The organism is Chitinophaga silvisoli, from assembly GCF_003412465.1.
In the GTDB taxonomy this organism is placed as follows: domain Bacteria; phylum Bacteroidota; class Bacteroidia; order Chitinophagales; family Chitinophagaceae; genus Chitinophaga; species Chitinophaga silvisoli.
The window spans coordinates 576716-692058 of record NZ_QTJV01000002.1 but is presented as its reverse complement, the minus strand read 5'-3'; the positions used below and the strand labels follow the sequence as shown (position 1 = coordinate 692058).

Sequence of the window (115343 nt, the reverse complement as noted above, 5' to 3'; positions counted from 1 at the left end):
GTATAACCCATGAACAGCGAAAGAGCTCCACAGGCAATGATTGCCTGCCAGCCCCAGAAGTGAATTTTGCTCAGCAGGTCGCTGTACATACGCGCCTTACATAAGCGTTGAAGTGAATAGTACACACCCATGAAAATACCGTTACCTACGAAAGCGAAGATGACGGCGTTGGTGTGAACGGGCCGGATACGGCCAAAGGTCGTAGGTGCAAAGTCCAGGTTGATGCCCGGGAGTACCAGCGCCAGCGCGGCCCAGAGACCTGCCAGCATACCAATAAGCCCCCAGCCAATACTGGCATATGCAAACCATTTCACGGTACGGTTGTCGTACGCAAATTTTTCAAGAGACATATTTGTGCGATTACGGATGACGAGTTGATCGTAGAAAAAAAATTAAACTTCCTGTTGCTGATTACTTATTGCTTACAATTCGTTGGAGTGGCAGTGCTGTTGTTGTTACAAGGTGTTGCTGGTGGTGTAGATCCGCTGGCGTGTTCGGTTGGCTTGTGCTCAAATAGAATTCGATGGGCCGGCGAGAAATGATCTTCAAACTGTCCGCTTCGTACCGACCAGATAAAGGCCGCCAGGAAACATATCGCTACCAGTAGACTGGCTCCTAGTAATAAAATGATCACGCTCATGGGTGAGTTGTTTTAATTTCCATGAACAAAGCTAGCCTACTACGGTTGCGGGGACGATGATGCCGCTCAAGGAACACACTGATATAAATCAGTGCATCCCTTGAGCAGTATCCTGCTTTATAAATTGATTAGGAGAACCTTAAAAACCCGCCCCTTGCCCCCAATGGGCAACGGGCAGGTTCTATACTAAGGTAATGGCCTGTATTTAGCGTCTGTCGGCCCATTCGCTCAGGCCATATGAGAGTAATATCATGCTGATAGAGTTCGCAGGCATCAGGATAGCCGCTGTGAGCGGTGATAAGATACCCTGCACTGCAAATGACAACCCGATCACATTATAGATCAGTGAGATCACAAAGCTGATGACAATGATCCGTTTGTTCGCAATACAGATCCTGATAAACTTCGGTAATCTCGTTAGTTGCCCTGCCTCTAAAATCCCGTCACTGGCGGGTGTAAAGTTGTTGCTGTCTTCGGTTAATGAAATACCTACATCGCTTTGTTTCAAAGCCCCGGCATCGTTGAGACCGTCACCAATCATCAGCACGCGTTTGCCCTTTGTTTGAAGGTCCAGGATGTAGTTTAGTTTGTCTTGTGGCTGCTGTGTAAAGCGGAGTGTGGCATCCTCTCCCATCAATGATTTTAGATAATCCGCTTCCCTGTCATTATCGCCTGAGAGCAAAGAGAGGCTGTAGCCTTTTGTTCTCAGACTTTGCAGGAGGGTACTGATGCCTTCACGATATTGATTACCGATCAGGAAGTAACCCAGTGGCTGCTCATTGATAGCTACGTATACGATACTACCATCATTGTGGTTCGGTACTGTTCGGGTGCCCGTAAAGGCAGCATTGCCCAGGAGCACGGCTTCCTCCTGGATATAACCGCTTACGCCCATGCCTGTGGTGGTTTTGAAGCCGCTTACAGGTACTCTCGGAATGTTGTGATAAAAAGCGCTGATCAGTTTACTCAGAGGGTGAGTTGATTGGGCCGCCACAGAAGCGATACTCATCATCTGCGCCCTGGAGAGTGTAGGACCATGCCAGGTGACAGGAATATCCTTGTTGCCGGTCAGCGTACCTGTTTTGTCAAATACTATGTCTGTTATACCCGCCATTCTTTCTATGGCACCCGCATTGCGCAGATATAATTTATGCCTGCTCAGGATACGGAGAATGTGACCATTGGTGAAAGAAGCAGCTAACAATAAGGTACATGGACAGGCCACAATCAGGATGGAAGTGGCTGCCGGCCAGATCCTGGTGTGATCAAATTTCCACCAGTAAAGGGCGGACAGCGCAGCAATTGCCAACAGGATCCAGGTAAAGTTGCGTGCCACCAGGTGAATAAATGATTCCTGACGGGTGGCTTTCTGCTTCAGTTCATCCCTGTTCCAGAGACTGGTCAGGTAGCTCTGCGCCACCTCTTTTATTGTCAGAATTTCGATGTTTCCTTCTAACTGCTTACCTCCTGCATACACGATTTCGCCTATTGATTTGCTTACCGGAACCGATTCTCCGGTTACAAAACTATAGTCTACAAGGGCGGAACCTTTTACCAGAATACCATCTGCAGGTATCAGCTCATTGTCGTGTATGAGTAAGGTGTCATTCACTTTGATGTCAGGAAGTGCTGTAGGCACTTCCTTTCCATCTTTTATAATTGTAATGGCTAACGGGAAATAAGAAGTGTAATCCCTGTCAAAAGATAAACCCTGGTAAGTCTTGTCCTGCAGTACCCTGCCTATCAACATGAAAAATACTATGCCGGTCATTGAGTCGAAATAACCGGAGCCAGTGCCGGAAATCACATCGGCCAGGCTGCGTACAAAAGTGACTACGATGGCTAATACTATAGGCGCATCAATATTCAGGAAACCTGTCTTAAGGCCGCTCCACGCCGATTTAAAAAATACCTGTGCACTGTAAAAGAATACCGGCAGTGAAAGACTCACATTCAGGATCCTGAACATTACATTCATTTTCGCGTCGGAATAACCGTAGTTACCAAAGTACTCGGGGAAACTGAGCAGCATAATATTACCAAAGCAGAAACCGGCCACTCCCAGCCGGTATATCAGGTCCCGCTGAACACGGGGTTTCTTTTGCTGCATGTCCTGCAGACTGATATAGGGTTCGTAGCCAATGCTGGTCAATACTTCAGCAATACGGCGCAGCGTGGTTTCTTCCTGCCGGTATACAATACGAGCTTCCTTGCGGGTAAAGGTAACCGTTACGCTTTCGACCCCCTTGTCCAGTTTGTGCAGGTTCTCCAGCAACCAGAGGCAGGAGCTGCAGTGAATATGTGGAATGTAAAAAGTGATGTGCGTATGTTCATCATCCCGGTACTGCAATAGTTGTTGCTGGATCTTATTATCTTCAAGAAAGGCAAATTTGTCCTTTCTCACTGGGATCCTTTGAGCAAGTCCGGGTTTATTATTTAAATTATAGTATTCACAAAGGTCATTCTCATTGAGCAGTTCGTACACCAGTTTACATCCCTGACAACAAAAAATCTTATCCCCGAGAACGATGGTAGTATCAGCACAGGCCTCTCCGCAATGTTCGCACTCCACCTCTATACCAGGGACGGCGGTAAATGTAGCCATGATAAAGGATTTGGTGCAAAAATACCGGCAATGTAAAGGGGGAAAAATGACAAGAGTCAAGAGCCGGGGTGACAACAATCAGGAAGTAAAGGAAATGACAGGACGGTGATAATTAGTCCTGTAGGTTGGCGGTGCGGGTAATTTCTTCCTGGTTGAGCAGGCGGATCTTCTTACCCTGCAGCTCAATCAGGCCGTCCTTCTTAAATTCAGAAAGCAGGCGGATGGCCGACTCGGTAGCAGTGCCTACCAGGTTGGCTATTTCTTCACGGCTCAGGCGCACATTGAGGGTGGTGCCATCCTGTTCCACGCCGTAGGTCTCCTTAATAAAGAGAAGGGTTTCAGCCAGACGTTCCCTCACAGGCTTCTGGGCCAGGTGGGTAATCTTGGTTTCGGCCTTACGCAGCTCGCTGGCAATGATGCGCATCATTTCAAAAGAGAGGTTCGCATCTTTTTGAAGGATGCTCATAAAAAGGTCTTTTGGAATAAAGCATACAGAGGAATCGTCCAGTGCGATAGCGGAAGCTGTGTACCTTTCGGCCGATAAAAGTGCCTTATAGCCGATGATGTCACCTGGCTTAGCCAGCCTGACGATCTGTTCGCGGCCATCATCTCCTGAATGAGAGAGCTTAATTTTGCCGGTATTTACGCAGTAAATGCCGAAGGGATAGGTGCCTTCCTGGAATACTACTTCTCCTTTTTTATAGGTGGAGCAGACCTTGGCGGCATCTATTTCTTCCAGATTGCACTTCTCCGCCTTGAATAAAATTGATCCAAAGCGGTCCTGACAGTTCATACACGAGGCATTATGGAAAGGCGTACACATAGTATTCGATCTCCAAAATTACTAATTTAGTAGATTAAAACCTGCAAAAAATCGCATTGCTCATCAGTCCTTATGGCATTTAATTATTATATAATATATAAACCATTCCAGGTACTTACCCGTTTCGGCAAAGAAGAAGGAAAAGCCAGCCTGGGAGATTTTTTTAAAGTTCCTTCGGATGTTTACCCGGTAGGACGCTTAGACTATGACAGTGAAGGCCTCCTGGTATTGACCAATGACAAGGCCCTCAATCACCGGCTCCTGGATCCAAAATTTGCACATGAAAGGGAATATTGGGTACAGGTAGATGGTGCTGTGACCGATACCGCTATCCGGCAACTGAGCCAGGGAGTGGATATCAATATAGATGGTAAGATGTATAAAACCCGTCCCTGCAAGGCCACCCTTTTTGAAGAAGATCCTGTAGTGCCTGAACGCAACCCTCCTATCCGTTTCCGCAAGAGCATACCCGCCCCCTGGATAAAATTGTCCCTGAAAGAAGGGAAAAACAGGCAGGTACGAAAAATGACTGCAGCCGTAGGTTTCCCAACGTTGAGACTTATACGTTACCGGATAGGGAAGGCTACTATAGCTGGTTTGCAGCCAGGCGACATGAAGGAATACAGTAAACAGGAGCTCTACGACCTGCTCTTTAAGGCCTGATCTTGAACGATTCTTTGTGCTTTGGGCTAATTTAGGTAGGTTTGTTGCTTACAAATCTCTAATATGCTGAAATCAATGACCGGCTTCGGACGGGCTGAAATAACCCGGGGAGAGACAACAATAGTGGTAGAAATAAAATCACTGAATGGAAAACAGTTTGAAGTCAACCTGAAAATTTCCCCGTTGTTAAAGCCCTACGAGTTTGATATACGCAATCAGCTGCAGCAAACGTTAGTACGTGGCACGCTGGATGCCAGTGTTAATATCAGGCAGAACGGAGCAAACCGTCCGGTGGTCATTAATACAGATCTGGCAAAGTTCTACCATCAGTCCATCACCACCCTGGCCGATGAACTGAAATTGCCCAAGGAAGATATGCTCAATGTGCTGATGAAACTCCCTGAAGTAGTGAGCCCCGCTAATGAGCAGATCTCTGAAGATGAATGGCAGGAAGTGGAAAAAGCACTGCAGCAGGCTATTTCCGACCTCGATGCGCATCGCCTGGACGAAGGTCAGGTGCTGGCAGCTGACCTGCTCACCCGCATAGAGAACATCGAAAACTACACCATCAAGGTAAGAGAACTGGACCCCCAGCGTAAAGACAGGGTAAGAACCAGACTCGAATCACTGCTGGCTGAATATGTAGGTAAAGAAAACATAGACGAGAATCGCCTGGAACAGGAACTCATATTTTATTTAGAAAAACTGGACATCTCCGAAGAACTGGTAAGACTGGAAAACCACTGCCGCTACTTCAAGGAAATCCTGAAAGAAGCAGAGCCTTCCAAGGGTAAGAAACTGGGATTCGTGTTACAGGAAGTAGGCCGTGAAATCAATACGACCGGTTCCAAAGCTAATGATGCCAACATCCAGCAATGGGTAGTACTCATGAAAGATGAACTGGAGAAAGCGAAAGAACAGGTGCTGAATGTGCTGTAATAAAAAACCGTATCGCAATAGTATATGAACAAATTCTTCCGGATGATGGCTGTAGGAATGTTGCTGGTAGCAGCTTCCTGCGAGCCCATGAAGATGGACACCTATGAAAAGAACCTGGAGATTCCGGGGCATGAATGGGCCTACAACTATAAGCCAGCATTTGAGGTCACCCTGCAACCGGCAGATACAGCCTATTTGTATAACATCTATGTGAATATCCGTCACAAGGATTCATACCCCTATAGTAATATTTATCTGCTGATCAATACGCAGTTTCCGGGTGGACAACCTATCTCCCAGAGGGTTGAATTACCCCTGGCTGATGTGAATGGCAAATGGCTGGGCAGTGGACCAAATGGTGTCAAGGTGAATAAACTTGACGACATTTATGAACACCGGATTCCTATTCAGGCAAAGGCGATATTGAACAAACCAGGCACTTATAAGTTTACTTTTGAACAAAACATGCGGCAAAATCCGCTTCCGGATATCATGAATGTTGGCTTACGGGTGGAGAAAGCCGGTTTACGGACCAATGAAAAAGCTACTCAATAAATTACAGGACGGGAAAGCCATTTCCGTCATCTATCTGTTTGTACTTGCATACACGATCCTGGCACTCGTATGGTGGGGGGTACTCCTGTTTATGCAAAGCGAACAGATTTCCCGCTTCGAGATCCAGAACCTGGTGCTGAGAACTGACAGTGTTGCACATCCCGTAGAATACAAACAGGAACTGGCACGGATCCAAACGACAGAGTACCGCCGTACTGTCATGTTCATTGGAGAAGGAATTATTTTTCTGGCCATCATCCTAATGGGCGGATTCTTTGTATACCGCTCTATCTACAAACAAATGAAGCTCTCCCAGCAACAGCAGAACTTCATGATGGCCGTAACACACGAACTAAAATCCCCTATCGCCGCCGCTAAACTCAATCTGGAAACACTTCGTAAGCATAGACTGGATGAGGAAAAGCGACTCAAGTTACTGGACAATACCATTCGCGAAACCAATCGTCTCGATCAGCTGTGTAATAATATATTGCTGGCATCCCAAATGGAATCAGACCGTTATAAGCTGTTCCGCGAAGACCTCAATTTTTCCGAACTGGTAGCCACCGGCGTAAAGGAAATAAAAGGCAGAATCGCCACACACTCTATACAGGCACATATTTTGCCAGATGTTTGGCTGAATGGTGATAAGTTCATGCTCCAGATAGCGCTGAACAACCTCGTGGAGAATGCCGCTAAATATGCACCCAGAAATACGGTTATAGACGTACGGTTAGAGGAAAATGCCGGGCAGCTTAAACTGATCGTGAAAGATGAAGGACCCGGCATCCCAGTCGATGAACGGGAAAGAATCTTCCTAAAATTTTACCGCATTGGCAATGAGAATACGCGCAAAGCCAAAGGATCGGGGTTGGGCCTCTTCCTTACCAGAAGGATCGTACAGCAACATGGCGGAACTATCATCGTAAAAGATAACGTACCTACCGGAGCATGTTTTGAAATCACATGGCCGGTATATTCCGTACAAACGGCGTAAATTACATTATCAGTAATTTAAGCTTATCGAAATTTAAACTATGAAGGAAGCTACAAAAGCATCCATACTACTGGTAGAAGACGAAGAGAATCTTCAGGAAGCCCTCAAGCTCAACCTGGAGCTGGAAGGCTATGAAGTAACGGCTGTAGATAATGGAACCGCTGCTTTAAAAGCAGTAAAAAACGAGTATTTCGACCTCATCATACTGGATATAATGTTGCCTGAAATGGATGGTATCGCCGTGTGCGAAAACATCAGGATCCAGAACAACGAAGTGCCTATCCTCTTTCTCAGTGCCAAGAACAGCAGTGCGGACCGCGTACTGGGCCTGAAAAAAGGGGGCGATGACTACATGACCAAGCCCTTCAACCTCGAAGAGCTGCTCCTGCGAGTAGAAAAACTGATCCTGAAAAACAAGAAGATCCAGGACAAAGATAGTGTCTCGAACGTCTACCGTTTCGGCGACAACCAAATTGATTTTGCAGCACAGGAGTGCATCGGAAAGGATGGCAAACACTATGAGCTGAGCAAAAAAGAAACCATGCTCCTGAAGCTCCTGATCGAGAACAAAGGAGAAGTAGTGACCCGGGAAAAAATCCTGCAGGTAGTATGGGGGTACAACGTATATCCTACCACCCGTACTATTGACAACTTTATTCTCAATTTCCGCAAGTACTTCGAAGAAGACAGCCGGAATTCCAGATATTTCCATTCAGTAAGAGGCGTAGGCTATAAGTTTACAGAATAAGCCCCTGCTGTATCTAAAATGAACTAATTGCGAAGTGCGGATCACGTATTTCGCAATTTTTTATTCTATAAACCCTACTCTCCTACCATTTACCGGCAAAAAGACACCGCTTTTATCATAAATACTGCCTAGTAATAAGTGTTGCTTCCAGCTTAAGCGGATTTGACGGATATTGTTATTCATAGTCAGACAATTTGCATTTAATTCCGAACTAAGATTTTAATTGTATCCTTGGAATAGTAAACCGATAAGGCGTGAGTTTTTGCTTTGATTTATTCAATGCAGCGGGCTGGCAATATTGGCTGTTTTTCTTGTTGAGCCTGGCCCTGGTATTGATTCTGTTCCGCAACCGGGAAAATAAGCTGAAAAAGGATGTAGCAAAAGAGATAAGCAGGCAACAGGCACTCGTCCATCTTGAAATGCATGCATTTCAGGCCCAGATGAACCCCCACTTTATTTTCAATAGCCTGAATGCTATACACCACTACATTCTTACGACCAGTACGGATCTTGCATCCCTTTACCTGACACGTTTTGCCCGCTTGATGCGGCTCATCATCCGTAATTGTAACAAAGAATGGGTGAACCTTGAAGAAGATGTGGAGGCACTGGAGCTCTATCTGCAACTGGAACAGCTCCGGTTTGGCCAACAGTTCGAATACCAGCTGGAAGTACTTCCTGCTGTCGCTCAGCAGCTTACTTTTGTCCCTCCCCTGCTTATACAGCCATATGTACAGGATGTCATCTGGCGTCGCCTGCTCCTAAGGCCGGGCAAAGGTGGTATGCTCAATATTACCATCGACCGGGAAGGAGATACTATTGCCGTGTGTATTGAAGATAACGGTGTACAACAGGAGGCCCCCGACCTGGACCAGCAATCCTACCTCAAAAAAGGTATCACCATTGCCGGAGAAAGAATACAGGTGATCAATGAAAAATATCATATTCAGGCACAGATAGCTGAAGAAGAAGACCCTTCCGGACATCGTATCAAAATTTCCATGCTCCATGTTAATAGTCGTATGATGCCCACACATGAAGGATAATGCTTAGCTGTCAAATTAAAAATAGTTCCAATGTCAACAGATTTTGTATTTTCAACGCAGAATTATTACCATCCTAATCAACTCAATTTTAGTATTAACTCTATACACCACCCGGCCCTGAAATAAACATAGAGGAATACATGGAATAAGAATTATTTATTGATCATGCGAACCATCATCGTTGATGACGAAAAGCTGAGCAGGAGTGTACTAAAACTGTTATTAGAAAAACATTGCCCTTCTGTAAACATCGTCGCCGTATGTGCTGATGGCCTTTCTGCGCTTGAAGCCATAGAAAAACATCAACCTGAACTGCTTTTCCTGGATGTGGAAATGCCTGGCCTCAATGGTTTTGAGGTGATAAAAGCCTGCGGCCATATAAATACCGCCATTATCGTCACTACTTCTCATGAATCATATGCCCTGGAGGCAATTCGCCACAACGTCGTTGACTTTTTGCTGAAACCTATCCTGAAAGATGAGCTGCAGGAAGCAGTAGATAAGGCCATGGTACGCCAGGCACATCATACAGATAAGTCCCCTACCCGCTCAGGCAATACGATGGAACTGCTGCACCAGCACCTGCATCCCGGTGAGCGACTGGGCTTACCTAGCCCCGAAGGCCTGAGAATGATCCTGGTGAAAGATATCCTGTACTGCATGGCAGACGGTATCAATACCCGCATGCACCTTCTGTCCACACCAGAACCGGCCACTGTATTCCGCTCCCTCAAAGAGATTGAAAATATGCTGCGGAACAAAGGATTCTTCAGGGTACACCACAGCTATGTAGTGAATCTGAACTACATGGACCGATACCTGAAAGGCGACGGTGGCGAAATCATTATGAATGATGGAAGCTGTATTCCTGTCTCCCGGCACCGGAAGCAGGATTTTATGGAGCGAATCGAGCGGCTATAGTTTTTTGATATCCCCACAGGCCATCCAGCCGGTTTTACCATCTGGCAGCTCTATCTTACAGAACTCACTGGTACCGTCAGTAATCTGCACTTTTACTCCTTCATGTAGTTCGAACAGATCCTTGCTATCCTGGTCAGGTGCTGACTTTACCTTGACTACACTGCCCATGATAATGCCATTGTCATGCGTAGTCGCATTTACATAGGTAGTGATACTCATAAACAGGTAGAAAGCGAACAGTAAGCCCGCTAATCCTGTAGCACTCTTCGTAACTACAGGCAGCAGCGAAGGACGCAGCAGTAACAAAATACCGCCGGCCATGGTGAGCCAGAAAAAGATAATCGCGCCGGTAGCCCAGCCATTAGGAGCATGCATGTATTTGATAGCCGTCCACCATTGCTGGAAGAACAGCTGAGGAAGTTCATTGACATAACCCTCTACGCGCTGGTTGGCAATAGAGAGATTGTGTTGCGCTGCTTTGCTGAATGGATCTGCCAACAGTGCTTTCTCATAATTATACACGGCCAGCCCGGTACGGTTAGCTTTGTACCAGGCATTCCCTGTGTTGATCAGCAGTTCTGGCTGACTGTATCCTTCATCTACCAGTCGCTGATAAATATTGGCCGCTTCAGTGTATTGTTTCTGTCTGAAAAGGGAATTGGCTTTTTCAAAATCCTGTTGAGGAGCAGCGGCCGCCAGCAAGCGGGTACTGCTCATCAGCATGCATAAAAGTATAGCGGTTACGATGTGTTTCACGTTGACTATGGTTTTATTTATACGGCGCTCTTCGCCCTTGTCAGTTCATCTTCCAGTTTACTGATTACCTGCACGGCCTGTTGATACGTACCCTGCATTTTGGAATTGTTGTGGTTCGGCGTATAGAGGGCCATTTCACAATTATCCAGCAGGTCAAACAGGTCTGCGGTGTATTGCTCACTTACCTGTTGCTGCGCCAGTTTATCCTGGATCAGTTGTTTACTCAGGTCAGCAAAAGGCACATGCAGTTTATTACTCAGATAGCCCCATACAGCGCGGGAAGTCTCTTCGTAGAAAGCCTTGTCCTTACCTTCTTTCAGGTAGCGGGCAGCCAGTTCCAGGCGTTTGAGCGCTACCTTATTTGCATAGCGGTGTTTCAGGAAGGCCGCATTATTCTGCTGGTATTCCAGTCGGCGGCGGAAGAGCCATGCAGCGATCAGTGCCAGCAAAGGCAGGATCAGGAGCACGTAGAACCAGATGGAGGTAATGAAATATGTATTGTGTTTTACCCAATCCAGTACACTATTGCTGTTGTTTGTAATGGCATTTTTGTTGATGCTAAAGTCTTCCTTCTCTCTCTTCGTTTGCTTGCCCGCTGTCACATGGATATTGAATGGCCTGGAAGTAACTGTTTTGTAGGTTTTGGAAGCGGCATCAAAGTAGGAGAATTCTACAGGAGGAATCACCTGTTCTCCGGCTTCTACCGGCATCAGCACATATTCAAAAGTACGGCTGCCAGATAGTGGATTGCTGTTCTTTTCAATATTGTCAGAGACTTTAGGATCGTATTTGTCAAAGCTGGCTGGAATGTCAACCTTAGGGGCATTCAGCAGGTTCACATTACCCTGACCGGAGATCGTCACTTTCAGGGTCAGCGCATCGTCTGTAGACAGGCTGTTCTTGTCTACAGTAGCAGTCATGTTGAATTTACCTACTGCACCATTGTAGCTTTCAGGGCGGCTGTCGATGGGTAGCGGCTTAACATTGACTTTTACTGGTGCAGTCTGGATTTTATAAGGTACATCCTGGTATTCTACTTCCGGACGGTTAAAGATATCGTCGAAGAAAGGATCATTGAAGGCATCTTTGAAAGCCGGATCATTGAACAGGTCCGCCATCGGATCTCTGCGTTTGCCATTCTTCACTAGTTTCACCAACCTTACATGGTTGTCCACCTCTACAGGGTCCAGTTCCAGTGTACCGGACTGCATGGGGAACAGCATGGTTTTGCGGATCACGAAGACCCTGTAGGGAATGCCATTTACCATTTCTTCGCTGGCCTGTGGCGGGTTAGGAAGTTCTATATCTTTGGCGGAAAATCCTTTAAAGGCGGGTACTTTTGTCACACTGGCATTAGTCGGGAGGCGGGTATAGAGCTTGTAGGTCGCAGTCAGCTGTTCTCCTTCGAAGAGCGTTGTTTTGTCAACATCCACTTTCACAAAAATGTTCTTTTTTAGCTTGGCATTAATGTCCTCACCGTTTTTGAGCACACCTTCCATTTCCTCTGCCTGGTGGCTGGGTGCACTCCGCTGACCCATGCCTGCAAAAGGATTGGCAGGCACCTGCTGGCGTTGTTGCTGTTGTTGCTGAGCAGCGGCATTGCCGTTGCCCCTCATCACTTCGATGGTAACAGGATTTGATTTCACCAGGTCCCCGTTTACACGTGCAGCAGCTGCAGGAATGGTAAAGTTACCCACCCGTTTAGGCCTTATCAGGTAAATCAGTGCAATATAATCAGAACGTCTGCCATTGACGATGGAAGTACCCTGCATTTGATTAGGCCCCTGCAACAGTTCAAAGTCAGTGAAATTCGGTGGTATAAACTGAGATACATTCGTGCCATTTTCCAGCATAAACTGAATCTGGAATGGTTCATCCAATGCCACTTTATTGCTTGATACAGTGGTGGTGAATTTAAATTCCTGCGCTTGCAGACTAGTTACTATGCCCAGTAAAAACAGCAGGGATAGTAGCGACCTCCTTATACTAACAGTAATGACCTTCATAATGTATAACAAATTTAACCAAACGGCACCCCATAACGAGGCGGTCGCGGTTAAAAGTTAGTTAAAAAAAATATTGATATGAGGGCGTAAAACGCTTGTTTGTAAAGGTTTTAGCCAATATCTCCCAAAATCGGGCGCATGATGACTTCTTCCACAACGGCCTGAGCAGACAGGGTGTATGCTGCCCATAGCAGGTTTGCTACGTCAGCAGGCTCCATCATTCTGTCGGCAGGGCCATCCCATCCATCCCAGGATGCGGTGAGGGTGGGGCCGGGACTGAGAGCGGTTACTTTCACGTTGTGGCTTTTGAGCTCTTCGCGCAGGTTTTTGGAGAAGCCCAGCAGGGCAAATTTGGTGATGCTATACGCCCCTCCATTGGGATAGGCCTGGTAGCTGGCAGTAGAGCAGAGGTTAAAGATGTGTCCTTTACGTTGTGTGATCATTGAGGGTAATAATTGCCGGGTGATGGTATGTGCGCTGAATACATTTACGGCCATCAGATACTCCAGCAGCCCGTCTTCCTGCTCATGCAGGGCCCCGGGTATGTACAGTCCTGCGTTGTTCACAAGGATGTCCACGGTCTGGAAAGTCTCTTTTATTTTGTTGGCAAAAGCCAGTACGTCTTCTTTTTTACTCATATCGGCAGCGAATGTCAATACTTCTGCCTGTGGTGCCTTCGCCTTAATATCAGCTGCGGCAGCTTCCAGTTTTGTTACATCCCTGGAACAGATGGCTACGTTAAATCCTTCCAAGGCCAGTTTTTCTGCGATGGCTTTCCCTATACCTTTACTGGCACCTGTGACTACTGCGTTCATAAATCTTGTTTAGAAGCTGGAAAATAGTAAAAAATGTGGATTCCGTATCTTTGCAGCACATGAAATACAAGCATATATTTTTCGACCTTGACCACACATTATGGGATTTTGAAACAAATGCTTACCAGGTCCTGGAAGAATTATACCACACACATACACTGGCCAGCAGAGGAGTACCCTCTTTTGAGGTGTTCCACCGCACCTATATGATGCATAACGAGAAATTGTGGGATCGTTTTCGTAAAGGATTCATTAACCGCAATGATCTCCGTTTCAAACGATTCAGCCTGACCCTGCTGGATTTCAAGATAGGAGACGATAAGCTGTCGCATGCTATGGGTACCCAGTTCCTGGAAATATTGCCATATAAAACCACCTTATTTCCAAATGCTAAGGATGTGTTGGAATACCTGGCAGCAAAGAACTACCCGATGCATATGATCACAAATGGTTTCGAAGAAACCCAGCTGATTAAAATGAAAAGCTCAGGGATAGATCATTTCTTTACCCATGTTATTACGTCGGAGGTAGCGGGTAGTCTTAAACCTTACCGCGAAATATTTGATTATGCTATCAAAATGGCAGGCGCTACTGCGGACAGTAGTATCATGATTGGCGATGCACTGGAGATTGATATTTTGGGAGCGCACAATGCAGGGATAGATCAGGTGTACTTCAATAGCCTGGTGCCGGTGACAGGGGCGTTAAAACCCACTTATGTGATCCGGGATTTACATGAGCTGAGAGATATCTTATAAAAAAAAGCCGGCTACTGTAGCCGGCTTTTTTTATTATTTCTTGTTGGCAGGTTTTGCTGCTGGCGTAGCCTGTGCGGTAGCTGGAGCTGGTTTGGCCGTCTTCATCCGCAGGCTGGCTGTATTAGCCGGTTGCTTGCAGCAGGCACTTTTTCCGGTAGCATCCTTTTTACAGCAGGCTTTTGGCTTTTGTTTGTCCTGGGCCATAGCGGCACCTGTCAGGAAAACCAAGGTCATTGCACTGAATAACATCTTCTTCATAGCTGGATGATTTAGTTACCTTTTAAAGTTAACCCTTTTCTGCTTATAAAGTAGCGATGATTGTCTGGCCGGAACGAACTACCTGCTCCAGTTGTACATTTACTTTGGTACCAATAGGCAGGTACAGGTCCACACGGGAACCGAACTTGATAAAGCCCAGCTCTTCGTTCTGGTTTACCTGCATACCTGGTTTCAGATAGTTTACAATACGACGTGCAAGCGCACCGGCAATCTGTCTTACCAGGATGTCCGCCTTACCATTGCCGATCACTACGGTATGACGCTCATTTTCTGTAGATGACTTAGGGTGCCATGCTACCAGGTATTTACCTGAGTGGTATTGAGACAGCTTCACTTCTCCGCTGATTGGGTTTCTGTTTACGTGCACATTTGCAGGGCTCATAAAGATAGATACCTGCAGACGTTTGTCTTTGAAGTACTCAGGCTCATAAGTCTCTTCGATTACGACTACTTTACCATCGCAGGGAGCCATAACCAGGTTCTCACCCACCTTCATTTCTCTTGCCGGAATGCGGAAAAAGGAAATGATGAACAGGAATAAAACCAGGGAAAAGGCAGCTACGATATTGCCAACGAGGGGCATACCGGGGAGGAAATAAATGACTGCACCGCTGATCAGTGCAAGTACAACAAAGGCGATCAGAATACTGGCCAATCCTTCTCGATGAATCTTCATGCTGTAATTGTTAGGTGATATAGTTTGGTTAAAGCGAATACAAAGTTAACTCATTGCAAAGAAATGGATGTAAATCCACGCAAAGGGTGCTGCCAGGATGAGGGAATCAAAGCGATCCATAAACCCTCCATGGCCTGGCATAATATTACCGGAATCCTTTACACCCGCCATACGCTTGAGTTTAGATTCCATCAGGTCGCCAGCAGTTCCTACTACAGCCGCCAGCCCTGCCAGCACCATCCAGTGTTGCAGAGACAGCCACTGGCTACCCCAATAATAACCATATATGCCGGCTGCGGCGATAGCCAGGATCATTCCTCCTACTGTACCCTCAATCGTCTTTTTAGGTGAAATGGAGGGGAAAAAGGGAGTTCTTCCTATCAGGGAGCCTACTATATAGGCCATGGTATCATTGATCCAGATAAAGATGATCAGGAGCAGTGGAATGAGCCAGCCTGGCCCTGTTCCGATGCCAGCTGGTCCGGCTGTGAAATGGATCGTATTATAATTCAGGCACAGGTGAATGAGCAAACCAAAGGAAATGGTAATGTAGAGCAGACCCATTGCAGAATACCCGATATTTTTCAGCGAAAACTCGTTGCTCAGCAGGATTTCACCCACAGGCAACACCATCAGGAAGATGATGGCAATCCACCAGCCCAGGAAGCCCAGAGAAAGGTTACCACCCGCAAAATGATCGCCTGTGAAAGAAAGAATCAGTGCGCAGCTGGCTACCAGTACCCCCGTTTTATGCCATCCGGACGTATTGCCATAGTCTGGATCAATATTCCTGATGAGTTTGAAATACTCTTGTAAGGCAAAGAAATTCACCAGGAAGAATAATAGGAAAAAGGTAAACGGACTGTATAGGATCCCGGTCAGCATAATCGCTACAAATACTAACGCCGAAGCTGTACGGGTAAAGAATGTTTTCATCTATTAAGAAGAATAGTTTGTACAAAAATGGGTAAAATAAACAGTTCATGCAAATGGTATCTGTAAAATTACCACGTAAATGTGTCTTATACTCAACAGGTTGCTATTGAATGGCTGCCCTGGACCGGCGTTGTAGCACCCAAACCCAGAGGCCTGTCACGACCAGGCTTGCAAGCGCCGCCAGCCAGTTAGACTGCCCGCTCTCCATTGGATCAGTATGCATCAGGTGCATCTGGAACAGGTACATTAATACTACCTGCAGCCCGTTGTTGATGGTGTGAGCCAGAATGGACAACCACAGGTTACCGGTGAGATAATAGATGACCCCCAGCAGGAAACCCAGTATCACCCTGGGTACAAAAGATAACCATTGCAGGTGTACAGCACTGAATAACAAGGCGGTAACCAGTATGGCTACCCATGCGCCATTTTTGAAGGGCATCATTTTGATCATGAGTCGCTGTACAACACTTCTGAAAAATGCCTCTTCTGCAATTGCAGGCATCACTGCGAAAAACAAAATGTTTCCTAATAGAGTAGAAAATGAGTTCATTTTGAGTAGATCGCGGGTCATCTTCTCTGCTAACTCTTCCTGCATACGCATCGTCTCCGAAACATGCCAGGATTGGTTCCATTGTGCTGAAAGGTCCACCATTGGCAGACTTACAAGGATTATCAAAATTGCTAATATAGCAGGGATAAACTTCGGCGCACGGTTCATGGAAAGATATTCCAATGGTTTTGGCGCAGCCAGCCTGGCAAAAATTAATGCCGGGGAAAGATAAACGACTAAAGTATAAAGTATTTGCGTTAATTTCCTATAGCCGAGAACTTTAGGAACCGACGAATCCAGATTTTGCAGCGTGAAGATGGTATACCCGCTGATATGAGGAAAAACAATAATTAAAAATAGAAAGTAAAGCAGGTAGAAACCGATGAAAAAGCCAATGAATATTGCAAATTGAAAGGACGGTGGATACTGCTTCATATAACCTGTCTTAGATTAATTTTGCGTAAATTTACAGTGTGAAATTGAGTTGGCAATTGCAAACCGGGAAATTCCGGCACCTTGGTCAGCCCTTAACAGAAAAAGATGGTAAAGATAGGTAACATACAATTGGGTGATTTTCCGCTATTACTTGCTCCTATGGAGGATGTAAGTGATCCACCCTTTCGTGCGGTGTGTAAAGATAAGGGTGCAGACCTGATGTATTCAGAATTTATCTCTTCGGAGGGTCTTATCCGTGACGCAATCAAAAGCCGGCAGAAACTGGACATCTTCCCCGAAGAACGCCCGGTAGGGATCCAGATCTTTGGAGGCGACGAAGAGCCTATGGCCATGGCCGCTCAGATCGTGGAAGCTACCAACCCCGACCTGTTGGACATAAACTACGGTTGCCCCGTTAAAAAAGTAGTATGCAAAGGAGCCGGTTCCGGTATCCTGAAAGATATTCCCAAAATGATCCGGCTTACCGCAGCCGTGGTTAAGGCTACCAAACTGCCGGTTACAGTAAAGACCCGCCTGGGTTGGGACGACGATACTAAAAATATTGAGGAAGTAGCAGAAAGACTGCAGGATGTAGGCATCCAGGCCCTCACTATTCACGGGCGCACCCGCACCCAGATGTATAAAGGCCATGCCGACTGGACCCTCATCGGAAAAGTAAAGAATAACCCCCGTATCCATATTCCCATATTCGGCAACGGCGACATCACTACGCCCGAACAAGTCATCGCAGCTCGTGCAAAGTATGGCGTAGACGGCGTTATGATAGGTCGCGCTGCAATAGGATATCCGTGGATCTTCAATGAGATCAAACATTTTATGGCTACCGGCAGGCATCTGCCCCCTCCATCCGTTCAGGAAAGGGTCGATGTATGTAAAAAACACCTGCGCCAATCGGTGATCTGGAAAGGAGATGTAGTAGGGATCCTCGAAATGCGCCGGCACTATACGAATTATCTCAAAGGATTACCGCACATAAAAGAATTCAGGCAACAATTAGTAACTTGCAGTACACTGGCAGCAGTAGAAGAAGTCTTAGATACAATAGCAGAACATTACAAAGGTCACATTATAGAAAGGGCCTCTCCCCTTCCTGATAATTCAAGCCTGCCAGTAAACTTAGACAATGAAGTAGCAGATTGTAACGTTTACGGATAAACCCCAGGTTCAACTATTAAATTTTCTTTCACATGGCCACGATTAAAAATCTGAAAAATGAAGTCTGGAAAGACTTGCAGATCAAAAACAAATCTGCCCTGCGTAAAAAGTATGCAGTATCTAACATGGGAAGAGTGATTAGCTATTATGAAGATATAACAGACGGTAAATTGCTCTCCGGCTCTACCGTAGAAGGTTATACCGTGCTAAATGTAAAACCCGCTGATAGTTACCAGTCACTGTACCTCCACAGAGAAGTAGCGAAATTATTTAACAAAAAGCCCGGTCGTTCTCACAAGTATGTGATTCACATCGATTACGACAAAAAGAACAACAAAGCCACAAACCTTCAATGGGCTACCAAAGAAGAAATGGAAGCTCACCAACAATTCAGCCCCGCCAAACTCGCTTACAAAGAAAAACAACGTAACCGCGTCAAAGGGTTGAAACTTAACATTACTAAAGTAAAGAGCATCAAGCGCTTACTGGCTAAACCTGGTCGCAAGACTATGAAACAGATCGCTGAACAATTCGATATCAGCGAAATGCAGTTGTACCGTATTAAAAGCGGTGAAAACTGGAGCCATGTTACTCTGGATTAAAGCCTGACTAGTCAGGAATGATCATATGATGTTGTCTGACATATAGCCATCTGCCTTACGGCGGGTGGCTTTATTTTTTATTGTCCGCCGATCTTATCCAGTATCTTCCCATAGTGCAGGCTACTCCGAAGTGCCGGCTCATATCCCATCAGGATCACCTGCTGCCGCGCCCGCGATAAGGTAACCAACAGCTTCCGGTCTACCTCTATCGTATGCTCCTCCCACCTGAATGTACCCAGGCTTTGCAGCATATTCAACTGCGTAGGATGGTAGACCGCCAGTGAAATAATAATGATATCATTCTCTGCACCCTGAAAGCGTTCTGCCGTATCTATATTGATGGCCTGCAATTCTTCGTCAGCGCCTATCAGTTCCCTTATCAGGCTAATCTGGGTACGCCAGGGCGTGACCACACCTACCGTTTCCGTGTTGAAAGCCGCTCCCCTGCTCTCCTTTAAATAAGTCAGCAATGATACTACCTGTTCTGCCTCCGTCTTATGCATTTTCGAAGTTGGCTCCATAGGACTAGGCAGGAAAATCGTTCTGCCTTTTGAAAGGATCCTGCTCCATTTGCCATCACCTATATCCTGCCTTACAAAAGGAGCTGCCTGCAATGGTTGACCCGGCGATAACTGGTGTGCGTAATAATGATTGATCAGGTCTGCAATATCATTGTGCATCCTGAAGTGGGTGTTGAGCATGCCCCAGCCATGGTGCCAGCCATTTTGCTTACACGCCTGGATCAGCCTTTCGAACAGCGTACAACGGAGATCAGAGATCCCTGTACTATGTAAAAGTGTTGATTCAGTCAGACAGAAATTATCTGCCTGCGCTACCACCGGCGGCAACTGGTTCTGATCTCCTATCAGGATGAATTTCTGAAATGGAAGCACCAGGCCTAAGAGCTGAGGCTCTGTCAACTGTGAGGCCTCGTCTACAATGAGTGTATCAGTTTTTACACCCAACAATTGCAGATTGGGCAATCTGGTGGCCATCGTAGCTACTGTAGCCACGAAGATCTGCTGATTGGCAATGTACTCCCTTGCCTGTGCAATATCCCCTTCCAGGCAATAGGTCCTCAGCTGATTTTCAGCTGCTGAGCGTCGTCCACCCAGTCGCAGGTACTGTACACCTTTACCATCCAGTTTTTTACAAATCTCATCTACTGCTTTGTTGGTAAAGGCTACGATCATCATCTGGGTGCCTGCTGCTGCCAGTGAAGTCACCATGGCAGTCAACAAAGACGATGTCTTGCCAGTGCCGGGAGGACCCTGCACCAGGTAATAGTCTTTGGCATCCAGGGCAGCCTGCAGGATCTCCTGCTGGTTGCTGTTGAACATAGTAGGCGCTGGTATTGGAAAAGGTACCTTTACAGGCTCCCGCATCCCCAGCAACAATTCCATTCTGTCCGCAAAGCGGGGTTCCAGTACATGGAACAATGCTGTCGCCGAAATCCAGAAATTGGATTCATAAATATCGTGTTCAATCACCCATTGCTGCCGGTGGGCAAAGAAGTCGTGGGTGATCTGTCGGTTGTTCAGTGAAAATGTGAGCCGGTCTTTCTGTAGTTCGTCTACCCTGCCTTTCAGGATCTGGTGTTGCAAAGGAGCCAGTCCTGTAGTATCTCTGGGGTAAATGATAGCCGTATCACCCGGGCGAAAATTGTGATTCACCGGTTCCTGGATGCTAAATACTACGCTACTCTGTGCTTCATCAAAATGCTGAAAACAGAGGCCTGGTATGATCGTAAACCGGGACAGCTTCTCCGATTCCGGTTGTAACCACAGCGCTGCAAATCCTTCCGCATCTTCTTCCCTGTGCATGGAAGCATACATGCCGCATTTGGCGAGCAAAAACTCCCTGAGCAGGAAGGACAGGAATTGCTGGTAATAGGTCCTCAGCAGTGGACTGGCCTTGCTATAGGTTTCTTCGAATCTGGCGAAGTGCACCACGCTGAAAGAAGGCAATCCTTCAGCGGCGAGAGGCGTAATTTGCTCAAGTATATCATACTCCCCGGCAGAAAGTCGTAATAGCTGGGCCACGATTTCATTGCGCAGGGCGAGCAATTCATTTTCCGCAGGCCGGTTATTCGTCACGTTGCGCAAAGGACTATTGGAGGCGGAGGAATACAGGATCGCCGAACTTCCACAGCGTTCATCGCCAAAGGTAGATTGCAGGAGCAGGTTATAGCCCGTTACCTGCATTTCATGATTCTTCCAGGCACCATAATCCGGTGCCTTGCCACTTTTAAGTTCAAAGATTTCCTTGCGGGTAGGATCAGTATCATCTTCTGCCAGGATGTCCAATCGACCCTGTAATCCGTAGAGGGCAGAGAAGAAAGTTGGCTCTATCCTCACCGGGCGGTCTTTCAGTTCCCTGGATGCCTCCAGCAAATTGGGCCAGTGTGTTTCCCGGATATCCGCATACATGCTGTTCAATTCCTGTCTGCCATAGCCTGCAGCCTGCAGTACATTTTCGGCTACCGCTTCCACAAAAGATTCGCGGAGCTTCATCTCCGGATGGCGCAATACATTGTCCAGCAGTGAGTTAACTATGTTTCCCTTGAAGGCTGGTAAGCCGGTTGACTGTGGCACCAGTTTCCTGACCAGGTATAGATATGGATTAGGGCCGCTACGACCAAAGCATTCTGCAAGGTCACTGATGTCGATCAGGAGGTCTGGCTCCAGGATAAAGCGGGTGGCTTTCACTGCTTCGTACTGCCCGGTACCGGCATGTAGGTCAGCATGCAGAATGTGCAGGGTATCGTATACGCGCAGCTGCCTGTGTAAGGCGCTGGTATGTGGCTGGTAAACGGAATTTATGTTGATCAGGAATTCTCCGGCCTCATCGTCCTTGCCCTGCAATACAAAAGATTCCACCCCGTCGGGTGTCTTTTGCAAAGGGCCTACCCCGGTGACGAGGCATTTGAGCAGCGGCACCAGCGGGTTATTATCTACCGGTCCCTGTGCCAGTGTTTGTCCTGCTACGGCGGCACAGCGTTCCAGCAGTGCTTCCGGTTGGGGTACTTCGTAGTATGCTTCTATGATGTTGGCAAGGGTATGGATGCAAAGCAGGGCATCATCCTGGTCGGCACGGAGACCACCAGTCATAGCTTTGGTAGTAAGAATGCGTAGAATGGTCAGTTGTCGCCGTTGTTCGGCAGCTACTCCGTGCTTATCGAAGTAGAACTGCATACGGGCAAACAGATTGCTGAAGCTGCGGGCTTCATTCCTGGTGAGATGCCGGAATAACTGCTCAAGCACTCCCCGCAAAAACCGCAGGGTGGCTAGCGGCTGGTGCCCATCTCCGGCTTCCAGCAGGCGCATATACAACATATGGCCGGTGAGGGCTTTATCGCTGGTATTCACTGACATAAATGAAGACAGATTAAGCAGCCTTCTTTTTCCTGTTTTTGTTTTTGGCTGCGCGGAACTCCCAGGGAGCAACGGGTTTGGCCTGCTTCCAGAGTCCCAGTTTATTTCTTTTGGCAGTAGCCTGCGCTGCTGCTAACGGTGCACTTTTAGAATATTCTGTGTAATGCCATGCATGGCCGCCGGCTATCATCCAGCCATTGATATATTCACCTTTACTGTTATAAACATCACCTATCCAGCGCTGGTACCTGTCTTTTCTTAACAGTTCGACCGTTACGGTCTTGTTGAAGCACAAATCGGACAATGCCTGCTTGCTTTTCTGGTAGTAGTCCTGTCCCTTTTCAGGTGCATCTATGGCTGAAAGCCTGATGCGGACGGTTTCCTTTTTTACCAGGATTTCGAATGTATCCCCATCCATGATCCGCACTACCTTTCCTTTTATTTTCTTCGGAGGGCTGGCAACAATTGTCTGAGTAAACAGACAAAGGAGCATACACATGATCACTCTAAAAAAAACTTTAGGCATTGCATAGGATTTTGGGATGCGAAGTAACAAATTTTCCCCCGAAGAGCCTAACCATTGTGGCTGATTCATTTGCACATCTCCATATCTTGTTATACCTTCCCCTTGATTTAAAGCATATAGTGAACATCATGTCGAGCAAAAAAATAGCGATCATAGGTGGTGGCAATCTTGGTGCTGCCATTACGCAGGGTTTACTGAAAAGCGGGTTTTCTGAACCTGCCGATCTGACTATTACCAGGAGGAATGTAACTGCCCTGAAGGAGTTTCAGGCAGCAGGTGTTAATACAACTGCCGATAATGAAGCTGCCATCCGTGATGCGGAGATCATTGTCATCGCCCTCAAGCCGTACAACTGGAAAGAAGTACTGAGCAAGGTGCAGGGAGCCTTTGATCCGTCCAGACAAGTACTGATCAGTGTCATGACCGGTGTGTCTATGGATGACCTGGAGAAGGTAGGAGGAAATGGTATTGCCGTAGTACGTGCGATGCCAAATACCGCTATCGCCATTCAGGAGTCAATGACCTGTGTATGCTACAAGAATGTGGCTCCGGCGCTGCAGGATTATGTAAAAGATATGTTTGACCAGCTGGGTGTAACGGTAGCGATCGACGAAAAGCTGATGGATGCCGCCACTGTACTGGGTGCCTGTGGCATTGCGTATGCACTGCGTTTTATCAGGGCGAATATCCAGGGTGGTATTGAAATCGGCTTTGACGTACGCACGGCAAACCTGATCGCGGCGCAAACCGTGAAAGGTGCGGCAGAGTTACTGATCCGTGAGAAACGCCATCCGGAAGAGGAGATTGATAAGGTGACTACCCCTAAAGGATGTACGATTGCCGGTTTGAATGAGATGGAACACCAGGGATTCAGCTCTTCGCTGATCAAGGGGATCACAGTCTCCTACAATAAGATTCAGAAAGATTAATAGGGAGAAACAGGACGGGATTTAGACTACTTCCGCTTTGGGGTAATCAAAGAAGAGAAAGTTTTTGTTTGCACTGTCAAATTCTTTCCATGAATCGATATTGGCTTTTACAGCAAAAACACCGGTAGTCGGGATGTTGTCTATCCTTATTTCCTGTGTGATGTAGTTTGCAAAGTCCGTGATACCGGGATTGTGAGCGAAGATGGCGACGGTGTCGATATCATCGTCAATTTTGGTGATCATTTTCAGGAAGGTAGAAGCGTAGCAAAGATAAAGTTCGTCTTCCAGCAGGATAGCATCCTTGTCATAGTGCCATTCTTTGGCCATGAGACGGGCAGTATTTTTAGTACGTTTAGCAGGGCTGGCAATCAGTAGTTCGGGAACTATTCCCCGTGTACGCAGGCGATTGGCCATTTCAGGTGCGTTTTGTTTGCCCCGTTTGTTGAGTGGCCTGTCAAAATCGTCTACGTCCGGATCATTCCAGCTCGATTTTGCATGGCGGATCAGCAGTAACGTTTTCATCCTTTAAATGATAATTGACTTTTAGTTACTTACTAATTTACTGAAATAACTGAATCACTTCATGAGGCATACTATAGCCCAGTGTGTGATTTAAAATAAAATTAATAATGCCTGCCGCTGGCAGGGTCCAAAAAACAAAGCCCGTTGCGTAGCAACGGGCTTTGTTTTTTAATATCCTCTTTCGTTTTTACCTTCCATGAAGTTCATAAACGCTTTATTCACTACCCTATTCCCTCCCGGTGTAGGATAATTCCCCGTAAAGTACCAGTCCCCTAAGTTATTAGGACAAGCCTGATGCAGGCTTTCTATTGACTGATAAATCACGTCTACCTTCGCGCCTATTCCTTTCGGAGTAATGATTTCTGCAATCTTTGCAGAGATCTGCTCAGTAGTAAATGGTTTATAAATATTCCTTACCACGTTCTGCGCATGCAGGGTGTTTGTACGCTGCAATTCATTGCACAAGCCATACGCTTCCTGCAGTATATGCTCCTTACCATGGTCTTTCAGCAGGGCGATAGCTGCCTGGAAAGCCACGAAATCACCCATCTTGCTCATGTCAATACCATAGCAGTCAGGGTAACGGATCTGCGGCGCGGAAGAAACGATAATAATACGTTTTGGTCCCAGTCTGTCCAGCATCTTGATGATGCTTTCCCGCAGCGTAGTACCTCTTACAATAGAGTCATCGATCACCACCAGTGTATCTACACCTGGGCGAACTGTTCCATAAGTAATGTCGTATACGTGCTGTACCATTTCATTACGGCTGGTATCCGCAGTGATGAAGGTACGCATCTTCACATCCTTGATAGCAATCTTGTCGATGCGGATCCGGCGGTTCACCATTTCGGTCAGCTTTTCCTCATCGAAGTCTTTGCCCCATGACACGATCCTTTCTACCTTGATCTTGTTCAGGTAGTCTTCCAGACCTTTGATCATACCATAGAAGGCAATTTCAGCGGTGTTTGGAATAAAGGAGAAGATGGTATTCTTCAGGTCGTTATTAATATCGGAGAGCACTCTTTCTGCCAGGTTGTAACCCAGGCGGGAACGCTCTTTATAAATCTTTTCATCGTTACCACGGGAGAAGTAGATTCTCTCGAAGCTACATGCCTTGCGCTCTTTTGGCTCCAGGATCTGTTCGATGCTGTATTCGCCGTTTTCTTTTACGATCAGGGCATTTCCCGGCATCAGTTCCAGTACTTCGTTCTCACCTACGTTGAATGCGGTGCGGATGGCGGCACGTTCAGAAGCGGCAACAATCACCTCGTCATTCACATAGTAATAGGAAGGGCGGATACCATGACCATCACGGATCACGAAAGAATCGCCACTACCCAGCAGGCCGCACACATGGTAACCACCGTCGAACATAGAGAAGGCATCTTTCAGGATCTTCTTTACATCCAGTCCATTCTGACGCACTTCATCCTCTTTGCAGAGGAAGTGATGTACAACTTCCAGCATCGCCGCGAGATCACTGTTACGGTGAGTTTCTCCCGGGTCAACATTTACGAACTTGAACAGTTCATCGGCATTTACAAGGTTGAAGTTTCCTGCTATAGAGAGATTGCGTGCAGGGACGGTATTGTATCTTACGAAGGGGTGGCAGAGTTCTACGTTGTTTTTACCCTGAGTGGCGTAGCGGAGGTGGCCCATCATCAGTTCTCCGAGGAAACGCATGTGGCCTTTCATGAGGCCGGGGTATTTGGTGATTTCGGGTTGGTATTTTTCGATCTCGTCGATTTCCTCTCTTACCTTGCCGAAGATGTCTCCTATGGCTTGGGGAGCGCTGCTTCGAAGTCTGTGCATGAAGGGAACCCCGGGTTCGGTGTTCAACTTCACCGTGGCTATACCTGCACCATCCTGTCCACGGTTATGCTGCTTTTCCATCAGCAGGTACAATTTGTTGAGGCCGTAGAAAACCGTTCCATATTGTTGCTGATAATAAGAAAAAGGCTTTCTAAGTCTTATAAATGCTAATCCGCATTCATGTTTTATGGCTTCGCTCATCCCATTAGAATTGAAGGCGCAAAGTTACGTTGAATTATCCTAAACAAAAAAGGCGGATCGAACCGATCCGCCTTTTTTGTAATTACTTCTGTGCTACTGCCCCCATCCATGCGGCTATATGTCCGCATTTTTTATACTCATTATCGACATGGATATAATATGTAGGGATCGTTTCTTTCAGCCATTTATCTCTTGCTTCTGCCTGTTTGATGGCCAGTGTACGCTGTTGAATGCGTGCGTAGTCGTCGTTCAGGTTTTCGCGGTGAGGGTTGGTACGTGTTTTCAGATAAACGATACGCAGGTTGGTATTTCCGTTTTCATCGTCGGTATATTGTACCGGGGCTGACAGGCCACCTGGTTTCAGGGTATCGAGCATCAGTACGATATCTCTTTCAGAAGGCTGGTCCAGCTGGTCGATGGTGATCAGCGTACCGCCGCCTGCATTGTTCTGGAGCATACCACCGGTAAATTTCGCCATTGGCTCGTCGCTGAATTTGTTTACAGCTTCTGCAAAGGTCATTTTTCCAGCTACGATGTTCTGGCGGATGGTATCCAGTTTCACCTTTGCAGCAGCGATATCAGACTTACCTATATTTGGTTTGAGCAGGATGTGCTGTACGGTGATGTTGTCACCCTGGCGTTTCAGGCACTGGATCAGGTGGTAACCGAACTGGCTTTTTACAGGAGAAGAGATCTCATTTTCCTTGAGCCTGAAGGAGGCTGCGAGGAATTCAGGATCCCACTGTTTGTCAGTACGGTTCAGGATGTAGATCCCATTGTTCTCTTTGGTACCCGGGTCTTGTGAGTAAAGGATAGCCAGGCGACCGAAATCGGCTTTCTTTTCCTGTACATCTTTTTTGAATTCGTTCAGGCGGTCGATGGTGTATTGTTCCATCTCCTTGGTTGCCTTTGGAATAATCACGAGTTGCCCTATTTCCAGCTCAGACTCATAGAATTTGAGGCTGTCTTTAGGAATACCGTCAAAATATCTTTTCACCTCGGAAGGTGTTACTTTCACCGCATTGGTAATCTTGTCCTGCATCGCCTTGGCCAGCAGCCCTTCTTTGATAGGCTGACGGAAGCGCTCGCGCAGCTGGTAGATAGAATAACCGGTTACATCTTTCATTTTTTCACGGCTTCCGTACAGCTGTTCGAAGTAGCGGATACGGTTGTCGATCTGGCCATCCACGTCTGCTTCACTTACCGGCAAGCTGTCTCTTTCTGCCTGAATCACCATTACTTTCTGAGCAATGATCTGTTCCATGATCATACAGGCTGCATCAGGAGGCATATGGCCGTCAGGAACCTGGCGTTGCATATTTACCAGCTCCCCTTCCACATCAGAGCTCAGGATGATTTTATCCCCCACAATAGCGGCAATTTTGTCCGCCACCATTCGCTGCTGTGCAGTAGCAACCTGACCGAGCAGCATCACGCCTGCAGAAAAAGCCAAAAATTTATTCATATTATTTAATAGCACTGTGAGTCTCAAAAATAACCAAAAAATAAGCCGCGTTAGAGCGGCTTATTTTTTTAACAAAATTTTATTGCTGTAAAAGCCTTATTCAGGCTGCATTAGAGCGTACGTTTCACTTCAACTTCTTCGAAACCTTCCACGATATCGCCCACCTTGAGGTCGCTGTAATTTTTGATACTCAGACCGCACTCCATATTGGCTGCTACTTCCTTCACATCATCCTTATAGCGTTTCAGGGATTGGAGTTCGCCGGTGTAGATTACGATACCTTCACGTACCAGGTTGACACGTGTGTTACGGGTAATCTTACCATCCAGTACGAAGCAACCTGCAACGGTAACCTTGTCGAAGCGGTAGGTTTCGCGGATTTCCACGTTCGCAACCACTTTCTTCTCAATCTTCGGTTCCAGCATACCTTCCATCGCGCTCTTCAGTTCATCGATAGCGTCATAGATGATGGAGTAAGTACGGATTTCGATGTTTTCTTTCTCTGCCAGTTTGCTAGCCTGAGAAGAAGGTCGAACCTGGAAGCCGAGGATGATAGCGTCGGAAGCGGTAGCCAGCAATACGTCGGATTCTGTGATCTGACCTACGGCTTTGTGAACCACGCTCACTACGATTTCTTCGGTAGACAGTTTCTGCAGGGAGTCGCTCAGCGCTTCTACAGAACCATCGAAGTCACCCTTGATGATTACGTTCAGCTGTTTGAAGTTGCCCAGTGCCAGACGGCGGCCAATTTCATCCAGTGTGATATGTTTCTTGGTACGGATACCCTGTTCGCGTATGATCTGTGCACGACGGTTAGCTGTTTCCTTCGCTTCAGATTCATTTTCGTACATCTTGAATTTCTCACCGGCCTGTGGAGCACCGTTCAGACCCAGCACCTGTACAGGTGCAGATGGTCCGGCAGAGTCTACGCGCTGACCGCGTTCATTGAACATGGCCTTGATCTTACCGAAGTTAGAACCGGAAGCGATGGTATCTCCCTGGCGCAGGGTACCATTTTGAACAAGGAGGGTAGCTACATAGCCACGACCCTTATCGAGAGAAGCCTCGATCACGCTACCGGAGCCTTCCCTGTTCGGGTTAGCTTTCAGTTCCAGCAGTTCTGCTTCGAGCAGGATCTTTTCGAGCAATATGTCTACATTCAGACCGCTCTTGGCTGAGATTTCCTGGCTTTGGAATTTACCACCCCAATCTTCAACCAGGAGGTTCATACCTGCCAGTTGTTCTTTGATTTTCTCAGGGTTGGCACCTTCTTTATCGATCTTGTTGATCGCAAAGATCATTGGCAGACCAGCAGCCTGAGAGTGGGAGATTGCTTCACGTGTTTGAGGCATGATAGCATCGTCCGCAGCGATTACTATGATTGCAATATCTGCTACCTTGGCACCACGGGCACGCATCGCGGTAAACGCTTCGTGACCTGGGGTATCGAGGAAGGTGACGCGTTTACCGGTAGAGGTAGTTACCTGGTAAGCACCGATGTGCTGGGTAATACCGCCGGCCTCGCCAGATACTACATTTGCATTACGTATATAGTCAAGCAATGAAGTTTTACCGTGGTCAACGTGACCCATGATGGTAACGATCGGTGCTCTTGGTACCAGATCTTCTTCATTGTCCTGTACTTCTTCTTCTTCCATTTCGTCGGACTCATCGACACCGATGAATTCAACTTCGTAGCCAAACTCGCCGGCTACCAGTTCGATTACTTCCGCATCCAGACGCTGGTTGATGGATACCATGATACCCAGCCCCATACATTTTGAGATTACCTCGGCAAAGCTTACATCCATCAGGTTGGCCAGTTCACTTACAGAAACGAACTCAGTAACCTGGAGCTTGTTGTTTTCGCCTGCCTGGTTTGCTTCGTGTTCTGCACGTTCATGACGTTTTTCACGACGTTGTTTCGCCTTGATGTTTTTGCCACGGTTTCCACCACCTCCCATCTTGGCCATGGTTTCCTTGATCTTGTTCTGGATTTCGTTTTTGTCGATCTCCTTATCTTCCGGCTTAGCGTTACGGTTATTATAGTTGTTACCACCTGGGCGATTGCCATACTGGCCACCTCCACGGTTGAAACCACCGCCTTGTCCACCCGGGCCGCGATTGCCACCCTGATGACCCTGTCCGCCCGGACCGCGATTGCCGCCCTGACCTCCTGGACCACCCGGACCACGATTGCCACCCTGACCTCCCGGACCACCACCTGGGCGGTTGTCACGGTTAGGTGCGGTATGTGGTCTGCTAGGACCACCACCCGGACGGTTGTTGTTATTATTATTATTGTTATGACCGCCGTGGCTATGATCACGGTTGCCACCGGTGCGGTTATCCCTGTTGAAGTTGCGGTTACCGTCACGGTTACCACCCTGGCCATGCTGACCACCATGATTACCGCGGTTACCTTCGCCGCCCTTGTTGGCTTCATCACCTGGCTGGATAGGCTCAGGTTTCTTTTCTACAATAATACGCTTGCGTTTACGGTTGTTGTCGGCATTATTGTTATTGCCACCGCGGTTGAAGTTATTATTGCCTTTAGTGTCACGGTCTCTTCTTTCCTGATGAACAGGGAGATCAATTTTTCCGATGACTTTAGGACCGGTGAGTTTTTCTGCCTGAATATTTGATATCACGGCAGAACCGGTGCTGTCATCTTGCTCAGATGTGATATCTGCTGCTGCAACTACGTCCATATGCTGTGCGGCCGGCTTAATTGGTTCTTTTGCAGCCGGTTCTTTTGTTTTTTCCTGAGCAGCTGCCGGTTTTTCGGTAGCTGGCGCCTGTTTCTCTTCTACAGCTTTTGGAGCAGTTTTTTCAGCAGCAGGCGCTGAAATTTTTTCTTTTTCTATTGGTTGTTGTTGTTGTACCGGTGTGGGTTTTACTGCTGGTTCGGCAGGTTTTTCTGTCGCTACAGGAGTTTGTACCGGAGGAGTAGTTTGCTGTTGTACAGGAGGTGCCTGTACTGGCTCTTGGGCCTTAGCTACCGGCTCCGGTTGTTTTGCAACCGGTGGTTTCTCTTCCTGTTCAGGCCTTTTAGCGGCCACAGGCTGAGGTTTTTTATTATGTCTGTTCAGTGCATCGAGGTCGATGGTGCCCATGATCTTAGGACCATTGATTCTTGGTGCGTCTGGTTTCTTTTCAGGCTGCGCTTCCGGCTGTGCCTTTGGTTCCGGCGCTTTTTCAGCGACAGGGGCTACAGGTGGTTGCTGCGGTTTTACCTCTTCCTTCGCCACTACAGGAGGAACTTCGGCAACCGGGGCCTTTACGGGCTCTGGTTTAGGCTCAGGCTTCGGCTCCGGTTTTGGTTCGGGCTTCGGCTCGGCCTTAGGTTGTTCTACCTTAGGCTCAGGCTTAGGTTCAGTTTTAGCTTCTGGTTTTGGGACCTCTGCTACCGGGGCTGTGGGCTGCTCTTCCTTGGCAGCTGCTTCTTTCTTCTTAGCGGCTGCTTCTGCTTCTTCTTTTTCCTTCTTCTTCATTGCATCTAACACGCTTCCTTTGGGCAGGGCTATCTGATCGCTTTTGCGCTTGTTAGCCTTGTCCTGTTGGAATTCAGATTGCAGGGCGGTATACATCTGAGAGGTCAGGCGTGCATTGGGTGAACCAAATCCATCCATGTCATAGCCTTTATTAGAAAGGAAGTCGATCAACGTTTCCTTTCCAATATTAAACTCTTTCGCTGCTGCCAGCAATCGCGGCGTGTTGTTTGTTACTTCAGGCATATTGTAATCTCGGGCCTCCCCTTTTTTCCCGTTTATCAACGGGACTCCTTTTTAACAATTAACAATAACTTAAAAAAAATCCTGTCAAGTAAGCCCACATCCCGGGGAAGTGGTGGTGCGGTCTTACTCTTTGTCAAATTCTTCCTGCAGGATCCTTCTCACGTCCTTTACAGTTTCTTCTTCCAGATCTGAACGACGTACCAGTTCCTCAACTGTCAGGTCTAATACGCTACGGGCAGTATCACAACCAATACGTTTGAGTTCATCCAGTACCCATTCTTCGATCTCATCTGAGAATTCGGAAAGGTCAATATCGTACTCAGCCTGCTCTTGTTCCTCATCACGGAATACATCTATTTCATATCCGGTCAATTCACAGGCCAATTTGATATTAACCCCTTTCTTACCGATAGCCAGGGATACCTGATCTGCCTTTAGAAAAACGGATGCATATTTATTATCATTATCTATTTCCATACGACTGATACGCGCAGGTGTCAAAGCACGCTGAATCAGCAGTTGAATATTCGCAGTATAGTTAATGATATCAATATTTTCGTTTCGCAGCTCACGTACAATGCCATGGATACGGCTTCCTTTCATACCCACACAGGCGCCTACAGGGTCGATACGGTCGTCATAAGATTCAACTGCCACTTTAGCTCTTTCGCCGGGCTCACGAACGATTTTCTTAATTACAATCAGGCCGTCAAAGATCTCCGGAACTTCAATTTCCAGCAATTTAGCCAGGAAGGTAGGATGGGTGCGGGAGAGAATGATGAGCGGAGCATTGTTCTTCATCTCCACTTTTTTTACTACTGCCCTTACATTTTCACCTTTCTTGAAATAATCGGTAGGAATCTGTTCAGATTTAGGTAAAATTAACTCATTCCTTTCATCATCAAGCAATAAAACTTCTTTTTTCCAAACCTGGTACACTTCACCTGTTACAATTTCACCTACCCTATCCGCATATTTCTTAACTAAAATGTTCTTTTTCAGGTCACCGATACGGGCAGATAATGTCTGCTTCGCAGCCAGTATGGCCCTGCGGCCAAAATCCATGATCTCAACTTCCTCGTACAAATCCTCACCTACCTGGTAATCCGGTTCTACTAAAATGGCTTCAGAATAAGCGATCTGTGCATTATCATCCTCTACCTCACCATCGTTTACAATGGTACGGCGGCGCAATATTTCCAGGTCACCCTTCTCAGTATTTACAATCACGTCAAAATTCTCATCAGAGCCATATTTCTTACGGAGAAGTGTTTTAAACACATCTTCTAACACCTTCATTAACGTAGGACGGTCAATGTTTTCCGCTTCTTTAAACTCCGTGAATGACTCAATCAGATTAATACTAGCCATGTTTTGCTTATATTATATATTTTAAAACACGATGCACACTTTGGTGTGCTTGATTTCGTTAAGGTTTATGTCAGTAGTTTTTTTCTCTTTCTTCTTACCAATCGTCTCTTCTATCGTCAAGGCCCCCTCCGTAGCCGCCAGCAGGGTGCCTTCCTTTTCGGAACCATCCAGCAGGGTTACAGCTACTTTTCTACCAATGTTCTTGACAAATTGACGGTGCAGTTTCAAAGGTTCGTCCAGTCCGGGGGAAGAGACTTCCAGCGAGAAATCGTTGTCAGGAAACAACGCCGCGGCTTCCAGCCTTGCGTACAAATTGCGGTTGAATGAGACCAGCTTTTCCACAGGTACACCACTGTCACCATCCACAAATAGCTTTACATTATTAGTGGGCTTAATCCTGATATCGACCACGAAATATTCCGGATATTCAGCGAGCATAGCATCTGCATGCTCCCGGATGCTTGTTATCACTTGTTCGTTTGCCATACAAAAAACGAGAAGGGGACTTCCAGTCCCCTTCGTTAGAATCATTTTCCTATGCAAAATTAGGATTTTATTTTGATCAAAGCACATTTTCTTTAACTTGTACGAAATAATTTACATAAGGAAATCCACTACCTACACAGATTACGGCAAAATCTAATAACTTCGTGGGACCGTTTGTTATATGTCGATTATTCAATACATACAACGCATTAACATAGAGTTGATCATATGGCCGGTAGCGTTAATCTTATTGTACTGCATGAATCCGGCTGCAGATGGCACCTTTAGTCTCTGCCCATTCAAATGGCTCGGATTTACCTGGTGCCCGGGGTGTGGATTGGGACATGGCATTCATTATTTATTACATGGGGACTTGAAGAATGCAATCCATCATCATGTGTTAAGCCCGTTTGCGGTAGCGGTACTTTTGCATAGAACCTTTCAGATCGGTAGATCACAGTTGAGACTAAAAAACAATCATACATGACCGATTTCTCCTTTGCCATGTTACCTGGCATCGATCAGGAAGAGCTCCTGTGGCTTCAGGAACTTACCAAAGACTACAACGAAGACAATAAACGCAAGTTTATGGCCCTGTACCAGGGCCGCCGCAAAGATCCACAGACCGTTCTCATCTGCTGCCTGGTAGGGCTCGTTTGCTTCGCCGGTATTCACCGCTTCATACTCAACCAGATAGGTATGGGAATCCTGTACTTCTTCACAGGCGGACTTTGCATTGTGGGAACTATCGTAGATGCTGTAAACCACCGCAAACTGGCATGGGAATACAATAAAGTGGCTGCTATGGAAGCCGCTGCCCTGATCAAACAGTACTAAGCTTATTCAGCGCCAGCCCTGCTGGCGCTGCTTTTTTCCCCGGAAGAATGGACCGGCAACCATACGCTGCCATGAACCTTTCCTCCCGGGAGGAAATTTTTTTCCCCACTCCCGGGGGAAATTTTCCTGCCTGTTAAAGGAATCCTAAAATACCCCCATTTTTCTGCCCCTGAACCGGATTAAGGGCTACATTTGTGCTATGAGTCCAATTAGCATTATCATCGCATTTATTATAGGATATATACTATATAAGTTCGTATTTAACCTGGTACTGCCTATGTACCAGACAGCAAAGCAGGTGCGCCGCCAGATGGGTGACATCCAGGACCGTATGCGCCAGCAATACGAACAGGAACAACAGTATTATCAGCAACAACAGCCGAATAATTTCGGCAGCCAGCAGACGAAGCCCAAAGCAGATAAGGGTGATTATCTCGATTTTGAAGAAATCAAGTAATCCCTATCTGAATATGTCTGTAATGGTCCTGGGTGCAAGGAGATGAATGGTCTGCACACCGACCGCTGTAGCCCCCTCTATATTTGGAAGGGTGTCATCGATAAATAAGGTCTCTTCAGGTTTCAACCCGTTCTCATCCAATACCAGCTGATAAGATTCCTTGTCTGGTTTGCGATAGCCAATCAGATGAGAATAGTATGCTTTATCAAAAAACTCCGCCAGAGAAGGTATTCCCCTGCTGTTTTCCAGGATTTTATTAAACGCTGCCAGATGGATGGCATTGGTATTACTCAGCAAATACAGGTTGTAATGCTGCCTCAATTGCTGCAGTAACTGTAACCTGCGTAGCGGAAAGTCCAGCAGCATCGCATTCCAGGCATCAACAATCTGTTGCGCTGTAGTACCCTCAGGGGTATGTTTCAGCATTTCTGTCAAAAATTCTTCAGTACTTACCCGCCCCGTTTCCAGGTCATCGAATAACTTATTGCCTTTGAACTGGCTATACAGACTGGTAAAGTCTGCCACCCCCAGGTCTGCAAATGCCTTATATGTAGCCTGATAGTCAATATTCAGGATAACACCGCCGAGATCGAATATGATATTTTTAATGCCTTTCATACTTAGAATGCTATTGCTGTTCATTGCAAATTAATGTCTATGCCCGAAAAATTTATTTATTTTCAGGTAGTTTAACCTGGTTCCATGCATCCTGCTTTCAATACACTGATGTTGTCCGGGACCCTGCAGGGGTTCATTATGTGCGGGTTACTTTTCTTTTCTCATAAAAACAAATATGCTAACCGGCTGCTGGGCATCCTGATCCTGCTCATTACCCTGGCAGTATTGAATATGTACCTGTCAGGCGTGTCCCGGCTTCCTGCTATCATTCGCTTTGCGTTGAATTTCCTGCCTTTGATCATCGTGATGCCCATCGGGCCACTGATCTATTTTTATGTCAGATCGGTTACGGATCCGGACTTCCGTCTGCGCCGGCGGGATCGCCTGCACTTCTGGCCGGTGGTAGTAGATGTGGTTCCCCAGGTAACTGCCCTGGTGTTTGTATTGGGCGTTAAGGCAGGGGTAGTTGCAAATAATGGCCGTCCATGGGGAGAATTTATCGACACCTATAATGTGTATGCTGATATTCCCCGCTGGGCATCGATTACAGTTTACCTGTTTTTTGCCTACCTACACCTGCAAGGTTTTAACCTGGCAAAGGATCGGCTGAAATGGATGAAACAGTTCACAGGAGTGTTCATGGCTTTCCAGGCAGTGTGGCTGCTTTATTTAATACCCTATGTAATACCTCAGCTGACAGATAAGGTGTTGGATACGGTGGACTGGTATCCTGTGTACATTCCGATGGTCGTGTTGCTATACTTATTAGGCATCAAAGGCTTATTGATGCCGGAAAGGGAGATAAAGGCCTCCCCTATCCCCCCGGAAGAACACCTGGTTTCCACAGTCGTGCCCCTGTTGAAAAAGGCAATGGAGGAAGATCACTTATTTCTCAACCCATCACTGAATCTTACTTTATTATCTGAACATATCGCAGTTCCACCCAAGACTATATCGGCAGTTTTGAACCAGCATTTGAATAAAAGTTTTAGTGAATTTGTGAATGGATATCGCATAGGGGCGTTCAAAGTAAGGGTGTCAGATCCTGCTTTTGAGCACCTGACGATTATGGGACTTGCCCTGGATTGCGGGTTTAATTCCCTCCCTACCTTTCAGCGGGCATTCAAAAATATGGTGGGAATGTCGCCTAAAGAATATATCAAAATGAATGATCAAATCCGGATTTGAGTGGACTGGTGGCGGGTATTCCTGTTGCTTTGGAGAAAAAAGATTCCATGAAGTATTTGTTTCTCCTGTTGTTTCCTGCATCCGTATTTGCCCAGATTGTTAACCTCAGAGAAGTGGCAGTGCGCCCCGGCCAGGTATTGGAAATTGTCAGAAAGATGCTTGCCGCAATTCCCCGGAATTATGATACAGGTAGTTTTACAATGACCGCCTCTTACCAGGAAAATATCCGCCTGGCAGGGGATACACTTAATTTCAATGAATCTGAACTTGCAATAAAAGGTGATCAGTGGAAGGTGGTGAAATATGGGCGGAAGCAATCTTTTTCAAGCCGGGATTTTGCCTTCTACAGCTGGATCAGTAATATCAATAATGCGCCTGGGGGTGCGCTGCATGAAGACATAATTAAATACGCAGCGACTAAATACTCAATTTTGAACCCTGTTTATTTCCGTTATTACAATTATTATCTGGATACTTTATTGAAAGATCAGCTGGTGATCGCCGTGGTGCCCAGGAATCATAATAAGAAGGGGTTTGTGAGAGGGCGCTTATTTATTGATACAGCCAGTCTGGCGCTTGTAAGGTGTGAACTGGTGGCGAGTCCGGCTGGAATCAGGCATGTAAACAGGCATGGTAGAGGAGGGATTAGATATTCCATGATGGCGGCGTATTTGAGGGCTTCGATAAAGTTTGAGCAGATTAGGGTGGAGATGGATTATCAAAAGCAGGATGGGAAATATTACCTCCATAATGTGAGGCGGCATTGGGAATCGGTGATTAATAGTAATAAGCGGGGGTTGAAAGATGCACCCTGGCGGGCGGATTTTCTGCTTTCGGTCAATTCGGTGTCAGCTGAAAAGAATTTAACCCCACGGGATTCCCTTTCCCGGGATAAAATTTTTTTAAATCCCCCTACTCCGGATAGTTTCCGGGATTCAACTGTTTCCTGGCAGCCGCAGAATTTTACCCGTGCAGATACACTCAGGGGAATGCTGTCCCCGCTCCGCTCCTGCTATGACGTGACTTTTTATCATCTCGATGCGGAAGTCGACCTGGATAAGCACTTCATCAGTGGCAATAGCCTCATTCGTTATAAAGTGCTGTCACCTTTCGACAAGATGCAGGTAGACCTATATGCAAATATGCTTATTCAGAAAATCCTGTTCAAAGGGCAGTCTTTGAATTTTACCCGTGAAGCAAATGCCGTCTTTATTCAGTTTCCGGGGCAGCAACCAGCTGGCGAAGAACAGGAAATCACTATATATTATGAAGGCACTCCCCAGGTGCCTGACAAGAGTATCAGCATGAAGGGCGGTGTACTATGGGATAAAGATGATTTGGGCAATCCATGGGCCCAGGTGGTTTGCCAGGGTTCAGGGGCTAGTCTGTGGTGGCCTTGCAAGGATCATTTATCTGACGAACCGGATAGCATGCGGATCTGGATTACGGTGCCTGAAGGTTTTTCAGAAGTCTCCAATGGCCGTTTACAGCGCCAGGTGCCGCTGCCTGGCCATAAAACCAGGTATGAATGGGCGGTGAGCTATCCTATCAATAATTACAATGTCACCTTCAGTATTGGCAAATACACGCATTACACAGATCATGGTGTGAACTATTACGTCATGCCTTATCACCTGGAACAGGCAAAAGTATACTTCAGCGAGATCCTTGCTATGTTAGCCTGCTATGAGGAGCATTTTGGCCCCTACCCTTTCCCTAAGGACGGTTTTACGCTGGTAGAAAGCCTTTATCCTATGGAACACCAGAGTGGTGTTTGTGTAGGCCGGATTCCTGCAGATCCTCATCCTGAATTTGCATTTGTCGTCTGGCATGAGGCTGCGCATGAGTGGTGGGGGAATAATATCAGCTGTAAGGATATAGCAGATATGTGGATCCATGAAGCCTTTGCTACCTATGCAGAAAGTGTATATGCTGGTTGCCGGGCTGGAGATACGATGATGCGGGATTTTTTGAACGAACAGCGGCAGCAGGTGAAGAACAAACGGCCGGTGACAGGGTTTTACAATGTGAATGACATATTTTATGACATTGATGACATGTATACTAAGGGAAGCCTGATGCTGTTTACCTTACAAAACGTGATCAATGATAAAGGGCTTTGGAAGCGATTACTTCCGGCTATTCAGCAGCATTTCCGCTACCAGACCTTATCTGCTGAAGAGTTGGAGCAGTTTATTTGTGACTTTACAGGAAAAGATTATCATTATTTTTTCAGGCAGTACCTGCATTATACCAACATTCCGCGTTTGGAATACGAGCTTGCAGAAAAAGGCGCAGATCTAAGGGTCAGGTATCGATGGGTGGCAGATGTTCCTGGTTTCCGGATGCCGGTGAGGGTAAAAGGGCGGGATTTTATTTATCCTACGCTGGAATGGAAGATGCTGACCCTTCATAACCAGGCGGCGGCGGATTTTGAGATAGATGATGAGAATTTCTATATAGAGGCGGAGGAGCTGGAATAAAATTTTTTACTCTTGGTTTGGTTAAATTGAATAAATTTTAAGTAATTTCGCCGTCCCGCAAAGGGACCCGAGAAAGTTTACATATATAATTTCGTTCTGAAAAGAACAGCTCCTATAGCTCAGTTGGTTAGAGCACCTGACTCATAATCAGGGGGTCACAGGATCATGCCCTGTTGGGAGCACGAAGATAAAGCCTTAGGCGCATAGCCTAAGGCTTTTTTGTTTGTTTAATTGAAAAAAATTAATATTTTTGTACTGAATTAAGTACGTATAAATGTACTTATACTGACATATTGTTAAATAACGTGTTTATGCAAGTTGTAAACTATAGCGAATTTAGGCAGCAACTTAAGGCGCATTTGGATAACGTGACGGAAAATCATGATACGCTTATTGTGCCAAGAGGTGGAGATAAAAGTGTTGTGATTATTTCTTTGGAAGAATATAATTCCATATTAGAAACGCTACACCTTATGAAGTCTGAGAAAAACAGAATTCGCTTAATGGAGGCGATTGAGAGAGCAAATAATGGTATTAGTGAAGATCATGAATTAATCGATGATTAATGAAATTAAGTTGGGACCAAAATGGTTGGGACGATTATCTGTATTGGCAAAAAACAGATAAAAAGATCCTTAAAAAAATAAATGAGCTGATAAAAGATACAATGCGTCAGCCATTTGAAGGTTTGGGCAAGCCAGAAGCGTTAAAGGAAAATTTGACGGGTTGCTGGTCGAGAAGAATAGATCAAGAGCATCGGTTAGTGTATAAAGTATTGGATGATGCTATTCTAATTCTACAATGTAGATATCATTATTAAATTGTCAATTTAAATGGGAAGTCTAAATATTAGGCTTCCCATTTTTTAAACCACCTGACTCATAATCAGGAGGTCACAGGATCATGCCATGTTCGACCCTATCTTCGAACGCGCGGAAAATTAAACGTACCTCTCTACATTCCTCCAGGCATATACCTCTCAAAGGCATTGCCGATATCTATTACAACAACCTGTCAGGCAAAGAAGGATTCGTAGAAGCCCTCGCCTGCTATGGCTGGGGATGGGCTTCTTCACCCAGCCACCATTCCGACTGGCATTGGACACAATAGAATTGACAACCTGTTATTCTCCGTCGACTACCCTTTTAGTACAAACGAAACGGGCAAAGAATTCCTGAACAATACCGGTCTTTCTGTCGCTGACCAGGAGAAGTTAAAATATAAAAATGCTGAACGCATTTTAGGTCTATAACTGCTTTCCATACTCCTCTCCCCAGCGGCAAAGCGCATCCATCACCGGTATCAGTTGCTTCCCCAGCTCCGTCAGTTTATACTCCACCCGTGGCGGTACCTCGGGGAAGACTTCTCTTACCAATATTCCATCTCTTTCCAGCTCCCGCAACTGTGCTGTCAATGTACTATGCGTAATATATTCCAGCTCTTTTCTTAACTCCCCAAACCGCTTCGGACACTCCTTCCGTATACTATCCAGCAGCAACAACTTCCACTTCCCTCCTATCGCCTGCAGAGCATTCATCATTGGATTGTCAAAATCCGCATTTTTTCCTAAGATAAGCGACTGACGCTGTGCAATAGTATCTTTTTTCATACCTAATACATTCTACAACACTACTTGATTTACAATCAGGCCCAGCCCAATTTTGTCCATCTAAAAGTAACGTATTATGTCGTATCGCCGGGCCTCGCTCTATATTGTCTGCACTGCCAGTTTTTTATCCGTACTCGATCTGTTCATTGTGAATGTGGCATTGCCTGCTATCCAGGCTGGCATCCATGGCACAAATGGGGATGGCCAGATGATAATGGCACTCTACTTATTGGGTCACGCCATCTTTCTCATCACCGGTGCAAGAATGGGCGATTACTATGGACATAAAAAGATCTTCATCTGGTCCATGTTATTATTTACGCTCGCATCTGCCTGCTGTGCGGCTGCACAAACCGCCACGCAACTTAATACAGGAAGGTTTTTGCAGGGAGCCTTTGCCGCTTTTATGGTTCCCCAGAGTATCGCATTTATTCAACTCTTATTTCCGGAACAACATGAAAGATCCAAAGCACTGGGTGTATATGGCGCTATTGGAGGAATCGCTTCTGTAACTGGCCAGTCCTTAGGGGGCCTGCTCCCTGAAATCGCTGGCTGGAGATGGCTTTTCATCGTGAATCTGCCGATAGGATTGATAGCCGTCATTATCGCAAAATCCTACCTGGAAGAACCTGCACCAACCATAAAAGGGAAACCGGATTATGCAGGAATATTGCTACTCAGTAGCGGATTAATGGCATTGATCTATCCACTCATCAGGGGTAGAGAAACAGCCTGGCCACTATGGAGTATCATATTAATTCCTGTATCATTGTTATTGCTGACACTATTTACTTTTAGCCAGCGAAAAAAAGATGGATTGATAGATCTGCAATTATTTCGCAACAGAGATTTTAATATCGGACTTGGTGCTGTCGTCGCCTATTTCATTGTACAGGATTCTTATTTTTTTATGAATACCATGATGCTGCAATTAGGAATGGGATTGAGTTCCGGCCTGACGGGTATATATTTCGTAGCACAAGGTTCAGGCTTTGTAATTGCTGCACTTTATTCTATAAAGTTAGTCGCAGTATATGGGAAAAGAATATTGCAGACAGGTGTATTATTGATGATTGCGATGTTGCTCATGCATATACTGTTTATTACAACAAGCGCTTATTTATTTGTCGTGATTTTGTTTTTGTATGGATTAGGATGTGGTGCTGTGCTACCCTCATTATTAACGCTCTCATTGCGGAAAATTCCTGTATCACTGGCCGCTACAGCAGCAGGTACTTATGTTACGTTTCAACAGATTTCTATTGCATTGGGAATATGTATTACGGGCGGTTTGTTTTTACAGTTGCTGGGTGACACTCCCACGTGGCAGCAATGGTTGCAGGCATATAGATCCGCGACAGGTGTAAATATCTTTTTCCTGGTGATAGTATGCTATTTACTGGCCAGGCTAAAAAGAACATAATCTGGGGTCGTACTATCCTGCACCATATGATCACCCCGCTGCCATGGCCATAGGCAGTGCTTGCGCCTTCCTCATTTTCTAATCCGAAGATGATATTGTCATTATTTTATTTACTACCTTGATGGTCTGTTTCCCCGAAGAGTATTTTGAAAAACTTTTTTATGATAACGTTAGAAAGAGCTATTGAGATTGCCGTAACAGCCCATCACGGCCAGAAAGATAAGTACGGAGCCCCCTACATTGGACATGTATTAAGAGTCATGAATATGGGCATTACTCCCGAAGAAAAAATCGTAGGTGTGTTACATGATGTAGTGGAAGATACTGACTGGACTTTTGAACAACTCGCTGCCGAAGGCGTAACACCTGAATTGCTGGAAGCATTAAAAGGTGTCACCAAATTATCTGAAGATGAAGACTACGATCATTTTGTAAACAGGACCTTGCAAAATCCATTGTCCTGTGCGGTAAAGATGAATGACCTCACTGATAATATGGATGTAAAACGCATACCGGAAGTCACTGAAAAAGATGTAGCCAGGTTAAATAAATACCTGAGAGCGTATAGGAAAATTGCCGCAGCGAGGATTGGTAAATAACTTTGCCGCCTGCAATAGCGATAACTCACCGTGAACTGAATTGCCGCAACAAGGATTGGCAAATAACTTTGCAGCCTGCAATAGCGATAACTCATCATGAACTGAATTGCCGCAGCGAGGATTGGCAAATAACTTTACAGCAAGGACCATTTAAACCTCTGCTCACTTCAAAAAACCCTTATTCCAGCAACTTCGTCAATCCCTCCCGCTCAAAAATAAGTCTGCCGAACTTCAGGTCAGACCATCCCCTATCCAGCTGATAAGCGTTCACTGGTACGCCATCCCGTATGCCTGCCCGCAATTGGTAAGGTTCATAAACCTCCGCTTTCAGCATACCCGCCAGCTGATACAAATGGGTGGAAATAATAAAATGACATTGCTTAAACTGGCTCAAACCCATAATGGTAGTATATGTCACATCCATAGCATCATCTATATTCGTGCCCCTGAAGATCTCATCGAAGATCGCAAAACACCGCTGTCCTTCCTTCGCCTGCATGGCCGTATTTTTAAGATGCACAATCTCCTGCATAAAATGACTAAATCCATTCTTCAGGTCATCCGTCACATTAATTGCAATCAATACCTGGTCATAAAATGGGATCCGGCAATTCTCTGCCGGCACTGCCAGCCCTAAATGCGCTAATGCCACACAAAGCCCGATTGCCTTTAGTGTCGTTGACTTCCCTGACATGTTAGGGCCCGTCAATACAATCATATTACAGGTCGTCTGCAGGTTGTTTTTGACCGGATTTTCCACCATGGGATGCCAGAATTGTTCTATCACAAAATGGTCCGCAGAAAAGCTCGGAAGCGAGAATCCATGCTTCCGCGTTCCCATCGCCAGGGACCACCAGGCCTCATATTCAAAGAGGGAATCCCAGAACTTTGCGGTAATATTTTGTTCCCTGCACTGCACCAGTTTACGGGCAAAAGCGAAGATCTGCTGGAAAGTCGGCTCCTTCGGTAATTTGTCCATCTCCAGTGCCTCATAAAGTGCCTTTGCCGGTCCGGCAAAATCTTCCAGCAATGGCCTGCCCAACAAGGGTAAAAGGTATTTCCCATAGATATTCCTCAGCAGGCGGATTGTCTGCATACACCTGCCCTGCAACTGGTATTTGTCCTTTCCAAAGTATTGAAAGATAGAGCTTTCAGGCAGTTCTATATAGGTGGTGAATTGATACACCTCCTGTAAATCTGCCTTATGATAGGTGAACCCCAGGATCCGCTCCCAGTGAAATAAAAATGCCTGTAATAATTGCTGTCGCTCCATTATGGCAGAAAATGATAAGCGTGGCCCCGAAAAGATATCATATAAGCGCTGACTGGATGAAGGATGTAAGGTGTAGTCAAACAAACGAATGATCTCTTTTTCTATGGGTAAAGCTTCAGGCATACAGGTACTTTATTGCCTTTAAAAGTAATGTATAAGACCCTTAAGGATATGTTAAAGAAAATGCGCAAATCCCGGTATCGCTGCGAGTAAGCAAACAGGATTCATTAATCATTGTTTAAACCTATATTAGGCCAGGCCTAAAGGCCCATCCCTTTGTATTTTATAACCGTGTCAGACCGCACATGAGTTGTAACTACCTGACACCCAATGAGGCACATACAAAAGAGGGCGCTTTGTCCTCAAAATGGAAGAAAGGAAACAAAGTAATGAGTATTTTACACCTGTAAAGCGCTTGCTGAATCAAGCTCCAACCTGTAAAGCTAATTCTGCATACAAGGTCAACTGTAGGTTTTTCTGTACTAAGACAAGCCTAGCTTCTAAGGGAGATATCCCGCAGATAACCCGCAGATAACCCGCATATATCTCGCCAATAACCCGCATTCTAAAAGAGGCGGATTATCTGCGGAATACCTACGGGTTACAGATGGGTTAGCCTTAAAAATGCATACCAGACATACTACGGCAAACCCGATCCTGCACCCGGATCCTATTTTATACAGTGATTCTTCCGAACAGGAACTATTTCCCCAACAGAAACAGATTTTCCAAATGGAAAACAGATGTAATATCTTTACCCCCTAAACCAGATCAATGCGAAAAAGCAGATTCATAGCCGTAGAAGGACTCGATGGAGCAGGAAAATCGACCCAGATTGACTTACTAAGCAATTACTATCACCAGCAGGGTATTGAAACCCGCTTCATCCACTTTCCAAGAAGTCAGAACGGTGGCGTATTTGGCGACCTGGTGGCAAAATTCCTGCGCGGTGAGTTCGGAGATGTGAAAAATGTACACCCGCAGCTGGTAGCCCTCATTTTTGCCGAAGACAGGAAAGACTTTGCCAGCACCATCAATGAATGGCTGGCCAATGGCTATACCGTTCTGGTAGACAGGTATGTGCTGTCGAATATCGCCTTTCAATGCGCGAAGCTAGACACAGAGACCGAAAAGCAGGAATTGCGTGAATGGATTAACATGTTTGAATACGAGTACAACCGCATTCCCCAGCCGGATCTCTCCATTTACCTGGATGTGCCCTTCTCCCACACTGAACAGGCGCTGACCAGGAGAATGAAGCATGAAGACCGTAGCTACCTGAATGGCAAGGAAGACATCCATGAAAAAGACTTCTCCCTCCAGCTGGCAGTGAGAAAAGAATATGAAGTACTGGCAGATACAGACCCTGCCATTACCAAAATAGTATGTTATGATAAAACAGACAGCATGCTGCCTATTGCGGACATCCACGCAAGCATCGTAGCCTGTCTGGAAAAACTGATTTAAAACATTCCTGGAAAAGGAAGTTCATGGCTAAGTGTAATACCCTTTTCCAGATAAAAAGAAGGAATTATGTCCATTACATCCACAGCAGAACTAAGTGGCATGCAGGCCATCAGTGAAGTAGTTGGTAAGGTGTTGCAGCTGATGCGTCAATATGCCGCTCCCGGCATGTCTACCAAAGAACTGGATGAGTATGGCGGTGCTTTATTAACCCAAATGGGTGCCAGATCGGCCCCGAAACTGACTTACAATTTCCCTGGTTATACCTGCATCAGTGTGAACAACGAAGTGGCCCACGGCATCCCCTCCGCACAAAGAATTTTGCAGCCTGGTGATCTCGTCAATATCGATGTTTCTGCTGAACTGGCAGGGTATTATGCTGACAATGGAGGCTCTTTTGTACTGGGAGAAGACCTGTTCCGGCATGCAGCCCTTATCAATGCCTCTATCGAAATCCTGCACAAGGCCATCCGCAATATCAGCGATGGCGTACGCCTGGCCCACATTGGTCGTATTGTAGAAGATGCCGCCAAAGAAAAAGGATACCGGGTCATCAGGAACCTGGTCGGCCATGGCATAGGCAGAAGTCTGCACGAAGCTCCCCGAGAAATCCCTAACTTCTACGACCGGTTCAACAGAACCCGTTTCCGCAGTAATTCTGTGGTCGCTATTGAGACATTTATCTCTACAGGGGCAAACTATGCTGATACTTCGGGGGATGGCTGGACACTAATCACCAAGGATGGTAGTTTTGTGGCCCAGCATGAACACACTGTGCTCGTGACAAGTGGAGAACCTATTATTCTGACTGCATCAAATGGAATATAGGGTTTTCACGGATAGCCTAAAAATTGGCATAGATTATACATTCAAGATCTCGAATGATTCTCTAATATAGTTGACATTAAGTGGATCTCCAAGTATACAACCAGATGATACCACTCATTGATAAAATAGTATTGTTATTTGATTTCGAAGATGTAAAACTGCGTTTCTTCTTGGTCAGAAAAATTATTGTCAGCCACACATATAAGGCTTCTGTGGCCGTTTGGCAACCTTGGTCCGAAACTCATCCCTTCCACATTATCCACATAGGTATCCAGACTTTCAAAATTGAACAAAGGCTTTTTCGCAACAGGTGTGAAGTGGGTATCGGTCTGCAATGACTGGATCGCCGATACATCTGAAGCATGAGACAGGTCTGCCTTATAAAGACGGATCGTGCAATTCTTTACGCCTGTGGAGAAAGAGCGTTCCATGATGAGGAGCCGGGTATCTGACAATACGAGGATATCCGGAATACCATTGATGGCAAAGGCATCTGCTGGTGCCGGTGCGGCTGCTATAGGTGCCAGTCTGTAGGCAAACTGAGCTATGGGCTGCCTTGTTTGCAGGCTGTATTTGATAATGCGGATCCAGGCGCTTTTATCTCTCAGATCTGCACGTGGACCATCTTCATAACGGGGTTCTTCTACACTGACAAACATATACTTTCCATCAGGAGTGATACCCAGGCCTTCGAAGGTGCCATTCTTGCGGGGGCCATTGTTCGTGGCCTGCATATGCAATTGTGCAGGAATGGGGAATGAGCCGATAAACTGCCCTTCCCTGGATATTTCATAAACAGCAGGATCTTTTAAAATGGTGTCTTTAGCATTGATAATACGTTCTCCCTCGCTGCTCCAGACCAGGTGATCGCTATGAGGATTGTAACGCATGGCTTCCGGATCCGGTGCCAGGTTTTTGGTAGCGGGGAATGGACGGCCATCGGGCATAGGAAGTGAAGTCACAGCAGTGAAAGTTATTTTGTCGCCATTCACCGGCACCCGGGCCGTGTAAAAACGGGCTGCCTGGTGTTCCGAGCGGTCATCGCAGATGAGGTAGTATACATTGCGGGAGCTGTCGTAGTCAATACCTGAGAGCCCTCCTATCGTAGTGCCATTGAATGGCGTGTTGTATGGAACAGTTTGTTTGTGTAAAAGGCGGAGCTGAGATACATCCGAAGTATTCACAGAATGACGGGAGGTGCTGCAGGCTGCGAAGAGCAGGCTAAACAAAAGATATTTTCTCATGTCAGCAAAGGTAAAGCCCTTTAAGAAAAAATGCTTCTGCCATGGGCAAAAGCATTTTCCTTAAAAAAATTTTTTTCGGCCTTCGGCCGCCGGAACGTATTAAGCGGAATGTATTAATTAAACGATAAATAAATTCGCAATCTCTAACACCGCCTCTTTTGTCAGCGGTTCATCAAACGATTCTGTGGCTGCATCCTGCGTTACCTGTGTAGCGATACCTGTGATCGTTACATTGGCCTGTATTTCATTTTCCTCCCCATTATATACCGGTTGTGTGGCCGCGATATCCGTATACTTGCCGGTAATCCATGGTTTGATTTTAGTATCGCCAGTCAGTGCTCTGCGCATAGAGCGGATGTGCGCCGCATGCCTTGCTTCGATGGAGTGAATCTGCAGGGCTGCTGTAAGTACGGTAGAATTTTCCATCAGCGTAGCGGCCTGTCCTTTGTAGGCCCTGACACCCGTATCTTCAAATGCCTGTGCAACACCGAGCAGTGTACCGTAGTTGGTAAATACATTGCTGAATGTACCTCCTGCCGTGAAATCAAAGGTAGGTTTATCGACAGGTGTACCACTTGCACTGGTAATCGCGGATTTCAGGAAAGCTACGTGTGCAGTTTCATGAGTGCCGATGGTGGTGAATGCCTGTAGCGATGCAGCTGTTGGGAACAGGGACGTATGAGTGATCGCTTGCGCATAAAACTCCGCTTCCAGGTATTCCAGTGTCAGGGCGAAGTTGAGCACAGCCAGTACATCCGCCGGGGTACGGCCATATGCTTTTTTGAGCATGCCGCCCAGGGCGAAGGGCACTGCTGACATGGCTAATACACGGCCAAACTGCTTCATCACATTTCTGCGGGTATCCAGCCTCTCATATATTTCAGGGTCTTTTTTCTCTATTTCAGAAAAGATATTTTGCAGGTCCATGAGTGTAGTTTTTTATAAGTTATTTGGGGAGAGTATTTGTATTGATCTTTGTTTTGATGTAAACGCCGGCAGCTGCAAATACATCTGCAGGTGTTTTAGCTGCATCCAACCCATTACTGTCAGCATTCGATGAGAAGGAGCCTGCGCTTACCAGGTCGCGGATGTACGCTGCATGGCGGGCTTCTACAGATACAATTTTGCCTGCCAGGCCCAGGTAAGCCGGTGTGGTTATATATTTACCTGCACCGTTGTATGCAGATACACCGAGGTCTTCGAATGTCTGTGCTGCTGCCAGTACCTTGTCTCTGCTGGTAAAATCAATACTGCTGAAATCAACCTGTAAATCCTGGATAGCCGATGTACTTAAGGCTTTGCGGAAGAATTCCCTGTGAGCAATTTCATGATTTCGTATATCAGTCAGAAAAGACATTTCCTCGTCGCTGATGCCTGTATACGGGGTTAAGATCACCTGGGTGTAGAAAGCCGCTTCCAGCTGTTCCAGTGCGAAAGCATAATTTAATACAGCAGTATCGCCGCTGCCAAGGCTTACACCGGTGCCATCATTGTCATCATCGCTACTACAACTGCTAAGTACAGATCCTGTTGAAAGTACGGCTGCTCCCATACCTGCATATTTTAAGAATGTACGACGATGTACGTTAGGCATGGCAATGCCATCCTCAAGACCATTGCTGGTTTCGGAGTGGGTCTTCCGTGTGAACATAAGAAGGAATTTAAATATTAGAGAATTAAAACAAACATCACATGACTATATATATCCTGGTGCCCATCGGGCGGTTTCTCAAACGTGTAAATTGATATACGTGCTTAAAGAGAGATTGGTTTTTAAGGTAAAAAAACTACAGCCGACTGAAGAGGATAATGCTCTTCAGCCGGCTGTAGTCGATGAAATTCCTTATTCTGAGGCAGGCCGTTAAACAGCTCTGCCGCGTATTATATTTACGAGGATAGCAATAATGGCCAATACCAGTAAGGCATGTATCAGGCTGCCCGCGGAGTAAACAAACACGCCCAAAATCCATCCGATGATCAGAATAATCGCAATTAAATAAAGTAAGCCGTTCATATCAAAAAGATTTGGTTATCTTAAAGAATAGAAAATTTGTGCCAGTTAAGCAGCTCTTCCCGGAGATGTGCTTCTGACAGCGGTGTAAACCGTTTTAGCGCCCCGGAATCCTTATACATACTGCATTTGCGGCCGAAAAGCTATGTAGAACATATTCCCCGTAGGGAGGTAAAATGTACGCTACTGATGAGTGCTTTCCGCTGGCAGTAAGTATATTCATTGCGGACCAGCTGCTAAACCTCCGTTCAGAAAAGGCTGGTAAAATTTTTGAATTTTATTTTAGAAAGAACACAACATTCTTCATTCATTTAAAAACTATCATCATGCAATTGAACGAGAAATTGATAGAGGCCCTGAATGATCTGATCAGGATCAATAATGACCGGGAAGCGGGATATCTGAAAGCCATTGATCAGACAGATGATGCTGATCTGAAAGCATTGTTCCAAAGAATGAGAGAAGAAAGTATTACTTATATAGATCAACTGAACGGTATATTGCAGGATGGTGGCGCGGAGTCTACACACAATACTACTATTTATGGTAAGCTGTACAGAACCTGGATGGATGTAAAAGCGACCTTCTCCGGGCATGACAGGCATTCTATTCTGTCTGCATGCGAGTATGGAGAAGATGCCACCCAGCGGACCTATGAGGATGTACTGGGCTCTGATATCTCAATGCCATATAGTATCCGTGAGCTGATCGCCAATCAACGCAGGGCACTGAGAAGTGCACATGATACCGTAAGGACTTACCGTGACCTGGAGAAAGTAGTTCACTGAACATCCTGTTCATTATAAGCATGGCTGTTCTTTTTGTTCAAAATGAAGCGGAATGCTGTTGTTCATTATGCGCAACTTACATTTGAATTCAAAGAATAAACGGCTACTTATGTTTATAAGTAACAATTTCAGTAATGGATTTAGGTAAAAATAACAGTCCCGTCTGCAGGCGGGACTGTTGTATTTTTTGCAGCAGGCTGACAAATGCCGGGTTTAGAAAGCTCTGTCCCAGTCTTTCCAGACGGCCTCATAGCCTTTGTTTCTAAGCATCTCCGCAATCATTCCCGGATCACGTTCATCTGAAATTTCAAATTGCTCCAGTGAATCATCTCCCAGGGTATAACCTCCCGGATTCGTCCGCGAACCCGCACTCATAGTAGTAATACCCAGTTGTATCACATGATCTCTGAAGCTGGGAGATTCCCGTGTAGAAAGACTTAGCTCCAGCTCCGGTGATAATAATCTATATGCACAGATCAATTGCACCAGCTCCCTGTCATTCATCACCGCCTTTGGCGTTAAGCCGCCTGCACAAGGGCGCAAACGTGGAAATGAGAGACTGTAGCGTGTTTGCCAGTAGGTCCTTTCCAGGTATTGCAGATGCAATGCGGTAAAGAAACTATCTGTACGCCAGTCTTCCAATCCAATTAATACCCCCAGCCCTATTTTGTGAATGCCCGCTTTTCCTAAGCGATCAGGCGTTTCGAGACGATAATGGAAATTCGATTTACGCCCTTTGGGATGATGCAGTTTATAATCCGCTTCATGATACGTTTCCTGGTAAACCAATACGCTGTGCAGTCCCAGTGGAATGAGCGCCTCATAATCTGATTGATCCATGGGCTGTACCTCCATAGATATGTTGGAAAAATGAGGCCGGATCAGCTCCAGCATTTCCCTGAAATAAGGAAGGCCTACGGTTTGCTGCGCCTCGCCTGTCACCAGCAATACATGGTCGTATCCCATATCTTTGATGGCCTTTACTTCCGCCAGTACTTCTTCCCTGTTCAGCGTTTTGCGGGCAATTTTGTTATCAAGACTAAACCCGCAATAGGTACAGATGTTCTGGCATTCATTGCTGAGGTAAAGCGGAATATACAACTGCATGGTATTGCCAAAGCGCTGTCTGGTAAGTTGCTGGCTCATATGAGCCATATCGGACAAATAGGGTGCTGCGGCCGGAGATATCAATGCTTTGAAGTCTTCGATCGTGCGCCTGGTGCTATGCAAAGCCTGTTCTACATCTGCAGGGGTCTTTGCATAAATGCTGTCTTTTACCTGCTCCCAATCATATTGGGAAAAGAGTGTTTTAAAATCTGCCATACTTATACTTCATCCAGGAATCCAATAAGAGGGCTGGAAGCCACAGCCTGTTTATATACCGGTGGTAGTCCTGCTTCGTAAGCCATCCTGCCTGCTACTACCGCTGTTGCAAATGCCTGTGCCATGGCTACAGGATCTTTGGCTACTGCAATAGCTGTGTTGACGAGTACAGCATCTGCACCCATCTCCATGGCTTTTGCGGCATCGGAGGGACTGCCGATACCTGCATCAACTACCACAGGTATCTGGCTTTGCTCAATAATGATCTCCAGGAAATCAGCAGTGCGCAAGCCTTTGTTACTGCCTATGGGGGATCCCAGTGGCATGACTGCTGCCACACCCACCTGCTCTAACCTTTTGCACAATACAGGATCTGCATGTATATAAGGCAGCACAATGAAACCGAGTTTCACCAGTTCTTCGGCGGCTTTCAGGGTTTCAATAGGGTCCGGCATCAGGTAGCGGGGATCAGGATGTATTTCCAGTTTTATCCAGTTTGTTTCCAGTGCTTCCCTGGCTAATTGTGCAGCATACACTGCTTCGCTGGCAGTTCGTACGCCGGAGGTATTCGGCATTAGTTTGAAAGATTGCAGGTGGCGCAGCATGTTATCGCCGGTGTCCTGGATGTCCACTCTCTTAAGCGCTACTGTGACCAGTTGTGTGGCAGAAGCCAGCAACGCCTGTTCCATCAGTTGTAAGGAAGAAAACTTCCCTGTACCTGTAAAGAGCCGTGAACTAAATGTATGATCAGCTATTTGAAGTGATTGCATGTGGTATGGTTTGATAAAGAGAAGATAAAAGCTGGCGTTTGTCAGTAGCGTGAGTTATAAGTCCGCTAACGGCAATACCCTGGATACCTGTCCTGAATAAATCGGGAACATCCTCCATGGTAATGCCGCCGATGGCAATTACGGGGATCTTTACATCCAGCTGTGCCATGATGTTGCGAATCCCTTCCAGGCCCAGGATCGGACTCAGTTTTTCTTTGGTCTTTGTAAAGCGATAAGGGCCTATGCCTACATAGTCGGCACCATCTGCAACGTGTTGCAGAATGTCTTCGAGTGTATTGGCAGTACCACCTACTATTTTATGTGGGCCTAATATTCTACGGGCGGCAGCTACTGTCATATCCTCTTTACCTACGTGGGTGCCGTGAGCATCTACCAGGGCAGCAATGTCCGGGTGATCATTGATAATAAGTGTGGCACCATGCGCATCGCACACCTCTTTTGCCAGGGCTGCGGTGGCTGTAATAGTGGGAATATCTGCCTGCTTCATGCGCAATTGAATCCACTTACAGCCTGCTTCGCAGGCCATTCTGATATTGTCCAGGTGTGAGTAGGTGTCAGTCTGCTGTGAAATGTACTGTATAGAAATCATGATGAGCTGAATGAATTGCCTGACCATGCATCGCGGATACTGATAAAGTTCCGTACTGCACGTTCCGGGTGTTGCCAGAGGGCTCCATGCAGGGCAATGCCATCGAAGCGCATATGGCGGGCTTTGTCAGCCGTATGCTGATTGATGCCGCCTAATGCAAGAACATTGCCTGCATAGCCATCTTTGTCCAAACGGAAGTTTGTGTCAAACGCGGCCATATATCCAGCTTTGGAGATGCTGTCAAACACCGGGCTCAGAAGCACCTGACTCCAGATATTACTTACTACCGGCAAGGTCTGCACACTATGAATACTGGTACTGAGTATGCAGCCTGACTGTTGGTACCTGAGCAGCTCTTCCTGCGAAACAGATCCCCTGATGGCTTCCCCAAAATGTATCCCCAGCAGACCATAGCGCTCACATAAAACAGGGTGATTGGCGATGATAAGATGAGGGTAACAGGAGGGATTTGCCGCGAGCAATAACATCTCATAATCCGCCTCCTGCCATCCCGGTTTGCGTACCAGAATACTATCAGCACCTTCCTGTAAAAGTTGTAACCAGAGGGTTGGTTCGTGGTTTATCTTGCCTGTATGTGTGATGATCTGTATCAAAGTATTGGTGTTTGAATCATTGATCCCAAAACTGTACCGCGATTATATAACTGTCAGATTATGAATAAATAGTACTTCCCTGTTCACGAAATGCGCTGGCTTTTTCCGCCATACCAGCTTCCCTTATTTCCTGGGTGATCTTCATGGAACAGAAGTGTGGTCCGCACATAGAGCAGAAGTGTGCGACCTTGGCTCCTTCTGCAGGCAGGGTTTCATCGTGATAAGAGCGGGCGGTATCGGGGTCCAGTGCAAGATTGAACTGATCTTCCCAGCGGAATTCAAAGCGTGCTTTGCTAAGGGCGTTATCCCTGTGTTGTGCACCAGGATGGCCTTTGGCAAGGTCTGCTGCATGAGCGGCAATCTTGTAGGTGATCACGCCCTGGCGAACATCTTCTTTGTTGGGTAAGCCCAAGTGTTCCTTGGGAGTCACATAGCAGAGCATCGCAGTACCAAACCAGCCGATCATAGCGGCACCGATGGCGGATGTAATATGGTCATAACCGGGTGCGATATCCGTCGTCAATGGCCCTAATGTATAGAAAGGCGCTTCATGGCAATGTTCCAGTTGCTTGTCCATATTTTCTTTGATCAGGTGCATGGGTACGTGGCCCGGGCCTTCGATCATGACCTGTACATCGTGTTTCCAGGCTATTTTAGTGAGTTCGCCCAGGGTTTCCAGTTCTGCAAACTGTGCGGCATCATTGGCATCGGCAATGCTACCGGGGCGCAGACCATCGCCTAATGAAAAAGAGACATCGTAGGTCTTCATGATCTGGCAGATCTCTTCGAAGTGGGTATAGAGGAAGTTTTCTTTGTGGTGTGCCAGGCACCATTTGGCCATGATGGAGCCCCCGCGGGATACGATGCCCGTCATGCGATTGGCTGTCAGCGGTATATAGCGCAGCAGTACACCTGCATGAATAGTGAAGTAGTCTACACCCTGTTCAGCCTGTTCGATAATTGTATCACGGAAGATTTCCCAGCTGAGGTCTTCTGCTTTTCCATTTACTTTTTCCAGTGCCTGGTAAATGGGAACGGTGCCAATGGGTACGGGTGAGTTGCGGAGGATCCATTCCCGGGTTTCGTGAATGTTTTTCCCGGTGCTGAGATCCATGATGGTATCAGCGCCCCAGCGGCAGGCCCATACAGCTTTCTCCACTTCTTCTTCGATGCTGGAAGTCACGGCGGAATTGCCGATGTTGGCATTGATCTTTACGAGGAATTTACGTCCTATGATCATTGGTTCACATTCCGGATGATTGATATTGGCAGGGATGATAGCCCTGCCCGCGGCTACTTCCTGTCTGATGAATTCGGGTGTAATGTATTGTTCAGTGGCACCCTGGTTTTCGCGGATGGCGATGTATTCCATTTCCGGTGTGATAATGCCTTTGCGTGCGTAGGATAACTGCGTTTCATTTTTTTTGTTGGAAGTCCAGCCGGCGCGCAGCCTGGGCAGGCCTTTGCGTACATCGATATCGATGTTTGGATCGGTGTAAGGTCCGCTTGTATCGTACACGATGAGGGGTTCATTAGGTGTGGTTTCTCCCTTGGTGCCGTGGAGGCGTGTAGGTGTCAGCGTTATTTCTCTCATGGCTACGCCATTGATGTAAATTTTCCTGGACGCGGGTAATGGCGTGCGTGAAATGTTTTCGATTTTCATACAAAAAATAAGATGAGTGAAGAAATAGGAAGTCCTGCTGCGAGGGGGAATCCCTGCAGTGCACAGATGCTTGTTCAGAAAAGGAAATTAGCCTCCCTGGGTAGCGCGGATGATGGTAATACTATCTGCGGTTTGCAATACGTGTTGCGGCCATGCGGGTTTAGGGATGACTTCCCTGTTGATGGCGACGGCCAGACCTTTGTCTGATGGTAATTGGATAAACTGTAAGAGTGCAGCGATGGTTGTCCCCTGCTGCACCGCATAAAGTTTATTGTTTACAGTCACTTCCATGAGTGCATGAATTAAGGTGAAACAATAAACTTTAAGGATGGTAGAAGATGTGAGGATTCAGTTAATTCCTGATAGTGCGGAACGCGGTACCAGGTACTTTTCCCTACGGCAGTATGAGCTGCGTCAGGTACTGAGGGTCTCATCTCAGCTTTCCGGGTATGGTGGCCTGGAAAACACCCCTAAAGTGAGGCATAAAGGTAGGGGAAAAAGTCCATATCTTTGAGCATATGAAAAATAGCATTCTGCTGGTGGGTTTTATCACCATCTTTTCATTTGCCTGTCATCAGTCGCGTACGCCTGCGAAGGAGGGCGCTGTTGTGGATACTCCGGCCATAGCGCCGGCAGCGGATACAACGCCTGTGATTGTAGAGGACTCAACTGTTACAGTTGTGGCGGATACGGTAGTGATAGACACGGCAAAGCTGATTGGTAAGTGGTTGCAGCCTGTGACCGGGAAGGATAATGAGTGGCAGGGGATGGAGTTGAGGAAGAACAGGAAGGTGCTTGCCATCAATATGTATTCGCTGGTGTATGAGAAATGGGAGTTACAACATGATACGCTGTTGCTTTGGAATCATGCAGAAGGAGTAAAATCATCGGATAGTACGAGAACTGTGGATACCGCCATTATCAGGGAGCTGACGGATACATCACTGGTATTATTTCCTGTGAAGGCCGCAGAGGGGTATCTTGAAAAATACAGGAAAGAAACAGGAGGAAAAAAGGTGAAGTCACGTAAGTAAGTTCACTCTTCTCCTCCGTGGGGTTAATCAGCTATACATTTGCCATAAGGTAACAGCGAGGGCTACTACGGCCATGAATATACCGGCGGTAGCCACCTGCATATCATCAATACTCTTACGGGCTTTTATATCTGAGAGTCCGCCCATAATGATGGCTGCGATAGCGAAGACAAGGCCTGTTTCAGGGTTTCTTGCCACAAATGCATACACAGCGGATGATACGCCTGCGAACAAAGAAATGTAGCAGGCTACTTTAGTGGACGTGGAAGAGGTGGTGTGCTGTTGCATATATTTATTGATTTAAAGGTTTGTCGAACGGTGCTTTGAGTAATGCCCCTATCTCCTGGTACTTTTCATCCTGGTATTCATCCAGTCCATACTTCAGGGAAGTAGTATCATGTACCTTCTTAAACGTGCCGAAGAGGCGGTCCCAAATCGAAAAAATATTGGAATAATTAGTGTCTGTTTCCGGCTGGAAATGGCTGTGGTGTACCTTATGCATGTCTGGTGATACGATGATCCAGCTCAGGGCATTATCCAGCCATTTGGGTAGGTGGATATTGGCGTGGTTGAACTGGGACATGAATACAGAGATGGTTTGGTACAGGAATACCATCCAGATGGGGATGCCCATAGTGATGACAGCGACAAAGAGGGCGATAACGCGGAAGATGCTTTCTATGGGGTGGTGCCGGAGGGCGGTGGTAGCATCTACAGCGGTGTCGATGTGGTGGATTTTATGGAAATGCCACATCCAGGCTATTTTGTGCTGGATCAGGTGAACCAGGTAGGCCCCGATCAGGTCCATCATGAGCAGGGCGAGGATGGCGTGAAGCCAGTCAGGTAATGGTACAAGGTAAAGCAGCCCAAAATGTTTGTTTGTGGTGAATGAGCAGGCTTTGACAATAAGGAAGGCGAGCGTAAAGTTTACAATGGCGGTAGTGAGTGTGAAAAAGAGGTTTGTGCCGGCGTGGTGATAGCGGTTAGATTTGAAGTAGAACCTGGGGAAAGCGCCTTCGAAGACCCAAAGGAGGATCAGGCCACCAACGAGAATTGCGGTGCGGTAGTAAGAAGGAATGTTATTGAAGAACGATTCCATATACGGGAATTTATTTATGGGTTCAATGGCTATATTAATTTACGACATTTTTGGGGAATAAAAAGGCTGAAAGTGGCTGTGGATCAATATTTAAGGCAGACTTATGGGGGTGATAGGGTTATGTATAAAAGAAAAATAGTCAGTAACAAAAAAAACGCTTTTGCCCAATGGCAAAAGCGTTTTTTATTGAGGAGAAGATATAAAATTAGTTATTCAGCATCAGCGGCATCACCAGCATCAGCAGGTCTTCATTTTCTTCTTTTTCAGAAGGTTTCAGGATACCTGCTTTAGTGGGTGTAGACAGCTCGATAGTGATTTCATCACCTTCAGCAGCATTCAGCATTTCAATGAGGAATTTCGCATTGAAAGCAATCTGCATATCATCGCCGGTGTAAGAACAGCTCATGCGCTCATTACCTTCAAAAGAGAAATCCACATCCTGTGCAGAGAGTTGCAATTCGCTGCCGGTAATGCTCAGTGCTACCTGATTGGTGCTCTTGTTAGCAAAAACACTCACGCGTTTCAGTGCATTCTGGAAATCGCTCTTCACCAGGGTGAGGCGATATGGGTTATCCTTTGGAATTACGACTTTATAATCAGGGAAACGGGCATCGATCAGACGACAGATCATCTGTGCACCATCGTGAGTTACAAAGAAGTGATTCTGGCTATAAGCAATCTTGATTTCGCTATCATTGTCCGGCAGGGCTGATTTCAGCAGGTTCAAAGGCTTCTTGGGCACGATGAAGGTTTCTGCTTTAGGGCATTCCACACCGGTTCTTACATATTTTACCAGACGGTGTGCATCAGTAGCTACAAAAGTCAGGCTGGTTGGGGTGAGCTCGAAGAACACACCTGTCATAGCAGGGCGCAGGTCATCGTTGCTCACGGCAAACAGGGTCTTGTTGATAGCGGTTACCAGTGCGGTAGAGGTCACTGTAAAGGAGGTAGTATCATCTGCTGCCGGCTCTTTCGGGAAGTTTTCCGGATTTTCGCCCATTACCTTGTACTTACCATTGTCGGAAGTGATTTCAACCGCGTAGGAATTCAGGTCAATGTTGAAAGTCAGTGGCTGATCAGGCAGATTTTTCAGGGAGTCCATCAGGATTTTAGCGGGGATACAGATACGGCCGCCTTCCTTGGCTTCTACCTCCAGCTTCACTTTCATAACAGTCTCCAGGTCTGTAGCTACTACTGTTAGTTCGTTCCTGTCAATGATGAAAAGGAAATCTTCCAATATAGGCAATACCGTATTGGAGTTGATAACCCCGCTGATCTGCTGCAATTGTTTTAACAAAGTAGAGGAAGAAACGATAAACTTCATGTTGATATGTTGTTATTATGCTTACTAAGGAATTTCCGCTGTAAAGGCGGTGAGGTTATACAACCTGAGCAAACAAAGATAGAAAGAATTGTCAATCTACGAACAGCGTTAGAATCCGGCATTCTATAGCTTTTTTCCACATAAAACCTGCACGGGCATGTGGAAAAGACCTGTAGCAATGTGTACTCTCCCTTAATCCCAGCTACATTATAACAAAATGTTATGTTAGATGAGGTGCTTAAAAAAGGCAATTTTATTGAATTAATTTCAAAATAAGGCTTTCAATTTGGAATGTCATGAAAAAATCTGGTATTTGTTTTAAATGAGTCGCATATCCGTTAGCTTTGCGGGCGCAAAAAATCTATTAAACACTAAAAAATCTTTTGGGTTATGAAACTGTCTCATTTAGCCGAAACGTTGATCGGGTCTGAAATTATTAAGCTGGCCGGTGAGATAAAGGAGAAGCAGGCCAAGGGTGAGAAAATCTACAATTTCACGATTGGGGATTTTGACCCCAAAGTATTCCCCATTCCGGCTGAGTTTGAGCAAGAGATAGTTGCTGCCTACAAGGAAGGATTAACCAACTACCCACCGGCTGATGGTATCCTGGATCTGAGAAAGGCGGTAAGCGAGTTCATTGCCGAACATGAGCAGCTGACCTACGATCCTACCAAAGAGATCGTGATTTCCTGTGGAGGTCGTCCTATCATTTATGCCACTTTCAGAACAATCCTGGACCGGGGGGAGAAGGTAGTTTATGCTACTCCGTCCTGGAACAACAATCACTATACTCACTTCCTGGAGGCTGAACACGTAGTTCTGGAAACCAAGCCGGAAAACGATTTCATGCCTACTGCTGCTGAACTGAAACCGCTGCTGAAAGGAGCTACCCTGCTGGCACTCTGCTCTCCGCAGAACCCAACCGGAACTGCTTTCGGAAAGCAACAGCTGGAAGAAATCTGCGACCTGGTAATTGCTGAAAACAAGAGCCGTGGTGCGGATGAGAAACCACTGTACATTCTGTTCGATCAGATGTACTGGGTACTTACTTTTGGTCAGACCCAGCACCACACACCGGTGGGTCTGCGTCCTGAACTGAGAGACTACACCATCTTCATCGATGGTATGAGTAAGGCTTTCGCTGCTACCGGTGTAAGAGTGGGTTGGGCGCTGGGTCCTGCACACGTAATTGGCAAGATGAAAGCCATCCTGTCTCACGTAGGTGCATGGAGCCCGATGGCAGAACAACATGCTGCTGCCCGCTACCTGCGTCGTAAAGATGAGGTAAACGCTTACCTGAAAAGCTTCAAAGCTGAAGTAGAGGAAAGACTGGAAAAGATCTATGAAGGATTCGATGCCCTGAAAAAAGCAGGTCATTCTGTAGAAGCTATCGCTCCTCAGGCCGCTATCTACCTGACCCTGAAAATTGATCTTAAAGGCAAGAAAACTGCTGATGGTACCGTACTGGAAGACCAGGCAGCTGTAACTTCTTACCTGCTGAACGAAGCGAAACTGGGCCTGGTTCCTTTTTATGCATTCGGTGCAAGCAAGCAGTCTCCATGGTATCGCCTGAGCGTAGGTACCTGCGTAAAAGAAGAAATCCCGGCTATGCTGGCTACCCTGAAAGCGGCGCTCGAAAAACTGAGCTAAGTTCTTCAGAAGATATTTTGTATGGCAAGCATTACAAATGAGAAAGCCGTCCTGCACCTGGCAGGACGGCTTTTCCTTTAATAAAATAATTATTCTTAGTGATGGTCAGGACCTGGATGATCGTTCCTGTCATTACGGTTGTTACCACCTTTCTTGCCACCTTTCTTACCATCATTGCCCGGATGATCCTTTACCCACTGTGAGTGCTGGGGATGACCCTTGCTTTCGAAATATTTTTCTTCCCTGCTGTCACGAATCGGAGTCTGGTCGTGTCTACCCTTGAAACTACCATATTCCTGGCGGTATTTAGCAGCGTTCATATAAGGTCTGTTATCACCATTGATCACTACCTTGTGAGCACTATACAAATCAACATTGCGGTATTTGGCAGGCAATTGTTTAGCTCTTACCCAGCTGTTGCCATTGGGATATACATACACCTTGTTTGGTACGTCATAATAACAATCAATATCTGGCAGATAATAATAATCTACGTGGTCATAACCGGTAGGACCCCATGCCGGCTGTGCGCCAATATTGATAGAAACATTTACCTGCGCTTTACTTATTGCAGTGAAACCTATCACTGCCACAAAGAGGAACATTAACTTTTTCATATAGATTCGATTTGCTGATGTAAAGACAAAAGGAATGCCTTAAGCGCACAAATTCCATTTTTTGAGATGTATAGTCGAAATGTGTCGGCTAAACCTCAAATTCTCCTGATAAACTATCCCCTCCTACCAATTATAGATTGTGATACCTATAACTGATTGATATATAGATGTATATAGCTTATTCCGACTTTTTGACTTTTCAGTTCGAAAAGTTAATCAATTGTTAAATGGCATCTTTTCTTCTCTATTTGCGTAAAACTTTCTACTTTTGACTTCGAAACTAAAAAAGTCAAAAAGTTAATGATCGCAGAAACCAAGGATGAAATGCGGGATAAGATCCTGGATGCAGCGTTAAAGAGATTCTCTAATTACACTGCTTCCAAGACTACCATGAATGAGATTGCGGACGATCTGCATTGTTCAAAGGCTTCATTGTATTATTATTTTTCCGACAAAAAGAGCCTGCATTTTGCCGTGCTTGAAAAGATCGGGGAACACTTTATATCAGAACAGGAAATGGAGGCAGAGAAAGATCTGCCGGCGGCCAGCATCCTGATGAACCTTCTTGAAATAAAACGCCAGTTTGTACTCAGGTACTGTCGCCTGGAGATGTTCAAGATCCTGAATGATAATAGTGCAGAAACACTTCGTGTAATGGCTATTATGAAAGAACGGGAACAGAAAATGATGACCCGCATTATGGAGAAAGGAGTGGCAGCAGGTGATTTCAAGATTCGGAATATCAGTGAGTTAGCTTCCTTATATAGTCAGGCGATTGAGGGATTGCGCTTTTCAGTATTGGATTGCATCAATCCTAAATTTGAACTGGAACCAGATGAAATAGAGAAGATCATAGATAAACAGCGGTTACTTACCGAGATTTTTGTTAAAGGCATAAAGCAATGAGGATAACATGGGCGTAAAAGAAAGGATCATGGAGAATGCGCTGAAGATGTTCCGCTTGTACGGCATCAAAAGCGTAACGATGTTTGACATATCGAAAGAAACGGGCGTATCCAAAAAGACGGTATACGAGCATTTCGAAGATAAGGAGGACCTGGTGCTGGAAGGAATGAAATTCGTACTGAACAGTCACATCGAACATTTCCAGGACTTTCGCCAAAACTCCGCCAATGCTATTGAAGAGCTGATCAAGGAACTGGAATACATGGAGATGATGGGAAAAACAGTCAATCCTGTCATGCTGTACGAAATACAGAAATACCATCCGGCTATCTGGCGGCGAATCGAAGAATTTAAGAAAGATTATGTACTGCAGGGAATTACTGAGAATTTACAGCGTGGGATTGAAGAAGGGCTATACAGAAACGATCTGAATATGAACATCATCAGCCGTATGCGACAACTACAGCTTGAAACCGTATTCGATACTGAGCAGTACCCGGTCATGCAGTTTGATATGCATGAAGTAATGGAGCAACTGACCAAACATTTTATTCTGGGCGTAGCTACCCTGGAAGGAAGAAGACTGGCAGCACAATATCTACATATAGAAGAAGAATCTACCACCAGCATCACTTAAAACCGAATCCGCCAACTAAAAAGTAATTCAAAGAAACATACGGATGAAAAAGATCATGTTAACACTTGTCCTCCTGGCGGGGATCAGGGCTTCCTATGCGCAATCCGCACTGACTTTACAGGACTGCCTGAAATATGCCCTCGCCAACAATCAGGCCCTGGCCCGCACCAGGCTTGAAGAAGATATGGGGAGGTTCAAGACCAGTGAAGTAAGAGGTCAGGCACTGCCGCAAGTTAATGCCAACGGAAGTTATACAAACAACATTAAGAAACAGGTGTTGCCTATTCCTGGTGATTTCGTTGGTGAACCCGGAAAAACTGTACTGCTTACCGCTGGTGTAACCCACAACGTAGTTGCTTCTGGTTCCATTACCCAGGAAGTCTACAACCAGTCTGTATTCACCGGCCTGAAAGCCGCAAAAGCAGGGGAAGAATATTACCGTATGCAAACCGTGCAGAGTGAAGAAACTGTGATCTACAACGTGACCAGTCTTTACTATGCAGCACTGGTAAGCCGTGAGAAAACGATTGTACTGGATGCCAATATTGACAAACTGCAACAACTGGTGAACACCACTGCCACCCAGGTAGAAAACGGCCTCGCCCGCAAAATAGACCTGGACAGAATGCGTGTAAACCTCACTAACTATAAAACACAGCGCATCAACGCACAAAACCAGTTCCTGATCCAGGCCAATCAGCTGAAAATGCAAATGGGGATGTCTATGGGTACTGCCCTGGAACTGCCGGCTACCTCCTTCAAAGAGATCGAAAGCAAAACAGCGACTGCTGCCGATTTCGGAGGTGTAACACTGGACAACAGAATTGAATATAAACTCTTGACCAAACAGGAAGAACTGCAGAACTACCAGAAAAAGGCATACATCGCCCAGTACTACCCTAGTCTGCAGTTGGGTGGCAACTATTCTTATAACGGTATCAGCGATAAGTTCGACTTCCTGAAATCCAAGTCTGGTGGCTCTACTGCCAGCTGGTACGATATGGCTTCTGTAAGCCTGACACTGAAGGTGCCTATCTTCGATGGTTTTGCACGCCGTTCAAGAGTAAGCCAGGCAAACGTGACACTGAAAGAACTGAGTAAGCAGAAAGAAGAAGTAGCACTGTCACTGAACACACAGTTTGAAAATGCCAAACTGCAGGCACAGAACAACCTGAGCACCATCCGCGCGCAAAAGGAAAACGTAGAACTGGCAAATGAGGTATACCTCTCTACCCAGAACAACTACAACCTGGGACTGGCCAGCCTTACTGACCTGCTGGATTCAGAAACATCACTGACAGAAGCACAGAATAACTACAACGAGGCATTGTTGCAATATAAACTGGCTGAGCTGGACATTATCAAATCCAACGGGAATCTTAAATCCCTGTTGAACTAACACAATCACCTTCTTTAAAACCGTATACTGGAACTATATGAAAAAAATTATTATCTGGACCTTAGTGACCATCGCCGCTGTGGTATTGATCATGTGGAAACTGGGTGCCAATAAAAAAGCCAACGAAGCCAAAACTAATTTTGTAAAGGAAAGTAATGCAGGTGAGATCTCAGTGTTGACTGAAAAGGTGAGTAAACAGGATTTTTCACAGGGGTTCCTTGCAAACGGAAACTTTGAACCTGTACGTGAGCTGGACTACCTGGCTGAAACTTCCGGCCGTATTACCAAACTGCTGGTAGACGAGGGTAGCGTGGTGAAACAAGGTCAGGTGATTGCCTATGTAGATGGTGAAATTCTGGGTACTGATCTGCAATCCGCAAAAGTAAATCTCGAACAACTGCGTGTTGATAAAGAAAGATATGAAGCCGCCTTCAAAACCGGTGGTGTGACCAAAAAACAGGTAGATGATGCCACCCTGCAGTACGAACTGGCGCAAACCCGCTATGCTGCTGCTACCCGCCGCGTAAGCGATACCTATATCAAAGCACCGATCTCCGGTATCATCAATAAGAAATATGTAGAGCAGGGTGCTTACCTCTCCCCTGGCAACAAACTGTTCGACATCGTAGACGTAAGCCGTTTGAAACTGGCGGTATCTGTGCCTGAAATCCAGGTTGTAAGCCTGAAAGAAGGAGACAAAGTAAATGTAACGACCAATGTATTCCCTGAAGTAAGCTATGAAGGTAAAATCACTTTCATCGCTGCCAAAGGTGACAATACCCTGAACTACCCTGTAGAAATGGAAGTTACCAACATCAGCGGCAAGCAACTGCGCGCAGGTATGTTCGGTACCGCTCATTTCGATATCAAAAATGCTGCACCAATGATCCTGGTACCACGCACTGCTTTTGTAGGTGGTGTAAACAGTAACCAGGTATATGTATTCGAAAACAATACTGCTAAGCTGCGTAAAGTAATAGCAGGCCGCATTTTCGGTGACAAAGTAGAAATAAGGGAAGGACTGAATGAAGGCGAAACGGTGATCACTGCTGGTCAGATCAACCTGACGGATGGTGCTAAAGTAACCGTGCAACAACAGGCGAAAGGATAATCAGGAAATTCCGGTTAAAAAAAGAAAACAATGAAGATTACAGAAATATCCATCAAGCGGCCTACGATCGTAGTCGTGATATTCACCATCCTTACCTTGCTGGGGGTGATGAGTTATCAGTCACTCAACTACGAGTTGTTGCCTAAGTTTAGTCAACCGGTGGTAACGATTGCTACCGTATATCCCGGTGCTTCGCCTAAAGAGGTGGAAAGTACCATCACCAAGAAAATTGAGGATGCGGTGGCCTCTATGGAAAAGATCAAGAAGATCATTTCCAAATCCAATGAAAGTTTATCTACTGTAACTGTACAGTTGAGCAACGATGCAAATGTGGACGTGGCGCTGCAGGATGCACAACGTAAAGTAAATGCGGTGCTGTCTGACCTGCCTTCTGATGCAAAAACACCATCCTTGTCTAAGTTCTCCCTGGACGACTTACCAATCATGACCTTGTCTGCTACCGCTGATATGGATAGCAAGCAGTTCTATGACCTGGTGGATAAGAAGATCCAGCCATTGCTCTCCCGCCTGGGTGGTGTGGCACAGGTATCGCTGATCGGTGGCCAGGAAAGAGAAATACAGATCAACGTAGATCCTCATAAGCTGGAAGCGTATAAGATGTCTATCAACACGGTACGTCAGGTAGTCACGAATGCGAACCTTGACTTCCCTACCGGTAAAGTAAAGACCCTCGATCAGCAGATCCTGATCCGCCTGGCTGGTAAATATAAAGATGTAGATCAGTTGCGTAACCTGGTAATCAGCACAAGTGAAGATGGTACACAGGTGAGACTGAAAGACATTGCCGATGTACAGGATGCGCAAAAAGATGTAGACCGTATTGCGCGTGTAGATGGTTCCAGTGCGATCGCCCTGATGGTGCAGAAACAATCTGATGCGAACGCGGTAACGGTGAGTGAGGAAATGAAGAAAGCTATTGCTGACATAGAGCGTGATTATGCTGCTTTCCACCTGAAGATCTTCATTGCAAATGACTCTTCTGACTTTACACTGGAATCTGCTGATTCCGTGATTCATGACCTCATGATCGCGATCCTGCTGGTGGCTGCCGTAATGCTGTTGTTCCTGCACAGTATTCGTAGTGCGATCTTCGTTATGATCTCTATTCCTGCTTCACTGATCGCAACGTTCATAGGTATGAAGCTGATGGGCTTCTCCCTGAACCTGATGTCACTGCTCGGTTTATCGCTGGTAGTAGGTATCCTGGTGGATGATGCCATCGTGGTACTGGAGAATATTTACCGTCACATGGAGATGGGTAAGAACAGGGTAAGAGCTGCATTTGATGGGGTGAAAGAAATCGGGTTTACCGTTACTTCCATTACACTTGTAATTGTGGTGGTATTCCTGCCGATCTCGCTGACAAATGAGATGGTATCACAGATCGTGCGTCAGTTCTGTGTGGTGGTGATGATCTCTACTTTGTTGAGTTTACTGTCTTCCTTTATGATCGTGCCCTTGCTGTCTTCCCGTTTTGGTAAGCTGGAACATATAACTGGTAAGAACCTGTTTGAGAAGTTCATCCTGTGGTTTGAACGTCAGCTGACGAAGTTTACAGAGTGGATGACAGGTATCCTGAAATGGGCGCTGCACCATAAGCGTTGGGCTATCCTGGCTGCGATTGTGTTGCTGATAGCTTCTTTCATGCTGGTGGGTAAAGGTTATATCGGTGGTGAGTTTATCCCGAAGGGTGACCGTGGCCAATTCATTGTGGTATTGGAAATGCCGAAAGATGCATCTGTAGAGCAGAGTAACCAGGCAACCAGGAAGGCAGAGGCTTTACTGTCTCAAAAGAAAGAAGTGACCCGTTTGATCACCACAGTAGGGCAGACCAGTGAGGATGGCTTTGGTACTTCACAGTCTACTGCCTATAAATCAGAGATCACGGTGATGATGGTGGATGCTGATAAACGTACAGTGAGTGCGGATATCTATGCAGCGCAAATGAAGGTTGAGTTACGTAAGATATTGCCAGGTGTGAAAGTAAAAACCATGGATGTGAGCATCCTGGGTACTGCTGAAGCGGCACCCATTGAACTGGTGGTAATGGGTTCTGAGCTGGATAGTGCCATGGTGTTTGCCAAAGAGGCGATGGCGGTATTGAAGAAGATAGATGGTACCAGTGATGTGAAGTTATCTGTAGAAGAGGGTAACCCGGAAATCAACGTAGTGGTGGATCGTGATAAGATGTCAGCACTGGGACTGACACTGGAAAATGTGGGAGGTACTATGCAAACTGCTTTCAGCGGTACTGCGGATGATAGTAAGATTAAGTTCAGACAGGGAGATTATGAGTATGATATCAACATTCGCTTTGATGATTTTGATAGAAAGAACCTGACGGATGTTTCCAATATTCAGTTTGTAAATAATAAAGGTCAGCTGATCAAGTTGTCTCAGTTTGCAACGATCACTGAGGGTTCAGGTCCGAGTCAGCTGGAAAGAAGGGATAAGAATACGTCTGTATCAGTAAAATCCCAGGTGATAGGCGTGCCTTCGGGTACGGTGCAGGCAGCGTTTGCGAAGCAACTTGAGCCATTGCGCAAGCCGGTGGGTGTAAGTTATCTGTGGGCAGGTGATGCGGAAAACCAGGGTGATTCATTTGGTACGATGGGTGCAGCATTGCTGATCTCAATCGTGCTGGTGTACCTGATCATGGTGGCGCTGTATGACAACTATATTTATCCTTTCGTGGTGTTGTTCTCAATTCCGCTGGCAATTATCGGAGCTTTGCTGGCATTGGCGCTGACCAATAATACGCTGAACATCTTTACGATTCTGGGTATGATTATGTTGATTGGTCTGGTGGCGAAGAACGCGATCATTCTTGTGGACTTTACGAACCAGATGAAGGAGCAGGGGCAGAGTACAGATGAGGCGTTGATTCATGCGAACAATGCACGTTTGCGCCCGATCCTGATGACGACGATTGCGATGGTGATTGGTATGTTGCCGATTGCGTTGGCAACGGGAGGTGTGTCTGCGACTAAGAATGGTTTGGCGTGGGTGATTATTGGCGGGTTGATTAGTTCTATGTTCCTGACGCTGATTGTGGTGCCGGTGGTGTATAAGATCGTGGATGGATTTATGGCGAGGTTTGGTATGAATAAGCCTTCGGCGAAGCGGTTGATCAGGCAGCGATTGGTAGCACCGTATGCGGCGGAGATTGAAGAGGCATCTTTGAATTAATAAGAAAAAGATATTTAAGATACGTTACAAACACAGTGTAACAGTTGTAGGTTTAAGAAGTGGCCGGAGTAGTCGTACTCCGGCCTTTTTATTTGGAAGCGTTTCGCCTGCGGCCGGCATAAAATGCAAATTACTTTCTGGCAAGGAGTAACATGTGCGATACAGGAAATGGAATTTCCTGCAAGCCATCTTCCTGTTCGCGAAACAACTTCGTCTTCCCTTCCAGCCTATTCTCTACAATCCATTCATTCCTGTAAGGCTTCGACAATTTATCTACCCTGAAACCCGCACATTCCAGTTCATGCTTCCAGTCTGCAAAGCTCCAGAAGCAGAAGGTTTCGTGCATTTCACTCAGCCAGTTATCCGTATAATCTTTTGTAAACAGGAATTCACAGGCATCCTGCATGCGCAGGCGGCAATAGGTTTGTCCGCCGATCGTGACCCATTCATAAGCCAGCTTATAGCCTTCCTGGTGACGGAAATCCTGCGCGAAGCGAATAAATTTTGCACGGGTAGAGAGTTTTTCCAATGCTGCGGCCAGTTCCTGGTTGTCTGTGATACCTGCAGCCCACTGCTTGTTTTCCCCATCTGTATGATCGAGCCAGAGTAATACAATTTCGTTCTTGTTCTCTGGTCCTACCACATCCCTGTTGATCCATACACCGCCGGGAGCCAGCTCCTGGTAACGGTTGGCAATGAAATCACGCAGGTCCTGCTCACTGCCATAAGAGGCTATCTCGTGGGTGAGCGAGGAGGTATGAATGGTGTTCATACTGCCGGGATCAAATACAAGACTGGTCACCGCATTTTTCTGGGAGAAGAAAACGGAAGGATTGGCGAAATCGCCATTGTGTTTACGCTGGTAGCAAATTTCAAAAAGATGACGGGATACTTCTATGCCATAGAAATCGCATTCATGCAGACGTTCATCTTCACATCCCATTTTGATCCATGATCCGGCAGCACAGCCAATGTCGCCGATGTTGCCAGGTTGTATATAGGGGGCCGTTTCCTGGTATTTCAGGGCAGCAATTTCGTCCATTTGTTTTACGTAGGCATTGTAATCGCGGGTAGTGGTAAGATCGCCATCTGCGCCTATAATGGGGTCTTTGAGAATGTGCTGCACCTTCTCCCCTATCTTGTATTGCTTCCAGATTTTAAAAGAGGCCGGATGGATGAGATCCAGGACTGTTCTATCCTTCTGCCAGTCCGGAGACTGGGCTATAAGGCGCACTATATCCCATGGCAGCGGATGTTCCAGCTGGCCGGTGGTGATATCTAATTCCGCCGGCAATACTTTGTAGCCAAGGGAGGTATACATATCCTTTACCGCGGTACTACAGATTACAACAGTATTTTCAGGTGTGAGCTGGTGTAATCCTTCGCTGCTGTGACGAATGCTTTTGAGCGTATAGCCGGCAAAGTCACTGATCTCGCCCACATCATCTATACCGTACACGAACACCGGGATGTCCAGATAACTGGAGAATTCCTGGATGATCATGGCGCGGAGATAAAATGGAACCGGGTTACGCTTTGTACCCAGGTGATTCGCCGAAGTAACTGCAAATATAACCGCTGTGATGGCGGAAGCTGGCATGGTTTGACCCTGTACATCCTGCTCTCCTTCCAGTTGATTCTGCAACAACCTGTGCAGGTATTTGAACTGGAAGTCTGACAATAGATGGTGTCTACCCGGTATTAGTAAAAACATGATGGGAAATTACAAAAAACAGTGAGTATTCAAAGGGCTTAGCCGACTGTAGCAGAAGGACTTCATTGCTGGTGCAGAATACAGCCGGCAGGGTTAAGGTGTAATACCAGCATTTAAAAAAAGAAGTACTTCTCTTTTGGGACGAGGCCTGCGGCGGGCATTCAGAAAGTGCCGCAGGCCGGACTGAAGTAACAAACAACAGATGAAAGGCTAGATCTGTGCTCTGATTTTAATATCGTTAAATGTATATGAAGTTTTTATTTCACCATTTTCAAACACGGTCACCAACTCATCTTTAAGGCCGGCAGCTTCACTTTCAGGGATGGTTACGAATCCGCCATCTTTCTTCACCAATACCTGTTTACCACATTTGGATTTCTTGAAGGATACACGGGTATTCCCATTCGCATCCAGTTCCAATGGGTTCTTCTGTACATTGATGCCTTTACCGTTTACTACTGCGTGTGCGCATTTCAACGCATATTCCTGGGTATCCCTGTTCACTCGCTGTAATAATGCACCACCCATACCCAACACCAGGTTTTCGGAGCTGATACCGGCATTTTTCAATGCTTCGTAAATGGTAGGGATAGAAGAATAACTGATGCCATCACCCTGGATCACGCGTACCTGCGGAGGCAATACTTTGTAACCTTTTTCATTGACAGTATAACCGAATTTTTCTGTGAGTACTTCGAATACTTTTAACAGGGTTTGTACAGCATCTCCACTATCAGGACGGATCACCAGGGTACCCTCTCTTTTCAGGATCTGTTCTTTCAATTCTGTACCCCAGTATTCTTCACAGGCCCTGATAATATTGTAGGAGTCAGACACACAGGCAATAGTGCCGGTAGGGAATGCATCCAACACATGTTTGAAGATTTCTTTCTCGCCGGGTTCACCTAACAATGTCATGATAGAGTGTTCGGTAGCAGGGATAGAGAGGCCGGGAGCTGTAGGTGCCTTATAATATCTCTTGGCGAAGGTAGATGCGATGATGGTATCGCTACCTGCAAAATTGATCAGGTGTGCGCTACCACCCCATCCTGCACTTTCTACGGAGCTGGCACCACGGAAACCGAAGTCGTTCAGCACAAAGTCGATACCTGCGAATGAGGCAGGGCTGGCTGTTTCGTTGTAATATTTACTGACTACCTTTTTGATTTCGCGGCTCATGGTGGCTACGGTACAAGGGTACCATACCTGCATCAGCAGTGTTTCGAGGAAGTTGGTCAGCCAGAAACAGTTAGGGTCGGTGTTTTCGATCGTCATCAGCACATTGTGTGTAGCAGTGACGGTACCTTCGGGCACGGCCTTGATTCTCACTGGCAGGCGACCGCCGTGTTTTTCGATAATATATTCAAATTTGCTGCGGTCAAACACATCGTTGCGACCAAATACTTCTTTCAATTCGCTTTCTGCTTCGTCAATCTTTTCTTTGGTGATGACTACACCCTGCAGGTATTCCATGAGCAGGTACTGGAGACCATAGAAGACAGTTTCCTGGAACTTACCGCCCCGGCTTTCGAGGTAGGAGTAGATATATTCAGTGCCGGGTATGTACAGTTTATGGTGAGAGTATTTATAGGCATCGGCTAAGAGTATGAGGTTTTCCTTTGTCATGATTCATTGATTTAGGCGTTAGTAGAATATTTTTCAGCAAGTTTCTGCAGTAATGGGATGTGGACAGGTGCAATTTCTCCATTGGCGATCAGGGTTTTGATCTGGTTGACTGGCACCCAGCGTAAGGCGGCGATATCGTCAGCAGCATCTGGTTCTCCGAAGATCAGGTCAGTACTGAATAAGGTAGTGATGATCTTGTCTACTTCAGAGCGGTAGCGCCAGTCGTCCATTTGCATAGAGAGTTCATATTGCATGGGACTGGTTTCGAGCTGGCCACATTCTTCCTGCAATTCGCGGCGGGCGGCCATGTCAAAACAATCATCTGTTGGATCCGTGAAGCCGCCAGGTAAGCGCCAAGTGTTTTCAGCTGGTTTACGACCCAGTAATAACTCGCTGCGGTGATGTCTGAAAACGGCAATGTCTACGGTTGGATATACTTTCGGAAACTGGTTGTATGTATTGTAAATGATGCCGGCTCTGAATTCTTCTGTATCAAAAACCTTGTCGGATACAGCTTCGCGAAGTGCGGTAGCATTGTAGTCCTTTACGGGAGGCAGGTCATTGGTAGAATAGCGACCGTGGTAGTAAGGGATGAAACTATCCCGGCTACCGTACAACACGAATGCTTCGTGAGGGAAGTTGGTCGAGAGTAATTCATCCAGTTTCTGGGACCATACTTTATCATCTGCCTGATCGCTCAGCGGAAGGATGATGACATCGGGGAAGAGTTGTTTAATCATTCTTTCCCTGGTGTAATAATCCAGTGGATTTTTGCGGCTTCCTTTCACCGGGCTTACGCCGAGTACGATGATGAGGCGGTTATGCTTTTGCTTTACCTGCCGGATCAGTTCCAGGTGACCTTCGTGAAGGCTGGGTGTTTGAAAGCGGGCGATGATTACTCCTGTCGGTTTTAGCGTTGTCATATGCCAGTGTTTTGTGTATCTTCTACACAAATATAGAAGGGTTATTTTATATACGCAAAATATTTTTGGTGATTTTTACACAAATATAGATTACGTGTTGATTATCAATGATAAAAAATAATCCCCCTCCTTGTTTATAAGGTAGGGGGAATTAAAAAATTTATTTGAATGCCATTATATCTCGAACATAATTCCTTCCTGTTTCAGTTGGAAATACCGCTCTTCATTGAAGCTGTACAACTTAGCCGGCCTGCCGGCAGAAGGATGTTTTTGTTTTTCATTATGCCCCATCAGGATCCCGAAGTGATTCATTTTTTTCTGGAAGTTACGCCTGTCTATAGGGCGGTCCAGTACAGTTTCATAGAGTTTTTCCAGGTCAGAAATAGGGAATTTTTTATCCAGCAGTTCGAAGCCGATAGGCTCATAGCGGATCTTATTGCGGAGTCTTTTGACGGCGGTGGCTACGATTTCGCCGTGGTCAAAAGCCAGTGCAGGTAGATGTTTGATATCGAACCAGCGGGCATCTTCAGCATCTGAGCTGGCTGCCAGCTTGAAATTAGTAGGATTGACGAGTCCGAAGTAGGCGATGGAAATGATTCTGCCGCGGGGATCCCGTTCTGGTCTGCCGAAGGTATACAGCTGTTCCAGGTAGTTGATGTGCACGCCGGCTTCGGTGAGCAGTTCGCGGGTCACGGCATCTTCGAGTGTTTCGCCATTCAGCACAAAGCCACCGGGCAGTGCCCAGTCATGAATAAAAGGTTCTATCGTCCGTTTGATCAGCAATACGGAGATACTTTTTTCGGCAGTGTAACCAAATACAACTGCATCTACACAGAGTCGTATGTCTTGTCTAGGTACCAAATGATGAATGATTCTTGCAGCAGGGTTATTTAATATAATTGATCACCTGCGTACTATCTTTTTTCAGGTTGATGAATAGCGGGCTTTTCTGCGGATCAAATGCGATGATTGCATTTGCCTGCCAGGCATCTTCCGGTGCAGGGAGTTCAAGCATTACTTCCAGGCCGTTTGTACGGCGGAAGAGGAGACTGTCTTTCCGGGCAATGTGCTTTTGGAATCCATGTCTTTCCAGAATGCGGGACATTTCTTCCTGGCGCTGTAAGACTATATTAGTAAGGGAATCGCTGCTCACGGGTTGGGCATTGCGCACGATATAGCTTTTTTCAGTCACGACATCGTATGCGGAGGCATCCCGGTTGTCGTTACGCGACTGATTACACGAAAAGAATATTGCGGCTACCGTTAATATCAACAAAACAGGCTTCATATCACGATATTGAAGCTGCAAGATACCGGTTTTAAAAAAAAGATCACAAAAAACGCTTTTGCCGTATGGCAAAAGCGTTTTTGTAAGTATCTATGGCCTGGGGCCGGCTTAAAATTGAATATTGAATTTCTTTTCCTGTGCGCCTCTCATTACGAGTACGGTCGTTTTATCTCCTTTTTTGAAGCTGGCAAGGGCTTGCATGTATGCTTCCAGGTTGGTGACAGGATGCTCACCTAGGCGGATAATAATGTCATTTACTGCCAAACCTGCCTTGTAAGCGGGTTTACCTTCCGTGACAGCATCTACATGTACACCATTTTTCTGCCAGGTATAATCGGGCATGATCCCCAGGGTAACGGAGAAACGTGCACTGGTCCCCATCTGTTTATCCTTCGTTTTTGTAAAAGCCAGTTTGGTCATACCATTCGTCTTCTCTACGATGTCATACACCATTTTCAGCACTACCATTTCACCATTATAATTTATCCTGTCTGCATCGTCGGAGGATTTATGATAATCTGCATGGGACCCGGTAAAAAAAAACAGTACGGGTACGTTCTTCAGGTAAAAGGAAGTATGGTCAGAAGGGCCGGTGCCGGAGGAATCGAGTGTTAATTTGAGGCCTGCAGGAGTCACGCTTTTCACCAGTTCCGGCCATGCAGGAGAAGTACCTATCCCTCCTATCTGTAAGCCTTTGGAGGTATCGAGGCGGCCAATCATATCCATATTGATCATATAATCAACGGTTCCCAGGTCTATTGGTGAGTGGTCTGCCAGGTATTTGGAACCAAACAGGCCCAGTTCTTCTCCTGAGAAGGCGGTAAACAGGAAATTGTATTTATTGAAATGTGCGCTTTTGAGCATGCGGGCCAGTTCTATAAGGGCTGCGGTACCACTTGCATTGTCATCGGCACCATTGTAAATCGATTTGTCGTTGGGGGACAGGGAGTTATGGTCCTCTCCTTTTCCCAGGTGGTCAAAGTGGGCACCTATTATAATAGTGGCGGGGGCTTTATTGTCCAGGAAGCCAATTACATTGGTACCGGTACGTTTGCTGGTGCCAAAGGCGACATTCATGGACACTTTTACTTCTTCAGCATTTTCCATGGTTTTGCTGATACCATCGGTCACCCACATTACGGGAATGGTGAGCGGGGTACTTTCTCTTGATAACCATTTATGTACATCGGCGGCAGATTCGGGGCCGTTGTAGAAAACGACACCGGTGGCTCCGGCCTTAGCTGCTTCTGCGGCTGCCTGTTTGTATACTTCCAGGGGATCTGTATGAGGATCGGCTTCAAAGTCTTTAACATTGAGCAGCCATATATTATCAGGCTCGTTGACGGCGGGCATTACTTCGCCTTTGGCACTCTTTTCGGCGCTGAATGGCAAAGGGATGTACTGTTCAATGGGTGTCAGCGCATTGTTATTGATAGTCAGGGAGCTGGCGGGGGCGATGGTTTTCCCTTCATTGACAGGGAAAGTCTGGAGGTAGCCATTCTCCCCTTTTGGGGCCAGGCCTGCCTGTTTCATTTGAGCGGAGATGTAGCCCGCAGCTAATTGTTCACCGGGGCTGCCCGTGAGCCGTCCTTCCAATTTATCGCTGGCCAGGTAGGTAATGTGGGCCTGTAGGTTTCCCAAAGTTTTACGGTCGGCTTTCTTTTGGGCCGTCAGTTGCGCAGATGGCAAAGTGAGCGCCAGCAGCCAGATGGTGTGCTTCACAGTTGTATGCATTTAATATTAAGAGGTCAAGAGACGATAGTCAATTTCTGCAAGCGATAACCCGGTATCTAAGTTGTTGGTTAGCAAATCATATACCGCGGGATAATAACATTCATATCCGATACGTTGTTTAGATTCCCGGTTCAAATTTATGACGCTGTAGCATAACTATTGTGACGGAAAAGGCAATTATTGGTCCAAACTCGCCGAATTTGGAAAATCAGCCTATTTTTGCGGGGCTTAAACAAAAACTAAACTATAAGCATACCCAAAACAAGTACCGATCATTAGATTATGAAGAACACACCATTTACAAACAAACACATAGCGCTGGGCGCTAAGATGGCACCCTTCGCAGGTTACAACATGCCTATCTCTTATACTGGTATCAACGATGAGCATGCGGCGGTGCGCAACAATGCGGGGGTTTTTGATGTCAGCCATATGGGTGAGTTCATGTTAAAAGGAGAGCATGCCCTGGACCTGATTCAAAGGGTGACCAGCAATGATGCTTCCAAACTGACGGCTGGTAAAGCACAATACAGCTGTCTGCCTAATGAAGAAGGTGGTATTGTGGATGACCTCCTGGTATACTGCATAGAGGAGAACAAGGTATATATGCTGGTGGTAAATGCCAGCAATATCGAAAAGGACTGGAACTGGATCAGCAAATTCAACACCAAAGGGGTGGAAATGCAGAACATTTCTGACCGTACCTGTCTCCTGGCTATTCAGGGTCCAAATGCTGCGAGCATGCTGCAACCGCTGACCGGGGTAGACCTGGTGAACCTGAAATACTACACTTTTGCCAAAGGTGAGTTTGCAGGTGTATCCAATGTGATCATCAGTGCAACTGGTTATACCGGTGCGGGTGGTATTGAGATTTATTTTGAAGACAAAGACGACAATGCAGACAAGATCTGGGATGCCATCTTTGCGGTAGGCGGTCCTAAGGGGCTGAAACCCATTGGTCTGGGTGCAAGAGACACCCTGCGCCTGGAAATGGGCTTCTGTCTGTATGGTAATGATATCGATGACCGCACTTCTCCGCTGGAAGCCGGGCTGGGCTGGATCACGAAATTTACGAAAGAATTTACTTCACGTAGTATCTTTGAAGCGCAAAAGGCTGCCGGTGTGAAACAGAAACTGGTAGGGTTTGAAATGGTTGACAAGGGCATTCCCCGTCATGATTATGAGATTAAGGATGCCAATGGCCAGGTGATAGGCCGCGTTACTTCCGGTACGCAATCGCCTACTATGCAGAAAGCGGTTGGCCTGGGCTATGTTCAAACACCTTTTGCCGCGCTGGATTCCGAGATTTATGTAGCAGTAAGGGATAAGTTATTGAAAGCCAAGGTGGTGAAAGTACCTTTCTTAAGCTAATACACCTTTTTTAAAACCATATCGCTATGCCTACCATTCACCTAACTACTGTCATTCGTGCTCCAATGGACAGGGTTTTTGACCTGAGCCGGAGCATCACCCTACATAAGCGCAGTATGGCGCATTTGCAGGAAGACGCTATCAAAGGCCGTGTGAACGGGCTGATTGAAGCTGACGAAACAGTAACCTGGCAAGCTAAACATCTGGGTAAAATCAGACAGCTGACCACCCGCATTACGGAAATGCGCCCCAAGGAGTATTTCTGCGATGAGATGGTAGAAGGAGACTTTACCTTTATGAAGCATGAACATCATTTTAAGCAAATCGAGAATGCTACGATTGCTATTGATGTATTTGAATTTGGTACCCCTTACGGGCGTTTAGGCAGATGGTTTGAAAAGCTTTACCTGAACAAGTACATGACACAGTTGCTCAAAATGCGCAATGAAGTCATCAAGGACTATGCGGAGACTGAAAAATGGAGAGTAATACTAGATTGATAATGAGCAAAGAAGAAATACAGTTACCATCTTTAGAAGTATGTTTATCACCTGCTTTATTGCACCTGCATGAGGTGAAAGGCAGTATTGTAGTGATTATCGATGTTTTGAGAGCCACTTCCACTATCTGTACTGCGTTGTACAATGGTGCTACCCGGGTTATTCCGGTAGCCACTGTGCCGGATTGTATCCGTATTGGTGCTGAACTGGGAGCAATTACTGCCGGTGAAAGAGATGGCAGGGTAGCCGAAGGTCTGGAACATGGCAACTCTCCCTTTGAATATTCCCGCGACTTTATTCAGGACAAGACACTGGTACTTACTACAACCAATGGCACCAAGCTGTTGCATATGGCTAAGGATGCGGAACAGATCATTACAGGTTCATTCCCTAATCTCTCTGCGGTGTGCGATTACCTGATTGCACAAAAGCGCCCGGTGATACTGGGTTGTGCGGCCTGGAAAGATAAGGTGAACCTGGAAGATACCCTCTTTGCCGGTGCTGTGATCAGCCGTATTAAAGCGCATTTCAATATTAATGATGATGCTGCGCTGGCTGCTGAAATGCTGTATAGCTCCAATGAGGATAAGATCCAGGAAATAATGACACAGGCATCGCACTACAAACGTCTTGCGAAGTTTGGTTTGCAAAAAGATATTCAATATTGCCTGACTCCGAACGGAGCAAATGTGCTCCCTATTTATAAAAATGGAGAGCTGGTAATTGCAAAATAATTCTTAAAGTCCCCGGCGATTTCCATTGCCGGGGATTCCTTTTTTTTATGAAACCCTTTTCTGATCAGGGGTTTATCCGCAGGGATCATTTTCACTCCTTCACTGCGTCCCTTTCGCCCATCTTTTTTACGATTTTTCTGTGTACTTTTGTGAATTGCCTTCTAGCCATCTGCTAAATATTTTAGTTTTTAACCCGCAAGTGGTCAGAATAAAATAAGGCAAACTGATACTATGTCGCTACCCCAGTTGCTCAAATATGTGTACAATAACGGAACCGATGAGGTAATCCGCAGGGGGAAACGCATATTTGCTACTGGTGGCGTGGAATTGATCGAGGCAGACCCTATCCTGAAATCGGCCACCTTTAGGGTGAAGAGCGATACCCACGCTAACTATTACCGCGTTTCCATCAACAAATATCATGAGACCAGCATCATGTCTGTGCGCTGTCAATGTCCCTACAACCTGGGAGACATTTGCCGCCATGAGGCTGCTGCTATGTTCCAGTTGCAGGAGATGCTGGATAAAAATCAGTTTGAAAATTTCGATACTTCGTATAACCAGCAGCATACGCTGGTGAAAATAAAGTCGATTGATATTAAGGCCCTGAAGCTCCTGACCTCCAATGACCTGTTCATGGAAGCAGAGAAACTGGCCAAACAAAGTAAAGCTATCAAGGTTCAGTCAGCCAAAGATGAGAAAGTAGAAGCGATTGTGAAGGAGAACGGTGTCGAATACCCTGTAATTCTGCAGCGGAATGAGGAACGCTTCTTCGACACCAGCTGTACCTGCGATGAGTCGGAACATGCCATCTGTAAGCACAAGACCGCCCTCTTCCTGAACCTGCTGAACAATAACGGACCTTACTATTTCGATAGCCTGCGTAACTGGGACAAGGAGAAAAACAAACTGCTTGCGCTGTATGGTTACTCCCTCAGTGATGACCTGGAAGGGAAATTCACCTTTGCCTATATGGAAGGGAAACCTTTCCTGCGGGTACTGGACCCCAGCATCAAGAGAGTGGATGGCCTGAATGCCGGCCGGCAGCCAGCTCCGCCCCCTCCTACTGAGACCGCGGCAGTAATCACGCATAGAGTAGGTGTGGTATTCAATGCCAACGATCCGCTGTATCCTTTCTTCAGGATCGACCTCGTAAGCGGAGAAGTAAACGATGAACAGGATGCCTTTGTATCGCTGGTGAATAAACTGGATCTGACCAAGTACGTAGATTTTTACCAATATAAAGAACAGGATCGCGATCTCATTACGCCTGTCCGCAAGGTACAGGGTACAGAGGTGAGCAAGTTCCTGAGCAAGAACTCCCCTTTTGCGGGCATCTGGGAAAACATTACCCATGATAATAATGAGTCGGCGCTGCCTACAGAAACCAAGGAGCTGATGCTGGAGTACCTGCATCCCAAGCTTGCCAAACTGTTTCCGCAGATAGCAGCCCATGGCTTATTGTTCCTGCTCCCTAACCGTCAGCCATTCAAAACCAAAAATCTCCAGCCCGTACAGCTGGCAGGCGAAAGGCTGCAGCCTATCTTCAAGACGCATGCCGGTAAGGATGCGATCGAGATTACCTGCCATGTATCTATACAGGGGGAACTGATGAGTGTATCGGACAATGAATGGGATAGCCCTATTCTGTTCCTGAAAAACAAAGTGCTGTACCTGTTCGAAAATCCTCAGGATGCGCTGCATGTAGAACTGTTCCGCGAACAGGGCCGCCTGCGCATACCAGCCGGGGAATGGAGTACTTACCTGAAAGATTACCTGTTGCCACTGAGCAAACAGTATAACATACAATTTGATCATACCCTGCTGGCTGAAGTAGATGATGTGGTGCCGGAGGCAAGGGTATTCCTGCGTGAAGTAGGTGAAACATTCATTATCCAGCCGGGCTTCGCCTATCACGGGCAGGAAGTGGAGTGGAATGACGATGCAAAAATCACCGTGCAGGAAGGAAATAAGGTGCTGATCATTCACCGTAACAAAGAGGCGGAACAGCAATTCGTGGAAAAGCTGGCCAGCCTGCATACCAGCTTCGCTACACCTACCAACAACAACTACTTCTTCCTGAGAGCAAAAGAAGCGCTGAAGAACAACTGGTTCTTCCTCTTCTTCGATGCCCTGAAGGAAATGAACGTACGTGTGTTCGGGTTTGAGAACCTGAAGAACTTTAAGTTCAGTGCCTACAAGCCGGTGACCAATTTACAGATCAGCTCTGGTATCGACTGGTTCGATGCACAGATCGAAGTGCTGTATGGAGACCAGAAGGTGAGCATCCGCGACATCAAGCATGCGCTGAACAACAAGCAGAACTATGTACAGCTGGCAGATGGCTCCCTGGGCCTGCTGCCGGAAGAATGGCTGAAAAAATACTCCCTGCTCTTCAAAATCGGGGAAGAAAAAGATAAGGGTGCGCTGAAACTGAGTAAGTACAACTTCAGCGTGATCGATGAGCTCTATGAGTTTATCGATGACGAAGCGATCCTGATGGAGCTGGAAAGCAAGCGTAAAAAGCTGCTGCAGTTTGACGAGATCCGGAATATCGAGCTGCCTTATAACCTGGAAGCGACCCTGCGTCCTTACCAGGAAAGCGGTTTCCAGTGGCTGAACTACCTGGATGAAGTGAAGTGGGGTGGGATCCTGGCAGATGATATGGGTCTTGGTAAGACGATCCAGGCGCTGACCTTTATCCAGCATTACAAGAACAAGAACGAAGGTAAATGCATGGCGCTGGTAGTATGTCCTACCACGCTGATCTATAACTGGGAGAATGAAATCAGGAAGTTTACCCCTTCCATGAGATATCATATTCACCATGGCCCTGCCCGACTGAAGGATGCAGAAACTTTACAACAATTCGATATCCTGATCACCACCTATGGTACCCTGCGCAGTGACATCACATTGCTGATGAAACTGGCGCTGGATTATGTAGTGCTGGATGAATCGCAGGCTATCAAGAACCCGCAGAGTAAGGTGACCAAGGCTGCACAACTGCTCAATACCCGCAACAAGCTGGCCCTGAGTGGTACCCCGATGCAGAACAACACCTTCGATATCTATGCCCAGATGAACTTCCTGAACCCGGGAATGCTGGGCAGCGTGGACTTCTTCCGCAATGAATTTGCCACACCCATTGACAAGTTCCAGGACGAAGAGCGCAAGGATCACCTGCGTAAACTGATCTATCCTTTCATACTGCGCCGTACCAAGGAGCAGGTAGCGAAAGATCTGCCTGAGAAAATAGAGACCGTGATCTTCTGTGAAATGGATGCGGAGCAACGCCATATTTATGATGCGTACCGCAACTCTTACCGCAGCAAGATCCTGGGTGTGATAGAAGACCAGGGTATGGAGCGTTCCCAGCTCACCATCCTGCAAGGCCTGATGAAGCTGCGCCAGATCTGCGACTCTCCTGCTATCCTGAATGAAGCAGAACAATATCCGAATCACTCCGTGAAATTGCATGAGCTGACCCGTGAGATGTCGGAAAACATCAGTAATCACAAGGTGCTGATCTTCTCCCAGTTCCTCGGTATGCTGGGACTGATCCGGGAAAAGCTGCAGCATATGAAAGTTCAGTTTGAGTACTTCGATGGTAGCACCAGCACCAGCGAGCGTGAAAGAGCGATCCAGAATTTCCAGAACAATGAAGAATGCCGTGTATTCCTCATCTCACTCAAAGCGGGTGGTGTGGGTCTGAACCTCACTGCGGCAGACTATGTATATATCGTAGACCCCTGGTGGAACCCGGCAGTAGAGCAACAGGCGATAGACCGTACACACCGTATCGGGCAAACGAAAAATATCTTTGCTTACCGCATGATCTGTAAGGATACCGTAGAGGAAAAAATCCTTCAGTTGCAGGAGCGTAAGAAATCGCTGGTGAAAGAAATCATTGCAGACGATAGTGGCTTTATCAAGAAGCTGACAAAAGAGGATGTATTGTACCTCTTCAGCTAGCAATAATTAGCCAGCATTTTAATAATCAGCACTGGTACGCCAAACGCTATTCCCATTCCATACAATAAATTTAACCAGAACATGGAGCCTGCTGCGCCCAGGTAGATCAATGCTACAATGGGTACGGTGAGAACTTTGAGCCACATGGGCGTGTTTTCACCATGCCAGATGGTTTCCCACATTACCTTGGCATCGGTGATGCTGGGGAAGGCGTGCATCGCGATAGAGAAACCGAAATACAGCATTACGAAGTCGAGGAAGTTGCCCTCTCCAAGAATAAATACGGGAACAGCTGCAGGAAAGGCGATTGCCAATCCCAATAAGGTATTGATAAAAAATGGTCCGATACAGATGAACAGCTGGTGAACAGGATTGCGTACTGGTTCATGCTTTACATATCCTGCCGGGTCGGCCATCTGGAAATATTTCACATCAAATACTGCTACGCCGAAGATCCGGCAGAATAACTGGTGCGCGAATTCGTGTACAACGATACCTGGGAAGGTGATGAGGGCGATATATATACCGGGTACAAAGATCATAAGGTCCTGAGATTAATGTGTTGGGTGATGATGCGATTGAGGGAATCGGCAGGGTGATAGGAATCGGTAGCCAGACCATCCATTTTGCGGAGGGCTTCCCTGGCACCTGCTATATCATTGTTGTAATACCTGGCTACGCCGAGGGTGAACAGGTTGGTGCTGTTAAGTGGTTCTAATTTGTCAGCTTGTTCTGCCAGTGCCAGTGCTTCTTTGTCTTTATTCAGCATGAGCTGTACAATCGCTTTTTCTGCGAGGGCGGCTGATTGCTGGTGATTATAGGATAGTGTGCGGTTGATTTCGGATAGTGCTTCAGTGTATTTCTTTTCCTGTCTCAGACAGGCAGAGAGGAGGCGGGAAGCGAACCAGTTTGTAGGGTTTTTATGGATGATTATTTTTAACAGGCTGTCAGCTTCAGTAAAGCGCTTATCTAAGAAATACATAGCTGCGGTGCCCAATTCTTCACTTTGTTCTTTGTTTTTAAGCCACATTTCCCTCACGCTTTCCACTTCTTCTTCCAGGCCGGGATTGATTTTATAATCCGGTTTAGCATCCAGTTGCGCTAAAAGCGCGGTGGTTTGTTCAGTATTATCGTTGAAAAAATAGGCTTTGAGCAGGTGTACTTTTGATTTTTCATGCTCTGGGTACAGGCGGAGTATGTGATAGAATGCTGCCTGGGCGGAAATAAACTCCCTGTTATCGGCAAAGTCAAGTCCTTTTTCATAGGTGATGGCTGCTTTGAACTGCTCCCGGAATTTATAGACAGAAAAGGCGAAGAGGATGGCTAAGCCAATAGCTCCAAGTACGATGTTTCTGCTTAACGGGTAGCGGCTAAATCGTTTCCGGCAGGCTTTACACAACTTCACCTGGTAGCCGGGTTCATAATCCGGGCTATTGCATTGAAAACAGGCATCAGGTATTTCCTGTTCCTCTTCAGCAGGGGCATTCTCGATCATAGGTGTCTAAACAAATTAAGCTGCAAAAGTTATAGATTATAATTCATTTTACAAAAAGGGGGCTCTGGAAGGGTAATGAGATTTTTGGGAATATTTTAACCCTTTGTTTTATTCCTATTCCATTAAATTTGCCTAATATTCTTTTTCAAGACTTTATACTTAAACATGAAGAAAATATTCTTTACGCTTGGATTACTGGGGCTTTCTTACGGAATTTTTGCCCAGGACAACCCTGCCAGCACAATGGTTTCGGCAAAAGCAAAGAGTGCGGCACAGCATTCCAAGGATTTTCTGGTAGTCGAATTGGGTTATGTTGGTTTGTCCGGCACAGGTGCCGGTAACCTTGATACCAAGTTTAACCGGACCCTCAATGTTGCCCTGATGTACGATATTCCGCTGACAGGAAGTAATTTTAGCCTGGCTCCCGGTCTTGGTATAGGGAATGATAACTATATCTTCAATAACATGGTTCTGGACATCACTAACACGACTGCACCTACCAGGACTGCTACTGATGCGTATAAAAAGTCTAAACTGGCGACTACCTACCTGGAGATCCCATTGGAACTGCGTTTCCGCCAGGTACCAGATAATGCGAACAAAGGTTTCAAAGCGGCGCTTGGTCTGAAAGTAGGTTATCTGCTGAATGCACATACCCGTACTGTTGGTAACCTGACTGGGTTCAAAGTGATTGAAAAAGAAAGTAGTAAGTATTGGTTCAATACCTTCCGTTTTGCGGGTACTGCAAGAATTGGATATGGTAACTGGGCTTTGTTTGGTACTTATGCGCTGAACGGCTTATTCAAGGATAACAATACATATGCTGTAAATGCTTACTCCTTTGGGATTAGCGTGAGTGGTCTGTAATTGTATCTGACATGATATTATTGTAGCGGTCTGGCCTTTGGTCAGACCGCTATGTGTTTTTATGTGGTTTATTGACCTGTAAAGACGGGCTTTCTTTTTTCGATGAATGCCCTGATTCCCTCTTTATTATCCGCAGTTTTACCGGCGATCTCCTGGCAATATGCTTCGTAATCCAGTACAGCATCCAGGTCTTCAGTCATGCCTTTGGTCAGCATTTTCTTTAACAATGCAATGGCTTTGGTAGGTGCATTGGCATAAAACAATGCTTCTTCCTGCACGGCCTGATCCAGCTCCTCTCCTTTCACGACTTTATTGACGAGTCCCAGTTCCTTTGCTTCGGTGGCAGAGAGTTTAGTGGCTTTGGTAGCCAGTTCAAAAGCCCTGTGATAGCCTACAGTACGGGGCAGGAAATAAGATGACCCGGAGTCCAGCACCAGCGCAATATTGATAAAGATCTCGATCAGCGAAGCGGTTTCGCTGGCTATGATCAGGTCGCAGGCCAATGCCAGGGAGCATCCGGCACCGGCGGCCACGCCATTGAGTTTGCAGATGACAGGTTTGGGCATATTGCGGATAGCCCGTATTATGGGGTTATAGCGTTTATGCAGTGATTCACTCAGCTTACGGTCGCCTGCATCCATGGCCGCTTTCAGGTCCTGGCCGCTACAGAAGGCTTTGCCCGCACCGGTGAGTATTACAGCTCTTACCAGCGGATCTTTTTCCACCTGCTTCAGGGCATCCTGCAGCTCATAGCTTTGTTCATCATTAAATGCGTTGTAAACGTCGGGGCGATTAAGTGTAATGGTAGCGATGTTGTCTTGTACGTGGAGATGGATTGTATTCATTGGGGGTAATTTTAAACAGAAGAGGTTGTACCGGAAATAAATTGAGATTCCCTCAAATTACTTTTGGTACAACCTCATTTCATTATAAAGTTTCGGAGAGCCAGCTGAAGAATTCACGCTGCCATACCAAAGCGTTTTGCGGCTTTAGCACCCAGTGGTTTTCCTCAGGGAAGTAGAGCAGTTTGCTCTTGATACCTTTCAGTTGTGCGAGCTGGAAGGCTTGTAAACCCTGTTCGATAGGAACGCGGAAGTCTATACCGCCCTGGATGATAAGGATGGGAGTATTCCATTTGTTCGCATACTCACTTGGGTTGAATTGTTTGTAAGCATTTGCATTTGCCGGATCGAAGTAAGCTCCGATATCCCAGTTGGCAAAGAACAGTTCTTCGGTAGTACCATACCAGCTTTTCAGGTCAAAGAGACCATCGTGGGCGATGAAGGTTTTGAAGCGGTTTTCATGAACGCCGGCCAGCATATATACAGAGTAGCCGCCATAGCTGGCACCGACAGCACCGAGCCGGCTCTTGTCTACATAAGGTTCCCTGCTTACGTCGTCGATAGCGCTCAGGTAGTCACGGATGGGCTGACCGCCCCAGTCTTTACTGATACTTGCATTCCATTCCACACCATGACCAGGCATACCACGGCGGTTAGGTGCTACGATGATATAGCCCTGGGAAGCCATGAGCTGGAAGTTCCAGCGGTAGGAATAGAACTGGGATACAGCAGATTGAGGACCACCCTGGCAATAGAGCAGGGTTGGATATTTCTTATTAGGATCGAAGTTAGGCGGATAGATCACCCAGCTCAGCATATCCTTGTTGTCCGTAGTTTTGGTCCAGCGTTTTTCTATTTTACACATAGCAGTGTTGTCATAGATAGCTTTGTTGACACTGGTGAGCGGAGTGACAGTACCTTTGGGCAGTGCTACAGTAAAGAGTTCTGCGGCATGGTTCATATCGGTACGGGCTACTACCAGGGTATTGCCGGCCTGGCCTACGATAGCGGAGATGTCGAAGTCGCCGGTGGTGACCTGGCGGATGGCTTTGGAGCTCAGGGTGAGTTCGTGCAGGTGTTCAGTGCCTTTGATCACTGCAAGGAAGTAGAGCTGTTTACCATCTTTGCTCCATTTGAAAGATGCAACGGTATTATCCCAGTCTTTGGTCAGATTGGTTTTGGTACCGGTGTTGCGGTCCAGGAGGGTGATGTCGTTTTTATCGGATTCATAACCGTCGTGAGCCATGGAGAGCCATGCGAGGGACTTGCCGTCCGGGCTGAAAGCCGGGCTCAAATCGTAACCTTTGTTAGCCTCAGAGAGGTTTTTGGTGGTTTTGTCAGCGAGGTTATATTCGTAAATGTCGGTGTTGGTACTGAGGGCGTATTCTTTGCCGACCTTTTTCTTGGTGACATAGATGATGCTCTTGCTATCAGGGCTCCAGATCATATCTTCAGCGCCGCCGAAGGGCATGGTAGGGCAATCGTATGGTTCGCCCTGCATGATATCGACAGGGGTACCGATTTTACCATCTTCGTATGTAGCGTAGAATACGTGCTGGAAGTTGCCATCCTCCCAGGTATCCCAGTGGCGATAGTTCAGGTTATCGTAGATCTGCACGTTTGATTTAGGCAGGTCTGCGTAGTGGTCTGCGCCACTTATTTTCTGCATTTTTACTTCTTTGGAGAAGAGGATGTATTTACCATCGGGAGAGATGCGGATGTTTGACAGGGATTCTTCGCCGTGTGTTTTTTGTGTAGGGTTGCTGCCATCGCTGTTCATTTCCCACCATTGACCTTTCAGGGAATAGCCGATTTTGTTGCCAGGCAGGATGCTTACATCTCCTTCGCCTCCGGGGGAGGTGGTGAGTTGTTTGGCTGTGCCACCGGTCAGGGGAATGGACCAGAGATTTTTCTCGCCTTTGTTGTCAGCGATGTTATAGTTTGTTACCCCAAAAATTACAGACTTTCCATCTGCCGTAACTGATTCCCCGCTCACTCTGCCCAGTTGCCAGAGCCGTTCAGGTGTCATTTTCTCCTGGGCCATTGCCATAGTTGTGATGAATAGTGATGTTAACAAAAAAGGTTTATGCATGTTCAGATTTTGTTTGGACGCTAAAAGTATGGAAAAATGTTAGTCTGAGGGCTTTTCTTACCTTTGCTAAAATTATTATAGACATTGATTGAGAAAAAACAAATTGTTGAGCAGGAAGAGCGGGTGGTAATAGTGGGATTGATCCATAAGGAGCAAAACAACGAGCGCCAGGTACAGGAGTACCTGGATGAGCTGGTGTTCCTGGCGGAGACGGCCGGCGCTGTGACTGTGAAAAGGTTTACCCAAAAGCTGCAGCACCCTGACAGAGCAACTTTCGTAGGAAAGGGAAAGCTGGAAGAAATAAGAGATTTTGTACAAGGTAGAAACATCAACCTGGTCATCTTCGATGATGAACTGACTGGTTCCCAGATATCTAATATACAGGACGTATTAAAAATCAAGGTCATTGACCGTAGTGACCTGATCCTGGATATTTTCGCCCGCAGGGCCCGTACTGCCCAGGCAAAGGTACAGGTGGAGCTGGCTCAGTACCAGTACATCCTGCCAAGACTGAGAGGTATGTGGAGTCACCTGGAAAGACAGGGTGGTGGTATAGGTAGCCGTGGTCCGGGTGAAACGGAGATAGAAACGGACCGCCGTATTGTGAAGGATAAGATCTCCTTGTTGCGCAAGAGACTGGCTGAGATTGATAAACAGGCACTTACGCAGCGTAAGGATCGTGGGGAGTTCATTCGTGTAGCGCTGGTGGGATATACCAACGTGGGTAAGAGTACCATCATGAATACGCTGAGTAAGAGTGAGGTATTTGCAGAGAATAAGTTGTTTGCTACCCTGGATACGACTACCCGTAAGGTGGTATTTGACCAGACACCGTTCCTGCTGAGTGATACGGTAGGGTTTATCCGCAAGCTGCCTCACCACCTGGTGGAGAGTTTTAAGTCTACGCTGGATGAGGTGAGGGAGAGTGATATCCTGCTGCATGTGGTAGATATTTCCCATCCGCAATATGAAGACCAGGTAGAAGTGGTGAACCGTACCCTGCATGAGCTGAAAGCTTTTGACAAGCCGACGATCATGATCTTTAACAAGATGGATCTGTATGAGAAGAATACCTTCGATAAGTGGCTGGCAGATGATGTGAAGCAGGATATCCTGAATCAGCTGAAGACGGATTGGGAGACCCGGACACAGGGGAACTGTGTGTTCATTTCTGCATTGGAGAGGACGAACCTGGAGGAGCTGCGGAAGACGATTATGGAGAAGGTGGCACAGCTGTACAGGGAGCGTTATCCTTACAAATCTGAATTCTTTTATTAATTATGGCGAAGACGTATACATGGCACCGGTTTTCCGATCCGGGTATTGGTGAAAAGGATCTGACAGTGCTGGAGGTGGAGGGAAAGAAGATCTCTTTTACGAGGTATGAGGGTGCTTTGTATGCGTTTGCTTATAAATGTCCGCATGCGAGTGGGATCATGGTGGATGGTTGGGTAGATGAGGATGGGAATGTGGTATGTCCGTTGCACAGGTACCGGTTTAGTGTGAAGAATGGGCGGAATACGAGTGGTGAGGGGTATTTTTTGAAGACCTATCCGATAGAGCAGCGGGAGGATGGATTGTATCTGGGGCTGGAGAAGACGGGGTTGTTTGGATGGTGATTTGTGGAGGTAGTTTGTTGTTTGGGATGCAACAATGGATGCATGGATGATGGTACCCGGATGGGTAAAGGGTGTTTCTGCCCGGACGGGGTAAAGGGTATTTCTGCCCGGACAGGGTGTTAAATTTCTATTAAAGACCTTGCTATTTAGCGTCAGCGATGTAATCTTTGCGCATGTCTGATAACTTCTCTGAGAAGAAGATAAGTTGGTGGATTATAGGCCTGCTTATCTTTATGCACATTACAGGATTGTCTGTTACGATCATGGAGCCCGATGGCGCATTGTATGCTGGTATTGCGAAGTATATGGTGCAGCATCATGATTATCTGAATTTGTTTGCGGATGGTCATGATTGGCTGGACAAACCTCACTTTCCTTTCTGGATGATGGCTTTCAGCTATCAGATTTTCGGTATAAATACCTTTGCTTATAAGTTGCCTGCCTTTCTATTTTTGATGATGGGGGTATACTTTACGTATCGTTTTGCCTTTGATCTGTATGGGGATAAGGTAGCGCGGTGGTCTGTATGTATCTTACTGACGGCGGAGCACCTGGTGATTTCCAGTACGGATGTGAGGGCGGAGCCTTATTTGACCGGTCTGATCATAGGGGCTGTTTACTTTTTGTATAAGCGGCGTTTGTTGTTGGGGGCTTTGTTTACGGCTTGTGCGGTGATGACGAAGGGGCCGTTTGCGTTAGTACCGGTGGGGTGTGCGATAGCGGGGCAGTATATTTTTACGAAGCAGTGGAAGGAGTTGTTTCATTATCGCTGGTTGATAGTGGGGGTATTGGTGTTGGTGTTTATTACGCCGGAGTTGTATGCTTTGTACAGGCAGTTTGATGCGCATCCGGAGAAGGTGGTGTTTGGGCGGACGGGGGTATCTGGTATCAGATTCTTCTTTTGGGATAGCCAGTTTGGACGGTTTATGAATACGGGGCCGATCAAGGGATCGGGGGATCCTTTGTTCTTTTTCCATACGGTATTATGGGCGTTTTTGCCCTGGTCGGTGATGTTGTATGCGGCGGTGATACAGTTTATCAGGAAGCGGAAGGTGGCGGTGGAGTTTTATTGTATCAGTGGGGCGTTGAGTACGTTTTTGTTATTTAGTTTATCGAAGTTCCAGTTGCCGCATTATCTGAATATCATTTTCCCATTTTTTGCGATTCTCACGGCGCAGTATATACTTACGCTAAATAAGCCTCGATTTTTTATTATCACGCAGCAGGTGATCATGGGTGTCATGGCAGTGGCGATAGCGGGATTATGGGCTTTATACAGGCCTCAGGTCAATTATGTGTTTGTAGGGTTGATGGCGGGTGTGGTGGTATTATTTTTTGTGGTGAAGGTGGAGAAAGTATTTTTCAGGGTATGTTTGATGTCAGTGTTATTAAATTTGTTTTTGAACGGGTTGTTTTATCCGGATGTGTTGGGGTATCAGAGTGGGAGTTCGGCGGCGTTTTATGCAAATGAGCAATTGCGTGGAGGGGCGGTGTGTATGTACAGGGAGAACTCTTATGCGTTTAATTTTTACCTGGATGCGCCGGTGTTGAGGTCGGATACGTTGATGCAGCCGCCGGTGTTGTTGTATACGACGAGGGAGGCGGTGGATAGTTTAGAGGTGCAGGGGCATGATTGTGAGGTATTGAAGTCTTTTCCGAGGTTTCCGGTGACGAAGCTGGATGGGGAGTTTGTAAATTTTTCAACGCGGAGAGGTGCTGTGGGAGAGAGATTGTTGGTTTTGGTAAAATAATTTTGAAAAATATTTTGCAGAAATAAAAGATTGTCTATCTTTGCAATCCCGAAACGGGAAAAACACTCCTCCTTAGCTCAGTTGGTTAGAGCATCTGACTGTTAATCAGAGGGTCGCTGGTTCAAGTCCAGCAGGGGGAGCGAAAATAGAAGGCTTGCAGAAATGCAAGCCTTTTTTGTTTTTGGTGCATATCAACTAGTACTATAGTCCTGGGACTATGATATTAGTCTTCCCTGTTTTTAGTATATTTGGATAGTGCAAACGAATTCTAACATAGCGAAACCTTCATTGTCCCGTAGAGCTTTCTGGGATGTAGATCTGAAACGATTAGACTTTGATCGTTATCCAGAATTTACAGTTGTGAGAGCCATGGAAAGAGGAACTTCAAATGATATTAGAGAAGTTATTCGCTATTATGGCAGGCAGAAAGTACAAACTATTCTTACCAATTCAGAACGCCTTCTGCCACGGGCACAAGTTATATCACGTAGACTTTTCCACCTTCACAATAGTGATTTTAAATGCTCTACCGGAACACAACGAGCGAGGAACTTTTCAATGTTTTAAGCCGGTTGATGAGTTTGCCTGAATTGTCTGATTTTAGATTAGTTGGGGGCACGGCTCTAAGTTTGTTAAGAGGACACAGGGAATCTGTGGACATTGATATGTTTTGTGATGGCCCTTATGAGGAGATTCCGTTTGATTATATATTGTAGGTGCTAAAATTACAATTCCGATATGTAGAAGATATAAGTCCGTTTATTGGATTGGTAAACAACCGTGGATTTAATCTATTTATTGGAAATGATGAAGAAACAGCTATTAAGACAGATTTACTGTATTGGGATGCACCTTTTTTATTTCCGCCAATAGAAGAAGAAGGAGTCAGATTAGCCACTATTGAGGATATTGCGGCAATGAAATTGGACACAATTTCACGGGGAGGACGTAAGAAGGATTTCTGGGACTTATCGGAGATTCTTGAAACGAATAAAATTTCTGACCTATTAGAAATTTATAAGAAGAAGTATCCATGGTTTGAAGTTGAAGATGTTCTTAAAGGACTATCTGATTTTACCATTGCCGATCAAATGCCCGATCCGATATGTTATAAGAAAAAGGATTGGGAGGAAATTAAGGACGAACTTCGACGACTTACAATTTGATAAATAATTGAAAGCCGTTCAAAAATTGGTTAGATAATTGTCCCTTTAGGGGAGCGAAAAAGGGAAGGCTTGCAGAGATGCAGGCCTTTTTTGTTTTATGGCAACTTTTGCGCTTTAATGTCAATTTCTATATTTCTTAAAATTGCAAGCTCCAACTGATCATTACATTCGATAACAAGGCCTGTGAAAGAAATGCCGGATACCGTTATTCCCTTTTCCATATCAAGAATCTTCAACACCAATTCATCCGTTGCAGTTTTAATGCTTATAAAATTGCCCACAGCAATATTACCTTCAAGCAGATTTCCTACCAATATCTCCTTTTGCTGCTTATTCCTGAAAGCTTCTGTTATCTTAAATTTCCCGATTGTATGCATTTTGTGAATTCACTGTAAGATTTATAAAATCGCCCTTCATTATAGTAAAATAATGAGCTTAAGAGGCAATGTTAGAGTTCTCAGTCGTTGTCGCAACCAGCCAGTATAATTGTCGTACCCCTACCCCATCCTTTTTATCGAAGCAACTTACTTTTAGGGTAATAAAAAAATAAGCTATGCGAAAGATAATTGTAACCACATTCCTGACCATGGATGGTGTATTGCAGGCACCCGGCGGACCTGATGAAGATCCTACCAACGGATTCATATGGGGCGGCTGGCAGTTCGGATATTCCGATGAACTGTTGAGGGATACCCTAATGAAAATCATGAATAATCCATTCGACCTCTTGCTGGGACGGCGCACCTACGAAATATTTGCTGCTTACTGGCCTTATAATGCCGATAATCCAATTGGTGAGAAATTCAATCGTATCAATAAGTACGTTGTAGCGACTACACCTATTGATACTTCCTGGGCGCATTCTATATTGATCAGTACTGATGTGGTCAATGAACTGAAAAAACTGAAGGAACAGGATGGCCCGGATTTATTGGTACACGGTAGCGGCCGCCTGATACAAACCTTATTTGAAAATCACCTGGTAGATGTGTTATATACCTTTACTTACCCGCTTACCTTAGGGAAAGGAAAGAAATTGTTTGCAGAAGGAACGACCGCGCAGCAATGGAAAATGACGGAGTCAGCGATCTCACCTTCCGGGGTAATTATGGCGGCCTATGTGCCTGATGGAGAAGTTCGGATTGGCTCTTATGTATCCAATGAAACGAGTGAGGCGGAAATAAAAAGAAGAGAAAAATGGCGGAAGGGAGAATAGACTATCGGATCACTACGTTGAATTACTGATCATTCTTGCTGCGGAGGCACTCACTTATATGATCAGTTATCTTCGGTTTAAAAAGGAAGTAGCTACCCATGCCATCGCTTCCAAGTTCTGGACCCTGACCATTCTTGCATCCGTCATACAAATTATGCTCAGCTGTAAAGCCGGCATACTATTTCAATTTGCTTTTTACTTTGGCCTGGCTACCCGTCTGGAGATCATCCTGATCCTCTTTATTATCAGGAACTGGTACAATGATGTACCCAGCGTATATCATGCTGTGCAATTGAGGAAAGGACGGGAAATAAAAAGAAATCGCCTATTTAACGGCTGACCCTTTATAGCTTCTGGGTGCTGCTCCCATTACCTTCTTAAACGCTGCGCTAAACGAACTCTCAGATTCATAGCCTACGGCCAGCGCAATTTCTGAGATGCTTTGGTCCGTGCTTTTCAGATATTCAGCAGCCATGAACATTCGCCACTGTGTCAAATATTCCAGCGGAGACTGTCCAATCACCTGCCTGAATTTTAGCGCAAATCCTGAGCGGGACATATATGCCAGTTCACTAAGACTTTCAACGGTCCATTTCTCTTGCGGACGGCTATGTATTGCCTGCATGACAACGCCTAAATTAGGGTGTACTACTGCGGCAAACCAACCGGTATTTTTTGCACCAGGAGATGACATGTAGATCCTTAAAGTCTGCACCAGCATAATAGGGGCCAGGTGTTCAAGAATGGTTCTCCTGCCAAAACGTTCCGAGCGGAATTCCGTTGTGAAACGCTCAATTCCCCATCTCAACACCGCTGCCTGATCATATTTTTCAGGTACATATACTACCGGGGGTAATTGCCCAAAAAGCAGCCTGGCAGATTGATCACCAAAGTGGAATCGCGCCCCTGTGAGGAAGCAGCTACCACCCCCATTGCAGGTGGCTATTCCATCTTTTGCATGGCTAAAAATCGTATCCGAGTGGATGGTGGGGATGGATAAATCTGATCCCATCACAAATCGTCGTCCACTCGTAAGCAGAAAACAATCCCCGGCATGTAACAGGTACACGTTTTCATCTCCTTCTACCTGCAGGTAGCAAGTACCTTTCAGGATGGCATTGAACTTAATTCCATCATGGGGAGGAAACTGAATGGCCCACTCTTTTCCCGCATCCAGGCCCGCTGAAACAAAGGTTTGTGGCCGGAGAATGGCAAGTACGTCTGACAATGTATCCATAAGCTAGTTTTCTGGACGATTGGATAAGTTTTATGGACTGAAGCGTATAGATCATCTACTTCAGAGGGCGTAATTTAGATTTCAATAATAACATTTTATGATGAGTTATGATAAAAATTCGACAGCTGACGAAGTGTTAGCAGGTCTGGAGTTGCATGGAAAGACGGTAGTCATTACCGGTGGCCATTCTGGTTTAGGGCTGGAATCCAGTCGTGCCTTATCTAAAGCAGGTGCCCGCATCATTGTAGGTGCGAGAGATGTAGTGGCTGCCAGGAAGGCATTAAGCGGGCTTTCTGATATTGAAGTTGGACAGCTGGATTTAGCGAATCTGAATAGTGTAAGGGAATTTGCGAATGCTGTATTGTTCAATACAAAGCATATTGACATCGTGATCAACAGCGCGGGTATAATGGCTTGTCCTGAAAGTCGTGTCGGGGATGGCTGGGAAGCACAATTTGCTGTCAATCACCTTGGCCATTTTGCATTGGTAAATCATCTCTGGCCAGCGTTGACAGGTGGTGCAAGAGTCGTATCAGTTTCATCTGCCGGGCACCACTTATCCGGTATCCGCTGGGATGATATTCATTTTAATACCGGTTATGACAAGTGGCTGGCTTATGGCCAATCCAAGACTGCCAATGTATTGTTCGCCGTACACCTGGATACTTTAGGAAAAGAGGTAGGTGTAAGGGCATTCTCGCTTCATCCCGGGAAAATTATCACACCGCTGCAGCGGTTTTTGACGAATGATGAAATGGTCAATAGAGGCTGGATAGACCAGGAAGGCAATCCTGCTGATTCGACTTTTAAGACTCCTGAACAAGGTGCTGCCACGCAGGTGTGGGCCGCCACTTCTCCCCTGCTGGATGGGCTTGGAGGACTGTATTGTGAAGATTGTAATGTGGCCGAAATTGAACAGGATGCACCTTCCCAAGGAGTAAGGCCATATGCCGTTGATCCGGAGCAGGCATATCGCCTATGGGAGCTTTCAAAAAAGCTGACAGGGGTTAGTCTGTAATAAAATCAATACAATGGCGCGTCTGCTCTCAGTGCATTGTCATCCAGGTATAAGTCTGCTTTGAAAAGCTCTTTGATTTGGGTGATGAGCTCTGTGCGGTTTACAGTACCTGGGGCGCGTCTGAGGTCCATATAGTGTTCTCTTGTAAGCTTTTTTACAAGTTGTTCTACCGTATGGACCTTTAACTCTTTACCCTGTTTGGAGGACAGCCATCTACCTGCGATAGAGAGACCCAGGACTAAAAGGCCGTTTAACGGAGAAAAGAAAATCACAATAAGACTGGCCAGTGCAATTACCAGCAGAGAGTTGGATAACCATGCTTTTGCCTCAAGGATGTGGATCTTACATCCCAGTGCATTTTCGAGCTTCTTTACCTGCGCCCGCCGATGTGTGCGGGGAAATATTTCAGCCAGTTGGCTGCCCGGTTTTACAGCATCTCTATCACATTGTAGTGTGTTGATGATTGCCTTCCGGATTTTATAGAATGCTTGTTGGGTAGTACAGTCGTTTACATGATTGCCTTCAATTTTGTTGATAATGACATCACAAAGTTCACCGAAGGTTTTTACATGTATCTTGTCTGACTTATCGAATTTTATACGAAAAGATGTCTCAATTTTAGGTAGCAGATCATTGATGTCGTCGAGATCTGTATTAATCAGTTCATCTTCCATTTCTGCAATAAATTTTAGGTTAAAGGGGCATCTCTTGTCAATGAAGATATATCTAACATTGGGAAATGCTCTTTAAACAGGGCCTTTATTTTTCGAACTATTTCTTCTTCATCCACAACAGACGGTGTACGTCTTATATCATTGAAGTTCTCTTTTGCCATCTTTTTTGCCAGTTGGCCGACGGTCTTTACGGCCAGTTTTTTACCCGGTAATCCTGATATAAGCATAGCTACTAAGGAAAATACCACTCCTGCAAGCCCGGGTAAAAACTCGCAGAATATGGTCACCACGGATACCAGCAGCGCCAGGCGTGATAACAATAATAGCCAGCGCATGGGTAGAAGTAGCTGTACTTTAAAGCCTAAATGGGTTTCGAATTTTTTGACCAGTTGGTACCGGTGTTTGCGGGGAAATATTTCTTCCAGGCTGGTTTTCGTGCTAAATGTTTCTTTATCATACAATTGTGCGTCGAGAACTGCTTTCCGAATCCTGTAAAATGCCTGCTGTGAGGTACAGTCATTTGTCGCTTTTCCTTCCTGCTTATGAACGATGTAGTCGCAGAGATCCCCGAATGTAGTTATCTTATTCAGTTCATCATTATCGAACGTAAACCGTAAAGATTGTTCGAGTTTCGGGAGAAAAAATTCAATTTCATATGGATCAATGTTTTGCAGCTCAAGGTGTGTAGGTCCTTTCGTCTCAAACATAGCATAGGTATTTGGGGCATAAATATAGCAAATTTGGATTTTTCCTGCATCATGATTGTGGTTGCTTCCTCTTACCTGGTTAGGGAGAAATTAATACTCAAGCGGCAAATAAAATGTCATCCCCTTACACCAGCAACCACGGAGTCGAATATGGACACAGAAAATCCTTCAGAGACCCTCTTTTATTCCATACCAGGAACAAATAACCGATAGCAACTGCAAAGATCCCTGTACTCATTTCAGGCTTATACCCGGAAAACGGCACCAGCACCAGGAATATAAACATGAACCATATGGGTGTCCTATTCAATATCGTCATGGTCAATGTGATGATTGCAATAAGTGGCAGCAATACAGACGGAGCATTGGATACATGTGGTTCAGTCAGTGCCATGGCAGAAACGAAACATAGCAGCAATGCTGCCAGTGAGGCCTTTATGCCAATCATCGGGGGAATGGCTCTCATAACCGGTGTGTATGCTGATCCTTCACCTTCCCTGTAAACTTCCACGCCTTCCAGTTTAACATATGCTTTATCAATCGTCAGGTCAAAAGGAATCTCGCATGATTTGCCAGGAAGTAAGCGGGAAGTGGACTGGATAAATGTGTTTACTTTTTGGCCGGTTCTGTTATATACGCTAAAGTGCAGGTGAATGCTGGCAGGTGTTGTCCCCATATTCTGGCATCCCACGATGTATGCATTTTTCGTGCTGATAGTCGTATACCAGTTCCTTTGTATATAGATGCGGCCGCTTTGTGTAATCCGGCCAGAATAACCGGCATCATGGCGGTGTTTAGTGCGGTGCTGGTATTGTTTTAACTTGTAGATTTTGAAGCCGGATACATTCAGAAGCATAGGTTGTGGATTGTAAGTGATGCACAAAGCAACACAATATTTTTAGATTTAAAAATAAAACATATACATGCCGGTATAATAGTCGGATTGATTATTTCCTGATTGCTATACTGGTTTTTTGAAAAGAAATATCTTACTGCTTTAGGTATGGGTATTGGGCCTAAACGAATGCGTAGGTGTATTTGAAAAGGTATTATAACAAGTTAAGGCTTTGATATTTTTTATGTGGGAGTACATTAGAAATCTCAAATAAGGGTATTATCAGATCACTGAATTTAGGCACCTGCTCATTATCATTTATGTTAATATCAGTCTTTGTAGCAGCGGTTGTTCCGGGGCTTTATGAATGAAGCCATGAATCGGACAAGAAAACCGATAATATGGCATGTTACTTGGGCTTTCACCAATCTAATATCGAAGTAACTTTAATTATCACAAACTCTAAACAAAACTGGTATATGGGTAAGATTATAGTTAAAGACGGAACAGAGATTTTTTACAAAGATTGGGGTACCGGACAGCCGATTGTATTCCATCATGGCTGGCCTTTATCTTCTGATGACTGGGATTTACAAATGATGTTTTTCCTGGAGAAAGGTTACAGAGTGATAGCACATGACCGCAGGGGCCATGGCCGTTCTACACAGACAGCTACCGGCAATGAAATGGAGACTTATGTAGCAGACGTAGCGGAACTGACTAAAGCACTGGACCTGAAAGATGCGATTCACATTGGTCACTCAACCGGTGGTGGAGAAGTAATCCGCTATGTAGCAAAGCATGGTGGCAACGGTCGCGTAGCGAAAGCTGTGCTGATCAGTGCTGTTACTCCTATCATGGTTAAAAATGAGAAAAATCCTGATGGAGTTCCGTTATCGGTATTCGATGAAATTCGTGAAAATACTGCTACCAACAGAGCACAGTATTTCCATGATTTCCCGACTCCATTCTTTGGTTACAATCGCGAAGGTGCGGATGTAAAACAAGGGGTGAAAGATAATTGGTGGAGACAGGGTATGATGGGTGGTATTAAAGCTCATTATGACTGTGTAAAGGCATTTTCCGAGACTGATTTCACAGAGGATCTGAAAGCGGTAGATGTACCTGTACTGGTATTGCATGGTGAAGACGATCAGATCGTACCTTACAAGACGACTGCGCTGGTGGCTGCGAAGTTGCTGAAGAAGGGTAAGCTGATTACCTATCCGGGTTTCCCACATGGGATGCCTACGACTGAGGCGGCTACAATTAATAAAGATATATTAGAGTTTATTAAGGGATAATAGACGAATCAAGTCCAATAAATGAGAAAAGGCAATCAGAAATGGTTGTCTTTTTTTTGTTTTGGGATATAGAAGAATAGGCGAAGCGCCCTTATAGCGATATAGAAGCATTAAAGAAAGCTTATAGAACGATTATAGAATGAATATAGAATGCTTAAACAACGCTTATAGAAACCTTATGGAAGTTATGTCCTGGAGTGATGTTTTATTAACCCTGTTATGAGATTTATTGGGTAGGTACATTGGCCTGCGATGATGGTGCCAGCGGCTAATCGAACGACTACCATATAACGACTGAAGTCGTCAAAGACGAGAAATTGATAGTTGGCAATAATCGTAAATATTGGTATAAAAATGAGGGTAAGGATCAGATGTGACCAGATTAAAATATTGCCGTATAAAAAACGATAGGTAAAATGATAGATTGTCCATAGAAGCCAAAAGATGATGGCAAAGCCCTGGTAGAGTGTGCGAATAGCAATGATGTAATAGGTATCGTGCAGATGGATATCCAGGCTGGTGTTGAAATGAAAAAAAGAGACTACAAACAACACAATTGCTATCAGCAAAAACAGGTGGTAGGGCCGGGCAAGTAATTTTTTTATCAAAGGGGTAATTTTTATGTAATATACAGCATGGATTATATTTTAGAAAAGTCAATCTGGACAGCGGCTGATTTTGATAAGATGAACTGGCGTGGTGTGTCGATATACGAGATGGCCATGACAGGGGATCTGGAATTGGATCTTGATTATATTTTCAACAGGAATGAACCGGAGCTGAAAGGTTTTATACCTACTTTCTGGATAGCTCCATGTACCCTTGTATTTAAGCAGATCAGGGACCTGAGATTCGATATGGATGTGGTGAGGAGCGATGGCTTTCAGATAGACTATATTGAAAAATCAGATGATCGCTGGACCATTGTGACCCGTAATGGCGATTTGTCATTTACCAGTGATGGTTATGAGATGTTCGTACGACAAAAACCTACTTTTCAATACCGTCAGTTTATAGGCATAGAAAGAGGCGGATATACGCTGGAAAGGATCACCGACCAACCTAATCCTTATTTGCTATCTGAGGCGTACATTGAAAAAAGGAGAAAGGATGCAGAAATGTACGAATATGCCTATAAACGCAAACAAAAGAAACTGGATCTGGAAGTGCTGGAAGAAAGACGTTTGAATGGTGAGATTGATACACCGGAATTTTTGCGTGTAAAGAAGGAATTGTGGATGGCGATTGAAGGGTATGGATATTGGTTGAAAGGGACCTCGTTCGAGGATGCCTGAGTTTAATTCACCAGTTTACAGATATCATTAATCACTATTTCATCGATAGAGGCTTCAGCTTCTTCGGGTGTCATTCCATTCATGCCTGTATCCCCTATCCTGGCCCCAAATACTGTCACTGCCCATTCGGCAATTTCCGGTTGTGTGTCTGTATGCTGTAGCGTTGTTTTACAATTTTCCAGCTCCTGTATGACTCTTTCTTTGCCATAGCGCTGCACACATAGCCTGATGTACATTTCGTGGATTCTCGAGCTCCATGACTCCACGTTATCCAATTGTGGTTGTAAGATCCTGATGGCGGAGTCAATTTCTTTGAGTTGCTCATTGGCATAAGCGCCCAGTATGGCTGTATTGACAGAGATCTGGCAATAGTCGTTCATATCTGAAGTCTCATAGAGGCGTTCTTCCAGTTCAGCGGGATAGTCAGCAGCAATTTCCCTGAAAGCATCTGTTGCATCTTTTCCCTGGCTTTTAAGGGCCTGTGCCCTTCTTGTGAGTACAATCAGCTTCGGAGGGGCATAAATCTCAAAATCGTGCTGCATATAGGCAAAAATTCCCGTTTGTATGGCAGTTGTATCCAAAGCGTAGCAGATTGTCTCTACGGTATCGCCGTGTACAATGACAGAATCACTCTGATGATATAGGTTTTCCAGCAGTTCATAATCGAATGAGAATACTTCTTCCGGAGGGTTGGAAGTGTGTCCACAGGCTATGAGGATTCCAAAGAAAGGCAGCAGGTAGAGGAATTTCATGGCGCGAAGATAAAGGGGCCGTATCAAAAGTGATCTGAATAGCCAGAGAATTAAATAAATGACCTCTCTTTCCATCAGTTACTTTCAATACGGCTTCTTTTTATTTCATGTACAACTTATCTAAGAAAAGGTATCTGGCTCTGTCGGTTTCTTCTTTCTGTTCACTTGTTACGTTGATATCCATATAGTTGATTCGCTTGCTGTTTTTGGTGATGGGTTCCCATTGCGGGAGGCCATTGCCATTGGGGTTGCCGGTTTTAACGAAATTGGCAAAGTAGTCCAGCATGGTAGCGGATACTTTGTAATCGTCAGCCGTCCAGGCATATACTTTATTGCTATAAAGGTTGCCCAGGGCATATTCAATTTCAGATGCGTGAGAGGCTCCTACCGCAGGATATTTAGGAGGGGCTGGCTTTGCGTTATTTCCTTTCTGCACACCTCCGGCCAGGCCAGGCGTTGCATTGCCCATTTTAGGGGTCATAGCCGGACGAATACGGGAGAATACATACCGGTATACGGGCTGGTTACTGTTTTTAGCATGTAAGTCAGCCCATTTCCAGGTGCTATAAACAATAAAACGGTCGCTGGCTAATGCTGTGGCGGAGCGGATAGTTTCCTCTTCACTGCGGGCAGGATAGAGTTCCAGGATGCCAGCGGCTTTATCGCCGAAGGTCTGGTTCAGGATCTTTTTATAGTTGTCAGGTGTAGGGGCTTCTGCTCTCATGATTGCCTGAAACGGTACTTCTGCGGAGTTCCATCCAACCAGGAGGGGAACCTGTGCCTGTTCGCCTGCTTCGAAGATCTCTGGCAGTGAGCGGGGAATGAGGTAGCCATCGATGGTGGCGGAGGAGTAAGGAGTAGCTACAGAGAAAACGGAATCCAGCAATTTTTCTGCGGGAATAGCTCTGAGGGCCTCCAGAGTATTAGCGTTCATTTTTTCAGCGAAGGCGGTACCGTGTGCTTCTGCTTCTGCCAGTGGTACAGGGTACAGGGTCGGGTTGATGGCAGCGCCACTCTCCCCTATTGCGCCTGCAATGAGTCCTTTGGACAGTGGGGAGGCCATTTGTACGGATACGGATATAGAGCCTGCGGATTCACCTGCAATGGTGACTTTGGCGGGGTCGCCACCAAAAGCCGCGATATTGTCACGTACCCATTCCAGGGCAGCATGCTGATCCAGGTAGCCGTAGTTGCCGGAAGTATGATGAGGGGATTCCTTAGTAAGGTCCGGATGCGAGAAGAATCCGAAGATACCAAGGCGATAGTTGATAGTAACGGCTACAATGCCTTTTTTTGCCATGCTGGCACCATCGTAACGGGGTTCAGAGCCATCACCGGCAGCGAGGCCGCCGCCATAGAAGTAAACTAATACGGGCAGTTTTTCTTTACCTGTTTTGGACGGGGTCCAGACATTGAGGTAGAGGCAATCTTCGCTCATGCCTGAGGAGCGGAACGACATATCGCCAAAGATGTTTTTTTGCATGGCATTGTGACCAAAGTGATCGGCTTTGCGGATGCCTTTCCAGTTTTTAGCGGGTTGTGGCTCTTTCCATCTGAGAGGGCCAACAGGTGGTTCGGCATAAGGTATGCCTTTGAAGATTAAAATAGATGATCCCGGTTCCCGTACTCCCTGAACGATACCATTGTGGGTGGTAATCTGATCTTTTATCTGACTAAATGAATTCAGAGAGGCCAATTGTACCAGTACAGCTAGTGTCAAAAGAACTCTTTTCATATTGCTCGGGTTATAATGTAAATTTAAAGTACGCAATAAATGAACGCGATTGAAATAAACTTTCTTGCCGGCGTATATGGATTTCTTAGACAAAAAAAATTACCACTCCAACGGTTTGCATTGGCAGTAGCATCAACATTATAATGGGAGGCAATCATTTCGCTTTGGCAAAGGCCCTGAATTCCGGCCCAATATCTTACGGGATATTGGTACCGAAATTCAGACCATACACCATATAAGTAGTACTTATTTTAAAGGTGAAGTGAAATTACTTGCCTGATAAACTTCTATCCAGACCACCTGGGGATAGGTAGAGTCCTATACCCTTCGGGTATTGGTACTCCACCGTTATCAACAAGGCTTGCACCCCAGTGCGTGCTTGTTGGCGCCAGCTTGGATCCATCAGTTGATCTGGGGTCAGATCCGTTCCTGGCAGTAAGTTTATCAACTGTTTCGTTTTCTCCGAAACTAAGGTCTACATAAATAAAGTTAGTTAGGTAGATCATTATATTGAATTGATTAATGAACAATTTTATTCGCACAACTTGTACTTGCAAAAGCATGTGGTTTAGCCCGGAATGAAAAACCCATTCCTGTGATATAACCCATTGCCTCTTTCAGCGCATCGTTACTTTTAAAAGCTGGATTCGTATTGATGTCGGCGTGAACCTCCATATCTACACCGTATTTAGTAAAGAGATGACACAGTGAATAAGCAACCTCTATACTCTTGCCTACTTCTGCGAGCATCCTTTCCTTTATACTCATCTTGCGGTGAGAAGTGTCAGTCAGTATATACATGAATCCTCCCTTCCCTTTCCGCAGGAAAACGATCACGGTGGCGAATTCCACGATCTTTCCCTTCTTCTGACTATCCGTACCGATGCACACTTTCAGTGCATTGCCATCGCCGGTTTCGGCAGCGAGTACGCTTTCTATTTCATCTTCGATGGGGCTTTTTATTTCCATTCCATTGAGCCTTCTCCAGCTTCTTACAGTTTCCATGGCTATGTCATGTTTGTTGTTTGCGTTTTACTTTTTTAAGTTCTTGTTTGTTGGCCTGACTGGACTTGAACCAGTAACCGTTTGCGTATAAGGCAACCGCGCTAACCATTGCGCCACAAGCCAGTAAAGGGCATAAAAAAACCCGGTCGTTTGATGACGACCGGGTTCTTTTTGCTGAACACATAATGTTTAATTATGTCCAGATATAACTAGGTCGTTGATATATTTCCGGCTCGCGCTCGCTATCATAATTATCTTTACAATCACTACTAACTGGTGCTCCAAATCCAATACTCCCACTTTTTCCAACTGTTGACATTTTTGCACACGCCTCCCCTATGCCTGATCTCTGTAGACCGGCTAGCATAGTGAATTGTATGGATATCAACTGCATTTGCATGCGCATTAGTTTTTGTCGGTTTAAAATGAAAAAAGCCCCGCAATTCCTTGCAGGGCTCTTGTTATATTGAATTAGTTTATTGTACTACTTCGTGACATAACACTCCCCGCGGACGGTGCCGATCCATGGACCGACTGTGTCTATATTTTTTAATACGAGGTGCTGCATATGTGAATTGTTTAAATAATTTTTGTCGATGCAAAGATGAAATAAATTTTTCATTCTACACAAATATTTCAAAAGATTTTTTTAGCTTGAATTGCTTTCCTGTAGCTAATTAACAGAAAACTAAATTGTTGTTGACCTGAAAATGCAAGAAAAAAAATGAGAACTATCATCGCAGAGAAATTGTCAATGATTGAAAAAAGTCAGGGTGTAAAAATCATATATGCCTGTGAGTCAGGTAGTAGAGCATGGGGGTTTGCCTCGCCTGACAGCGACTTTGATGTTCGTTTTATTTACATCCGTCCGTTAAATGATTACCTGAGTATAGCCGAAAGGAAAGATGTTATTGAGTTGCCGGTAAATGAAGTGCTCGACATCGGTGGTTGGGATTTACGTAAAGCATTGCAGCTTTTTTTGAAGTCAAATGCACCCTTGTATGAATGGGTGCAATCACCTATACACTATATTCCAAGCGAGGAGCTGAAAACAGATTTACTAAAATTGTCTGAGAAATACTTTTCCGGCAGAGCCGGTTGTCACCACTACATTTCCATGGCAAAAAATACATTTGAGAATGACTTACAGGGGGAACAAGTCAGGATCAAAAAGTACTTCTATGCTTTGCGTCCATTACTCGCCGCTAAGTGGATTGTGGAAAAGAAACAGGTACCTCCTATGGAATTTCATATACTGAGGACCCTGATTACCGATACGCAGTGGCAGGCAAGCATTGATGCATTGCTGGTACAAAAACAGGCGGCAGACGAGAAGACAATGATCCCGCCTGTTATGCCCCTTCAACAATGGATAGCTGATACCATTCAGTATTGTAATGAAAAGGCAGCAGCACTGCCGCCTTTGAAGAATGATACTATTGAACTGGATACGCTGTTCAGAAAATACATCCGTAACTATGACTTTTGAGCAATTAATGAATGAGCCGCAACACCTGTTGTTGAAGGCCATCAGCGGCAGTCGCTCCCAACAACTGCATTCTGCCACTTCAGATACTGACCTGAAAGGTATTTATGTTTTACCTCAGCAGGAATTGTATGGTTTTACCTATACCCCACAGGTTTACAATGCGACTAACGATGAAGTATATTTTGAAATAGGCAGATTCCTGGAACTCTTACAAAAGAATAATCCTAATATACTGGAGTTGCTCGGTACGCCGGAAAGCTGTGTACTCTTCCGGCATCCGCTCATGGAGCTGATCAAGCCGGAAGATTTTCTTTCTAAATTATGTAAGGATACCTTCGCCGGTTATGCTGCTTCACAAATCAAAAAGGCAAAAGGTCTGAATAAAATGATCAACCGCCCTGCTGAGAAAGAGAGAAAGGCGGTTCCCGAATTCTGTTACGTTATTGACGAAAACGGAAGCATACCGCTTGCTACATGGTTAGAAAAGTATCACTTTCGACAGGAAGACTGTGGTCTTACCAGTGTACCGCATTTTAGAGATGTATACCTTATCTATCACCAGCCGGGTGCATCACTAAAAGGAATCGTGTCCGGCGATGATGCCAATGATGTTCGCGTGAGCAGCATTCCGAAAGGCCTCTCCCCTGTTGCTGTCATGCAGTTCAATAAAGATGGCTACTCTGTTTATTGTCGTGAGTACAGGGAATACCGGGAATGGGTAGAAAACAGGAACGATGTAAGGTTCCAGAATACGCTGTCCCATGGCAAGAACTATGATGCAAAGAATATGATGCATACTTTCCGCCTCCTGAATATGGCGGAAGAAATTGCGGTACATAAAAAGGTGATTGTGGAAAGACCGGACAGGGATTTCCTCCTGAAAATAAAGGGAGGAGGTTTTGAATACAAGGATCTCCTGGAGATGGTTGATGAAAAACTGGATCGTATAGAGCAGCTTTATGAACAATCTGATCTGCAGGAGATGCCGGATGAAGCAAAAACCAATGAATTGCTGGTTACAATCAGAACAGAGTTCTACAAACACTAATAAGGGAAACAAGCTTCCGGCTGTACTGGCAATCAGTGGCCCGCCGGGTAATTGGTGTTGAATTCAGCAGCCTGAAGTTAGCGCTGCCTTTGCGCTGGTCAGATGTGTGATACCTACCAGGCTGATCGGCGCCCTGGCAGGTCAGGTCGCCGATCAGATATTGAAGGAAAAGTAGAGAATACCTGCGTAGTTGTCATAGGATAGATTGGAATAATTTCAAAATCGGGTTTTTTATAGGCATAGGAATCGTTCGTGTTTAATACAACCAGCTTCTTTCCCGTAGCACTGTTTCCTTCTCGATACTGATCTCCTTTGCGAACGGAGTTACAGCATTGCTGCCATCAGTATTAATGTCACCCCGTATCCTGACGAGATAAGCATTCCGGCGCACGGTATTCGCATCAAAGGCGAATGTGAAAGATTTGGTTGGAGTAGAATACCCGGGTTGCAGCAGCTTACAGTTTTCAGAAAGGTCAGTGAATGTGGTAGCTCCTTTACCAGGATTGCAATCGCTGACAGTAACAGAAAGTAGCGGAATGGTTTTAGTGGTATCTCCCGCTGGTGTAAGACTTACTTCCAGGTTTTTCAGCAAGGCGGATTCGTGTACATCTTCGAAGTTGATATTCACCCGCACTTCCTGGTTGGCATTGATCATGAATTCAGGCTGTACTGACAGATGTCTGCCAACAGTGGTGTATGCTGCTTCCCTGTCATATACTATAATCGTGTCGAATTTGTAGGCAAGTAAAACATAGCCTCCAATGGCCAGGGCCAAGATTACTAGTGCTATACTGCCGTACCTGATCATGATGTAAAAGTAGTGCGGTTTGCGATCTCTGAGAATCCCTGAAAACAGGGGTTTTGTTTTTTAGAGATGTAAGTGATTGATTATTAGTGTGCTTTTGGGATTAAGTCAGAGCGGCTTAAAAAAGCCGCTCTTAAACTATAAGACACAAATTTGGTAAGTGGTCCTAAATGGACGAAAAGCCGTAAAAGTTCGTGTTGTCGTTATGGTTAATCGACGATACAAAAGTCTATTACAACTGCGCAGTTTTTTTGCGCAATTAATTATTTTTCCTACTTTTTGATAAAAATATCCCGGAGATGCCTGCTAATAAGAATGCTTTAATCCGATATAAAACCATTGATGCCTGCTTAAGAAACCGCCGCAGGAAGTGGACCCTGGAGGACCTGATAAACGCTGTATCCGATGCGCTGTACGATTATGAAGGTATTGACAAAGGAATCAGCCGTCGCTCCGTACAGGCGGATATTCAAACAATGCGCAGTGATAAACTGGGATATAATGCGCCTATCATTGTAGTCAGTAAGAAATATTACACATATGAAGATGCTGACTATAGCATCACGAACATTCCGCTGAGTGAGCAGGATCTGGGCAGAATGAATGAAGCCGTGGAAATACTGAAACAGTTTAAAGGCTTCTCTCATTTTACCAATCTGAATGAGGTTGTACAAAAATTGGAAGACCACGTTTATTCAGCCGCTAACCATACCGAGTCTGTAATCGATTTTGAAAAAAACGAGCGACTCAAAGGGCTGGAACATCTGGAGATCATTTATCAATCCATCATCCAGCAGAAGGCTGTTACCATCACCTACCAGTCCTTCAAAGCCAGGTCCGAGAGTACCTTTCAATTCCATGTGTGGTGGCTGAAGGAGTTTAAAAACAGGTGGTTTGCTGTGGGTGTAAAAAACAAAAACGCACAAATACAGAACCTGGCGCTGGACAGAATTGAATTCATCAGCTTTTGTCCGGAAGCTTTATATGTAGAAAATGGCCGGATCTCCCCGGCGGAGTTTTATCAGGACGTAGTCGGTGTGACGGTTTCCAATGAAAAAAGCGCAAAGAATGTAAAACTATTTGTTAGCCAGGAACATGCGCCTTATATTGCTACTAAACCCATGCACCATTCCCAGGAAATTATTGAACAGAGAGCGGATGGTATTGTTATTAAAATCAAGGTACAGCTGAACCTGGAACTTGAAAGGGAAATACTGGGGTATGGAGATGGAATGAGGGTGTTAGCGCCCGAAGGTCTCAGAAAGCGCATATATTGGAAGTTTAAAAACGGAATATCCGGTTATGATGAGGAAGAAAAGGAAGCCGGCGCAGCTTCGTAAATAATTATAGTGCTCAGGAGTGACCATACTCCACCCAATTCCACAAAATTGAACGAATGAAGTGTAAGATCATCTCGCTGTTTTTGCTCGTACATTATGGATTGCTCCATGCCTTCCCCAAAAATGACAGCTTGCTGGAACGGTTAAACCATACTATTGAACAGGCATCTGTGTATGACGAAAACAAACTCAGGCAGATCAATGCACTGAGGGCGGAGCTGGTCAGCACACATTCCCTTTCCCTCCGGGAACAATTCGATATTTGTCAGCAACTCTACGAACAATTCAAGGTGTTCAAATTTGATTCTGCATTTGCCTATGCCCAGGAATTGAAAGTGCTGGCGGGAAAAATGAAGGATTCTGCACGTATCAATTATGCCGGTGTCAAACTGGGATTTGTACTTTTGTCGTCCGGTATGTTTAAAGAGACGGGTGATTACCTGGCGGCGATTGATGTCCATAAATTACCCGATAGCGCCAGGGCAGAATACTATGCATTAAAGAGCCGGTATTATTATGACCTTTCTGATTATAGCAGCGACCAATATTTTGCACCAGGATATACACAGTTGGGAGGTGCCTGTATAGATTCGGCACTGGTACTTTTTAAACCCCATAGCTTTAATTATGACTATAATTATGGATTGCTGTACCAGAAAGCAGGCAATCTGGATAGTGCAGCCTATTATTATCGATTAGCTGTAGCCCATAAAGACCTCACTGTACATCAAACGGCAATTGCCACCTCTTCTCTTGGAAACATCTTTATTCGTACCGGCAAAAAGGATAGTGCGATCATTATGATGACCATTGCCGCCATGGCAGATGTTCAGTCAAGTACTAAAGAAACTACTGCCATGTTCATACTGGCAAGCCTGCTTTTTAAAGAGCAGGATGTAAAAAATGCCTCGCGATATATAGAATATGCCGTCGCCGATGCCTCGTTTTATGGCGCGCGCCTCAGAAAAGTGCAGTTAAGTGCCATCCTCCCCATTATCGAAGGCGAAAAAATAAATACGGTTGAAGGACAGAAAAAAATGCTGTTCGTGTATGCTGCCATCGTGACTCTCCTCCTGCTGGCTTTGGTATGGCTGGCCATCATCATCCTCAAGCAATACAGAAAACTTCAATCCGCCCAGCAAACCATCACAGCAGCGCACGCCGTTCAGCAGGAAATTAACGAGAAACTGATGGAAGCGAATAAAATCAAAGAAGAATATATCGGTTATTGCTTCCAGATCAACTCAGCCTATCTCGACAAAATTAAAAAATTCAAAAAGCTCGCTGACCAGAAATTGTCAGATAATAAATATAGTGAAGTCAAATACCTGGTGAATAATATAGACCTGAAAGATGAAAGAGAACAGTTGTTCAGAAACTTTGACCGTATTTTCCTTCGCATCTTCCCCAACTTCGTCACCGTTTTCAATTCCTTCTTTAAGGAAGAAGACCAGATAAAATTAAAAGAAGATGAACTGCTCAATACAGATCTTCGTATTTTTGCCTTGATAAGGATAGGAATTAATGACAATGTAAAAATTGCCCAGATCCTGGAATATTCTGTTAACACGATTTATACATATAAAACCAAGATCAAGAACAAGGCAATCATCCCAAAAGAGGAATTCGAAGAGCGGCTAATGGACATAAAAGCGCTATAATAACCATTATATATAAAATATGTTAATTCGTTACTAAGTAATTGACTATTAATTTATTTGTTATGAAAGGAAACCTATTTTGAGCTTTATTTTCTATATAAGGGCCATATAAATTGTCGGCCCGGTGTATTCCGTTTTATTTTGATCATCAACCAATTTATTGGCAGACTGTGTCGTAGTTAATTGTAACCTGTAGTGACCGGACGCGCAGCATTTTAAATTCCAGTTATGAGAGAACCAAGTTGTAATCACAGCCCGATAAAGGACTGATACTAGTCTTTCTCATTTTTTTCAAATGGACCTTTGTACGTCAGCTTGCCTGACCGTACCCTCCATTCTTTTCATTCCATACGGCATCAATATTCCACAAACCAATAAAAACTGATCTATGACCAATCTCCTGTTTTGTAAGGTGCGGCTATTATGCTCGTTATTACTGCTAGTAGCAGGCATAGCCAGCGCCCAGAACCGGCCCGTCACCGGTAAAATAACAGACGAAAATGGCAACCCTGTTCCAGGTGCTACCATCCAGGTGAAAGGTACCAGCACCGGTACAGCTGCCACAGCAGATGGTACTTTTAAATTAAGTGTTCCCCCCAATGGAAACACCCTCGTAATTTCCTTCATCGGCTATAATCAGCAGGAAGTTGCTATCGCCGGAAAATCAGAATTCTCTATTCAACTGGTACCCACCAGCACTACCCTCACGGATGTGGTAGTTGTAGGTTATGGTACCACCCGCAAAAAAGACCTGACAGGTTCCGTAGTCTCTATCAAGTCGGCCGATTTTAACAAGGGGATTGTCACAGCTCCCGATCAGCTGATCCAGGGTAAGGTAGCCGGTCTCATGGTTATGAATAACAGTGGTGCGCCAGGAGGTGCTACTACGGTTAGGATTCGTGGTAACTCTTCTGTAAGAACCGGCAACCAGCCATTGTATGTAGTAGACGGGATGCCATTGGATGGCCGTACTGCCAAACCTTCTGTGAATGCAAATGGTCTGGGTCAAACGCCGGATGCCAACCCGCTTAACTTCATTAACTCCTTCGACATCCTGTCTATGGATGTATTGAAAGATGCATCCGCTACCGCTATTTACGGTGCCAGAGGTGCTAACGGGGTGGTGATCATCACTACAAAGAAAGGGCAATCCGGTCCTCCAAAGCTGGATGTCAACTATTCTGCTGGTGCCAGCACCATCCTGAAAAAACTGGATGTGCTGGATGCAGCCGGTTACAGATCCGCACTGAAACAATATAACCTCTCTGCCGGCGATGAGGGCAGCAGTGTAGATGCCATGAAAAGCATTCTCCGTACAGGCATTACGCACAACGTAAATGTGGGCCTCAGTGGTGGCAATGATAATGGTGTTTACCGTGCTTCCTTTGGTATGCTGGATCAACAGGGTATTGTAAAGAAAACCGGTTTAAAAAAATATACAGCCAATCTGAACGGTCAGTTCAAACTGCTGGACAACCAGCGGATAGGCATTGACTACTCTATTCAGGCCGCGCATACCACAGAGCAGATTGCGCCTATTACCAATGATGCCGGTTTTACCGGTAGTCTCATTGGCCAGGCCTTGCAATGGAATCCTACCCTTGCATTGCGTAAGGCGGATGGTTCCTTTAATATATTAGGTGCTGGTTCTGCTATCAATCCTGAAGCAATGTCAGCAGCATATGATGATGATGTAAATGTCAACAGCATTCTTGCAAATCTCTCCCCATACATCAAAATCACTGATGACCTGGAATACCGTTTTGTGTATAGCATCAATCATCAGGTGGGTGAAAGGGAAACGCAGATAGCTTCCTTTATCAATATTACTGGTGTACAGGATAACGGGCAGGCTTATTATGGTGTGAATACCCTCACCTCCCAGTTGTTCACCCACACCCTGAATTATAACAAACAGGTGACCAAGGCCTTGTTCCTCAGTGCTGTGTTAGGTTATGAAAGCCAGCAATTCAACTACAAAGGACGTAGTATGGGCGGACTGGGCTTCACTACCGATGCCCTGAAGTATGTAGACATTCTGCAGAACCCCACGCAGACCAATACATTTATTTCATCTTTTAAGAATCCTAAGTCAGAACTGCAGTCCTTCTTTGGCAGGGTAAACCTGAACTTCTTTGATAAGTACCTGCTGACTGCCACCCTGAGAGCAGATGGATCCAGCAAGTTTGGAGAAAACAATAAGTATGGTTACTTCCCCTCTTTCGCCGCAAAATGGAATATCGCCAATGAGCCTTTCCTGAAAGATAATAAGACTGTGAACCAGCTGGCTCTGCGTGTAGGCTGGGGTATCACCGGTAACCAGGAGTTTCCTGCCGGTGCTGCACAGGAACAATATACGCTCAACTCCAATGGAGGTGCCAGCCTGAGTAATGTGGCAAACCCCAACCTGAAATGGGAAAGCTCCAAACAGCTCAATGCTGGTATTGACTATGCTTTCTTCAATGGCAGATTGTATGGTAGCGTTGATTATTTCAATAAGAACACTACTAACCTTCTTTTCAACTTCCCAGCTATTCAGCCGGCACCTGCTTCCAATTACTGGATCAACCTGCCTGCGAATGTGATCAACAAAGGATTTGAAATCGTACTGCGTGGCGATGTCATTGCTACTAAAGACTTCACCTGGGATCTCGGTGTAAACGCAACTTTCCTGACTAACGAACTGAAGAACTATGATGGTCCTCCGGTGCTCACAGGTTCCATCAGCGGTCAGGGTGTGTCCAATGCTTATGCTCAGCGTCTCGTGAACAACATGCCGCTGAACTCCTTCTATGTAAGACAGTTCGAAGGCTTCGACGACAATGGCCAGGGTATCTACAAGGATAATGGCAACAGTATGTATTTCCTGGGACAACCCAATCCCAAGACCATGATGGGGATCATTACTTCTGTAAACTACAAGAGCTGGACACTGGGCGTGAATATGCACGGTGCTTTCGGATTCGATATTTATAATAATACTGCCAACACTGTGCTGCCTATTGGTAATCTGGGTTCCAGGAATATCGCGGCCAAACTGGTGGGTACTAAGGAGGCATTGTCCAATCCTATCACCGTATCCAGCCGGTACCTGGAAAAAGGCAATTTCATGAAGATGGACAACATCACACTCAGTTATAAGATCGGGAATATCGGGAAGGTGGTTAAAGGAGCTTCTGTTTACGTGACAGGTCAGAACCTCTTTATCATTACTAAATACACCGGATTTGACCCTGAAGTAAACACTGATAAGAATATCAATGGGGTTACATCTCTGGGTATTGAATACTCACCTTATCCGACAGCAAGGAGCTTCCTCGCTGGTATCAATTTCTCGTTATAAATCACTGACCAAAAATTATTGACATGCGATCCAAAATAGCATATATCATATTAGTACTGGTAATAGGTGGAATGGCATCCTGTACAAAGCTGGATGAAAAGTTGGGTTCCACTATAACCAAGAACCAGGCTGATTCCGTAATCAAAGTGGCTGCACTGTTGGTGACAGCTTATGATGGACTTCAATTGCCTTTTCAGGACCAGTCCAATTATTGGGCTTTATGTGAAATGACATCAGACGAAGCAGTGGCCCCTACCCGGGGTGGCGACTGGGATGATAACGGTGTATGGCGTGCACTGAAACTGCATAATTGGAATTCTGACCATACCTTTATTGGTAATGCGTTTACAGCTATTCTGCAGTTACAATTCCTTGCAACGAACGTACTCAACTTCCATCCCAGTGAAAGTCAGGCGGCAGAAGCCCGTTTTCTTCGTGCATGGTCTATGTTTGCTACCCTGGATGGCTGGGGGCAGGTTCCTTTCCGTAATCCGGGAGATACCTTGCTGAATGCACCTAAGGTATTGAAAGCAGCTGAAGCAGCTGACTTCATTATCAGTGAACTGCAAGCTATCATTCCAATACTGTCTGATAGTGCAAAGGCATATCAGGCAAATCAAAATGCTGCCAGGGCACTGTTGATGAAGGTGTACCTGAACAGAGGCGCATTCCTGAACAGGCAATCACCCACCTTTGAGGCAGCTGATATGCAACAGGTGATTGCTTTGGCAGATCAGATCATTAACTCCGGGAAGTATAGTATCAATAGTAATTTCTTCGCGAATTTCGCTTACAATAATGATGTAGTCGGTACAGAAAATATCTTCACGCAGCGCAATGGACCTGGGTATAGCACTGCCGGTTCCAGAGGTGGTAACAATGCTTTCTGTCGCTGGGCACCCACCCTGCATTACAACCAGGATCCAAGCGGATGGAACGGGTTTACTACCATTTCTGATTTTTATGACAAGTTTGAAGCGACTGATACCCGCCGTGGGGGCAGTTATGCTGGGGTAACGGATGTAACAGGTCTGAAAGTAGGTTTCCTGCTGGGACAGCAATATGGTGCCGGCGGCGTGGCATTGAAAGACAGAAAAGGTAATCCACTCATTTTTACAAGAGAGCTGAAGCTGCAGGAAACAGACCCCACTACACTTGAAGTAACAGGTATCCGTGTAGTAAAATATCCACCGGATCTTACTTCGAAAGAATCCAGGAATTCCAATAATGCCAGCAATGATTACGTATTCCTGCGTTATGCAGATGTATTGCTGATGAAAGCAGAAGCGATGCTGCGTACAGGAGATGCAGCGGGTGCACTGGTTATTGTAAATGACCTGCGTGTAAAACGTGGTGCTACTCCATTTGCAGCACTCACCTTGGATAACCTGATCGATGAAAGAGGCCGTGAAATGTACTGGGAAGGCTGGCGCAGAGAGGATCTGATCCGCTTTGGCAAATTCCTCGACACTTGGCAACTGAAACCATCTGATGATCCTAAATATTTATTATTCCCAATTCCCACCAGCGACCTTTCGGTTAATAAGAACCTGGTTCAGAACACAGGTTATTAATCACATGCATCAGCTGACGGAACTGTAGCCGTCAGCTGATGTTGTTTAAAGTCATCATATGAATAGAATAGTTTGGATTGCTATGGTAGTGTTGACAACACTATCAGGCAACAGGGCGCTCTTTGCCCAGAATGGTGTCGTGAATGCAGGCGAGGTAAAACAGGTGCATATTGGTAAAGGTCAGGTGAATCTGACTACAACACATGCTTATATACAGATAAGCGTATACAATGATAGCGTGATCAGGGTAAGGATGGACAGACAGATGCTGGGAGATGATTTTTCTTATGCTGTAATCGCCCATCCTTCTGCTGTATCGGCTACTATCAAAGAAGCAGGTGACCAGATTACAATCATAACCAGGTTGATACAAGCCCGCATAAATAAACGGCCTTTCTCCATTTCTTTTTATACTCCGGATGGGAAACCCATCAATGAAGAAGAAAATGGTCTGACAACTTCCT

General features: G+C 45.8%; 108 protein-coding genes, 3 tRNA genes, 1 pseudogene and 1 riboswitch (2 of these 113 running past the window's edge). Of the genes and pseudogenes, 55 read left to right on the top strand and 57 right to left on the bottom strand.

The window, feature by feature from the left end; all coding sequences use genetic code 11:
- From ccoN to DXN04_RS08985, 4 genes are all read right to left on the bottom strand, one after another.
- On the bottom strand, positions 1-350 hold the start of the coding sequence (gene ccoN, locus DXN04_RS09000) for a cytochrome-c oxidase, cbb3-type subunit I (protein WP_116853005.1). It extends 1759 nt beyond the left edge of the window; the window shows 350 of its 2109 coding nt (coding positions 1-350); it begins with the start codon at positions 348-350; its stop codon lies off the left edge, out of view.
- 65 nt (positions 351-415) lie between these two features.
- Entirely contained in the window at positions 416-640 is a 225-nt protein-coding gene (gene ccoS, locus DXN04_RS08995) for a cbb3-type cytochrome oxidase assembly protein CcoS (RefSeq protein WP_116853004.1), read from the bottom strand.
- A gap of 205 nt (positions 641-845) precedes the next feature.
- On the bottom strand, positions 846-3245 hold the full coding sequence (locus DXN04_RS08990) for a heavy metal translocating P-type ATPase (RefSeq protein ID WP_116853003.1): 2400 nt from the start codon (positions 3243-3245) through the stop codon (positions 846-848).
- A 112-nt stretch (positions 3246-3357) separates the two neighbouring features.
- On the bottom strand, positions 3358-4038 hold the full coding sequence (locus DXN04_RS08985; RefSeq protein ID WP_233525546.1) for a Crp/Fnr family transcriptional regulator: 681 nt from the start codon (positions 4036-4038) through the stop codon (positions 3358-3360).
- A gap of 102 nt (positions 4039-4140) precedes the next feature.
- Between DXN04_RS08985 and DXN04_RS08980 the strand changes: the two genes are divergently transcribed.
- The 7 genes from DXN04_RS08980 (at position 4141) to DXN04_RS08950 (ending at position 9937) form a co-directional block, all read left to right on the top strand.
- A complete protein-coding gene (locus tag DXN04_RS08980; RefSeq protein WP_116853001.1) occupies positions 4141-4731 on the top strand; it encodes a pseudouridine synthase in 591 nt (196 codons plus the stop codon).
- Between the two features lie 63 nt (positions 4732-4794).
- Positions 4795-5670: a YicC/YloC family endoribonuclease gene (locus tag DXN04_RS08975; protein WP_116853000.1), complete on the top strand. Its 876-nt coding sequence runs from the start codon at positions 4795-4797 to the stop codon at positions 5668-5670.
- A 24-nt stretch (positions 5671-5694) separates the two neighbouring features.
- Positions 5695-6225 (top strand): gliding motility lipoprotein GldH, encoded by a 531-nt coding sequence (locus tag DXN04_RS08970; protein ID WP_116852999.1) that lies wholly within the window; start codon positions 5695-5697, stop codon positions 6223-6225.
- Positions 6206-7222, top strand: coding sequence for a sensor histidine kinase (locus tag DXN04_RS08965; protein ID WP_158568922.1), 1017 nt, complete (start codon positions 6206-6208; stop codon positions 7220-7222). Before DXN04_RS08970 ends, DXN04_RS08965 begins: the two co-directional genes overlap by 20 nt.
- 40 nt (positions 7223-7262) lie before the next feature.
- Positions 7263-7970, top strand: a complete 708-nt coding sequence (locus DXN04_RS08960) for a response regulator transcription factor (RefSeq protein WP_072358857.1) — start codon at positions 7263-7265, stop codon at positions 7968-7970.
- Positions 7971-8224: 254 nt separating this feature from the next.
- Complete coding sequence (locus DXN04_RS08955; protein ID WP_116852997.1) at positions 8225-9016, top strand: sensor histidine kinase; 792 nt, start codon at positions 8225-8227, stop codon at positions 9014-9016.
- A 165-nt stretch (positions 9017-9181) separates the two neighbouring features.
- Positions 9182-9937 (top strand): LytR/AlgR family response regulator transcription factor, encoded by a 756-nt coding sequence (locus tag DXN04_RS08950; RefSeq protein WP_116852996.1) that lies wholly within the window; start codon positions 9182-9184, stop codon positions 9935-9937.
- Here DXN04_RS08950 and DXN04_RS08945 read toward each other — a convergent pair.
- From DXN04_RS08945 to DXN04_RS08935, 3 genes are all read right to left on the bottom strand, one after another.
- Entirely contained in the window at positions 9932-10693 is a 762-nt protein-coding gene (locus DXN04_RS08945) for an SH3 domain-containing protein (RefSeq protein ID WP_147319880.1), read from the bottom strand. The two genes, DXN04_RS08950 and DXN04_RS08945, sit on opposite strands and share 6 nt — an antisense overlap.
- A gap of 17 nt (positions 10694-10710) precedes the next feature.
- Positions 10711-12699 (bottom strand): BatD family protein, encoded by a 1989-nt coding sequence (locus tag DXN04_RS08940; RefSeq protein WP_116852994.1) that lies wholly within the window; start codon positions 12697-12699, stop codon positions 10711-10713.
- A gap of 110 nt (positions 12700-12809) precedes the next feature.
- Positions 12810-13514, bottom strand: coding sequence for an SDR family oxidoreductase (locus DXN04_RS08935; protein ID WP_116852993.1), 705 nt, complete (start codon positions 13512-13514; stop codon positions 12810-12812).
- 59 nt (positions 13515-13573) lie between these two features.
- Here DXN04_RS08935 and DXN04_RS08930 point away from each other — a divergent pair, with 59 nt between their 5' ends.
- Positions 13574-14272 (top strand): YjjG family noncanonical pyrimidine nucleotidase, encoded by a 699-nt coding sequence (locus DXN04_RS08930; protein ID WP_116852992.1) that lies wholly within the window; start codon positions 13574-13576, stop codon positions 14270-14272.
- Positions 14273-14305: 33 nt separating this feature from the next.
- Here the strand turns inward: DXN04_RS08930 and DXN04_RS08925 are convergent, their stop codons facing one another.
- The 4 genes from DXN04_RS08925 to DXN04_RS08910 all read right to left on the bottom strand — a co-directional run bounded on the left by DXN04_RS08925 (position 14306) and on the right by DXN04_RS08910 (position 16842).
- Positions 14306-14530, bottom strand: coding sequence for a hypothetical protein (locus DXN04_RS08925; RefSeq protein ID WP_116852991.1), 225 nt, complete (start codon positions 14528-14530; stop codon positions 14306-14308).
- 43 nt (positions 14531-14573) lie between these two features.
- Positions 14574-15227, bottom strand: coding sequence for a phosphatidylserine decarboxylase family protein (locus DXN04_RS08920; RefSeq protein ID WP_116852990.1), 654 nt, complete (start codon positions 15225-15227; stop codon positions 14574-14576).
- 45 nt (positions 15228-15272) lie between these two features.
- Complete coding sequence (locus DXN04_RS08915; RefSeq protein ID WP_116852989.1) at positions 15273-16163, bottom strand: phosphatidate cytidylyltransferase; 891 nt, start codon at positions 16161-16163, stop codon at positions 15273-15275.
- A gap of 103 nt (positions 16164-16266) precedes the next feature.
- Positions 16267-16842 carry a CPBP family intramembrane glutamic endopeptidase gene (locus DXN04_RS08910; RefSeq protein WP_158568920.1) on the bottom strand — a complete coding sequence of 192 codons (576 nt, stop codon included), beginning with the start codon at positions 16840-16842 and terminating at the stop codon, positions 16267-16269.
- A gap of 414 nt (positions 16843-17256) precedes the next feature.
- On the opposite strand from DXN04_RS08910, the gene dusB reads away from it, so the two are divergent.
- Both dusB and DXN04_RS08900 read left to right on the top strand, forming a co-directional pair.
- Positions 17257-18327, top strand: a complete 1071-nt coding sequence (dusB, locus tag DXN04_RS08905) for a tRNA dihydrouridine synthase DusB (protein ID WP_116852987.1) — start codon at positions 17257-17259, stop codon at positions 18325-18327.
- Positions 18328-18359: 32 nt separating this feature from the next.
- Positions 18360-18929, top strand: a complete 570-nt coding sequence (locus tag DXN04_RS08900) for a helix-turn-helix domain-containing protein (protein WP_116852986.1) — start codon at positions 18360-18362, stop codon at positions 18927-18929.
- Between the two features lie 77 nt (positions 18930-19006).
- Here the strand turns inward: DXN04_RS08900 and DXN04_RS08895 are convergent, their stop codons facing one another.
- Positions 19007-22303, bottom strand: a complete 3297-nt coding sequence (locus DXN04_RS08895) for a DEAD/DEAH box helicase (protein ID WP_116852985.1) — start codon at positions 22301-22303, stop codon at positions 19007-19009.
- 13 nt (positions 22304-22316) lie between these two features.
- Positions 22317-22829, bottom strand: a complete 513-nt coding sequence (locus DXN04_RS08890) for a thermonuclease family protein (RefSeq protein WP_158568918.1) — start codon at positions 22827-22829, stop codon at positions 22317-22319.
- 128 nt (positions 22830-22957) lie between these two features.
- Between DXN04_RS08890 and proC the strand changes: the two genes are divergently transcribed.
- Positions 22958-23758: a pyrroline-5-carboxylate reductase gene (proC, locus tag DXN04_RS08885; RefSeq protein WP_116852983.1), complete on the top strand. Its 801-nt coding sequence runs from the start codon at positions 22958-22960 to the stop codon at positions 23756-23758.
- 21 nt (positions 23759-23779) lie between these two features.
- Here proC and DXN04_RS08880 read toward each other — a convergent pair whose 3' ends face one another.
- From DXN04_RS08880 to DXN04_RS08855, 6 genes are all read right to left on the bottom strand, one after another.
- On the bottom strand, positions 23780-24280 hold the full coding sequence (locus DXN04_RS08880; RefSeq protein ID WP_116852982.1) for a SixA phosphatase family protein: 501 nt from the start codon (positions 24278-24280) through the stop codon (positions 23780-23782).
- Between the two features lie 168 nt (positions 24281-24448).
- Complete coding sequence (locus DXN04_RS08875) at positions 24449-26296, bottom strand: amidophosphoribosyltransferase (RefSeq protein ID WP_116852981.1); 1848 nt, start codon at positions 26294-26296, stop codon at positions 24449-24451.
- Between the two features lie 82 nt (positions 26297-26378).
- Complete coding sequence (locus DXN04_RS08870; protein WP_116852980.1) at positions 26379-27761, bottom strand: peptidylprolyl isomerase; 1383 nt, start codon at positions 27759-27761, stop codon at positions 26379-26381.
- A 110-nt stretch (positions 27762-27871) separates the two neighbouring features.
- Entirely contained in the window at positions 27872-31498 is a 3627-nt protein-coding gene (gene infB, locus DXN04_RS08865) for a translation initiation factor IF-2 (RefSeq protein WP_116853392.1), read from the bottom strand.
- A 123-nt stretch (positions 31499-31621) separates the two neighbouring features.
- On the bottom strand, positions 31622-32869 hold the full coding sequence (gene nusA / locus DXN04_RS08860; RefSeq protein ID WP_072358818.1) for a transcription termination factor NusA: 1248 nt from the start codon (positions 32867-32869) through the stop codon (positions 31622-31624).
- 21 nt (positions 32870-32890) lie between these two features.
- Complete coding sequence (locus DXN04_RS08855; RefSeq protein WP_233525545.1) at positions 32891-33355, bottom strand: ribosome maturation factor RimP; 465 nt, start codon at positions 33353-33355, stop codon at positions 32891-32893.
- Between the two features lie 181 nt (positions 33356-33536).
- Between DXN04_RS08855 and DXN04_RS35760 the strand changes: the two genes are divergently transcribed.
- The 3 genes from DXN04_RS35760 to DXN04_RS08840 all read left to right on the top strand — a co-directional run bounded on the left by DXN04_RS35760 (position 33537) and on the right by DXN04_RS08840 (position 34649).
- Positions 33537-33842, top strand: coding sequence for a DUF2752 domain-containing protein (locus DXN04_RS35760; protein WP_116852978.1), 306 nt, complete (start codon positions 33537-33539; stop codon positions 33840-33842).
- Positions 33839-34192 (top strand): TM2 domain-containing protein, encoded by a 354-nt coding sequence (locus DXN04_RS08845; RefSeq protein ID WP_116852977.1) that lies wholly within the window; start codon positions 33839-33841, stop codon positions 34190-34192. The genes DXN04_RS35760 and DXN04_RS08845 overlap by 4 nt, the downstream gene beginning before the upstream one ends.
- Before the next feature lie 199 nt (positions 34193-34391).
- Positions 34392-34649, top strand: coding sequence for a DUF4834 family protein (locus DXN04_RS08840; protein ID WP_116852976.1), 258 nt, complete (start codon positions 34392-34394; stop codon positions 34647-34649).
- 3 nt (positions 34650-34652) lie between these two features.
- Here DXN04_RS08840 and DXN04_RS08835 read toward each other — a convergent pair whose 3' ends face one another.
- A complete protein-coding gene (locus tag DXN04_RS08835) occupies positions 34653-35267 on the bottom strand; it encodes an HAD family hydrolase (protein ID WP_158568914.1) in 615 nt (204 codons plus the stop codon).
- Between the two features lie 84 nt (positions 35268-35351).
- On the opposite strand from DXN04_RS08835, the gene DXN04_RS08830 reads away from it, so the two are divergent.
- The 6 genes from DXN04_RS08830 to DXN04_RS35185 all read left to right on the top strand — a co-directional run bounded on the left by DXN04_RS08830 (position 35352) and on the right by DXN04_RS35185 (position 40048).
- On the top strand, positions 35352-36455 hold the full coding sequence (locus DXN04_RS08830) for a helix-turn-helix domain-containing protein (RefSeq protein WP_116852974.1): 1104 nt from the start codon (positions 35352-35354) through the stop codon (positions 36453-36455).
- A 47-nt stretch (positions 36456-36502) separates the two neighbouring features.
- The gene (locus DXN04_RS08825) at positions 36503-38938 is read left to right on the top strand and encodes a M1 family metallopeptidase (RefSeq protein WP_147319878.1); all 2436 of its coding nucleotides are present in this window, start codon (positions 36503-36505) and stop codon (positions 38936-38938) included.
- A gap of 108 nt (positions 38939-39046) precedes the next feature.
- Positions 39047-39120, top strand: a tRNA-Ile gene (locus DXN04_RS08820).
- Positions 39121-39249: 129 nt separating this feature from the next.
- Positions 39250-39504 carry a type II toxin-antitoxin system Phd/YefM family antitoxin gene (locus tag DXN04_RS08815; protein WP_116852972.1) on the top strand — a complete coding sequence of 85 codons (255 nt, stop codon included), beginning with the start codon at positions 39250-39252 and terminating at the stop codon, positions 39502-39504.
- Entirely contained in the window at positions 39504-39758 is a 255-nt protein-coding gene (locus tag DXN04_RS08810) for a Txe/YoeB family addiction module toxin (RefSeq protein WP_116852971.1), read from the top strand. The genes DXN04_RS08815 and DXN04_RS08810 overlap by 1 nt, the downstream gene beginning before the upstream one ends.
- 83 nt (positions 39759-39841) lie before the next feature.
- Positions 39842-40048: a hypothetical protein gene (locus tag DXN04_RS35185; protein ID WP_199415021.1), complete on the top strand. Its 207-nt coding sequence runs from the start codon at positions 39842-39844 to the stop codon at positions 40046-40048.
- 136 nt (positions 40049-40184) lie between these two features.
- Here DXN04_RS35185 and DXN04_RS08800 read toward each other — a convergent pair whose 3' ends face one another.
- Positions 40185-40547, bottom strand: coding sequence for a winged helix-turn-helix transcriptional regulator (locus tag DXN04_RS08800; RefSeq protein WP_116852969.1), 363 nt, complete (start codon positions 40545-40547; stop codon positions 40185-40187).
- 76 nt (positions 40548-40623) lie between these two features.
- Between DXN04_RS08800 and DXN04_RS08795 the strand changes: the two genes are divergently transcribed.
- Both DXN04_RS08795 and DXN04_RS08790 read left to right on the top strand, forming a co-directional pair.
- A complete protein-coding gene (locus DXN04_RS08795; protein WP_116852968.1) occupies positions 40624-41970 on the top strand; it encodes an MFS transporter in 1347 nt (448 codons plus the stop codon).
- A 161-nt stretch (positions 41971-42131) separates the two neighbouring features.
- Positions 42132-42569 (top strand): HD domain-containing protein, encoded by a 438-nt coding sequence (locus DXN04_RS08790; RefSeq protein ID WP_116852967.1) that lies wholly within the window; start codon positions 42132-42134, stop codon positions 42567-42569.
- A gap of 178 nt (positions 42570-42747) precedes the next feature.
- Here the strand turns inward: DXN04_RS08790 and DXN04_RS08785 are convergent, their stop codons facing one another.
- A complete protein-coding gene (locus tag DXN04_RS08785) occupies positions 42748-43965 on the bottom strand; it encodes a MutS-related protein (protein WP_116852966.1) in 1218 nt (405 codons plus the stop codon).
- Between the two features lie 651 nt (positions 43966-44616).
- Between DXN04_RS08785 and tmk the strand changes: the two genes are divergently transcribed.
- Both tmk and map read left to right on the top strand, forming a co-directional pair.
- Complete coding sequence (gene tmk / locus DXN04_RS08780) at positions 44617-45309, top strand: dTMP kinase (RefSeq protein ID WP_116852965.1); 693 nt, start codon at positions 44617-44619, stop codon at positions 45307-45309.
- Positions 45310-45375: 66 nt separating this feature from the next.
- Positions 45376-46134 (top strand): type I methionyl aminopeptidase, encoded by a 759-nt coding sequence (gene map / locus DXN04_RS08775; RefSeq protein WP_116852964.1) that lies wholly within the window; start codon positions 45376-45378, stop codon positions 46132-46134.
- 134 nt (positions 46135-46268) lie between these two features.
- On the opposite strand, the gene DXN04_RS08770 is transcribed toward map, so the two are convergent.
- From DXN04_RS08770 to DXN04_RS08750, 4 genes are all read right to left on the bottom strand, one after another.
- A complete protein-coding gene (locus tag DXN04_RS08770; RefSeq protein ID WP_116852963.1) occupies positions 46269-47378 on the bottom strand; it encodes an esterase-like activity of phytase family protein in 1110 nt (369 codons plus the stop codon).
- A 117-nt stretch (positions 47379-47495) separates the two neighbouring features.
- Positions 47496-48305 carry a ferritin-like domain-containing protein gene (locus DXN04_RS08765; protein WP_116852962.1) on the bottom strand — a complete coding sequence of 270 codons (810 nt, stop codon included), beginning with the start codon at positions 48303-48305 and terminating at the stop codon, positions 47496-47498.
- Between the two features lie 19 nt (positions 48306-48324).
- The gene (locus DXN04_RS08760) at positions 48325-49029 is read right to left on the bottom strand and encodes a ferritin-like domain-containing protein (protein WP_116852961.1); all 705 of its coding nucleotides are present in this window, start codon (positions 49027-49029) and stop codon (positions 48325-48327) included.
- A 210-nt stretch (positions 49030-49239) separates the two neighbouring features.
- Positions 49240-49392, bottom strand: a complete 153-nt coding sequence (locus tag DXN04_RS08750) for a lmo0937 family membrane protein (RefSeq protein ID WP_116852959.1) — start codon at positions 49390-49392, stop codon at positions 49240-49242.
- Between the two features lie 323 nt (positions 49393-49715).
- On the opposite strand from DXN04_RS08750, the gene DXN04_RS08745 reads away from it, so the two are divergent.
- A complete protein-coding gene (locus tag DXN04_RS08745) occupies positions 49716-50177 on the top strand; it encodes a ferritin-like domain-containing protein (protein WP_116853391.1) in 462 nt (153 codons plus the stop codon).
- Positions 50178-50390: 213 nt separating this feature from the next.
- Here the strand turns inward: DXN04_RS08745 and thiH are convergent, their stop codons facing one another.
- From thiH to thiS, 6 genes are all read right to left on the bottom strand, one after another.
- On the bottom strand, positions 50391-51500 hold the full coding sequence (gene thiH / locus DXN04_RS08740; protein ID WP_116852958.1) for a 2-iminoacetate synthase ThiH: 1110 nt from the start codon (positions 51498-51500) through the stop codon (positions 50391-50393).
- A gap of 2 nt (positions 51501-51502) precedes the next feature.
- Positions 51503-52270 carry a thiazole synthase gene (locus DXN04_RS08735; RefSeq protein WP_116852957.1) on the bottom strand — a complete coding sequence of 256 codons (768 nt, stop codon included), beginning with the start codon at positions 52268-52270 and terminating at the stop codon, positions 51503-51505.
- Positions 52248-52907 carry a thiamine phosphate synthase gene (locus tag DXN04_RS08730; RefSeq protein WP_233525544.1) on the bottom strand — a complete coding sequence of 220 codons (660 nt, stop codon included), beginning with the start codon at positions 52905-52907 and terminating at the stop codon, positions 52248-52250. Before DXN04_RS08730 ends, DXN04_RS08735 begins: the two co-directional genes overlap by 23 nt.
- Positions 52877-53494, bottom strand: a complete 618-nt coding sequence (locus tag DXN04_RS08725) for a thiamine phosphate synthase (protein WP_158568912.1) — start codon at positions 53492-53494, stop codon at positions 52877-52879. Before DXN04_RS08725 ends, DXN04_RS08730 begins: the two co-directional genes overlap by 31 nt.
- Before the next feature lie 58 nt (positions 53495-53552).
- On the bottom strand, positions 53553-55157 hold the full coding sequence (gene thiC, locus DXN04_RS08720) for a phosphomethylpyrimidine synthase ThiC (RefSeq protein WP_116852955.1): 1605 nt from the start codon (positions 55155-55157) through the stop codon (positions 53553-53555).
- Between the two features lie 87 nt (positions 55158-55244).
- Positions 55245-55448, bottom strand: a complete 204-nt coding sequence (gene thiS / locus DXN04_RS08715) for a sulfur carrier protein ThiS (RefSeq protein ID WP_116852954.1) — start codon at positions 55446-55448, stop codon at positions 55245-55247.
- 83 nt (positions 55449-55531) lie between these two features.
- A riboswitch (TPP riboswitch) is annotated at positions 55532-55639 on the bottom strand.
- 36 nt (positions 55640-55675) lie between these two features.
- Here thiS and DXN04_RS08710 point away from each other — a divergent pair.
- Positions 55676-56191: a lipocalin family protein gene (locus DXN04_RS08710; protein ID WP_116852953.1), complete on the top strand. Its 516-nt coding sequence runs from the start codon at positions 55676-55678 to the stop codon at positions 56189-56191.
- Positions 56192-56218: 27 nt separating this feature from the next.
- On the opposite strand, the gene DXN04_RS08705 is transcribed toward DXN04_RS08710, so the two are convergent.
- The 3 genes from DXN04_RS08705 to dnaN form a co-directional block, all read right to left on the bottom strand.
- Positions 56219-56479, bottom strand: coding sequence for a hypothetical protein (locus DXN04_RS08705; protein WP_116852952.1), 261 nt, complete (start codon positions 56477-56479; stop codon positions 56219-56221).
- A 4-nt stretch (positions 56480-56483) separates the two neighbouring features.
- The gene (locus DXN04_RS08700) at positions 56484-57290 is read right to left on the bottom strand and encodes a sterol desaturase family protein (protein ID WP_116852951.1); all 807 of its coding nucleotides are present in this window, start codon (positions 57288-57290) and stop codon (positions 56484-56486) included.
- 205 nt (positions 57291-57495) lie between these two features.
- A complete protein-coding gene (gene dnaN / locus DXN04_RS08695; RefSeq protein ID WP_116852950.1) occupies positions 57496-58614 on the bottom strand; it encodes a DNA polymerase III subunit beta in 1119 nt (372 codons plus the stop codon).
- Positions 58615-59004: 390 nt separating this feature from the next.
- Here dnaN and DXN04_RS08690 point away from each other — a divergent pair, with 390 nt between their 5' ends.
- Entirely contained in the window at positions 59005-60264 is a 1260-nt protein-coding gene (locus tag DXN04_RS08690; RefSeq protein WP_116852948.1) for a pyridoxal phosphate-dependent aminotransferase, read from the top strand.
- 95 nt (positions 60265-60359) lie between these two features.
- On the opposite strand, the gene DXN04_RS08685 is transcribed toward DXN04_RS08690, so the two are convergent.
- Positions 60360-60881, bottom strand: coding sequence for a hypothetical protein (locus DXN04_RS08685; protein ID WP_116852947.1), 522 nt, complete (start codon positions 60879-60881; stop codon positions 60360-60362).
- A 300-nt stretch (positions 60882-61181) separates the two neighbouring features.
- On the opposite strand from DXN04_RS08685, the gene DXN04_RS08680 reads away from it, so the two are divergent.
- From DXN04_RS08680 to DXN04_RS08660, 5 genes are read left to right on the top strand one after another with little or no spacing between them, the layout of a single operon-like run.
- Positions 61182-61787, top strand: coding sequence for a TetR/AcrR family transcriptional regulator (locus DXN04_RS08680; protein WP_116852945.1), 606 nt, complete (start codon positions 61182-61184; stop codon positions 61785-61787).
- A gap of 7 nt (positions 61788-61794) precedes the next feature.
- The gene (locus tag DXN04_RS08675) at positions 61795-62424 is read left to right on the top strand and encodes a TetR/AcrR family transcriptional regulator (protein ID WP_116852943.1); all 630 of its coding nucleotides are present in this window, start codon (positions 61795-61797) and stop codon (positions 62422-62424) included.
- A 43-nt stretch (positions 62425-62467) separates the two neighbouring features.
- Positions 62468-63823, top strand: coding sequence for a TolC family protein (locus tag DXN04_RS08670; protein ID WP_116852941.1), 1356 nt, complete (start codon positions 62468-62470; stop codon positions 63821-63823).
- A gap of 37 nt (positions 63824-63860) precedes the next feature.
- Positions 63861-64934, top strand: coding sequence for an efflux RND transporter periplasmic adaptor subunit (locus tag DXN04_RS08665; protein WP_116852939.1), 1074 nt, complete (start codon positions 63861-63863; stop codon positions 64932-64934).
- A 30-nt stretch (positions 64935-64964) separates the two neighbouring features.
- A complete protein-coding gene (locus DXN04_RS08660; RefSeq protein ID WP_116852937.1) occupies positions 64965-68144 on the top strand; it encodes an efflux RND transporter permease subunit in 3180 nt (1059 codons plus the stop codon).
- 130 nt (positions 68145-68274) lie between these two features.
- On the opposite strand, the gene DXN04_RS08655 is transcribed toward DXN04_RS08660, so the two are convergent.
- The 6 genes from DXN04_RS08655 to DXN04_RS08630 all read right to left on the bottom strand — a co-directional run bounded on the left by DXN04_RS08655 (position 68275) and on the right by DXN04_RS08630 (position 75417).
- Positions 68275-69858, bottom strand: a complete 1584-nt coding sequence (locus tag DXN04_RS08655; RefSeq protein ID WP_116852936.1) for a class I SAM-dependent methyltransferase — start codon at positions 69856-69858, stop codon at positions 68275-68277.
- Between the two features lie 210 nt (positions 69859-70068).
- On the bottom strand, positions 70069-71484 hold the full coding sequence (locus DXN04_RS08650) for a nicotinate phosphoribosyltransferase (protein WP_116852935.1): 1416 nt from the start codon (positions 71482-71484) through the stop codon (positions 70069-70071).
- Positions 71485-71495: 11 nt separating this feature from the next.
- The gene (locus DXN04_RS08645) at positions 71496-72407 is read right to left on the bottom strand and encodes an NUDIX domain-containing protein (RefSeq protein WP_116852933.1); all 912 of its coding nucleotides are present in this window, start codon (positions 72405-72407) and stop codon (positions 71496-71498) included.
- A 174-nt stretch (positions 72408-72581) separates the two neighbouring features.
- Positions 72582-73268 carry an NUDIX hydrolase gene (locus DXN04_RS08640; RefSeq protein ID WP_116852932.1) on the bottom strand — a complete coding sequence of 229 codons (687 nt, stop codon included), beginning with the start codon at positions 73266-73268 and terminating at the stop codon, positions 72582-72584.
- Between the two features lie 25 nt (positions 73269-73293).
- Entirely contained in the window at positions 73294-73695 is a 402-nt protein-coding gene (locus DXN04_RS08635) for a hypothetical protein (protein ID WP_116852931.1), read from the bottom strand.
- 108 nt (positions 73696-73803) lie between these two features.
- Entirely contained in the window at positions 73804-75417 is a 1614-nt protein-coding gene (locus DXN04_RS08630; RefSeq protein WP_158568910.1) for a M20/M25/M40 family metallo-hydrolase, read from the bottom strand.
- 294 nt (positions 75418-75711) lie between these two features.
- Here DXN04_RS08630 and gcvT point away from each other — a divergent pair, with 294 nt between their 5' ends.
- From gcvT to DXN04_RS08610, 4 genes are all read left to right on the top strand, one after another.
- Positions 75712-76800, top strand: a complete 1089-nt coding sequence (gene gcvT / locus DXN04_RS08625; RefSeq protein WP_116852927.1) for a glycine cleavage system aminomethyltransferase GcvT — start codon at positions 75712-75714, stop codon at positions 76798-76800.
- A 26-nt stretch (positions 76801-76826) separates the two neighbouring features.
- Positions 76827-77300: an SRPBCC family protein gene (locus DXN04_RS08620; RefSeq protein WP_116852926.1), complete on the top strand. Its 474-nt coding sequence runs from the start codon at positions 76827-76829 to the stop codon at positions 77298-77300.
- A 2-nt stretch (positions 77301-77302) separates the two neighbouring features.
- A complete protein-coding gene (locus tag DXN04_RS08615) occupies positions 77303-78034 on the top strand; it encodes a 2-phosphosulfolactate phosphatase (RefSeq protein ID WP_116852925.1) in 732 nt (243 codons plus the stop codon).
- A gap of 231 nt (positions 78035-78265) precedes the next feature.
- Positions 78266-82009, top strand: a complete 3744-nt coding sequence (locus tag DXN04_RS08610; RefSeq protein ID WP_116852924.1) for a DEAD/DEAH box helicase — start codon at positions 78266-78268, stop codon at positions 82007-82009.
- Here the strand turns inward: DXN04_RS08610 and DXN04_RS08605 are convergent.
- Both DXN04_RS08605 and DXN04_RS08600 read right to left on the bottom strand, forming a co-directional pair.
- Positions 82006-82551, bottom strand: a complete 546-nt coding sequence (locus DXN04_RS08605) for a metalloprotease family protein (RefSeq protein ID WP_233525543.1) — start codon at positions 82549-82551, stop codon at positions 82006-82008. The genes DXN04_RS08610 and DXN04_RS08605 overlap by 4 nt on opposite strands.
- Positions 82548-83504 (bottom strand): tetratricopeptide repeat protein, encoded by a 957-nt coding sequence (locus DXN04_RS08600; protein WP_116852922.1) that lies wholly within the window; start codon positions 83502-83504, stop codon positions 82548-82550. Before DXN04_RS08600 ends, DXN04_RS08605 begins: the two co-directional genes overlap by 4 nt.
- A 165-nt stretch (positions 83505-83669) precedes the next feature.
- Between DXN04_RS08600 and DXN04_RS08595 the strand changes: the two genes are divergently transcribed.
- On the top strand, positions 83670-84371 hold the full coding sequence (locus DXN04_RS08595; RefSeq protein ID WP_116852921.1) for a porin family protein: 702 nt from the start codon (positions 83670-83672) through the stop codon (positions 84369-84371).
- A 68-nt stretch (positions 84372-84439) separates the two neighbouring features.
- Here the strand turns inward: DXN04_RS08595 and DXN04_RS08590 are convergent, their stop codons facing one another.
- A complete protein-coding gene (locus tag DXN04_RS08590) occupies positions 84440-85216 on the bottom strand; it encodes an enoyl-CoA hydratase-related protein (RefSeq protein WP_116852919.1) in 777 nt (258 codons plus the stop codon).
- 82 nt (positions 85217-85298) lie between these two features.
- Positions 85299-87305, bottom strand: coding sequence for a S9 family peptidase (locus DXN04_RS08585; RefSeq protein ID WP_116852918.1), 2007 nt, complete (start codon positions 87303-87305; stop codon positions 85299-85301).
- 84 nt (positions 87306-87389) lie between these two features.
- Between DXN04_RS08585 and hflX the strand changes: the two genes are divergently transcribed.
- The 6 genes and pseudogenes from hflX to DXN04_RS08555 all read left to right on the top strand — a co-directional run bounded on the left by hflX (position 87390) and on the right by DXN04_RS08555 (position 91841).
- Positions 87390-88583: a GTPase HflX gene (hflX, locus tag DXN04_RS08580; protein ID WP_116852917.1), complete on the top strand. Its 1194-nt coding sequence runs from the start codon at positions 87390-87392 to the stop codon at positions 88581-88583.
- Positions 88584-88585: 2 nt separating this feature from the next.
- Positions 88586-88924, top strand: a complete 339-nt coding sequence (locus tag DXN04_RS08575; protein WP_116852915.1) for a Rieske (2Fe-2S) protein — start codon at positions 88586-88588, stop codon at positions 88922-88924.
- Between the two features lie 173 nt (positions 88925-89097).
- On the top strand, positions 89098-90675 hold the full coding sequence (locus DXN04_RS08570) for an ArnT family glycosyltransferase (RefSeq protein ID WP_233525542.1): 1578 nt from the start codon (positions 89098-89100) through the stop codon (positions 90673-90675).
- 66 nt (positions 90676-90741) lie between these two features.
- Positions 90742-90815 (top strand) — tRNA-Asn (locus DXN04_RS08565).
- 115 nt (positions 90816-90930) lie between these two features.
- On the top strand, positions 90931-91242 hold the full coding sequence (locus DXN04_RS35755; protein ID WP_394337836.1) for a DUF6922 domain-containing protein: 312 nt from the start codon (positions 90931-90933) through the stop codon (positions 91240-91242).
- Positions 91197-91841 (top strand): annotated as a pseudogene (locus DXN04_RS08555) (nucleotidyl transferase AbiEii/AbiGii toxin family protein). The gene DXN04_RS35755 and the pseudogene DXN04_RS08555 overlap by 46 nt, the downstream one beginning before the upstream one ends.
- A gap of 95 nt (positions 91842-91936) precedes the next feature.
- Here DXN04_RS08555 and DXN04_RS08550 read toward each other — a convergent pair.
- A complete protein-coding gene (locus tag DXN04_RS08550; RefSeq protein WP_116852911.1) occupies positions 91937-92218 on the bottom strand; it encodes a hypothetical protein in 282 nt (93 codons plus the stop codon).
- Positions 92219-92394: 176 nt separating this feature from the next.
- On the opposite strand from DXN04_RS08550, the gene DXN04_RS08545 reads away from it, so the two are divergent.
- Entirely contained in the window at positions 92395-93057 is a 663-nt protein-coding gene (locus tag DXN04_RS08545) for a dihydrofolate reductase family protein (protein ID WP_116852909.1), read from the top strand.
- 58 nt (positions 93058-93115) lie between these two features.
- Positions 93116-93397 (top strand): hypothetical protein, encoded by a 282-nt coding sequence (locus DXN04_RS08540; protein WP_116852908.1) that lies wholly within the window; start codon positions 93116-93118, stop codon positions 93395-93397.
- On the opposite strand, the gene DXN04_RS08535 is transcribed toward DXN04_RS08540, so the two are convergent.
- A complete protein-coding gene (locus DXN04_RS08535; RefSeq protein WP_116852907.1) occupies positions 93383-94294 on the bottom strand; it encodes an AraC family transcriptional regulator in 912 nt (303 codons plus the stop codon). The two genes, DXN04_RS08540 and DXN04_RS08535, sit on opposite strands and share 15 nt — an antisense overlap.
- A 97-nt stretch (positions 94295-94391) precedes the next feature.
- Between DXN04_RS08535 and DXN04_RS08530 the strand changes: the two genes are divergently transcribed.
- The gene (locus tag DXN04_RS08530; RefSeq protein ID WP_116852906.1) at positions 94392-95312 is read left to right on the top strand and encodes an SDR family NAD(P)-dependent oxidoreductase; all 921 of its coding nucleotides are present in this window, start codon (positions 94392-94394) and stop codon (positions 95310-95312) included.
- 5 nt (positions 95313-95317) lie between these two features.
- Here DXN04_RS08530 and DXN04_RS08525 read toward each other — a convergent pair whose 3' ends face one another.
- The 3 genes from DXN04_RS08525 to DXN04_RS08515 all read right to left on the bottom strand — a co-directional run bounded on the left by DXN04_RS08525 (position 95318) and on the right by DXN04_RS08515 (position 97549).
- The gene (locus DXN04_RS08525) at positions 95318-95986 is read right to left on the bottom strand and encodes a hypothetical protein (protein ID WP_116852905.1); all 669 of its coding nucleotides are present in this window, start codon (positions 95984-95986) and stop codon (positions 95318-95320) included.
- Positions 95987-96000: 14 nt separating this feature from the next.
- Entirely contained in the window at positions 96001-96693 is a 693-nt protein-coding gene (locus DXN04_RS08520) for a hypothetical protein (protein ID WP_116852904.1), read from the bottom strand.
- A 124-nt stretch (positions 96694-96817) separates the two neighbouring features.
- Positions 96818-97549: a hypothetical protein gene (locus tag DXN04_RS08515; RefSeq protein ID WP_116852903.1), complete on the bottom strand. Its 732-nt coding sequence runs from the start codon at positions 97547-97549 to the stop codon at positions 96818-96820.
- Between the two features lie 458 nt (positions 97550-98007).
- On the opposite strand from DXN04_RS08515, the gene DXN04_RS08510 reads away from it, so the two are divergent.
- Positions 98008-98832, top strand: a complete 825-nt coding sequence (locus DXN04_RS08510) for an alpha/beta fold hydrolase (RefSeq protein WP_116852902.1) — start codon at positions 98008-98010, stop codon at positions 98830-98832.
- A gap of 185 nt (positions 98833-99017) precedes the next feature.
- On the opposite strand, the gene DXN04_RS08505 is transcribed toward DXN04_RS08510, so the two are convergent.
- A complete protein-coding gene (locus tag DXN04_RS08505) occupies positions 99018-99440 on the bottom strand; it encodes a hypothetical protein (RefSeq protein ID WP_116852900.1) in 423 nt (140 codons plus the stop codon).
- 27 nt (positions 99441-99467) lie between these two features.
- Between DXN04_RS08505 and DXN04_RS08500 the strand changes: the two genes are divergently transcribed.
- Entirely contained in the window at positions 99468-100127 is a 660-nt protein-coding gene (locus DXN04_RS08500) for a hypothetical protein (protein ID WP_116852899.1), read from the top strand.
- 2 nt (positions 100128-100129) lie between these two features.
- Here the strand turns inward: DXN04_RS08500 and DXN04_RS08495 are convergent, their stop codons facing one another.
- From DXN04_RS08495 to DXN04_RS08475, 4 genes are all read right to left on the bottom strand, one after another.
- The gene (locus DXN04_RS08495; RefSeq protein ID WP_116852898.1) at positions 100130-100879 is read right to left on the bottom strand and encodes a hypothetical protein; all 750 of its coding nucleotides are present in this window, start codon (positions 100877-100879) and stop codon (positions 100130-100132) included.
- A gap of 100 nt (positions 100880-100979) precedes the next feature.
- Positions 100980-102614, bottom strand: coding sequence for a carboxylesterase/lipase family protein (locus tag DXN04_RS08490; protein WP_116852897.1), 1635 nt, complete (start codon positions 102612-102614; stop codon positions 100980-100982).
- 519 nt (positions 102615-103133) lie between these two features.
- Positions 103134-103619: a ribonuclease H-like YkuK family protein gene (locus DXN04_RS08480; protein WP_116852895.1), complete on the bottom strand. Its 486-nt coding sequence runs from the start codon at positions 103617-103619 to the stop codon at positions 103134-103136.
- A 50-nt stretch (positions 103620-103669) separates the two neighbouring features.
- Positions 103670-103742 (bottom strand) — tRNA-Ile (locus DXN04_RS08475).
- A 601-nt stretch (positions 103743-104343) separates the two neighbouring features.
- On the opposite strand from DXN04_RS08475, the gene DXN04_RS08465 reads away from it, so the two are divergent.
- Both DXN04_RS08465 and DXN04_RS08460 read left to right on the top strand, forming a co-directional pair.
- Positions 104344-105108 (top strand): nucleotidyltransferase domain-containing protein, encoded by a 765-nt coding sequence (locus DXN04_RS08465; RefSeq protein ID WP_116852893.1) that lies wholly within the window; start codon positions 104344-104346, stop codon positions 105106-105108.
- The gene (locus DXN04_RS08460; protein ID WP_116852892.1) at positions 105098-106156 is read left to right on the top strand and encodes a DNA polymerase beta superfamily protein; all 1059 of its coding nucleotides are present in this window, start codon (positions 105098-105100) and stop codon (positions 106154-106156) included. The genes DXN04_RS08465 and DXN04_RS08460 overlap by 11 nt, the downstream gene beginning before the upstream one ends.
- Positions 106157-106412: 256 nt before the next feature.
- On the opposite strand, the gene DXN04_RS08455 is transcribed toward DXN04_RS08460, so the two are convergent.
- The gene (locus DXN04_RS08455; RefSeq protein WP_116852891.1) at positions 106413-106964 is read right to left on the bottom strand and encodes a hypothetical protein; all 552 of its coding nucleotides are present in this window, start codon (positions 106962-106964) and stop codon (positions 106413-106415) included.
- A 296-nt stretch (positions 106965-107260) separates the two neighbouring features.
- Here DXN04_RS08455 and DXN04_RS08450 point away from each other — a divergent pair, with 296 nt between their 5' ends.
- The 5 genes from DXN04_RS08450 to DXN04_RS08430 form a co-directional block, all read left to right on the top strand.
- Positions 107261-108301, top strand: coding sequence for a helix-turn-helix transcriptional regulator (locus tag DXN04_RS08450; protein WP_116852890.1), 1041 nt, complete (start codon positions 107261-107263; stop codon positions 108299-108301).
- Positions 108302-108357: 56 nt separating this feature from the next.
- Positions 108358-109962, top strand: a complete 1605-nt coding sequence (locus tag DXN04_RS08445) for a DUF6377 domain-containing protein (protein WP_116852889.1) — start codon at positions 108358-108360, stop codon at positions 109960-109962.
- 388 nt (positions 109963-110350) lie between these two features.
- Positions 110351-113305, top strand: coding sequence for a SusC/RagA family TonB-linked outer membrane protein (locus DXN04_RS08440; RefSeq protein WP_116852888.1), 2955 nt, complete (start codon positions 110351-110353; stop codon positions 113303-113305).
- 23 nt (positions 113306-113328) lie between these two features.
- A complete protein-coding gene (locus DXN04_RS08435; RefSeq protein ID WP_116852887.1) occupies positions 113329-114879 on the top strand; it encodes a RagB/SusD family nutrient uptake outer membrane protein in 1551 nt (516 codons plus the stop codon).
- Positions 114880-114937: 58 nt separating this feature from the next.
- Positions 114938-115343, top strand: partial view of a glycoside hydrolase family 31 protein gene (locus DXN04_RS08430; protein ID WP_116852886.1) — the start only. Its footprint extends 2045 nt past the window's final position; only the first 406 of its 2451 coding nucleotides appear in the window; it begins with the start codon at positions 114938-114940; the stop codon falls past the right edge of the window.

Excerpts from the sequence above, each read along its gene's own strand:
- DXN04_RS08705 (WP_116852952.1), bottom strand. The coding sequence starts at position 56,479 with ATGCAACAGCACACCACCTCTTCCACGTCCACTAAAGTAGCCTGCTAC.
- gcvT (WP_116852927.1), top strand. The coding sequence starts at position 75,712 with ATGAAGAACACACCATTTACAAACAAACACATAGCGCTGGGCGCTAAG.
- DXN04_RS08900 (WP_116852986.1), top strand. The coding sequence starts at position 18,360 with ATGGCCACGATTAAAAATCTGAAAAATGAAGTCTGGAAAGACTTGCAG.
- DXN04_RS08545 (WP_116852909.1), top strand. The coding sequence starts at position 92,395 with ATGCGAAAGATAATTGTAACCACATTCCTGACCATGGATGGTGTATTG.
- DXN04_RS08700 (WP_116852951.1), bottom strand. The coding sequence starts at position 57,290 with ATGGAATCGTTCTTCAATAACATTCCTTCTTACTACCGCACCGCAATT.
- DXN04_RS08690 (WP_116852948.1), top strand. The coding sequence starts at position 59,005 with ATGAAACTGTCTCATTTAGCCGAAACGTTGATCGGGTCTGAAATTATT.
- DXN04_RS08825 (WP_147319878.1), top strand. The coding sequence starts at position 36,503 with ATGAAGTATTTGTTTCTCCTGTTGTTTCCTGCATCCGTATTTGCCCAG.
- DXN04_RS08480 (WP_116852895.1), bottom strand. The coding sequence starts at position 103,619 with ATGGAAACTGTAAGAAGCTGGAGAAGGCTCAATGGAATGGAAATAAAA.
- DXN04_RS08490 (WP_116852897.1), bottom strand. The coding sequence starts at position 102,614 with ATGAAAAGAGTTCTTTTGACACTAGCTGTACTGGTACAATTGGCCTCT.
- DXN04_RS08590 (WP_116852919.1), bottom strand. The coding sequence starts at position 85,216 with ATGAATACAATCCATCTCCACGTACAAGACAACATCGCTACCATTACA.
- DXN04_RS08785 (WP_116852966.1), bottom strand. The coding sequence starts at position 43,965 with ATGCCTGAAGCTTTACCCATAGAAAAAGAGATCATTCGTTTGTTTGAC.
- DXN04_RS08680 (WP_116852945.1), top strand. The coding sequence starts at position 61,182 with ATGATCGCAGAAACCAAGGATGAAATGCGGGATAAGATCCTGGATGCA.
- DXN04_RS08960 (WP_072358857.1), top strand. The coding sequence starts at position 7,263 with ATGAAGGAAGCTACAAAAGCATCCATACTACTGGTAGAAGACGAAGAG.
- DXN04_RS08880 (WP_116852982.1), bottom strand. The coding sequence starts at position 24,280 with ATGAAAACGTTACTGCTGATCCGCCATGCAAAATCGAGCTGGAATGAT.
- dnaN (WP_116852950.1), bottom strand. The coding sequence starts at position 58,614 with ATGAAGTTTATCGTTTCTTCCTCTACTTTGTTAAAACAATTGCAGCAG.
- DXN04_RS08975 (WP_116853000.1), top strand. The coding sequence starts at position 4,795 with ATGCTGAAATCAATGACCGGCTTCGGACGGGCTGAAATAACCCGGGGA.
- DXN04_RS08515 (WP_116852903.1), bottom strand. The coding sequence starts at position 97,549 with ATGCTTCTGAATGTATCCGGCTTCAAAATCTACAAGTTAAAACAATAC.
- DXN04_RS08610 (WP_116852924.1), top strand. The coding sequence starts at position 78,266 with ATGTCGCTACCCCAGTTGCTCAAATATGTGTACAATAACGGAACCGAT.
- DXN04_RS08550 (WP_116852911.1), bottom strand. The coding sequence starts at position 92,218 with ATGCATACAATCGGGAAATTTAAGATAACAGAAGCTTTCAGGAATAAG.
- ccoS (WP_116853004.1), bottom strand. The coding sequence starts at position 640 with ATGAGCGTGATCATTTTATTACTAGGAGCCAGTCTACTGGTAGCGATA.
- DXN04_RS08765 (WP_116852962.1), bottom strand. The coding sequence starts at position 48,305 with ATGGACCTGCAAAATATCTTTTCTGAAATAGAGAAAAAAGACCCTGAA.
- DXN04_RS08950 (WP_116852996.1), top strand. The coding sequence starts at position 9,182 with ATGCGAACCATCATCGTTGATGACGAAAAGCTGAGCAGGAGTGTACTA.
- DXN04_RS08675 (WP_116852943.1), top strand. The coding sequence starts at position 61,795 with ATGGGCGTAAAAGAAAGGATCATGGAGAATGCGCTGAAGATGTTCCGC.
- DXN04_RS08795 (WP_116852968.1), top strand. The coding sequence starts at position 40,624 with ATGTCGTATCGCCGGGCCTCGCTCTATATTGTCTGCACTGCCAGTTTT.
- DXN04_RS08670 (WP_116852941.1), top strand. The coding sequence starts at position 62,468 with ATGAAAAAGATCATGTTAACACTTGTCCTCCTGGCGGGGATCAGGGCT.
- dusB (WP_116852987.1), top strand. The coding sequence starts at position 17,257 with ATGGTAAAGATAGGTAACATACAATTGGGTGATTTTCCGCTATTACTT.
- DXN04_RS08790 (WP_116852967.1), top strand. The coding sequence starts at position 42,132 with ATGATAACGTTAGAAAGAGCTATTGAGATTGCCGTAACAGCCCATCAC.
- DXN04_RS08835 (WP_158568914.1), bottom strand. The coding sequence starts at position 35,267 with ATGAAAGGCATTAAAAATATCATATTCGATCTCGGCGGTGTTATCCTG.
- DXN04_RS08530 (WP_116852906.1), top strand. The coding sequence starts at position 94,392 with ATGATGAGTTATGATAAAAATTCGACAGCTGACGAAGTGTTAGCAGGT.
- DXN04_RS08940 (WP_116852994.1), bottom strand. The coding sequence starts at position 12,699 with ATGAAGGTCATTACTGTTAGTATAAGGAGGTCGCTACTATCCCTGCTG.
- DXN04_RS08930 (WP_116852992.1), top strand. The coding sequence starts at position 13,574 with ATGAAATACAAGCATATATTTTTCGACCTTGACCACACATTATGGGAT.
- DXN04_RS08915 (WP_116852989.1), bottom strand. The coding sequence starts at position 16,163 with ATGAAAACATTCTTTACCCGTACAGCTTCGGCGTTAGTATTTGTAGCG.
- DXN04_RS08810 (WP_116852971.1), top strand. The coding sequence starts at position 39,504 with ATGAAATTAAGTTGGGACCAAAATGGTTGGGACGATTATCTGTATTGG.
- thiS (WP_116852954.1), bottom strand. The coding sequence starts at position 55,448 with ATGGAAGTGACTGTAAACAATAAACTTTATGCGGTGCAGCAGGGGACA.
- DXN04_RS08735 (WP_116852957.1), bottom strand. The coding sequence starts at position 52,270 with ATGCAATCACTTCAAATAGCTGATCATACATTTAGTTCACGGCTCTTT.
- DXN04_RS08440 (WP_116852888.1), top strand. The coding sequence starts at position 110,351 with ATGACCAATCTCCTGTTTTGTAAGGTGCGGCTATTATGCTCGTTATTA.
- DXN04_RS08870 (WP_116852980.1), bottom strand. The coding sequence starts at position 27,761 with ATGAATAAATTTTTGGCTTTTTCTGCAGGCGTGATGCTGCTCGGTCAG.
- thiC (WP_116852955.1), bottom strand. The coding sequence starts at position 55,157 with ATGAAAATCGAAAACATTTCACGCACGCCATTACCCGCGTCCAGGAAA.
- DXN04_RS08760 (WP_116852961.1), bottom strand. The coding sequence starts at position 49,029 with ATGTTCACACGGAAGACCCACTCCGAAACCAGCAATGGTCTTGAGGAT.
- DXN04_RS08730 (WP_233525544.1), bottom strand. The coding sequence starts at position 52,907 with ATGGTCAGGCAATTCATTCAGCTCATCATGATTTCTATACAGTACATT.
- DXN04_RS08840 (WP_116852976.1), top strand. The coding sequence starts at position 34,392 with ATGAGTCCAATTAGCATTATCATCGCATTTATTATAGGATATATACTA.
- DXN04_RS08455 (WP_116852891.1), bottom strand. The coding sequence starts at position 106,964 with ATGATCAGGTACGGCAGTATAGCACTAGTAATCTTGGCCCTGGCCATT.
- DXN04_RS08615 (WP_116852925.1), top strand. The coding sequence starts at position 77,303 with ATGAGCAAAGAAGAAATACAGTTACCATCTTTAGAAGTATGTTTATCA.
- DXN04_RS08830 (WP_116852974.1), top strand. The coding sequence starts at position 35,352 with ATGCATCCTGCTTTCAATACACTGATGTTGTCCGGGACCCTGCAGGGG.
- DXN04_RS08595 (WP_116852921.1), top strand. The coding sequence starts at position 83,670 with ATGAAGAAAATATTCTTTACGCTTGGATTACTGGGGCTTTCTTACGGA.
- DXN04_RS08585 (WP_116852918.1), bottom strand. The coding sequence starts at position 87,305 with ATGCATAAACCTTTTTTGTTAACATCACTATTCATCACAACTATGGCA.
- DXN04_RS35185 (WP_199415021.1), top strand. The coding sequence starts at position 39,842 with ATGCCATGTTCGACCCTATCTTCGAACGCGCGGAAAATTAAACGTACC.
- DXN04_RS08445 (WP_116852889.1), top strand. The coding sequence starts at position 108,358 with ATGAAGTGTAAGATCATCTCGCTGTTTTTGCTCGTACATTATGGATTG.
- DXN04_RS08460 (WP_116852892.1), top strand. The coding sequence starts at position 105,098 with ATGACTTTTGAGCAATTAATGAATGAGCCGCAACACCTGTTGTTGAAG.
- DXN04_RS08745 (WP_116853391.1), top strand. The coding sequence starts at position 49,716 with ATGCAATTGAACGAGAAATTGATAGAGGCCCTGAATGATCTGATCAGG.
- DXN04_RS08920 (WP_116852990.1), bottom strand. The coding sequence starts at position 15,227 with ATGAAGATTCATCGAGAAGGATTGGCCAGTATTCTGATCGCCTTTGTT.
- DXN04_RS08540 (WP_116852908.1), top strand. The coding sequence starts at position 93,116 with ATGATCAGTTATCTTCGGTTTAAAAAGGAAGTAGCTACCCATGCCATC.
- DXN04_RS08495 (WP_116852898.1), bottom strand. The coding sequence starts at position 100,879 with ATGAAATTCCTCTACCTGCTGCCTTTCTTTGGAATCCTCATAGCCTGT.
- DXN04_RS08925 (WP_116852991.1), bottom strand. The coding sequence starts at position 14,530 with ATGAAGAAGATGTTATTCAGTGCAATGACCTTGGTTTTCCTGACAGGT.
- DXN04_RS08935 (WP_116852993.1), bottom strand. The coding sequence starts at position 13,514 with ATGAACGCAGTAGTCACAGGTGCCAGTAAAGGTATAGGGAAAGCCATC.
- DXN04_RS08660 (WP_116852937.1), top strand. The coding sequence starts at position 64,965 with ATGAAGATTACAGAAATATCCATCAAGCGGCCTACGATCGTAGTCGTG.
- DXN04_RS08605 (WP_233525543.1), bottom strand. The coding sequence starts at position 82,551 with ATGATCTTTGTACCCGGTATATATATCGCCCTCATCACCTTCCCAGGT.
- DXN04_RS08450 (WP_116852890.1), top strand. The coding sequence starts at position 107,261 with ATGCCTGCTAATAAGAATGCTTTAATCCGATATAAAACCATTGATGCC.
- DXN04_RS08520 (WP_116852904.1), bottom strand. The coding sequence starts at position 96,693 with ATGTTTGAGACGAAAGGACCTACACACCTTGAGCTGCAAAACATTGAT.
- DXN04_RS08710 (WP_116852953.1), top strand. The coding sequence starts at position 55,676 with ATGAAAAATAGCATTCTGCTGGTGGGTTTTATCACCATCTTTTCATTT.
- DXN04_RS08750 (WP_116852959.1), bottom strand. The coding sequence starts at position 49,392 with ATGAACGGCTTACTTTATTTAATTGCGATTATTCTGATCATCGGATGG.
- DXN04_RS08665 (WP_116852939.1), top strand. The coding sequence starts at position 63,861 with ATGAAAAAAATTATTATCTGGACCTTAGTGACCATCGCCGCTGTGGTA.
- DXN04_RS08600 (WP_116852922.1), bottom strand. The coding sequence starts at position 83,504 with ATGATCGAGAATGCCCCTGCTGAAGAGGAACAGGAAATACCTGATGCC.
- DXN04_RS08620 (WP_116852926.1), top strand. The coding sequence starts at position 76,827 with ATGCCTACCATTCACCTAACTACTGTCATTCGTGCTCCAATGGACAGG.
- DXN04_RS08635 (WP_116852931.1), bottom strand. The coding sequence starts at position 73,695 with ATGAAGCCTGTTTTGTTGATATTAACGGTAGCCGCAATATTCTTTTCG.
- DXN04_RS08645 (WP_116852933.1), bottom strand. The coding sequence starts at position 72,407 with ATGACAACGCTAAAACCGACAGGAGTAATCATCGCCCGCTTTCAAACA.
- DXN04_RS08845 (WP_116852977.1), top strand. The coding sequence starts at position 33,839 with ATGACCGATTTCTCCTTTGCCATGTTACCTGGCATCGATCAGGAAGAG.
- DXN04_RS08990 (WP_116853003.1), bottom strand. The coding sequence starts at position 3,245 with ATGGCTACATTTACCGCCGTCCCTGGTATAGAGGTGGAGTGCGAACAT.
- DXN04_RS08535 (WP_116852907.1), bottom strand. The coding sequence starts at position 94,294 with ATGGATACATTGTCAGACGTACTTGCCATTCTCCGGCCACAAACCTTT.
- DXN04_RS08980 (WP_116853001.1), top strand. The coding sequence starts at position 4,141 with ATGGCATTTAATTATTATATAATATATAAACCATTCCAGGTACTTACC.
- DXN04_RS08435 (WP_116852887.1), top strand. The coding sequence starts at position 113,329 with ATGCGATCCAAAATAGCATATATCATATTAGTACTGGTAATAGGTGGA.
- nusA (WP_072358818.1), bottom strand. The coding sequence starts at position 32,869 with ATGGCTAGTATTAATCTGATTGAGTCATTCACGGAGTTTAAAGAAGCG.
- DXN04_RS08815 (WP_116852972.1), top strand. The coding sequence starts at position 39,250 with ATGCAAGTTGTAAACTATAGCGAATTTAGGCAGCAACTTAAGGCGCAT.
- DXN04_RS08655 (WP_116852936.1), bottom strand. The coding sequence starts at position 69,858 with ATGTTTTTACTAATACCGGGTAGACACCATCTATTGTCAGACTTCCAG.
- DXN04_RS08985 (WP_233525546.1), bottom strand. The coding sequence starts at position 4,038 with ATGAACTGTCAGGACCGCTTTGGATCAATTTTATTCAAGGCGGAGAAG.
- DXN04_RS08770 (WP_116852963.1), bottom strand. The coding sequence starts at position 47,378 with ATGAGAAAATATCTTTTGTTTAGCCTGCTCTTCGCAGCCTGCAGCACC.
- infB (WP_116853392.1), bottom strand. The coding sequence starts at position 31,498 with ATGCCTGAAGTAACAAACAACACGCCGCGATTGCTGGCAGCAGCGAAA.
- DXN04_RS08875 (WP_116852981.1), bottom strand. The coding sequence starts at position 26,296 with ATGAGCGAAGCCATAAAACATGAATGCGGATTAGCATTTATAAGACTT.
- DXN04_RS08855 (WP_233525545.1), bottom strand. The coding sequence starts at position 33,355 with ATGGCAAACGAACAAGTGATAACAAGCATCCGGGAGCATGCAGATGCT.
- DXN04_RS35760 (WP_116852978.1), top strand. The coding sequence starts at position 33,537 with ATGTCGATTATTCAATACATACAACGCATTAACATAGAGTTGATCATA.
- proC (WP_116852983.1), top strand. The coding sequence starts at position 22,958 with ATGTCGAGCAAAAAAATAGCGATCATAGGTGGTGGCAATCTTGGTGCT.
- thiH (WP_116852958.1), bottom strand. The coding sequence starts at position 51,500 with ATGGCAGATTTTAAAACACTCTTTTCCCAATATGATTGGGAGCAGGTA.
- DXN04_RS08525 (WP_116852905.1), bottom strand. The coding sequence starts at position 95,986 with ATGGAAGATGAACTGATTAATACAGATCTCGACGACATCAATGATCTG.
- DXN04_RS08685 (WP_116852947.1), bottom strand. The coding sequence starts at position 60,881 with ATGAAAAAGTTAATGTTCCTCTTTGTGGCAGTGATAGGTTTCACTGCA.
- DXN04_RS08575 (WP_116852915.1), top strand. The coding sequence starts at position 88,586 with ATGGCGAAGACGTATACATGGCACCGGTTTTCCGATCCGGGTATTGGT.
- DXN04_RS08890 (WP_158568918.1), bottom strand. The coding sequence starts at position 22,829 with ATGCCTAAAGTTTTTTTTAGAGTGATCATGTGTATGCTCCTTTGTCTG.
- DXN04_RS08510 (WP_116852902.1), top strand. The coding sequence starts at position 98,008 with ATGGGTAAGATTATAGTTAAAGACGGAACAGAGATTTTTTACAAAGAT.
- DXN04_RS08965 (WP_158568922.1), top strand. The coding sequence starts at position 6,206 with ATGAAAAAGCTACTCAATAAATTACAGGACGGGAAAGCCATTTCCGTC.
- DXN04_RS08650 (WP_116852935.1), bottom strand. The coding sequence starts at position 71,484 with ATGACAAAGGAAAACCTCATACTCTTAGCCGATGCCTATAAATACTCT.
- DXN04_RS08800 (WP_116852969.1), bottom strand. The coding sequence starts at position 40,547 with ATGAAAAAAGATACTATTGCACAGCGTCAGTCGCTTATCTTAGGAAAA.
- DXN04_RS08570 (WP_233525542.1), top strand. The coding sequence starts at position 89,098 with ATGTCTGATAACTTCTCTGAGAAGAAGATAAGTTGGTGGATTATAGGC.
- DXN04_RS08465 (WP_116852893.1), top strand. The coding sequence starts at position 104,344 with ATGAGAACTATCATCGCAGAGAAATTGTCAATGATTGAAAAAAGTCAG.
- DXN04_RS08500 (WP_116852899.1), top strand. The coding sequence starts at position 99,468 with ATGGATTATATTTTAGAAAAGTCAATCTGGACAGCGGCTGATTTTGAT.
- map (WP_116852964.1), top strand. The coding sequence starts at position 45,376 with ATGTCCATTACATCCACAGCAGAACTAAGTGGCATGCAGGCCATCAGT.
- DXN04_RS08970 (WP_116852999.1), top strand. The coding sequence starts at position 5,695 with ATGAACAAATTCTTCCGGATGATGGCTGTAGGAATGTTGCTGGTAGCA.
- DXN04_RS08895 (WP_116852985.1), bottom strand. The coding sequence starts at position 22,303 with ATGTCAGTGAATACCAGCGATAAAGCCCTCACCGGCCATATGTTGTAT.
- tmk (WP_116852965.1), top strand. The coding sequence starts at position 44,617 with ATGCGAAAAAGCAGATTCATAGCCGTAGAAGGACTCGATGGAGCAGGA.